Source organism: Pseudomonas baetica (assembly GCF_019733355.1).
GTDB classification, from domain to species: Bacteria; Pseudomonadota; Gammaproteobacteria; order Pseudomonadales; family Pseudomonadaceae; genus Aquipseudomonas; species Aquipseudomonas baetica_A.
Genome location: NZ_JAIHLQ010000005.1, coordinates 57,672 through 171,693, shown reverse-complemented (window position 1 = coordinate 171,693; position 114,022 = coordinate 57,672). Strand labels below are relative to the sequence as shown.

General features: G+C 59.5%; 105 protein-coding genes (1 of these 105 running past the window's edge). 53 read left to right on the top strand and 52 right to left on the bottom strand.

The annotated features are described in order from the left end of the window. The 6 genes from K5E40_RS06740 to K5E40_RS06715 form a co-directional block, all read right to left on the bottom strand. A protein-coding gene (locus K5E40_RS06740) for a DedA family protein (RefSeq protein ID WP_221730213.1) crosses the window boundary here: on the bottom strand, positions 1 to 516 show its 5' portion. Its footprint begins 135 nt before the window's first position; the window shows 516 of its 651 coding nt (coding positions 1-516); it begins with the start codon at positions 514 to 516; its stop codon lies beyond the left edge, outside the window. A 276-nt stretch (positions 517 to 792) separates the two neighbouring features. Then, positions 793 to 1,254, bottom strand: a complete 462-nt coding sequence (locus tag K5E40_RS06735; RefSeq protein WP_221730212.1) for an N-acetyltransferase — start codon at positions 1,252 to 1,254, stop codon at positions 793 to 795. A 115-nt stretch (positions 1,255 to 1,369) separates the two neighbouring features. Then, a complete protein-coding gene (gene eutC / locus K5E40_RS06730) occupies positions 1,370 to 2,194 on the bottom strand; it encodes an ethanolamine ammonia-lyase subunit EutC (protein ID WP_221730211.1) in 825 nt (274 codons plus the stop codon). A 5-nt stretch (positions 2,195 to 2,199) separates the two neighbouring features. Further along, on the bottom strand, positions 2,200 to 3,594 hold the full coding sequence (locus tag K5E40_RS06725) for an ethanolamine ammonia-lyase subunit EutB (protein ID WP_221730210.1): 1,395 nt from the start codon (positions 3,592 to 3,594) through the stop codon (positions 2,200 to 2,202). A gap of 190 nt (positions 3,595 to 3,784) precedes the next feature. Then, on the bottom strand, positions 3,785 to 5,155 hold the full coding sequence (gene eat, locus K5E40_RS06720) for an ethanolamine permease (protein ID WP_221730209.1): 1,371 nt from the start codon (positions 5,153 to 5,155) through the stop codon (positions 3,785 to 3,787). 309 nt (positions 5,156 to 5,464) lie between these two features. Continuing rightward, entirely contained in the window at positions 5,465 to 6,985 is a 1,521-nt protein-coding gene (locus tag K5E40_RS06715) for an aldehyde dehydrogenase family protein (protein WP_221730208.1), read from the bottom strand. Positions 6,986 to 7,287: 302 nt separating this feature from the next. Between K5E40_RS06715 and K5E40_RS06710 the strand changes: the two genes are divergently transcribed. The 4 genes from K5E40_RS06710 (at position 7,288) to K5E40_RS06695 (ending at position 11,612) form a co-directional block, all read left to right on the top strand. Continuing rightward, positions 7,288 to 9,195, top strand: coding sequence for a sigma-54-dependent Fis family transcriptional regulator (locus K5E40_RS06710; protein ID WP_221730207.1), 1,908 nt, complete (start codon positions 7,288 to 7,290; stop codon positions 9,193 to 9,195). A 146-nt stretch (positions 9,196 to 9,341) separates the two neighbouring features. Continuing rightward, positions 9,342 to 10,691, top strand: a complete 1,350-nt coding sequence (gene mpl / locus K5E40_RS06705; protein WP_221730206.1) for a UDP-N-acetylmuramate:L-alanyl-gamma-D-glutamyl-meso-diaminopimelate ligase — start codon at positions 9,342 to 9,344, stop codon at positions 10,689 to 10,691. Then, positions 10,688 to 11,335 (top strand): flavin prenyltransferase UbiX, encoded by a 648-nt coding sequence (gene ubiX, locus K5E40_RS06700; protein ID WP_221730205.1) that lies wholly within the window; start codon positions 10,688 to 10,690, stop codon positions 11,333 to 11,335. Before mpl ends, ubiX begins: the two co-directional genes overlap by 4 nt. Next, on the top strand, positions 11,328 to 11,612 hold the full coding sequence (locus K5E40_RS06695; RefSeq protein ID WP_221730204.1) for a YceK/YidQ family lipoprotein: 285 nt from the start codon (positions 11,328 to 11,330) through the stop codon (positions 11,610 to 11,612). Before ubiX ends, K5E40_RS06695 begins: the two co-directional genes overlap by 8 nt. 135 nt (positions 11,613 to 11,747) lie before the next feature. On the opposite strand, the gene K5E40_RS06690 is transcribed toward K5E40_RS06695, so the two are convergent. From K5E40_RS06690 to K5E40_RS06680, 3 genes are all read right to left on the bottom strand, one after another. Continuing rightward, the gene (locus K5E40_RS06690) at positions 11,748 to 12,389 is read right to left on the bottom strand and encodes an oxidoreductase (protein WP_221730203.1); all 642 of its coding nucleotides are present in this window, start codon (positions 12,387 to 12,389) and stop codon (positions 11,748 to 11,750) included. A gap of 27 nt (positions 12,390 to 12,416) precedes the next feature. Continuing rightward, complete coding sequence (locus tag K5E40_RS06685; protein ID WP_221730202.1) at positions 12,417 to 14,144, bottom strand: C13 family peptidase; 1,728 nt, start codon at positions 14,142 to 14,144, stop codon at positions 12,417 to 12,419. A 111-nt stretch (positions 14,145 to 14,255) separates the two neighbouring features. Beyond that, complete coding sequence (locus K5E40_RS06680; RefSeq protein ID WP_034153755.1) at positions 14,256 to 14,711, bottom strand: MaoC family dehydratase; 456 nt, start codon at positions 14,709 to 14,711, stop codon at positions 14,256 to 14,258. A gap of 193 nt (positions 14,712 to 14,904) precedes the next feature. On the opposite strand from K5E40_RS06680, the gene K5E40_RS06675 reads away from it, so the two are divergent. From K5E40_RS06675 to K5E40_RS06655, 5 genes are all read left to right on the top strand, one after another. Continuing rightward, complete coding sequence (locus K5E40_RS06675; RefSeq protein WP_221730201.1) at positions 14,905 to 15,267, top strand: CidA/LrgA family protein; 363 nt, start codon at positions 14,905 to 14,907, stop codon at positions 15,265 to 15,267. Further along, positions 15,267 to 15,983 (top strand): LrgB family protein, encoded by a 717-nt coding sequence (locus tag K5E40_RS06670; protein ID WP_221730200.1) that lies wholly within the window; start codon positions 15,267 to 15,269, stop codon positions 15,981 to 15,983. The genes K5E40_RS06675 and K5E40_RS06670 overlap by 1 nt, the downstream gene beginning before the upstream one ends. Positions 15,984 to 15,993: 10 nt before the next feature. Then, a complete protein-coding gene (locus tag K5E40_RS06665; RefSeq protein WP_221730199.1) occupies positions 15,994 to 16,584 on the top strand; it encodes an LON peptidase substrate-binding domain-containing protein in 591 nt (196 codons plus the stop codon). Positions 16,585 to 16,674: 90 nt separating this feature from the next. Continuing rightward, positions 16,675 to 16,929 (top strand): hypothetical protein, encoded by a 255-nt coding sequence (locus K5E40_RS06660; RefSeq protein WP_260455544.1) that lies wholly within the window; start codon positions 16,675 to 16,677, stop codon positions 16,927 to 16,929. A 66-nt stretch (positions 16,930 to 16,995) separates the two neighbouring features. Continuing rightward, positions 16,996 to 17,574, top strand: coding sequence for a hypothetical protein (locus K5E40_RS06655; protein ID WP_221730198.1), 579 nt, complete (start codon positions 16,996 to 16,998; stop codon positions 17,572 to 17,574). Between the two features lie 66 nt (positions 17,575 to 17,640). Here the strand turns inward: K5E40_RS06655 and K5E40_RS06650 are convergent, their stop codons facing one another. The 6 genes from K5E40_RS06650 to K5E40_RS06625 form a co-directional block, all read right to left on the bottom strand. Then, on the bottom strand, positions 17,641 to 19,590 hold the full coding sequence (locus K5E40_RS06650) for a hypothetical protein (RefSeq protein ID WP_221730197.1): 1,950 nt from the start codon (positions 19,588 to 19,590) through the stop codon (positions 17,641 to 17,643). Positions 19,591 to 19,721: 131 nt separating this feature from the next. Next, on the bottom strand, positions 19,722 to 21,686 hold the full coding sequence (locus K5E40_RS06645; RefSeq protein WP_221730196.1) for a hypothetical protein: 1,965 nt from the start codon (positions 21,684 to 21,686) through the stop codon (positions 19,722 to 19,724). Between the two features lie 108 nt (positions 21,687 to 21,794). Next, on the bottom strand, positions 21,795 to 25,292 hold the full coding sequence (locus K5E40_RS06640) for a calcium-binding protein (protein ID WP_221730195.1): 3,498 nt from the start codon (positions 25,290 to 25,292) through the stop codon (positions 21,795 to 21,797). Positions 25,293 to 25,372: 80 nt separating this feature from the next. Then, entirely contained in the window at positions 25,373 to 27,067 is a 1,695-nt protein-coding gene (locus K5E40_RS06635; protein WP_260455543.1) for a hypothetical protein, read from the bottom strand. Positions 27,068 to 27,746: 679 nt separating this feature from the next. Then, the gene (locus K5E40_RS06630; RefSeq protein WP_221730193.1) at positions 27,747 to 29,063 is read right to left on the bottom strand and encodes a bifunctional DedA family/phosphatase PAP2 family protein; all 1,317 of its coding nucleotides are present in this window, start codon (positions 29,061 to 29,063) and stop codon (positions 27,747 to 27,749) included. An 81-nt stretch (positions 29,064 to 29,144) separates the two neighbouring features. Beyond that, a complete protein-coding gene (locus K5E40_RS06625; protein ID WP_221730192.1) occupies positions 29,145 to 29,843 on the bottom strand; it encodes a DNA-3-methyladenine glycosylase in 699 nt (232 codons plus the stop codon). A gap of 177 nt (positions 29,844 to 30,020) precedes the next feature. On the opposite strand from K5E40_RS06625, the gene K5E40_RS06620 reads away from it, so the two are divergent. The 13 genes from K5E40_RS06620 (at position 30,021) to K5E40_RS06560 (ending at position 42,603) form a co-directional block, all read left to right on the top strand. Next, positions 30,021 to 31,292, top strand: coding sequence for a glutamate-5-semialdehyde dehydrogenase (locus K5E40_RS06620; RefSeq protein WP_221730191.1), 1,272 nt, complete (start codon positions 30,021 to 30,023; stop codon positions 31,290 to 31,292). A gap of 25 nt (positions 31,293 to 31,317) precedes the next feature. Beyond that, positions 31,318 to 31,983: a nicotinate-nucleotide adenylyltransferase gene (gene nadD, locus K5E40_RS06615; protein WP_221730280.1), complete on the top strand. Its 666-nt coding sequence runs from the start codon at positions 31,318 to 31,320 to the stop codon at positions 31,981 to 31,983. 72 nt (positions 31,984 to 32,055) lie between these two features. Then, positions 32,056 to 32,550, top strand: a complete 495-nt coding sequence (gene rsfS, locus K5E40_RS06610; protein WP_187678819.1) for a ribosome silencing factor — start codon at positions 32,056 to 32,058, stop codon at positions 32,548 to 32,550. 9 nt (positions 32,551 to 32,559) lie between these two features. Then, positions 32,560 to 33,027: a 23S rRNA (pseudouridine(1915)-N(3))-methyltransferase RlmH gene (gene rlmH / locus K5E40_RS06605; protein WP_009051038.1), complete on the top strand. Its 468-nt coding sequence runs from the start codon at positions 32,560 to 32,562 to the stop codon at positions 33,025 to 33,027. A gap of 10 nt (positions 33,028 to 33,037) precedes the next feature. Beyond that, the gene (mrdA, locus tag K5E40_RS06600) at positions 33,038 to 34,933 is read left to right on the top strand and encodes a penicillin-binding protein 2 (protein ID WP_221730190.1); all 1,896 of its coding nucleotides are present in this window, start codon (positions 33,038 to 33,040) and stop codon (positions 34,931 to 34,933) included. Positions 34,934 to 34,964: 31 nt separating this feature from the next. After that, entirely contained in the window at positions 34,965 to 36,068 is a 1,104-nt protein-coding gene (rodA, locus tag K5E40_RS06595; RefSeq protein ID WP_221730279.1) for a rod shape-determining protein RodA, read from the top strand. 17 nt (positions 36,069 to 36,085) lie between these two features. Then, a complete protein-coding gene (mltB, locus tag K5E40_RS06590) occupies positions 36,086 to 37,096 on the top strand; it encodes a lytic murein transglycosylase B (protein WP_221730189.1) in 1,011 nt (336 codons plus the stop codon). Further along, complete coding sequence (locus K5E40_RS06585) at positions 37,096 to 38,106, top strand: septal ring lytic transglycosylase RlpA family protein (protein WP_221730188.1); 1,011 nt, start codon at positions 37,096 to 37,098, stop codon at positions 38,104 to 38,106. The genes mltB and K5E40_RS06585 overlap by 1 nt, the downstream gene beginning before the upstream one ends. Positions 38,107 to 38,293: 187 nt before the next feature. Then, a complete protein-coding gene (locus K5E40_RS06580) occupies positions 38,294 to 39,451 on the top strand; it encodes a D-alanyl-D-alanine carboxypeptidase family protein (RefSeq protein ID WP_221730187.1) in 1,158 nt (385 codons plus the stop codon). Between the two features lie 80 nt (positions 39,452 to 39,531). Then, entirely contained in the window at positions 39,532 to 39,807 is a 276-nt protein-coding gene (locus K5E40_RS06575; RefSeq protein ID WP_221730186.1) for a DUF493 domain-containing protein, read from the top strand. Continuing rightward, positions 39,807 to 40,454, top strand: a complete 648-nt coding sequence (gene lipB / locus K5E40_RS06570; RefSeq protein WP_221730185.1) for a lipoyl(octanoyl) transferase LipB — start codon at positions 39,807 to 39,809, stop codon at positions 40,452 to 40,454. The genes K5E40_RS06575 and lipB overlap by 1 nt, the downstream gene beginning before the upstream one ends. A gap of 25 nt (positions 40,455 to 40,479) precedes the next feature. Further along, positions 40,480 to 41,478, top strand: a complete 999-nt coding sequence (lipA, locus tag K5E40_RS06565; protein ID WP_167394918.1) for a lipoyl synthase — start codon at positions 40,480 to 40,482, stop codon at positions 41,476 to 41,478. 174 nt (positions 41,479 to 41,652) lie between these two features. Next, positions 41,653 to 42,603 (top strand): LD-carboxypeptidase, encoded by a 951-nt coding sequence (locus K5E40_RS06560; RefSeq protein ID WP_221730184.1) that lies wholly within the window; start codon positions 41,653 to 41,655, stop codon positions 42,601 to 42,603. Positions 42,604 to 42,736: 133 nt separating this feature from the next. On the opposite strand, the gene K5E40_RS06555 is transcribed toward K5E40_RS06560, so the two are convergent. From K5E40_RS06555 to leuS, 5 genes are all read right to left on the bottom strand, one after another. Next, a complete protein-coding gene (locus tag K5E40_RS06555) occupies positions 42,737 to 44,059 on the bottom strand; it encodes a lytic murein transglycosylase (protein WP_221730183.1) in 1,323 nt (440 codons plus the stop codon). 61 nt (positions 44,060 to 44,120) lie between these two features. Next, complete coding sequence (arfA, locus tag K5E40_RS06550; protein ID WP_003228536.1) at positions 44,121 to 44,285, bottom strand: alternative ribosome rescue factor ArfA; 165 nt, start codon at positions 44,283 to 44,285, stop codon at positions 44,121 to 44,123. Positions 44,286 to 44,485: 200 nt separating this feature from the next. Then, on the bottom strand, positions 44,486 to 45,523 hold the full coding sequence (gene holA / locus K5E40_RS06545) for a DNA polymerase III subunit delta (protein WP_221730182.1): 1,038 nt from the start codon (positions 45,521 to 45,523) through the stop codon (positions 44,486 to 44,488). A gap of 39 nt (positions 45,524 to 45,562) precedes the next feature. Continuing rightward, positions 45,563 to 46,168 (bottom strand): LPS assembly lipoprotein LptE, encoded by a 606-nt coding sequence (gene lptE / locus K5E40_RS06540; RefSeq protein WP_221730181.1) that lies wholly within the window; start codon positions 46,166 to 46,168, stop codon positions 45,563 to 45,565. 87 nt (positions 46,169 to 46,255) lie between these two features. Further along, positions 46,256 to 48,862, bottom strand: a complete 2,607-nt coding sequence (gene leuS / locus K5E40_RS06535; protein ID WP_221730180.1) for a leucine--tRNA ligase — start codon at positions 48,860 to 48,862, stop codon at positions 46,256 to 46,258. A 254-nt stretch (positions 48,863 to 49,116) separates the two neighbouring features. Here leuS and K5E40_RS06530 point away from each other — a divergent pair, with 254 nt between their 5' ends. Beyond that, complete coding sequence (locus tag K5E40_RS06530; RefSeq protein WP_221730179.1) at positions 49,117 to 49,440, top strand: hypothetical protein; 324 nt, start codon at positions 49,117 to 49,119, stop codon at positions 49,438 to 49,440. Between the two features lie 104 nt (positions 49,441 to 49,544). Next, entirely contained in the window at positions 49,545 to 50,324 is a 780-nt protein-coding gene (locus tag K5E40_RS06525; protein WP_221730178.1) for a YdcF family protein, read from the top strand. A 91-nt stretch (positions 50,325 to 50,415) separates the two neighbouring features. On the opposite strand, the gene lnt is transcribed toward K5E40_RS06525, so the two are convergent. The 5 genes from lnt to miaB all read right to left on the bottom strand — a co-directional run bounded on the left by lnt (position 50,416) and on the right by miaB (position 55,830). Then, on the bottom strand, positions 50,416 to 51,939 hold the full coding sequence (gene lnt / locus K5E40_RS06520) for an apolipoprotein N-acyltransferase (protein ID WP_221730177.1): 1,524 nt from the start codon (positions 51,937 to 51,939) through the stop codon (positions 50,416 to 50,418). Positions 51,940 to 51,953: 14 nt separating this feature from the next. Beyond that, positions 51,954 to 52,793, bottom strand: coding sequence for an HlyC/CorC family transporter (locus tag K5E40_RS06515; RefSeq protein WP_007909641.1), 840 nt, complete (start codon positions 52,791 to 52,793; stop codon positions 51,954 to 51,956). A gap of 5 nt (positions 52,794 to 52,798) precedes the next feature. Further along, complete coding sequence (gene ybeY, locus K5E40_RS06510) at positions 52,799 to 53,293, bottom strand: rRNA maturation RNase YbeY (RefSeq protein WP_122599797.1); 495 nt, start codon at positions 53,291 to 53,293, stop codon at positions 52,799 to 52,801. Then, positions 53,286 to 54,284, bottom strand: a complete 999-nt coding sequence (locus K5E40_RS06505; protein WP_221730176.1) for a PhoH family protein — start codon at positions 54,282 to 54,284, stop codon at positions 53,286 to 53,288. The genes ybeY and K5E40_RS06505 overlap by 8 nt, the downstream gene beginning before the upstream one ends. A gap of 217 nt (positions 54,285 to 54,501) precedes the next feature. Then, entirely contained in the window at positions 54,502 to 55,830 is a 1,329-nt protein-coding gene (gene miaB, locus K5E40_RS06500) for a tRNA (N6-isopentenyl adenosine(37)-C2)-methylthiotransferase MiaB (RefSeq protein ID WP_221730175.1), read from the bottom strand. Between the two features lie 133 nt (positions 55,831 to 55,963). On the opposite strand from miaB, the gene K5E40_RS06495 reads away from it, so the two are divergent. Continuing rightward, complete coding sequence (locus K5E40_RS06495; RefSeq protein ID WP_003185742.1) at positions 55,964 to 56,293, top strand: DUF1820 family protein; 330 nt, start codon at positions 55,964 to 55,966, stop codon at positions 56,291 to 56,293. Positions 56,294 to 56,431: 138 nt separating this feature from the next. On the opposite strand, the gene K5E40_RS06490 is transcribed toward K5E40_RS06495, so the two are convergent. The 4 genes from K5E40_RS06490 to K5E40_RS06475 all read right to left on the bottom strand — a co-directional run bounded on the left by K5E40_RS06490 (position 56,432) and on the right by K5E40_RS06475 (position 59,951). Then, positions 56,432 to 56,986 carry a tetratricopeptide repeat protein gene (locus tag K5E40_RS06490; RefSeq protein ID WP_042561233.1) on the bottom strand — a complete coding sequence of 185 codons (555 nt, stop codon included), beginning with the start codon at positions 56,984 to 56,986 and terminating at the stop codon, positions 56,432 to 56,434. 224 nt (positions 56,987 to 57,210) lie between these two features. Continuing rightward, the gene (gene hemL / locus K5E40_RS06485) at positions 57,211 to 58,494 is read right to left on the bottom strand and encodes a glutamate-1-semialdehyde 2,1-aminomutase (protein ID WP_221730174.1); all 1,284 of its coding nucleotides are present in this window, start codon (positions 58,492 to 58,494) and stop codon (positions 57,211 to 57,213) included. Positions 58,495 to 58,511: 17 nt separating this feature from the next. Further along, on the bottom strand, positions 58,512 to 59,135 hold the full coding sequence (thiE, locus tag K5E40_RS06480) for a thiamine phosphate synthase (protein ID WP_221730173.1): 624 nt from the start codon (positions 59,133 to 59,135) through the stop codon (positions 58,512 to 58,514). An 18-nt stretch (positions 59,136 to 59,153) separates the two neighbouring features. Next, a complete protein-coding gene (locus tag K5E40_RS06475; protein WP_221730172.1) occupies positions 59,154 to 59,951 on the bottom strand; it encodes a hydroxymethylpyrimidine/phosphomethylpyrimidine kinase in 798 nt (265 codons plus the stop codon). Between the two features lie 305 nt (positions 59,952 to 60,256). Here K5E40_RS06475 and K5E40_RS06470 point away from each other — a divergent pair, with 305 nt between their 5' ends. From K5E40_RS06470 to K5E40_RS06455, 4 genes are all read left to right on the top strand, one after another. Next, entirely contained in the window at positions 60,257 to 62,611 is a 2,355-nt protein-coding gene (locus K5E40_RS06470) for a hybrid sensor histidine kinase/response regulator (RefSeq protein ID WP_221730171.1), read from the top strand. Between the two features lie 98 nt (positions 62,612 to 62,709). Then, positions 62,710 to 64,359, top strand: coding sequence for an acyl-CoA dehydrogenase family protein (locus K5E40_RS06465; RefSeq protein ID WP_221730170.1), 1,650 nt, complete (start codon positions 62,710 to 62,712; stop codon positions 64,357 to 64,359). A gap of 129 nt (positions 64,360 to 64,488) precedes the next feature. Continuing rightward, on the top strand, positions 64,489 to 65,952 hold the full coding sequence (amn, locus tag K5E40_RS06460) for an AMP nucleosidase (RefSeq protein WP_221730169.1): 1,464 nt from the start codon (positions 64,489 to 64,491) through the stop codon (positions 65,950 to 65,952). Between the two features lie 141 nt (positions 65,953 to 66,093). Continuing rightward, the gene (locus K5E40_RS06455; RefSeq protein WP_221730278.1) at positions 66,094 to 66,660 is read left to right on the top strand and encodes a pseudouridine synthase; all 567 of its coding nucleotides are present in this window, start codon (positions 66,094 to 66,096) and stop codon (positions 66,658 to 66,660) included. Here K5E40_RS06455 and K5E40_RS06450 read toward each other — a convergent pair. Next, a complete protein-coding gene (locus tag K5E40_RS06450; protein WP_221730168.1) occupies positions 66,655 to 66,864 on the bottom strand; it encodes a DUF2788 domain-containing protein in 210 nt (69 codons plus the stop codon). The two genes, K5E40_RS06455 and K5E40_RS06450, sit on opposite strands and share 6 nt — an antisense overlap. A gap of 190 nt (positions 66,865 to 67,054) precedes the next feature. Next, positions 67,055 to 67,534, bottom strand: a complete 480-nt coding sequence (locus tag K5E40_RS06445; protein ID WP_007909658.1) for an Lrp/AsnC family transcriptional regulator — start codon at positions 67,532 to 67,534, stop codon at positions 67,055 to 67,057. A 449-nt stretch (positions 67,535 to 67,983) separates the two neighbouring features. Here K5E40_RS06445 and K5E40_RS06440 point away from each other — a divergent pair, with 449 nt between their 5' ends. Next, positions 67,984 to 69,021 (top strand): DUF6515 family protein, encoded by a 1,038-nt coding sequence (locus tag K5E40_RS06440; protein WP_221730167.1) that lies wholly within the window; start codon positions 67,984 to 67,986, stop codon positions 69,019 to 69,021. On the opposite strand, the gene K5E40_RS06435 is transcribed toward K5E40_RS06440, so the two are convergent. Beyond that, complete coding sequence (locus tag K5E40_RS06435) at positions 69,015 to 69,923, bottom strand: cation diffusion facilitator family transporter (RefSeq protein WP_221730166.1); 909 nt, start codon at positions 69,921 to 69,923, stop codon at positions 69,015 to 69,017. The genes K5E40_RS06440 and K5E40_RS06435 overlap by 7 nt on opposite strands. 14 nt (positions 69,924 to 69,937) lie before the next feature. Further along, entirely contained in the window at positions 69,938 to 70,372 is a 435-nt protein-coding gene (locus K5E40_RS06430; protein ID WP_221730165.1) for a polyribonucleotide nucleotidyltransferase, read from the bottom strand. Positions 70,373 to 70,481: 109 nt separating this feature from the next. Between K5E40_RS06430 and hrpB the strand changes: the two genes are divergently transcribed. Beyond that, positions 70,482 to 73,001, top strand: coding sequence for an ATP-dependent helicase HrpB (gene hrpB / locus K5E40_RS06425; protein ID WP_221730164.1), 2,520 nt, complete (start codon positions 70,482 to 70,484; stop codon positions 72,999 to 73,001). Between the two features lie 96 nt (positions 73,002 to 73,097). Here hrpB and K5E40_RS06420 read toward each other — a convergent pair whose 3' ends face one another. Both K5E40_RS06420 and K5E40_RS06415 read right to left on the bottom strand, forming a co-directional pair. Then, positions 73,098 to 73,994, bottom strand: a complete 897-nt coding sequence (locus tag K5E40_RS06420; RefSeq protein ID WP_221730163.1) for an EamA family transporter — start codon at positions 73,992 to 73,994, stop codon at positions 73,098 to 73,100. Positions 73,995 to 74,007: 13 nt separating this feature from the next. Beyond that, on the bottom strand, positions 74,008 to 75,285 hold the full coding sequence (locus K5E40_RS06415; RefSeq protein WP_221730277.1) for an MFS transporter: 1,278 nt from the start codon (positions 75,283 to 75,285) through the stop codon (positions 74,008 to 74,010). Positions 75,286 to 75,439: 154 nt separating this feature from the next. Between K5E40_RS06415 and K5E40_RS06410 the strand changes: the two genes are divergently transcribed. Continuing rightward, positions 75,440 to 75,895 (top strand): helix-turn-helix domain-containing protein, encoded by a 456-nt coding sequence (locus K5E40_RS06410; protein WP_221730162.1) that lies wholly within the window; start codon positions 75,440 to 75,442, stop codon positions 75,893 to 75,895. A 19-nt stretch (positions 75,896 to 75,914) separates the two neighbouring features. Here K5E40_RS06410 and K5E40_RS06405 read toward each other — a convergent pair whose 3' ends face one another. Together K5E40_RS06405 and K5E40_RS06400 are read right to left on the bottom strand one after the other, a co-directional pair. Next, complete coding sequence (locus K5E40_RS06405; RefSeq protein ID WP_221730161.1) at positions 75,915 to 76,994, bottom strand: endonuclease/exonuclease/phosphatase family protein; 1,080 nt, start codon at positions 76,992 to 76,994, stop codon at positions 75,915 to 75,917. 75 nt (positions 76,995 to 77,069) lie between these two features. After that, positions 77,070 to 77,744 carry a YciC family protein gene (locus K5E40_RS06400; RefSeq protein ID WP_221730160.1) on the bottom strand — a complete coding sequence of 225 codons (675 nt, stop codon included), beginning with the start codon at positions 77,742 to 77,744 and terminating at the stop codon, positions 77,070 to 77,072. 179 nt (positions 77,745 to 77,923) lie between these two features. On the opposite strand from K5E40_RS06400, the gene K5E40_RS06395 reads away from it, so the two are divergent. The 3 genes from K5E40_RS06395 to K5E40_RS06385 all read left to right on the top strand — a co-directional run bounded on the left by K5E40_RS06395 (position 77,924) and on the right by K5E40_RS06385 (position 79,947). After that, positions 77,924 to 78,682, top strand: coding sequence for a DUF2076 domain-containing protein (locus K5E40_RS06395; protein ID WP_221730159.1), 759 nt, complete (start codon positions 77,924 to 77,926; stop codon positions 78,680 to 78,682). Positions 78,683 to 78,820: 138 nt separating this feature from the next. After that, complete coding sequence (locus K5E40_RS06390) at positions 78,821 to 79,300, top strand: NYN domain-containing protein (protein ID WP_221730158.1); 480 nt, start codon at positions 78,821 to 78,823, stop codon at positions 79,298 to 79,300. 41 nt (positions 79,301 to 79,341) lie between these two features. After that, positions 79,342 to 79,947: a PolC-type DNA polymerase III gene (locus K5E40_RS06385; RefSeq protein WP_221730157.1), complete on the top strand. Its 606-nt coding sequence runs from the start codon at positions 79,342 to 79,344 to the stop codon at positions 79,945 to 79,947. Positions 79,948 to 80,189: 242 nt separating this feature from the next. On the opposite strand, the gene K5E40_RS06380 is transcribed toward K5E40_RS06385, so the two are convergent. Continuing rightward, on the bottom strand, positions 80,190 to 81,194 hold the full coding sequence (locus K5E40_RS06380; protein WP_221730156.1) for a hypothetical protein: 1,005 nt from the start codon (positions 81,192 to 81,194) through the stop codon (positions 80,190 to 80,192). A 458-nt stretch (positions 81,195 to 81,652) separates the two neighbouring features. Between K5E40_RS06380 and K5E40_RS06375 the strand changes: the two genes are divergently transcribed. After that, a complete protein-coding gene (locus K5E40_RS06375) occupies positions 81,653 to 82,165 on the top strand; it encodes a Bro-N domain-containing protein (protein ID WP_221730155.1) in 513 nt (170 codons plus the stop codon). Between the two features lie 162 nt (positions 82,166 to 82,327). Here K5E40_RS06375 and K5E40_RS06370 read toward each other — a convergent pair whose 3' ends face one another. Next, positions 82,328 to 82,786 carry an Lrp/AsnC family transcriptional regulator gene (locus tag K5E40_RS06370; RefSeq protein WP_221730154.1) on the bottom strand — a complete coding sequence of 153 codons (459 nt, stop codon included), beginning with the start codon at positions 82,784 to 82,786 and terminating at the stop codon, positions 82,328 to 82,330. Positions 82,787 to 82,949: 163 nt separating this feature from the next. Here K5E40_RS06370 and yedA point away from each other — a divergent pair, with 163 nt between their 5' ends. Together yedA and K5E40_RS06360 are read left to right on the top strand one after the other, a co-directional pair. Further along, on the top strand, positions 82,950 to 83,885 hold the full coding sequence (yedA, locus tag K5E40_RS06365) for a drug/metabolite exporter YedA (RefSeq protein WP_221730153.1): 936 nt from the start codon (positions 82,950 to 82,952) through the stop codon (positions 83,883 to 83,885). A gap of 65 nt (positions 83,886 to 83,950) precedes the next feature. Beyond that, a complete protein-coding gene (locus K5E40_RS06360; RefSeq protein ID WP_221730152.1) occupies positions 83,951 to 85,288 on the top strand; it encodes a DEAD/DEAH box helicase in 1,338 nt (445 codons plus the stop codon). A 124-nt stretch (positions 85,289 to 85,412) separates the two neighbouring features. On the opposite strand, the gene K5E40_RS06355 is transcribed toward K5E40_RS06360, so the two are convergent. Both K5E40_RS06355 and K5E40_RS06350 read right to left on the bottom strand, forming a co-directional pair. Continuing rightward, a complete protein-coding gene (locus K5E40_RS06355) occupies positions 85,413 to 86,654 on the bottom strand; it encodes a TIGR03862 family flavoprotein (protein ID WP_221730151.1) in 1,242 nt (413 codons plus the stop codon). Positions 86,655 to 86,936: 282 nt separating this feature from the next. After that, positions 86,937 to 87,857, bottom strand: coding sequence for a histone deacetylase (locus tag K5E40_RS06350; protein WP_221730150.1), 921 nt, complete (start codon positions 87,855 to 87,857; stop codon positions 86,937 to 86,939). A gap of 83 nt (positions 87,858 to 87,940) precedes the next feature. Between K5E40_RS06350 and K5E40_RS06345 the strand changes: the two genes are divergently transcribed. The 3 genes from K5E40_RS06345 to K5E40_RS06335 all read left to right on the top strand — a co-directional run bounded on the left by K5E40_RS06345 (position 87,941) and on the right by K5E40_RS06335 (position 90,079). Then, entirely contained in the window at positions 87,941 to 88,510 is a 570-nt protein-coding gene (locus K5E40_RS06345; RefSeq protein WP_221730149.1) for a GNAT family N-acetyltransferase, read from the top strand. Between the two features lie 109 nt (positions 88,511 to 88,619). After that, positions 88,620 to 89,489 (top strand): acyl-CoA thioesterase II, encoded by an 870-nt coding sequence (gene tesB, locus K5E40_RS06340; RefSeq protein WP_221730148.1) that lies wholly within the window; start codon positions 88,620 to 88,622, stop codon positions 89,487 to 89,489. Then, positions 89,486 to 90,079 carry an HAD family hydrolase gene (locus tag K5E40_RS06335; protein ID WP_221730147.1) on the top strand — a complete coding sequence of 198 codons (594 nt, stop codon included), beginning with the start codon at positions 89,486 to 89,488 and terminating at the stop codon, positions 90,077 to 90,079. The genes tesB and K5E40_RS06335 overlap by 4 nt, the downstream gene beginning before the upstream one ends. A 144-nt stretch (positions 90,080 to 90,223) precedes the next feature. Here K5E40_RS06335 and K5E40_RS06330 read toward each other — a convergent pair whose 3' ends face one another. Beyond that, positions 90,224 to 91,177, bottom strand: a complete 954-nt coding sequence (locus tag K5E40_RS06330) for an alpha/beta hydrolase (RefSeq protein WP_221730146.1) — start codon at positions 91,175 to 91,177, stop codon at positions 90,224 to 90,226. After that, positions 91,178 to 92,065, bottom strand: a complete 888-nt coding sequence (locus tag K5E40_RS06325) for a neutral zinc metallopeptidase (protein WP_221730145.1) — start codon at positions 92,063 to 92,065, stop codon at positions 91,178 to 91,180. Between the two features lie 230 nt (positions 92,066 to 92,295). On the opposite strand from K5E40_RS06325, the gene K5E40_RS06320 reads away from it, so the two are divergent. Beyond that, positions 92,296 to 93,072 carry an IclR family transcriptional regulator gene (locus K5E40_RS06320; RefSeq protein WP_221730144.1) on the top strand — a complete coding sequence of 259 codons (777 nt, stop codon included), beginning with the start codon at positions 92,296 to 92,298 and terminating at the stop codon, positions 93,070 to 93,072. A gap of 146 nt (positions 93,073 to 93,218) precedes the next feature. Continuing rightward, positions 93,219 to 94,097 carry a DMT family transporter gene (locus K5E40_RS06315; protein ID WP_221730143.1) on the top strand — a complete coding sequence of 293 codons (879 nt, stop codon included), beginning with the start codon at positions 93,219 to 93,221 and terminating at the stop codon, positions 94,095 to 94,097. Positions 94,098 to 94,148: 51 nt separating this feature from the next. Here K5E40_RS06315 and K5E40_RS06310 read toward each other — a convergent pair whose 3' ends face one another. Then, a complete protein-coding gene (locus tag K5E40_RS06310) occupies positions 94,149 to 95,486 on the bottom strand; it encodes an MFS transporter (protein WP_221730142.1) in 1,338 nt (445 codons plus the stop codon). Between the two features lie 261 nt (positions 95,487 to 95,747). Between K5E40_RS06310 and quiC the strand changes: the two genes are divergently transcribed. Then, positions 95,748 to 97,649 (top strand): 3-dehydroshikimate dehydratase QuiC, encoded by a 1,902-nt coding sequence (quiC, locus tag K5E40_RS06305; RefSeq protein ID WP_221730141.1) that lies wholly within the window; start codon positions 95,748 to 95,750, stop codon positions 97,647 to 97,649. Between the two features lie 102 nt (positions 97,650 to 97,751). Further along, on the top strand, positions 97,752 to 98,429 hold the full coding sequence (locus K5E40_RS06300) for a TetR family transcriptional regulator (protein WP_221730140.1): 678 nt from the start codon (positions 97,752 to 97,754) through the stop codon (positions 98,427 to 98,429). Between the two features lie 51 nt (positions 98,430 to 98,480). Here K5E40_RS06300 and K5E40_RS06295 read toward each other — a convergent pair whose 3' ends face one another. The 4 genes from K5E40_RS06295 to K5E40_RS06280 all read right to left on the bottom strand — a co-directional run bounded on the left by K5E40_RS06295 (position 98,481) and on the right by K5E40_RS06280 (position 102,344). Then, positions 98,481 to 99,335, bottom strand: coding sequence for a shikimate dehydrogenase (locus K5E40_RS06295; protein WP_221730139.1), 855 nt, complete (start codon positions 99,333 to 99,335; stop codon positions 98,481 to 98,483). Between the two features lie 5 nt (positions 99,336 to 99,340). Beyond that, positions 99,341 to 99,781, bottom strand: coding sequence for a type II 3-dehydroquinate dehydratase (gene aroQ, locus K5E40_RS06290; RefSeq protein ID WP_102899935.1), 441 nt, complete (start codon positions 99,779 to 99,781; stop codon positions 99,341 to 99,343). 191 nt (positions 99,782 to 99,972) lie between these two features. After that, positions 99,973 to 101,052, bottom strand: coding sequence for a tRNA (uridine(54)-C5)-methyltransferase TrmA (gene trmA / locus K5E40_RS06285; protein ID WP_221730138.1), 1,080 nt, complete (start codon positions 101,050 to 101,052; stop codon positions 99,973 to 99,975). Then, a complete protein-coding gene (locus K5E40_RS06280; protein WP_221730137.1) occupies positions 101,049 to 102,344 on the bottom strand; it encodes an NCS2 family permease in 1,296 nt (431 codons plus the stop codon). Before K5E40_RS06280 ends, trmA begins: the two co-directional genes overlap by 4 nt. Before the next feature lie 223 nt (positions 102,345 to 102,567). Between K5E40_RS06280 and K5E40_RS06275 the strand changes: the two genes are divergently transcribed. Continuing rightward, positions 102,568 to 103,014: a DUF4879 domain-containing protein gene (locus tag K5E40_RS06275; RefSeq protein ID WP_221730136.1), complete on the top strand. Its 447-nt coding sequence runs from the start codon at positions 102,568 to 102,570 to the stop codon at positions 103,012 to 103,014. A gap of 67 nt (positions 103,015 to 103,081) precedes the next feature. Beyond that, positions 103,082 to 103,627 (top strand): DJ-1 family glyoxalase III, encoded by a 546-nt coding sequence (locus tag K5E40_RS06270; RefSeq protein ID WP_221730135.1) that lies wholly within the window; start codon positions 103,082 to 103,084, stop codon positions 103,625 to 103,627. Between the two features lie 12 nt (positions 103,628 to 103,639). Here K5E40_RS06270 and K5E40_RS06265 read toward each other — a convergent pair whose 3' ends face one another. Then, a complete protein-coding gene (locus tag K5E40_RS06265; protein ID WP_221730134.1) occupies positions 103,640 to 104,878 on the bottom strand; it encodes an MFS transporter in 1,239 nt (412 codons plus the stop codon). A gap of 397 nt (positions 104,879 to 105,275) precedes the next feature. Here K5E40_RS06265 and K5E40_RS06260 point away from each other — a divergent pair, with 397 nt between their 5' ends. Genes K5E40_RS06260 through K5E40_RS06250 form a run of 3 tightly spaced genes read left to right on the top strand, consistent with a single transcriptional unit; the run spans position 105,276 to position 107,954 of the window. Beyond that, entirely contained in the window at positions 105,276 to 106,718 is a 1,443-nt protein-coding gene (locus K5E40_RS06260; RefSeq protein ID WP_221730133.1) for a cytochrome ubiquinol oxidase subunit I, read from the top strand. Positions 106,719 to 106,721: 3 nt separating this feature from the next. Then, on the top strand, positions 106,722 to 107,729 hold the full coding sequence (gene cydB / locus K5E40_RS06255; protein ID WP_221730132.1) for a cytochrome d ubiquinol oxidase subunit II: 1,008 nt from the start codon (positions 106,722 to 106,724) through the stop codon (positions 107,727 to 107,729). Between the two features lie 57 nt (positions 107,730 to 107,786). Beyond that, entirely contained in the window at positions 107,787 to 107,954 is a 168-nt protein-coding gene (locus tag K5E40_RS06250) for a DUF2474 domain-containing protein (protein WP_221730131.1), read from the top strand. Between the two features lie 72 nt (positions 107,955 to 108,026). Here K5E40_RS06250 and K5E40_RS06245 read toward each other — a convergent pair whose 3' ends face one another. Further along, positions 108,027 to 109,151, bottom strand: a complete 1,125-nt coding sequence (locus tag K5E40_RS06245) for a class I SAM-dependent methyltransferase (RefSeq protein WP_221730130.1) — start codon at positions 109,149 to 109,151, stop codon at positions 108,027 to 108,029. Between the two features lie 177 nt (positions 109,152 to 109,328). Further along, positions 109,329 to 110,042, bottom strand: coding sequence for an autoinducer binding domain-containing protein (locus tag K5E40_RS06240; protein ID WP_221730129.1), 714 nt, complete (start codon positions 110,040 to 110,042; stop codon positions 109,329 to 109,331). A 283-nt stretch (positions 110,043 to 110,325) separates the two neighbouring features. Between K5E40_RS06240 and K5E40_RS06235 the strand changes: the two genes are divergently transcribed. After that, positions 110,326 to 111,102, top strand: a complete 777-nt coding sequence (locus tag K5E40_RS06235; protein ID WP_221730128.1) for a ferredoxin--NADP reductase — start codon at positions 110,326 to 110,328, stop codon at positions 111,100 to 111,102. 43 nt (positions 111,103 to 111,145) lie between these two features. Here K5E40_RS06235 and mscL read toward each other — a convergent pair whose 3' ends face one another. After that, positions 111,146 to 111,559, bottom strand: coding sequence for a large-conductance mechanosensitive channel protein MscL (mscL, locus tag K5E40_RS06230; protein ID WP_221730127.1), 414 nt, complete (start codon positions 111,557 to 111,559; stop codon positions 111,146 to 111,148). Positions 111,560 to 111,845: 286 nt separating this feature from the next. Between mscL and katB the strand changes: the two genes are divergently transcribed. Then, complete coding sequence (gene katB, locus K5E40_RS06225) at positions 111,846 to 113,387, top strand: catalase KatB (RefSeq protein ID WP_221730126.1); 1,542 nt, start codon at positions 111,846 to 111,848, stop codon at positions 113,385 to 113,387. A 61-nt stretch (positions 113,388 to 113,448) separates the two neighbouring features. Continuing rightward, complete coding sequence (locus tag K5E40_RS06220) at positions 113,449 to 113,994, top strand: ankyrin repeat domain-containing protein (protein WP_221730125.1); 546 nt, start codon at positions 113,449 to 113,451, stop codon at positions 113,992 to 113,994. Positions 113,995 to 114,022 lie beyond the last annotated feature (28 nt).

Here is a 114,022-nt window from a genome sequence, read left to right as displayed (position 1 = left end):
GTAACCCAAGGTCACCAGACCACCGACCCACAGCACCGTGCCGAACACACTGAAGCCGAAGAAGCGCGGGTAAGGCATCTTCGCCACACCGGCGACGAATGGCGCGAAGGTGCGAATGATGGGCAGGAAGCGCGCCAGGGTCACGGTTTTGCCACCGTGCTTGTCGTAGAAGTCGTGGGTTTGTTGCAGGTAGTCGCGACGGAAGATTTTCGAGTTGGGGTTACTGAACAGTTTTTCGCCGACTGTTCGTCCGATCACGTAATTGGTGCTGTCGCCCATGATCGCTGCCAGCATCAGCAGACCGCCCAACAGGACTGGGTCCATGCCACCACCTGCCGCTACAGCACCGGCGATGAACAACAGCGAATCACCTGGCAGGAAGGGCATCACCACCAGACCGGTTTCACAGAAAATCACCAGAAACAGAATGGCGTAGATCCAGGGCCCATAGTTGTTCACCGGCAAGTCGAGGTAAACGTCGAGATGCAGGATAAGGTCGAGCGGGTTGAAATCCATGGGGGCACCTGTGTGGCGGCCCGACTCTGCAGGCCTGTGCGGATGACTTCGTGTAAGCCTACATCGAGGTGTAGTTTTTCTTACAAGCCGGAAAGCTCGGGATTATACGGTCTGAGAGGTGAAAAGCGCGTTGGTTTTGTAGCGAGGGATGTCTGGGTGTGAACAATTGTCAGGGACGATGGGGGGGCGTGACGCTAAAAGATCGCGCCCTTCGGCGGCGCCTACATTGCAATGAGTTGTTCTGTAGGCACTGCCGAAGGCTGCGATCTTTTGGGTTCAGAGCTCGTCGCTGATCGGCAGCACGTAGTTCTTGAACTCGGTGTCTTCCTTGAACCCGATGGACTCGTAGGTTTTCTGTGCCACTTCGTTATCGGCACTGGTGGAAACGCGCATGCGCACGGCCTGGGTTTCCTTGGCCATTTTCTTCGCGGTGCGAATCAGGTTGTCGGCGACCAGTTGGCGGCGGGCGTCTTCGGCGACATAGATGTCGTTGAGGATCCACACGCGCTTGAGCGACAACGAAGAGAAACTTGGATAGAGCTGACAGAAGCCCATCAGCTTCTTGTCGTCATCGTCGGCGAGGGCCAGATAGATCACCGATTCCTTGCGGCGCAGGCGTTTTTCGAGAAACGCGCGGGAGGAATCCGGGTAAGGCAGTGAACCGTAGAACTCACGATAGGTGACGAACATCGGAGTCAGTAAATCCAGGTGTTCGAGGGTCGCTTGAATAATCCGCATGATAGGTCTCGTCTTCAAGTGGCTGTCTTCAACTGCTCTGACGGCGATGGGAAACCCTGGCGGCCGTGCGTCGATCCTGCCTGATACCGGCGCAGAAACGCAATGCGGAATCGGTTCAGGTTGTCGACGGGCCGAGTAGGAAGTTTCCTTTCATGTCCGCACCGGCCTCCGACTCCAGCGTCTGAACCTGTGCTTCGTCCTTCAGATTGACCCCCGACAGTTGCCGTCGGCAGGCTTCGCGCATCAGGTACAGCAAGCGATGTGCCGCCATGCCGTAGCTCAAGCCCTCAAGCCGCACATTGGAAATGCAGTTGCGGTAGGCATCGGTCAGCCCGATCTTTGGATTGTAGGTGAAATACACCCCCAGGCTGTCGGGCGAACTGAGGCCCGGGCGTTCGCCAATCAGCATCACCAGCATTTTTGCGCCCAGCCGTTCACCTATTTCATCGCCGACCGCGACGCGGCCCTGTTCCACGAGGATGACCGGCGCAGCGGACCAGCCATCGGCGCTCATTTGCTCTTCCAGTCGGGTCAGCAGTGGCAGCGTGTGGCGATGCACGGCCAGCGCCGACAAACCATCGGCGACGACAATCGCCAGATCCACGCCGCCGGGATTGGTCGCCGCATAGTCGCGCAGAGCCTGGGCTGAGTCATCACTCAACTTGCGCCCCAGATCGGGGCGTTGCAGGTAGCTGTTGCGATCCACCGCCGCGCTGTGCAGCAGCAACGTCTGGCGCCCGCGCTCATTGAGTTGGGCGCTGAGCCCGGCATGATCGAACGGCAGATGCACCGCATCCCGCGCCTGGGCGTGGGCGAACTGGAAATCCAGTTGTGCGCGGGTCGGCAGGCTGGTGCCGGTGCGGCCGAGGGCGATCCGCGCGGGGGTCAGGCGACGCAGTTCCAGCCATGGGTTTTGCGGGTCGACGGGCGGGTTTTCCATAAGACTCATCCCAGTTGCGCCAAGGCCTGGCGGAAGGCCGGCGGCAGGTTGTTGCCGAAGCGAACCTTGCCGTCCGCCTGAGTGAAAATGCCCATGTTCGCCAGCCATTGCTCGAATTCCGGCGCCGGTTTCAGGCCCAGGGTCTGGCGGGCGTAGAGCGCGTCGTGGAACGAGGTGGTCTGGTAGTTGAGCATGATGTCGTCGGAGCCGGGGATGCCCATGATGAAGTTGATCCCGGCGACACCCAAGAGGGTCAGCAGGGTGTCCATGTCGTCCTGATCGGCCTCGGCGTGGTTGGTGTAGCAGATGTCGCAACCCATCGGCACGCCGAGCAACTTGCCGCAGAAGTGATCTTCGAGGCCGGCGCGAATGATCTGTTTGCCGTTGTAGAGGTATTCCGGGCCGATAAATCCTACGACGGTGTTCACCAGAAACGGCTTGAAATGGCGGGCCACAGCGTAGGCTCGGGTCTCGCAGGTCTGTTGATCGACGCCATGGTGGGCGTTGGCCGACAGGGCGCTGCCCTGACCGGTTTCGAAATACATCAGGTTTTGCCCAAGGGTGCCGCGGTTCAGGCTTAAACCGGCGTCGTAGCCTTCCTGCAACACATTCAGGTTGATACCGAAACTGGCGTTGGCCGCTTCGGTGCCGGCGATCGACTGGAACACCAGGTCCAACGGCACGCCACGGTTGATCGCTTCGATGGAGGTGGTGACGTGGGTCAGCACGCAGGCTTGGGTCGGAATGTCGTAGCGCTGGATGATCGCGTCGAGCATTTCCAGCATCGCGCAGATTGAGGCGATGCTGTCGGTGGCCGGGTTGATGCCGATCATCGCGTCGCCGTTGCCGTACAGCAGACCGTCAAGAATGCTTGCGGCAATGCCGGACGGCTCGTCGGTCGGGTGGTTGGGTTGCAGGCGAGTTGACAGGCGCCCGCGCAGGCCGAGGGTGCCGCGAAACTTGGTCACTACGCGGATTTTCTGCGCCACCAACACCAGATCCTGCACGCGCATGATCTTCGACACGGCGGCGACCATTTCCGGGGTCAGGCCGGGCGCGAGATTACGCAGGCTGGTTTCATCGGCGGCCTCGCTGAGCAGCCAGTCGCGAAAACCGCCGACGGTGAGGTGGCTGACCACGGCGAAGGCCTGTTTGTCATGGGTGTCGATGATCAGGCGGGTGACTTCATCGGACTCATAGGGAATCAGCACTTCTTGCAGAAAGTGCGTGAGCGGGATATCGGCCAGCGCCATTTGCGCGGCCACGCGCTCACCGTCGTTGAGCGCGGCGACACCGGCGAGAAAGTCCCCGGAACGTGCCGGGCTGGCCTTGGCCATGACGTCCTTGAGGCTGTCGAAGCGATAGGTCTGGGCGCCGACGGAATGGGCAAATGCGGCCATGGGGCGGTGTCCTCCTGATTCTGTGGATAACTCAGTCCCCTGTGGGCGCGGGCTTGCTCGCGATTACGTAGTGTCAGGCGACATCATTGTTGAATGACACGCCGCATTCGCGAGCAAGCCCCCTCCCACATTGGATCTCCATGCACTTCAATAATGCGGGTACCGGGCGCAAGGCCCGGTACCGGTGCAACTAGATACCTTCGAGCATAGCGTCTGTCGGTGCGTCGGCGCGTTGCTTGGCGGTCAACTGGAAATACAGATACCCAATGGCCATGAAACCAAGGAACACACAGCCGATCAGCGTGTTGAACCACGCCATCGCCACCAGGCACACCACGGCCAGAAACAGCGCGCTGGCCGGCACCACCGGATAGCCCGGGGCGCGGAAGGTGCGTTCCAGGTTCGGCTCGGTTTTGCGCAGTTTGAACAGGCTAAGCATGCTGATGATGTACATCACGATCGCGCCGAATACCGACATGGTGATCATCGCCGCGGTCAGCGTCATGCCTTGCAGATTGACCAGGCCGTCGCTGTAGATCGCAGCGATGCCGATCACGCCACCGGCCAGAATCGCGCGATGGGGCGTCTGGAACCGCGAGAGTTTGGCCAGACTTTTCGGCAGGTAACCGGCGCGGGCGAGGGCGAAGAACTGGCGCGAGTAGCCAAGAATGATGCCGTGGAAACTCGCCACCAGACCGAACAGGCCGATCCAGACCAGCATGTGCATCCATGACGAATTGTTGCCGACCACCGCTTTCATGGCCTGCGGCAGCGGATCGTTGATGTTCGACAGTTGGCGCCAGTCGCCAACGCCGCCGGCCATCACCATCACGCCGATGGCGAGGAACACCAAAGTCAGGATGCCGCTGACATAAGCCTTGGGAATGGTGCGTTTCGGGTCTTTGGCTTCCTCGGCCGCCATGGCCGCACCTTCGATGGCGAGGAAGAACCAGATCGCGAACGGTATCGCGGCAAAGATCCCGGGGATCGAACCCAGGGTGAACTCGTTGGAGCCCGACCAGCCGTTGAGCACGAAATTGCTGAAACTGAAGCCCGGCGCGACCACGCCCATGAACACCAGCAATTCGGCGACGGCCAGCACAGTGACCACCAACTCAAAGGTCGCGGCGATGCTCACGCCGAGAATGTTCAGGGTCATGAACACGAAATAGGCGCCGACTGCAGCGATCTTCGGATCAAGCTCGGGGTATTGCACATTGAGGTAGGCGCCGATGGCCATCGCGATGGCCGGTGGTGCGAAGACGAACTCGATCAGCGTGGCGATGCCGGCGATCAACCCGCCTTTTTCGCCGAACGCCCGACGGCTGTAGGCAAACGGCCCGCCGGCGTGGGGAATCGCGGTGGTCAATTCGGTGAAACTGAAGATGAAGCAGGTGTACATGGTCGCGACCATCAGGGCCGTGACCAGAAAACCCAAGGTGCCTGCGGTGCCCCAGCCGTAACTCCAGCCGAAGTATTCGCCGGAAATCACCAGGCCGACGGCAATGCCCCATAGGTGCAGGGTGCCGAGTGTGGGTTTGAGTTGTGTGGTGGTAGTCATAAGTCCTCGCTGTCTTTTTTATTGTTTGATCTGTTGGACTTTCGGGTGTGGCGGTTGGGGTGGATGAGTGCTGTTCACGCAGCGGCAGTTTTTCTGCAAATCCTGAATGACGGGTACGCAAGGGCCGTGCCAGAGCGGCCAGGCCTTGTGTGTTGTGTCATTAAGGACGCTTTCGCGAGCAAGCCCGCTCCCACATCGGATCTGTGCCGAATCCAACCATGTGGGCCGAAGCAAGTCCCCTGTGGGAGCGGGCTTGCTCGCGAAGGCGATTGAGCGGGCGACACCGAACCATCGGTGTCGCCGCAGGTTTTAGAAGAAGCCCAATGGATTGATGTCGTAGCTCACCAGCAGGTTTTTGGTCTGCTGATAGTGGTCGAGCATCATCTTGTGGGTTTCACGGCCAACGCCGGACTTCTTGTACCCGCCGAACGCGGCATGCGCCGGGTACAGGTGGTAGCAGTTGGTCCACACGCGACCGGCCTTGATCGCCCGGCCCATGCGGTAGGCGCGGTTGATGTCGCGGGTCCACAGGCCCGCACCGAGGCCGAACTCGGTGTCGTTGGCGATGGCCAAGGCTTCGGCTTCGTCCTTGAACGTGGTGATGCTCACCACTGGGCCGAAGATTTCTTCCTGGAACACGCGCATTTTGTTGGTGCCCTTGAGCAGGGTCGGCTGGATGTAATACCCGGTCGACAGATTGCCCTCGAGTTTTTCCACCTTGCCGCCCGTCAGCAGTTCGGCGCCTTCGCCCTTGGCGATTTCCAGGTATGAAAGGATCTTGTCGAATTGTTGCTCGGACGCTTGGGCGCCGACCATGGTGTCGGTGTCCAGCGGGTCGCCACGTTTGATCGACAGGACCTTCTTCATCACCACTTTCATGAATTCGTCGTAGATCGATTCCTGTACCAGCGCGCGGGAAGGGCAGGTGCAGACTTCGCCCTGATTGAAGAACGCCAGCACCAGACCTTCAGCGGCCTTCTCAATGAAGGTCGGCTCGGCCTGCATGATGTCTTCGAAGAAGATGTTCGGCGACTTGCCACCCAGTTCGACGGTGGACGGAATGATGTTCTCGGCGGCGCACTTCATGATGTGCGAGCCGACCGGGGTCGAACCGGTGAAGGCGATCTTGGCGATGCGTTTGCTGGTGGCGAGGGCTTCGCCGGCTTCTTTGCCGAAGCCTTGCACCACGTTGAGTACGCCCGGTGGCAGCAGGTCGCCGATCACTTCCATCAGCACACAGATGCCCAGTGGCGTTTGCTCGGCCGGTTTGAGCACCACGCAGTTGCCGGCGGCCAGCGCCGGGGCGAGTTTCCACGCGGCCATCAGCAGCGGGAAGTTCCACGGGATGATCTGACCGACCACGCCCAGCGGTTCATGAATGTGATACGCCACGGTGTTGCCGTCGATTTCGGCAGCGCTGCCTTCCTGGGCACGCAGGCAGCCAGCGAAGTAACGGAAATGGTCGGCCGCCAGCGGGATGTCGGCGTTGAGGGTTTCGCGAATGGCTTTGCCGTTGTCCCAGGTTTCGGTGATTGCCAGCAGTTCGAGGTTCTGTTCGATGCGGTCGGCAATTTTCAGCAGGATCAGCGAGCGCGCCTGCACGGAGGTCGCGCCCCACGCATCGGCTGCGGCGTGGGCAGCGTCCAGTGCCTTGTCGATGTCTTCGGCAGTGGAGCGCGGGAATTCGGCAATCGGTTGGCCATTCACTGGCGAGGTGTTGGTGAAGTACTGACCTTTGAAAGGCGCGACGAACTCGCCGCCGATGTAGTTACCGTACTTGCTCTTGAACGAGACTTTGGCGCCTTCAGTACCGGGGTGAGCGTAACGCATGATGATGTTCTCCTTGGCTTTGTACTTATTAGAGAAACGCGCAAGTGCGCTTGCTATAAGCGTAGAGCAAAGGTTGGGCCACTGCCGTGCAGGTCAGGTAAATCAAGGCCTTGCGTGGTTTTTGTCGGACGGGCGGAGCGCACCTGTGACGGTTTCGGTACAGCGGGGGTGACAGTTTGTACCGTTTTCGGCACAGCCAGTGACCGGACAGTCTCGCCAGCATTGCAATGCGTCGGTGGCTGGAGGATGCTGGGCGTCACCTCAAGCATTGGGCCGTCGAGCCTCGGGGAGAACAATAAGAAATGCACGACAACCATTTGAGTCGCCATGCCCAGCAGGTTCTCACGGCCACCCAGGGCAAACCGCACCTGCACGGGCCCGGTGCCGATCCTTCGATTGCCCGCTCGTGGCTGCGTTGTCTTGAGGACTATCACCTCGACCCGGCCCTGGCCATGGCGCCCACCGTGCTCGAACACGGGCGCGTGCTTGAAAGCCGCGAGCGTCTGCAACAGGTTCTGCAGATCGCCGGCAATGAAATGAGCAGCCTGCATCAACAACTGTCCGGCGCCGGTCATGCGGTGTTGCTGACCGATGCGCGTGGGGTGATCCTCAACTGCGTCACCGCGCCCGCCGAGCGCAGGATTTTCGAGCGCGCCGGCCTCTGGCTGGGGGCTGACTGGAGCGAAGCCTGTGAAGGCACCAACGGCATCGGCACTTGCCTGGTCGAGCGTCAGGCGCTGACCATCCATCAAGATGAACACTTTCGCGGCCGTCACACCGGCCTGACCTGCTCGGCGAGCCCGGTGTTCGACCCGCACGGCGAACTGTTGGCGGTGCTCGACGTGTCTTCGGCGCGCCACGACGTCTCGCGCCAGAGCCAGTTCCACACCATGGCGCTGGTCAATCTGTCGGCGAAGATGATCGAGAGTTGCTACTTCCTGCGCTGTTTCGATAACCAATGGTTGCTGCGTTTTCATTTGCAGGCCGAGTCCGTCGGACTGTTCAGCGAAGGCTTGCTGGCGTTTGACGGAGAAGGGCGGATCAGTGCGGTCAACCAGAGTGCGCTGAACCTGCTCGGGCATATCCGCGGTGGGTTGCTCGGCCAACCGGTCGAGGCGTTTTTCGATTGTTCGCTGGATGAGTTGCTGGGCCGCGCGAGTGCCAACGCCAGCGCCAGTTGGCCGCTGCGCACCCGTGACGGGCGACATTTGTTTGCCGTGTTGCGTGGCGAGTCGCGTAAACCGATGCCGATCATCCCGGCTCCCATCAAACCCGAGCCTGCGCGCCTGTCGGGGATCTGCCTCGGTGATGCGGCGCTGCAAGCGGACTTTCGTAAAGCCCTGCGCGTGTTCGAGCGCGATGTACCGCTGCTGATCAACGGTGAAACTGGCTCCGGCAAAGAGGCTTTCGCAAAGGCTGTGCATCAGGCCAGTCAACGATCGAACAGGGCGTTTGTCGCGCTCAACTGTGCGGCAATCCCCGAGAGCCTGATCGAGAGCGAACTGTTCGGCTATCGCGGCGGCAGCTTCACCGGCGCCCGCAAGGACGGTATGCGCGGTAAGTTGCAGCAGGCCGATGGCGGTACGTTGTTCCTTGATGAAATCGGCGACATGCCGCTGGCCTTGCAGACTCGCTTGTTGCGGGTGCTGGAAGATCGGCAGGTGGTGCCGATTGGCGGTGAGCCCGAAGCGGTCAACGTGCGGATCATCAGCGCTACCCACCGCAATCTGCTGGGACGGGTCGAGGACGGCAGTTTCCGTGAGGATCTGTATTACCGGCTCAATGGGTTGGAAGTGGCGTTGCCGGCATTGCGTGATCGCAGTGACAAGTCGCAATTGCTGGATTTTCTGCTGGCCGAAGAGGCGAGTGGCGAAACAATCCTGATCGAAGAGCCGGCGCGTGCGGCGTTGCTGGCGTTCAACTGGCCGGGCAATGTGCGGCAGTTACGCAATGTGCTGCGCACGTTGGCGGCGTTGTGTGATGACGGGCGGGTCGGGCTGGAGGATTTGCCGGCGATGATTCGACAAATGCGACCGAGGGTGGCTGTGGAGGTTTGTGCGGCCGAGCATCCACTTGAAGATGCCGAACGCTTGGCCTTGCTCGCTGCGCTGGAACAGACGCGGTGGCACATGACACAAACGGCGCAACAGCTTGGGGTCAGTCGCAATACGCTTTACAGAAAGCTGCGCAAACACGCTATCGCCCGCTAAACCGAGTCGCGCCATTCGCGAGCAGCCCGCTGTCACAAGGACGGCGCTGAGTTTGTGGGAGCGGGCTTGCTCGCGAAGGCGCGAAACACAAGGTGCGATTTCCCCCTCCCTACGCTAACCTGCGGCCATGTTTTACGAGGTCGACTATGCACATTCATATTCTGGGTATCTGCGGGACTTTCATGGGCTCGATGGCGGTTCTGGCCAAAGAGTTGGGCCATCATGTGACCGGCTCCGACGCCAACGTCTATCCGCCGATGAGCACGCAGCTTGAGGCCCAAGGCATTGTGCTGACTCAGGGCTACGACCCGGCCCAGCTCGATCCGGCACCGGATCTGGTGGTGATCGGCAACGCCATGTCCCGCGGCAATCCGGCGGTGGAATATGTGCTGAACAAAGGCCTGCCGTACGTGTCCGGCCCGCAGTGGCTGGCCGATCATGTGCTGCAAGGTCGCTGGGTGCTGGCCGTCGCCGGTACCCATGGCAAAACCACCACCAGCAGCATGCTTGCCTGGGTGCTGGAACACGCCGGCATGAGCCCGGGTTTCCTGATCGGCGGCGTGCCGCAGAACTTCTCGGTGTCCGCACGCTTGGGTGGCACGCCGTTCTTTGTGATCGAGGCTGACGAGTACGACAGCGCCTTCTTCGACAAACGCTCGAAGTTCGTTCACTACCGCCCGCGTACGGCGATCCTCAATAACCTTGAGTTCGATCACGCGGACATCTTCCCGGATCTGCCAGCGATCGAGCGGCAATTCCACCATCTGGTGCGCACGATCCCGAGTGAAGGCCTGGTCATTCATCCGACCACCGAACCTGCCTTGCAGCGTGTGATCGAGATGGGCTGCTGGACCCCGGTGCAAACCACCGGTGTTGGGGGGCAGTGGCAGGTCAAGTTGCTGAAAGACGACGGTTCGGCGTTCGAAGTCATGTTCGAAGGCGTGTCCCAAGGCACCGTCGAGTGGGAGCTGACCGGTCAGCACAACGTGGCCAACGCCTTGGCCGCGCTGGCGGCGGCGCGTCATGTTGGCGTGGTGCCGACGATGGGCATTGCCGGGCTGAGCGCCTTCAAGAACGTCAAACGGCGGATGGAAAAAGTCGCTGAGGTGCGCGGCATCACCATCTATGACGACTTCGCCCACCATCCGACGGCGATTGCCACCACCCTCGACGGCTTGCGCAAGCGCATCGGCGATGCGCCCTTGATCGCGATCATCGAGCCGCGTTCCAACTCGATGAAGCTCGGCGCTCACCGTGACGGCTTGCCGGACAGCGTGGTCGATGCCGATCAGGTGATCTGGTACGCGCCGGCCAACCTCGGCTGGGATCTGGCCGCCACCGCTGCGTTGTGCACGGTGCCGTCGATTGTCAGCGATTCACTGGAAGGCATTATCGAACGGGTGAAGAGCCAGGCTCAGCCCGGCACTCACGTCGTGATCATGAGCAACGGCGGCTTCGGCGGCCTGCACGGCAAACTCGCCGAGGCGCTGCAATGAACACTCGTTTGGAGAGCAATGGCCCCGAACGCATCACGCTGGCAATGACCGGCGCTTCAGGCGCGCAGTACGGTTTGCGCCTGCTCGATTGTCTGGTGCGTGAAGATCGCGAAGTGCACTTCCTGATCTCCAAGGCTGCGCAACTGGTGATGGCCACCGAGACCGATGTGTCGCTGCCGCCCAAACCGCAGACGATGCAGGCATTTCTCACCGAATACACCGGAGCGGCCGCCGGGCAGATTCGCGTGTATGGCAAGGAAGACTGGATGTCGCCGGTGGCCTCCGGCTCCGGTGCACCTGCGGCGATGGTCGTCGTGCCATGCTCCACCGGCACGCTGTCGGCGATTGCCACCGGGGCCTGCAACAACCTGATCGAGCGCGCCGCCGACGTGACGCTAAAGGAGCGCCGCCAGTTGATTCTGGTCCCGCGTGAGGCGCCGTATTCGAGCATTCATCTGGAGCACATGCTCAAGTTGTCGAACATGGGCGTGACCATCCTGCCGGCGTCGCCGGGTTTCTATCATCAGCCGCAGACCATCGATGACCTGATCGACTTCGTCGTGGCGCGGATTCTCAATCTGCTGGGCATTCCCCAAGACATGCTGCCGCGTTGGGGCGAGCATCATCTGAGCAGCGATGAATAAGCTGCTGATCGTTGTGCTGGCGCTGCAACTGGCCGGTTGTGCTACGGCGCGCACGCTCGATGCCGCCAAGCCGGGGGCGCCGGTGGTGTATGCCGGTACGCGGCTGGACTTGTATGCGATCAATGGCGGGTGTTGCGCGATGGATCGATTCGGGGCTGAGGCGCCGAGCTATCCGGGCGTGGATCTGCCAGTCAGCGCTTTGCTCGATACTCTGTTACTGCCGTTGTCGTTGCTCACGGTGATTGGTGTGGGGTTTCAGGCGACTGGTGGATTGTAGGGGAGTGCTCGCACTCCATTTGCGGGCAAGCCACGCTCCCACAGGGATAGAGTCGTACGCCAAGTTTTTGTTCGCGGAAGATTACTGTGTGTGTGCGGGCTTGCTCGCGAAGAGGTCAGCCCAGACACCACAAAACTACTTGCCAAGCTTGCGCAACTCATCTGACTCAATCACCCGCACCCCATCCTGTTCTTCCAGCGCCAGGCGCCACATGGCTCTGGCCAGTTGGCAGGCCTCGATGCCACGGTATTTACCGGGGATCAGTTTCGAAAACGGCGCCGCCAGTTGCTCGCCCAGACGCGGTTCGGTGCGTTCACCGAGCAGCAGCGATGGTCGGCAAATGGTCAGTTGCGGCCAGCCTTGCGCGCGCAATGCCTGTTCCATTTCACCCTTGACCCGATTGTAGAAAATCGATGATTTCGGATCGGCGCCCAGTGCGCTGATCACGATCAGGTGCCGTGCGCCCATCTCCCGTGCGCGTTTGGCGAACGCCACCACCATGTCCAGGTCGACCGCACGAAAGGCTGCTTCGGAGCCGGCCTGTTTGATGGTGGTGCCGAGGCAGCAATAGGCGATGTCGACACGGCCGCTGAGTTGCGGCAGAAAAACCTGCGGGTCGCCGACCGGGTTTTCCAGATGCGGGTGTTCCGCCAATGGTCGACGGGAAGGGGCGAGCACGCGAGAAATCGTTGGCTCGTTGAGCAAACGGTCGAGTAGGTGTTCACCGGTCAAACCGGTGGCTCCGGCAAGCAATACGTGCTGAGGCGTCAAGTACATAGTGTCTCTCCCTTGATACTGTTCAGCTTAGTTGCTCTTTATCGCTGCGTCGTTCAATGCAGCACTTTGCAACGCTTTCCTGGCTTGCTGTTTACGCAGCAGTTGCCAATGTGACAGCACGGTTTTCGGCGCCCAGATTTGTGGCTCCGAGGCTTCGAAATTGTCCGCCAGTTCACGCTCGGCGACGGTGGCTTTGGCCAGTTTGAAGGCGTGTTCGAGATCGTCGGTCTGGTTCAGCGCCTGGGCGAACAGCGCATCGCCAAAGTAGGTGAAGTTGGCTTCTTCGGAGCAGCCAAAGGACACGCGATCGGCGCGCGAAGCCGTCATGATCAGCGTGCGTTCGTCTTTGAGAGCCGGGATGAAACCGCCGGAGTAGCACGCTGAAATCACGATGATCTTGTCGCGGTTTTTCAGCGGTGCCAGCACTGCGGCGAGTTCGTCGGCGGGCAGGTCGGCCAGTTCCATGCGCGGCTGGTCGAGTACCAGTTCGTGTTCGGCGGTGCCGTGGCTGGTCAGGTAGATAAACAGCAGGTCTTCCGGGCCGCTGCGTTCGGCGAGGGTTTGCGCGGCGCGGCGCAGATTTTCCCGGGTCGCCATCGGTCGGTCGGCGAGGTGGTCGCGGTGGTTGACCAGACGGATCTGGCCATAAGCCCCAAATCGCGTTTTGAGCATGTTGGCGACGTAATCGGATTCGCGCAGGAACACGCTTTGCTTGCCGTCGCCGCCCAAGGTCAGGGAGTACAGCTCAACCGCTGGCGTTGAGGCCGGGATGGCCGCCAAGGCGTCATCAAGCAAGCGGCCCTGGGCCAGCAAGCCGAGTTCGAGGATGTCGGGCAGCAACTTGCCGTCGGCATCGCGTACTCGCTGGCCATTGACCCAGGTGCCGCTCATCACGCTGCCATCGGTCAGCACCAGGGTGCCGCGCCCGGAATAACTGTCGCTGTCGAAACCACCGATGTAAAAGCTGCCATCAGACAGATTCAAGCGTCCCTGACCGCTGAAGCGCCAGTCGTTGAATTCGCCCACGTAATGGCTGCCGTCGGCGCCGATCAGTTCACCCTTGCCGGTCAGCGCGCCTTCCTTGAACTGGCCGAGCCACACGTCGCCGTCGGCGTTTTCGTAGCGGCCCTTGCCGTGCAACTGGTTGTTCTTGAAACCACCGACGTAGACGTCACCGTCGGCGCTGTTGAAGGTGCCGTTGCCTTCCAGTTGACCATTGACGAAATGGCCGGTGAACGAGTTGCCACTGGAGTCGCCACGCTGGCCTTCGCCGTTGGGTTTGCCGTGGGAGAACTGGCCTTGATAGGAACTGCCATCGTCCATTTCGAGACGGCCGAGCCCGGAATATTGATCAGTCTTGAACTCGCCACGGTAGGTCATGGCGTTTTCTTTCAGGGTGCCTTCGCCGTCCCGTCGGCCCTGCTTGAAGCCCCCGGTGTAACTGCTTGCGTTGGTGGTCAGGCTGCCCTGGCCGTCGAACAGACCTTGCTGGAACTGGCCGCGATAGACCTCGCCATTGCTGCCATGCCATTCGCCCTGACCATGCCACTGACCCTTGTCGAACTGCCCGGCGTACCAACTGCCGTTGGGGTAGTCGACGCGCCCTTGGCCTTGCAGCAAGCCGTCGACCAGTTCACCGCGATAGCGTCCGCCATCCGGCAGCCGCGCATCGGGAGGCAACAGCGATTCGCCGTCGCCGCAAGCGGCAAGCAACAGGGTCAAGGCAAGGGGGGCAAGAGTCGCGAGTGAGCGCATAGCGGGATCCGGGCAATTAGGCGACCGAGTATGCCGCAGCTATGTGACCTTATACAGCCGCCGGTAAGACAGTGGATGCGAAACAGCGTGCGCTGCTTCGCATCCCGGCGCTTAAACGAAGCAGAGCGACAGGGGTTCGGCGATGTAGGCCGGTTTGTCCGAGCCTTCTATCTCCAGTGTCGCGGTGGCTTTGAGCAGCCATTGACCGGGTTTTTTCTCGGTCACTTCGCCCAGATCGACCTTCAGGCGAACTTTGGAATTGACCTTCACTGGCTGGATGAAACGCACGCTGTCGAGGCCATAGTTGACCACCATCTTCACGCCTTGCGGCAGCACGAGGATGTCTTCCATCAATTTGGGGATCAGCGACAACGACAGGAAACCGTGGGCAATGGTGCTGCCAAATGGCGTTTGCGCGGCTTTGACCGGGTCGACGTGAATGAACTGATAATCCCCGGTGGCTTCGGCGAACAGGTTGATGCGCTCCTGATCGATGGTGAGCCATTCGGAACGTCCGAGTTCCTTGCCGACATAATCTTTGAGCTCTGCAACGGGAACATAGGGCATTGAGACTCTCCTTGGGTTCATCGGTTTTATAGTTTTTCAGGTGGGGGATTTGACCGCCCTGCGAACCACTGTAGATCATCATGGCGATTTGCTCAGGTCAACTGACCATGCTTTTGGCGAATGCCGATCCATAGCGCAGGCGTGCTTATAATGCCGAGCCCCTGCTGGGCGGAAAGTAAGACGGAGATGTCGGATGTTGCTACGTGGCCTGACCCTGCTGGTGCTGTTTCAATTGCTCGGCACGGCGCTCAATCACTTGCTGTTGCCGGTGCTGCCGGGGCCGATCATCGGCCTGCTGCTGTTGCTGGTGTTCCTGATCATGCGTGGTGAGGTCGACGAACCGCTGAACCTCGCGGCCGCTAGCCTGCTGCGTTATCTGCCGTTGCTGCTGGTGCCACCGGCAGTGGGCGTGATGGTTTACGCCGCGGCGATTGCCGCCGACTTCTGGGCGATTGTCGGCGCACTGGTGGTGTCGTTGATTCTGTCGATGGCCTTCGCCGGGGTGCTGATGCAGCGCATGGTCAGGCGTCACACGCACCGCTCGGAGGAGTCCTGATGCTTTTCGACTGGCAAGGTGCCTGGGATTCCGTGATCCACCATCCGCTGTTCGGCATTGGCATCACCCTCGGTGCCTATCAACTCGTGCTGGCGGCGTTCGAGAAAACCCGCTGGATCTTTTTGCAACCGGTGCTGGTCTCCATGCTGTTGGTGATCGGTGTGCTGGTGGGCTGTGGCCTGACGTACGCCGAATACCGCAAGAGCACCGAGATCCTCAGCATTCTGCTGGGGCCGGCGACCGTGGCGCTGGCGGTGCCGCTGTATCTGAACCTCAAACGCATTCGCCAATTGTTCTGGCCGATTTTTACTACGCTGGTGATAGGTGGGGTGGTTGCCACGGGGATGGGCGTTTTGCTGGGCTGGTGGTTCGGCGCCGATCACATGATCCTGATGACCATGGCACCCAAGTCGGTGACTTCGCCGATCGCCATGCTGGTGGCCGAGCAGATCGGCGGTGTCGCCGCATTGGCGGCGGTGTTTGTGTTGATCACCGGGGTGATCGGTGCAATCTTCGGCCCGGCGTTGTTGACCCGGCTCGGTGTGCACAGCCCCGAGGCGCGCGGCATGGCGCTGGGCATGACCGCGCATGCGGTCGGCACTTCGGTGGCGTTGCAGGAAAGTGATGAGTGCGGCGCCTTCGCGGCGCTGGCGATGAGTCTGATGGGCGTGGCCACGGCGGTGTTCCTGCCGTTGGCGGTGTCGATGGTGGTGTAAGGAAATGTCTATGAGTCTGCCGCTTTTCCCGCTGAACACAGTGCTGTTTCCTGGCTGCAACCTCGACTTGCAGATCTTCGAGGCGCGCTACCTGGACATGATCGGTCGCTGCATGAAACAGGGCGGTGGCTTTGGCGTGGTGTGCATCCTCGACGGCCATGAAGTCGGCGTTGCGCCGCAAGGTTTTGCCTTGGTCGGGTGCGAGGCGCGGATCACCGATTTCCAGCAGCAGGACAATGGGCTGTTGGGCATTCGTGTACAGGGTGGACGGCGTTTCAATGTGCTGCGCACCGACGTGCAGCGCGATCAGTTGATCCTCGCCGACGTCGAGTGGCTGGACGACGATCCCGAGCAACCGTTGCAGGACGAGGACGCCGACCTGGTTGCCTTGCTCAAGGCTTTGGCCGAACACCCGATGGTCGAGGCGTTGAACATGGGCACTGATGCGCCGGGTCAGCAGTCGCTCGCCAATCAGTTGGCCTATCTGCTTCCGTTCGCCGAGGAAGACAAGATCGATCTGCTGCAACTCGATGATCCACAACAACGTCTGGATGCTATCCAGGCGTTGCTCGATGAATTACAGGGAGCACTGTTCGCCTAGTTGTACTTTGAATCAACTCACAATGCCTGCCAGTATTGTTTTGCACTTGTCTTTATTTTAAGTTCAAGTTCCCCGCAGGAAGCGGGTGACATGAACAATAATAAGGAAGACGTCATGACGGTATATGAAGATGAATGGGCGTTTTGGGATGACATCGCTGGCAAGTATATTTTGAAACATGCTGGGGTTGATCATAATGTTGCCAATGTGATTGAAGCGGCCTCCGTCTATGCAGATTTGATGGTGGTTGCGCGGCGTAAGCGAAAATCTGAAAAGATTCCTGTCAGTGAAGTTCCGCGTATGTCTGCAACCGCGAAAGCCGTAGTGGCAGCGGCTACCGCCTGACTGTTTTTTCAGATGGCCTGGCGCCGTGATAATCACGGCGCCAGTGCGTCCATGGATGGAAATTTTATGACTGTATCGATAAACACCGACATCACATTTACTGCAAACCTTTACCTTGACGGTTTGCCGGTAGTACTGAATCAACAATGTCTCCAACAACGTTTACGCAGGCCGCGTCTTACCAAACGCGAGCAACTGGATGCCGAAGTTAGCCTGGCAGATTCGCGTGTCGCCAGTTTGCTCACCCTTGCTGATCACGAACACGACGAGCCTTTACTGTTGAAGTTTGTTGCACAGGACGACCGATACGCGATTCATGTAGTGCAGCGAGGCGAGTTTGATAACGCCAGATTAACCTTCGAAAACAAAACACATAATCTATTGGCCAGCACTGCTGGTAAAACGGATTATTTTTCGATCAATAAGCTTGGGGCGTCGAGCACTACTTTCAGCGATATCGAATCCGGGGCGGCCTATATTGGTTTGGGCAGTGAGTCGAATAACAGGCCTTTGTATCACCGTGTGGTCAAGGGGATGAGCACGTTCCTGAATGTAAACCCCAATCCGTCGAAGCATGATGCTTTTAATTACAGTTCTGCCGTGTTTGTAATTAAAGTTGTTGAAAAACTTTCTGCCGTTACCTGATAAAAAAGCGCCATGCCTCGATTAGAGGTATGGCGCGATTCATTCGGTCAAACCGTTGGCTTCAGTTCAAGGTTTTTCATGCTCGGGTGTCGGCCAGGTGATGTCACCTGCAAATGTGTCGCGTCCTTTCGGCAAGAACAGTACCTTCGCGCCATCGGCGCCTACTCGGTCTATCAGCGCGTCATAAACCGTGGTGCCTTGCTCGCTGTAAGTGAGCGTTCCGTTCCAGGTTGCTTTCTCGATAGCGCTGACACTGCCGCCGGCACATTTGAATACATCCTCGACGCACGCTGCACGGGTCAGTTGCGAGTTCACCAGCCAGAGCCTCTGCGCACTGATGCCCCGTGTCGGCATCGACAGGCGCCCCTCTGTCGGATCTGCTTCAAAATCCAGATTGTTCAGGTAGCGGTTTTCCGCGCCGGGTACGACTTCGATGCCGCGGGTATCGATGACATAAAGGAAGCCTTGGGTCTGCTGGCGCCGAACCAGTGGGTAGTCTTTGGAGTAATCCAGTTCAAACGAGGTGTCAGATTCTGCATCCGAACCATCGCGACTACCGGGTGAGATATCGCCATCAGAAATCTTGCCCGGATACCGATTGGCCTGGGAGTTGTAATGCAGGGGGTGGGAGTATCCACCCAACTCGGTTTTGTACCACAAGGCCTTGCCCAGACTGAATGTCGCACTCAAAGCCCATTTTGTGGTGACGCCAGAGGGATTGCCCTTGAGCCTGACCATGCGTTTATCCCGTGCCAACTCGAAAGGCGTGCGGTGGTCGCCCCGGAACATGGCGGGGATGTCGGTTCGATACAAAGCGAGATGCACATTGCGCTGATACCCCGCATGGTCTGTGTAGTTTTTCAGAAACTCGGCTTCATATCGTTGCTGTGCGGGAGGTAGATCCTTCACATACTCGAAGCCATGATTTCTCAACTTGAGAAGGTAGGGCTCCAATTCTTGTGCGATCAGGCTAAACCGCTGGTTGTCATCCTTGTTTTGAGTCAAGCGTTTGTGTTGTTCCGCCCATTCGGGAAACGGTCCGCTTTCCAGCTCCTGACGCAGGCGGATCTGCTGTGCCACGGTCAAGTTGTAGCTGCGCAGCCATTGCGCACGCTCAGTGGCAGACATTTGTGGATGGAGCCACCTTAGCGAATCAACCAGATAGTCGTGCGCTTTCACGCCCTTGAAGCGGCGGGCCCAGTCAGGCGCCGTGCCGCTGACTTGCGCCTCATTACGAAACACCCACGCCTCTGCACCCTGCAAGCGATACATGCGCCAGATATCGCCGTCGGTCCATTGCTCAAGTTTCACGGTTAAAGAACGATCTCCCCGAGCTTCAAGCGGGTCGACCTTGACCCACCTTTGTTTTTCATCCCTGAAGGCGTAACCGGTTCCCGGATAAAAAAGATTGGGGTCAGCCTCACTGTGGCGCCGAACCGAATAGTAGCCTTGGTGATCTGGAAGCTGGGAAATGGTGTGCTGACGGAGGTCATAGTACTCACTCGGTTTTTTCAGACTCCAGGCATTGCTGTCGGCCATTCGGTAAAGCGGTGGGCCCCATAGATCACGTTTGTTCAGCGACTTTGCCCGATAGGCTTTCATGGGGGCGTGGTACATCACCATGACCGTCTGGATGCCGGTGTCTGGATCATCGCTGCTGACGTCCGCAAATTGTCTGCCATTGTAGGTTCTCAGTCCGTCTGCAGCCGGCGCGGGTAGATGGCTCCCGACGTTCAATACGTAGGGCTCCAGAGGAGAGGTCGTGACAGCAGGCCGGGGCGCAACGACATCGGGCATCGGCGTGACGGTGACAGTGATCCCTTGGTGCGCGGTCCCTGCGGTCGGGCGGTCGGCTCTCACTGCGGCCGAGAACTCGTTCGAGCTGCCAGGGCTGAGTCGACCGGGCAGGTGGAAATCCGGATCGTTTGGCCTGTTGCCAGGTGTGATTGGGCGGGGGGCCGAGGGGCCGGGTGTATCCATCTTTGATTTTGGGGGTGAGCCCGGTTTGGGTCGCATGCAATAAAACTCCTTTTTTGGATAAAGCTGCCTGTCCATAGGCTGCCGGGTTTGTAGCGTTCTTTTGCGCGAAAGCAGCGCCAGTCACAACTGAGATGGCTGGCGCGTATGTGTGTTGGTTCGCTATACGGTCAAGGCCTGGAGTGCTCGGGAACGGGCCAGACAACGTCGCCGGAGAGCGTGAATTCGCCTTTCGGCAAATGCAGGATCACGCCGCCGGAATCGGCTACCCGATTGATCAAGCGGTCATAAGGTGTTTCGCCCGAATACCACACTGAGTTGCCGTCGGTTCCGTCCCACGTGGCTTTCTCGATAGCCTTCGCGTCATCACCGGCCTGTCGGAAGACATCTTCAACCCTTGCTGCCTTGTTCCGATTCGAGTGCACCAGCCAGATCCTCTCTGCGCTGATACCCCGCGTAGGCATTGATAGGCGGCCTTCCATGTGATCCGCTTCAAAATCCTTGTTGTTCAGGTAAACGTTTTCCGCTCCGGGCACCACCTCGATACCGCGAGTGTCGATGACATAAAGGAAGCCAAGTGTCTGTTTGCGCCGCAGCAATCGATAGTCACGCGAGTGGTCCATTTCAAACGACGTATCAGATTCCCCTGCCGATTCAAATCGATGGTCACTCGGCGAATCGCTGTCAGAACTGATATGTCCTGGATACCGGTTGGCCTGGCTGTTGTAATTTCGAGGGTTGGAGTAGTAACCAAAGCCCATGTAGTCCAACACACCGGCCAGGCTGAATGTCACGCTAAAAGCCCATCGGGTCGTGGAGTCGGAGGGGTTGCCCCTCAATCTCAATAGGCGTTTGTCCCGCGCCAGTTCAAAAGGCGTTCGCAGATCGGCCCGGAACATTGCAGGGATGTCGGTTCGGTATAGGAAGCCGTGCAGGTTTTGTTTATAGCCTGCACGCTTTAAATACCCGTTGAGGAATTCGGCTTCATAGCGCTGCCTGACGTCGGGTAAATCGCGGGAAGGGAGCTCGCCTTCGGTTCTCAATCTGACAATGTAGGGGTCAAGTTCCTGCGCGATCTGCTCGAATCGCCGATCATCATCGCTGTTGGTCAGTCGCTTGTGCTGTTCTGCCCATTCGGGGATCGAGCCGATGTCCAGATCCTTCCTCAGACGAACCTGCTGAGTGACGCTCAGGTTGTAGCTTCTGAGCAGTCGCTCGCATTCTATGGCGGACTTTTGCGGATAGAGCAATCGCAATGAACCTGTCACGTATTTGAACGTGTCTGGCTCCTGGACGCGTCGGACCCAGTCAGGCACTTTGCCGCTGGCTTGCGCTTCGTCCCGAAAGACCAGTGTTTCTGCCCCTCGCAGGCGATACATGTTCCAGATGTCGCCATCGGCCAAGTGTTCAAATTTCAAGGGAATGGACGCCTCTCCCCGAGCTTCGAGCGGATCGACCTTGAACCATTTGTCATGCTCATCGCGAAGGGCGAACCCGTAACCATCGTGCATTTTGTTCCGGTCAAAAAAATCGCGAAAGGAAACGGCGTAATAGCCTTGTGCGTCCGGTAGATGGGAGAACGCGAGCCTTTCGGTGTCGTAGTAATCAATCGGCTTTTGCAAGCTCCAGGTATTGCTCTCGACGATGCGATAAAGCGGTGGTCCGGAGGGGGTTCGCTCACTGGGCAACTGGGCCCGGTAGGCTTTCATTTTGTCATCGAACCCTACCATCACGGTCTTGATGTCGCTTTGCGCGTTATCGCCGACAACGTCGGCAAAAGACCTGCCCTTGAAGAGTCTCAGGCCAGCTGCATCGTGATCGACGGCGAGATTGGCCGGCGGGCGCTGGACATAGTCCTGCAGCGGAGATTGGCTGATCTTGGGTTGCGTCGGGGCAAGATCATCCCTCTGCGTCACCGACAGGCGGGCTTGTGTGTGCGAAGTCTCAGGCGTGGGATTGCCGGTTCTCACGTCTGACGATACGTTCCAATCGACCGAACCGTGGGGCCTGACACGGGGAGGTAGCCCGAAATCCAGATAGTCCCCCCCGGCCTCGGGCGAACTCGGGCGGGAGAGCGGCGGTTGGGCTGTATCGACCGCTGGGGAGCGTTGAGGGGCTTTGGGTTTATTGCGCATAAGGTTTGACTCCATGTCAGTGAATCAGCCATCCATTGGCTGAATCGGGTTGGCCGGCATGGCCATCAGATCCATACCGGCGCGCCCTTAAATTTGAGAAGAGAGCGCTCAGGCCTGGCTGACCGGCGCGATTGTCAGCTCTTCGGGTTTGATGGGCTCATGTGGGTCAGTATCGACACCCCAGTAGTTCCTCAACGAGCTGTAATACACAGTGCCGATGGTTCCCGTCTTTAAACCGATATTTGTTATGTAAACTTTTACGGCCAGTTCGCTGCGCTGTTGATGCGCACGGATATCGGCTTGCAGCGCTTCAATACTGGAATAGTGTCGGGCGTCGATAACGTAGAGCTGGATGACTTCAAACAGAAGTGACACTTCATAAATATTGCCGGATGAGGTCGCTACGCTGATCGACTCCACCGCAATATTGCCCTCGATGCCTGGCAGTTCGATGACGCAACTGCCGACGCGCAAGCGGTTGGAGTCCAGTCGTATATCGTCGCGTGTGACCGTTTCCGTCAATGTTTCGCTGTAGAGAGTCCAGGTCGAGGCGTCGGCAGTTCCAGCCGCTGCTTGCGGGGTGGACAGGCGAATGATCGAGTTGCTGGCCAGGTAGACATCGTAAATTGAGCTCTGGCCTTCCAGCAGATAAATGCCGGTGTGGGGCCGGGGTTCGATGACAATCTTTCTGGGGGCCGGGGGCAGCGCAATGGCCTTTGCGAGTCGTGGCTGGATACACAGATAGTTGCCATTGCGGCGCTTGAGGCAACTACGGGTGGCGTAAATCCTGTTGCCGGGATTTTTGGCATCATCTTCGTAGTTCAGTGAGGGAACTTGAAGTCGATACGACACTTGGTCCTGCAGGATCACGGCAATGTCTTGCATCAGGCGCGGTGTCGTGACTTTCAGGCTGTTTCTGCCGCCGTAGCCGGTGGCGGCGGTAATCGGCTGAATAATCCCTTTGAACACCACCACTTTTGATGGCAGCAAAATCGAGAGGTTGATGTCCTTGTAGATCAAGTGGGTGTTGCCCGATACGCCTTTAAGCGTTTCGACGTCATAACTGACGACCACTTTGACAATTTCCGAATCCTTGAAGTCGAGATAAACCTCTCGGGAGGTTAGCGGCGTGTGACGCGTGGCTAGAAATTCGACCCTGCCGTCTGCGCGTGACACAAAATGCCGTTTTGAACCCTGCTCCGTGATCAGTACGGTACCGTGATTGACAATGTCGGCAGCGGGAGCGGGTCGGCCCTTGACGGTCTGCGCGACTTCAATCGCTTGGCTCAACGACTCACCTAATTGCTGGGGCAGGAGCGGCAACAGTTCATACCCGTCCTGGGTTCTGAACAGCCACCGTCCATTTTTCAACTGGCGCTGTCCGTCGATCGATTCGTAGATGTCTTTGAGGGTCAGTACGTGCTCGGGATCGCGCCCATCCCTGTCGCGCAACGAGCTGACGATCAGCGAGGTACCGACGATCTCCCAGCGCTGAATGATTTCTCTCGGCCAGCCGAATTCGATGACGCTCGATTGTTCGCCGTCCTCGACAATTGTCGTTCGTGCGTTGGTGTCGGCGATGTAATAGTGGTCGGTGCCGCTGCCGCCATCGACATGACAATCGGGGCCAAAGATGTCGATTCTGTCGTTTCCGCCGCCCGTGCTGATGCGGTCGTAACCGTTGGCCGCCACTCGATTGGCGTCGTTGTTTCCGGTGACGTGGCTTGTGCCTTTGCGCAAGGTCGAGATGTTCTCGATCGAGGTGAGATGCGCGACTTCGACGGCATCGCCAGCCGCGTCGAGTCTGCGCAATTTCACCTGGCCGCTTTGCAGGTCGATGTCGTGGCCGACGTGGCGGGTATCACTGAGCGGACGGCTGCCTTCGAAGGCCAGGGTGTCAGAGCCTGCGCCGCCATCCAGCACGCTGAGATGAGCCGGTTTGGTCAGACGATCAAGTTCCTGTTCGGTGACCTCCTGGTAAAACGCGTCATTCTTGTCGCCCCCGGTCAGCGCCTTGTGACCCTCGCGATAGGCAAACAGGTTGGGTTTGGCCTTGACGCCGATGACCCGGTCATTGCCGTCGCCCAGGCGCCAGAAAACCCCTTTGTCATCGCCAGCAGTCCCGCTGACTTTGCCTTTCAGATCCTCGGGCAGACCGTTGCCCGCATCAATCACGTCGTCTGCACCAACGATGACGGCCTGACTGTCGAGTTTGAACGGTTTTTCGCCGGCGCTTTCGTCCCACTGATAGCGCCAGAGTTCCACTGTCTTCAATTCAGCCTTGAAAGCGCCGTCGACAATGTGTTCGATGGCGTTTTTGTAGGCGCCGTCGAGCAGCTCTTTGGCTGACATCTCCAGCTGTTCCTGGTGGTCACGATAGCCTTTGGAGAGCTTGAAGCGATCCATGACTTCCTTGTCCAGATCCTTGCCGGTAAAAGCGAACCAGCCGGAGCGCAAGCGTTCGCGGGTGCTCAGTTCGATGTAGTCATCGATGTCGTCCACGACTCGGGCTGCCGAGTAAATCATCGAGCCGAATATAAGCACCGCAGCGGCAACGAGGCCGACAGGTCCGGCGGTACTGCCGAACCCCGCGATCGCCGCCACGCCCAGCACCAGGCTGATACCTGCGCCCGCTACACTCACACCCGCGTTGACGTAATGATCCTGCGCTTCCTTGCCTTTTGCTTGCGCCGCCGCATTGAAGGAATTGACGGCATTGATGATGTCGAAGGGCAGGGTGATCGCACTGGCAAACAGTCCGGCACCTCGACTCAGGTATTTGCCTGCCGAGGTGCCAGGAAAAAGCTTGAAGGTGGTCGAGCCGTGCCTGAGCATCGCTTCGCCACCCTTGTTAAACCCCTGTTCGATGATCAGTGAGCCGAACTCGGCGGCGATCGACGCGCCCTGGAATATCGCTTCCCCTGCGTCACCTTTCTTGATTCCGTCCATTACCCCCATGAATCCGCTGTAGATGCCGAATGCTTGCAGGCCCACGCCGAAGCCATTCATCAGGTAGCTTGCCCTCCCGTTGACCCAGCCAGGAGCGTTGTCAAACGAATCGGCCCGGTGAATATCCAGATTCTGCGCGGCCTGGCCCAGCTGATTGAGCTGCGCCATCGCACTGCCGGAGGCCAGCGGTGTATCGCTGACGAACAGCGGCATGGCATCGGGCGAGCGCTTGCAGGCAATTTCATAGAAAAGCATCGCCACCACGCCGCTGTCTGGAATATCGACTGACTTCAATCGGCTCTCGACGGACGCCGAGTGGAAGTTGAGTCCGTCCAGAAAGGTTTGATCAGCTACCTGCATGCCGGCGTTGGCGGGGCTGATGGGCTGGCCATTGACCATCGCACCCAAGGCCTGGAGCTCGACGCGACTGGTCAGCACTTCACCAATGCGCAGTGGGCCGAAGTGTTTGTCGAGGGACTTGAGTGTGCGTCGATAGGGCGCGTCGGCGTCGGGTATCGGTGCGGTTACTGCCAGTGTTGCTGCGCTGTCCACCCGGCCGGCCGGTGGCGCATGGAGGTTGGCCGAGGCATCAATGGGCGTTACCTCAATGGGTTGGACATTTGAAATGTGCAGGGGTGGAGCAATGATTTTTGACACGTATTAATCCTTTAATGATGAACCTATGACGTCCGGTTTCCGTACCGGTGTGCCGCTGAACTTGAGTGACTGATGATTCCTCAGGTGCCCGTGACTCCGGGCCAGGTGATGTCATGACCGAACTCGTTTTTGTTGCCCGACAGGCGGAGTATCGGCAGGCCAGCCGCCTCGACCTTGTCGATCAGTTGGTCATATTCCGGGTAATTGCGGTGACCCGCATGGGTGGCAGCTTCGATGCGCTCGGCACGTGCGCCTGCTTGTAGCGTGATGTCCTCGACCTTGGCGCCCTTGGTCAGTGTCGAGTTCAACAGCCAGATACGGTCCGCCTCAAGCCCGCTTCTGGTGACCGAAATCAAACCCTCGAAATCGTCGGAAGGAAACCAGGTCGGAGGCGTCTGGCGCGCCGCGGAGTTGAACAGGTAATTTTCTTCATGCGGGACGACTTCCAGGTTGCGGGTGTCCAGGGCATACAGGAACATTTCCTTTTGCCGCGTTCGGATGGGCTCGTAATCGCGGTCGTAATCCCAGGCGATCGGGCTCTCGGCCTCGGACCAGTCTGACGAGTCGGCGTTTTTTATGTCGCTGGCGTCACTGGCATTACTGTCCGAGTCGCTGGCGTCGGCGTCCCGTCCCGGGTACTTGTTGGTCTGGCTGTTGAACTGCAAGTACTCGGGATCGGGCGCGCTGGCGTACATCTGGCCTTCTTTCAGGCTGAAGGTCGCGCTCATCGGCTTGTGAGTGGTAGCGCCGGGTTCGTGGTGGTAACGAGGCAGCATGGTGTCGTCATTGGCGAGTTCGAACGGCGTACGCTCGTCGCCTCGAAAGAGCGCTGGGATGTCGGTCCGGTACAGGCAGTTGTACTTGTTGCGCAGATAACCCAGTTTGCTCAAGAGTGCTTCACGCAGTTCGAATGTCATGCTGGTTTCGGGGTTGTACCAGTCGTGACGTGCGTTGCGTTTGAGATTCAACTCCTCGACGGCATCGCGGCTCAGCAGATCGAGTCGGTGGGGATTGTCGATGTCTTCGGTCAGGCGTTTGTGCGCCAGCGCCCATTGGGGCATTGTCAGCTCGGTCTGCAGGTGTCGCTGCAAACGGATCAGTTGGCTCGGCAGCAGGTTGAACGATTGCAGGAACGTCTCGCGTTGCGTGAGGCTTGAGTCCGCCAGCATCCAGCGCAGGGAGTTGCGCAGTAAGTCTGTCACCGGGTTATGGGTAGGGCGAGGCTCGGCCCATTGCGCAGGTCTTCCACTGGACTGGGCTTGGGCCCTGAAACGCGCGATGTCCTGACCTTGAATCCCGTAGACCTCCCATAGCTGGTGATCGGTCCACTGCTTCAAGTGAGTGGGTTGTGAGCCGAAACCGTTGGCGGGCGGTTCGACCTGAACCCAATTGGCGAACTGATCCCTGAATGCAAAAAGCATGTTGGTGTCCTTCGAACCGAAGACGGGCCTGAGTTCGTAATAACCCTGCGAATCCGGAGAGCGGCCTGTTGGCGAGTAACGGCTTTGATCAATGTATGTCGGTGTGTCGAGTGGGCGAGGTCTCTTGGCGGTGGAAGTCAGATCTGGCAGCTCGCTGGTTGGCGGCGCGGGCCTTTTGGGCAAGGCGATGTTTTCCGTCTGACGCTCATGGCTGACCACGGGACTTTCGCTGACCTGTTGCGTCAGGCGCCAGGTGGGGTGTCCGTCGTTTTTATAGAGGATTGGACCCGACGGTGTTCGCTCTGTCAGAAACTTGCCGCGATAGTTGCCAGACTCGTCAAGGGCGGCATGCATGGTTTGCAACGTTCCCTCGGATTCCACGTCGACAAACCTGCGCCCGACGACCCAGCGAAAACCTTCTGCATCTGCGGGTTTCATGCCGCGCAGAAAATTCTCTGAGAGCCAATAATCACCCACGGAACCGTCGTTTGTGCGGGGCGCAAAGCCTTGCCGCGGCGCGGGAATGACTTCAACAGCCGGTTGCCGGGCAAGATCGGTGCTTGTGACCGGTTCTATAGATGAATTCGTTGAATCAGTGAACCCGGCTCTATGGGGTACAAAAGGATCGAACGCTACGTCGGGGCGTCGTGATGGTGGCGTCATTGAATCTGGCGTTTCCACGTTTGATTTTGGGGGTTTTCGAGGTAACTTCGGACTCATGAATTACTCAGTGCTAAATATATGAAAGTATTTGATTGTTTTTATTTATTTAAAAGATAAGCGGGGGTTTGTGCTGAATAAGTTGTTGAGTCGAATTTAACTGAATTCCAGAGATATGAAAGGCGCCATTGCCTTGTTCGCAAGCAAAATATGTAACTTTGATTGTTGGGTTCGAAGTGTGACGCTGCTCTTGCGCTGTGAATTAAGAATATTCACTTGGCGTCGGTAAGTTGGAGTAGGGGGATAACACTGCTCTCGTCGGAAGTTTCCTTAAAGAGCAGTGTGGAGGGCGTGATAGTTGTAAATCGATTTATTAGTAGGCGTAGCGCAACAGGGTATGTGGCAAATGACGCAGTACGAAAAAACCGAACAGTGTCACCATGGCCGGCAGAATCAGCCACCAGACTTTGACCGGCATTGCATTGAGCGGTAATTTGCGCTGGCTCAGCCACAGACTCGCCGCACACACGCCAGCGGCCAGCATGGCGCCGGCGAGAATATCCGTCGGCCAGTGCGCTCCCAGATAGACGCGCGACAGAGCAATTGCCGAGGCTGGAATGCAACCGATCATCAGCCACGTCAGGCGCATGCGTGACGGCTGCCCGCGTCCGGCGAGGACGGCCAGGGCCAGGAACAAGGCAAACGAACCCGAGGCGTGGCCGCTGGGCATGCTGTAACTGGTGAGTGGGTCGGTCAGCACGTCCGGGCGTACCCGGGCGAAAAACTGTTTGGTCGCGGTGTTGGCCAGCGCGGTGCAGAGAAGGGTGCTGCCGACGAAAATCGCCTGACGCCACTGCCGACAAAGCAACAGCAGGACGGTCAGCAGGATGCTGAACATCAGCATATTGCGGAACTCGCCGATCAGAGTGAGCGTGACCGCGACTTCATCCAGCACGGGTTGACGATGTTCCTGTACCAGCGTCATCACGCCCTGGTCGAGGGCTGTCAGGTGCGGATAGCCGATGAACAGGCCGATCAGAATCAACAGGTTCATGCTGCTGACCCAGACCGTTGCGCGGCGATGGCGGCGCAGGCTGCTGTTTACACTGAGGCCGACCATGGCTGCGATACAGCCGGCGACTATCCCGGCCTCAAGCCAGAAGCCTTCGGGCAATGGCAGGCGGATCGCTGCTCCGGTGGCCCAACCTGGCAGCAGGTAGGCCAGACTCCAGCCGGCGGCGGCCAGAAGGCTGACGGCGGCGAAGCGCGGGAAGGGCATGTCGCACATCCCGGCAACCATCGGCAGCATGGGCCGCAACGGGCCGATGAAACGTCCGACCAGCAGGCTGGCGATACCGTAGCGCTGAAAATAGGTTTCGGCGCCGGCCATCCATTCCGGGTGATGGCGCAATCCGGGCAGTCGCCGGATGTTCTGATGGAAGTGTCGGCCGAGGAAGTACGAGACCAGATCACCTGATATCCCGCCGAGGAAACCCAGCAACAAGGTTTCGCTCAACGACAGCGCGCCGCTGCCGGCCAGAACGGTCACGGCAAACAGCAACACCGTGCCGGGCACGATCAGCCCGACAATTGCCAGGCATTCGGCAAAGGCAACAATGAACACCGCTGCGGCCAGCCACTGTGGATTGGCCGCCAGCCAACCGGTCACGCTATCGAGCCATGGGCCCATACAGACAAACTCCATCAAATCTTCAAATAGCCCATGGGGCGCTCAACCTTCAACTGCGCACCGCTCAATGCGGGAGCGTGTTCAGGGCAATACAAAATAATCCCGGCCTTCGACCTGACCCCGTCGCAGCGGGTTGCGCGTACACCATTGCGCATACGTCGCGTCGACGAAGCGGTACATCAGGTGTTCGTCACGGCCATGGGGAATGCCCAATCTCGTGGTTTGAATAACGTGCGAGGGCGCAGGCCCCGTGTCCTCCACCAGCAGCACCTGATGATCGAAACGCTTGGCGTCCCACACCGGCACCTTCAATCCCAGCGCTTTGCACAGCAACGTCTGTCCGGCGCAGAGCTTTTGCGACGGTCGCGCATGACCCTGAGCATCAGGGTTGTTCAGCAGCATCTGCGCCAGACTCGCCGGGCCACTGATTTCATCGACCCACGGATAGGCCGATTTGATCAATACCGCATTGCCCGGCCCTTGCGCGCTGAAGTTCAGCGAATCGCCCCCGCGTGCGTAATACATATAAATGTGCCCGCCATCCAGAAACAAAGCCTTACGCTTTTCTGTGTAGCCGAGCGATGCATGACTGCCTTTTTCCGCGCAGTAATACGCTTCGGTTTCAATGATGCGCGCGCTCAGCCACAAATCACCAACGCGATGGCGGATGACTTTGCCGAGCAGATCCTTGGCCAGTACTTGGGCATCGCGGTCGAAAAAAGCGTCCGGGAGTCCCTGCGGCAGGTGTTCGGCGCGGGTACGAGCGGTCTGGTTGGGCATGACAGGCGATATTTATCCAGGCGGAGGAGGTCGTGATGATAACAATCCAAGGCTTAATTACGCCTGAACATCGGCCAATCACTGTTCATTTCGACCATCCGCCCGTCACCGCTGTTAGTCCCGGGACGCGACAGCTATAATCTGCCGCTTTCCTCTTCGCCAAGACCCCAGCAGACCATGACTGAGTCCGTTCTTGACTACATGACCCGATTGGGTCGCGCCGCCCGCGAAGCTTCCCGGGTCATCGGCCGTGCCAGCACCGCGCAGAAAAACCGCGCCCTGCAGGCTGCTGCCAATGCTTTGGACGCCGCACGCGCCGAGCTGGTGGCAGCCAACGAACAGGATCTGGCTGCCGGTCGCGCCAATGGTCTGGAGCCCGCATTGCTGGAGCGCCTGGAACTCACCCCAGCGCGCATTGACGGCATGATCGTCGGCCTGCGTCAGGTTGCTGCGCTGCCAGACCCGGTCGGCGCCATCCGTGACATGAGCTTTCGCCCGTCGGGCATTCAGGTCGGCAAGATGCGCGTGCCGCTGGGCGTGATCGGGATCATCTACGAATCCCGTCCCAACGTGACCATCGACGCCGCCAGCCTGTGCCTGAAGTCCGGCAATGCGACCATCCTGCGCGGCGGCTCCGAAGCGATTCATTCCAACCGTGCGATTGCCGCATGCATCCAGCGCGGTCTGGCAGAGGCGCAATTGCCTGCTGGCGTGGTGCAAGTGGTCGAAACCACTGACCGCGCTGCCGTTGGCGCGATGATCACCATGCCCGAGTACGTCGACGTGATCGTGCCGCGCGGCGGCCGTGGTCTGATCGAGCGCATCAGCCGAGATGCACGCGTGCCGGTGATCAAGCATCTGGACGGCATCTGCCACGTCTATGTCAGCGAACACGCCGACCTGGCCAAAGCCCAGCGCATCGCCTTCAACGCCAAGACCTATCGGTATGGCATCTGCGGCGCGATGGAGACCTTGCTGGTCGATCAAACCGTTGCCAAGGATTTTCTGCCATCGATGGCTGCCCAGTTCCGCGAAAAAGGCGTCGAACTGCGCGGTTGCGAGCGCACCCGGGCGATCATCGACGCCGTGCCGGCCAGTGACGACGACTGGAACACCGAGTATCTGGCGCCGATCCTGTCGATCCGTGTGGTCGACGGGCTTGATCAGGCCATTGAACACATCAACCATTACGGCTCCCATCACACCGACTCAATCGTCAGCGAAAACCTTGCAGACACGCGGCGGTTTGTGGCTGAAGTCGATTCGGCGTCGGTGATGATCAACACGCCGACCTGCTTCGCCGATGGATTTGAATACGGATTGGGTGCCGAGATCGGCATTTCTACTGATAAGCTGCACGCCCGCGGCCCGGTGGGCCTCGAGGGATTGACCTGCGAGAAGTACATCGTGGTAGGTGATGGCCAGTTACGCGGCCAGGCGACGGTCTGACTTGGCCGACCTCGACCTGACCGCGATGCAATCGGGCAACGAGCCCCGCCCACTGCGCATTGGCATATTGGGCGGCACCTTCGATCCGGTGCACATTGGCCATTTGCGCGGCGGGCTGGAAGTGGCCGAAGCGCTGGCGCTGGATGAGTTGCGTCTGACGCCGAGCGCGCGGCCGCCGCATCGCGATACACCGCAGGTGTCGGCGCAGGATCGCTTGGCGATGGTCGAGTGCGCGGTGGCCGGAGTGCCGCCGCTGGTGGTGGACGCCCGCGAATTGCAGCGGGACAAACCGTCCTACACCATTGATACCCTGGAGTTGATGCGTGCCGAAATGGCCGCCGAGACCCAGGTTTTTCTGCTTTTGGGCTGGGACGCATTTTGCGGCCTGCCCACTTGGCATCGCTGGGAAGAGTTGCTCCAGCATTGCCACATCCTGGTGCTACAGCGCCCGGACGCCGACAGCGAACCGCCGGATGCCTTGCGCAACCTGCTGGCAGCGCGTTCGGTGAGCGACCCGCTGGCCCTGAAAGGGCCGAGCGGACAGATTGCATTCGTCTGGCAGACACCGCTCGCGGTTTCCGCCACCCAGATCCGTCAACTGCTGGCCAGCGGTAAGTCGGTACGTTTCCTGGTGCCCGACGCGGTCCTGGCCTACATCGATGCGCACGGTCTTTACCGTGCGTCGAACTGAACAAGGCGTGCTTCACTGATACGGATCACCGTGTCGCCAAGCCGCCGAAAATATGAGCAAAACGAGTTTTATATGACTGACAAAGACCAAACCAAAGTAAAGCGCAAAGGCACGTTCAAGAGCGCCCCGCTGCCAGAGCCGGTCAACACCAACGAGCCGCTGAAAGGTGACGACCTGGTCAAACTGGCCGTGGCTGCCCTGGAAGACGTCAAGGCGCAAGACATCCAGATCATCGATGTTCGCGACAAGCAGAGCATCACTGACTACATGATCATCGCCACCGGTACTTCCAATCGCCAGATCAACGCGATGCTGGATAAGGTTCGCGAAGAAGTCAAAAAGCAGGGCGCCAAGCCGCTGGGCGAAGAAGGCAAGGGCGACAGCGACTGGGTGCTGCTCGACCTGGATCTGGTGATCGTGCACATGATGACCGCCTCGGCGCGTCAGTTCTACGACCTGGAACGCCTGTGGGCCGGTGCCGAGCAAAGCCGCGCGGCCGACGCCAAACACCACAGCCCGGAAAACACCCACGAGCATTTCACCAAGCTCAACAAAGACCAGCTCTAAGGGATCGCTGTGCGACTGCGACTGATCGCCGTCGGTTCACGCATGCCCAAGTGGGTGGAAGAAGGCTGGCATGAATATGCCAAGCGTCTTCCGTCCGAGCTGGCGCTGGAACTGGTGGAAATACCGCTCAATACCCGTGGCAAAAATGCTGACGTGGCTCGTTTCATCCGCCAGGAAGGCGAAGCCATGCTGGCCAAGGTCGGGCAGAACGAGCGGATTGTCACGTTGGAAGTCCACGGCAAACCCTGGAGCACCGAGCAACTGGCGGTCGAACTCGACCGCTGGCGGCTGGATTCGCGCACGGTCAACTTCATGGTCGGTGGCCCGGAAGGGCTGGCGCCGGAAGTCTGTGCTCGTGCCGATCAGCGCTGGTCGTTGTCGCCGCTGACGCTGCCGCATCCGCTGGTGCGAATTCTGATCGGCGAACAGTTGTACCGTGCCTGGACCGTGCTGTCCGGTCACCCTTACCACAAGTAAGCCTGCCCTCATGTCTCAGCCGATCCGCATCAAGGACCACGAAAAAGACGCACGCCTGGTGCGTGGCCGCGTTGTGTTCGGGGCTTTTGTGGTGGTGGCGCTGATCTGCGTGCTTATCGCACGGCTTTATTTCTTGCAGGTGATCCAGTACGAGTACCACTCGACCCTCTCGGAGAACAACCGCGTCCATGTGCAGCCGATCCCGCCGACGCGTGGGCTGATTTTCGACCGCAATGGCGTGGTGGTGGCCGACAACCGTCCCAGCTTCAGCCTGAGCATGACCCGCGAGCGCTCCGGCGACTGGCAGCAAGTGCTCGACGTGATCGTCCAAGTGCTGGAACTGACGCCCGAAGACCGGGTGATCTTCGAGAAACGCATGCGTCAGGGGCGTCGGCCGTTCGAGCCGGTACCGATCCTGTTCGAGTTGACGGAGGAGCAGATCGCCCGCATCGCCGTGAACCAGTTCCGTCTGCCGGGCGTGGAAGTGATTGCGCAACTGGTCCGTCACTATCCGCAGGGCGCGCATTTTGCGCACTCGGTGGGCTACATGGGGCGGATCAACGAGAAAGAACTCAAAAGCCTCGACCCGGTCAACTACAGCGGCACCCATCACATCGGCAAGACCGGCATCGAGCGTTTCTACGAGCCGGAGTTACACGGTCAGGTGGGTTACGAGGAAGTCGAGACCAACGCCCGTGGCCGCGTCTTGCGTGTGCTCAAACGGACCGATCCGATTCCCGGCAAGGACATCGTTCTGAGCCTGGACATCAAGTTGCAGGAAGCCGCCGAGGCGGCATTGGGTGGGCGTCGCGGTGCGGTGGTCGCGCTCGATCCGAGAACTGGCGAAGTACTGGCGATGGTCAGTCAGCCGAGTTTTGACCCGAACCTGTTCGTTACGGGGATCAGCTTCAAGGCGTACGCCGAGTTGCGTGATTCCATTGACCGGCCTCTGTTCAACCGCGTGCTGCGCGGTTTGTACCCGCCGGGCTCGACGATCAAACCGGCGGTGGCGATTGCCGGTCTCGATTCGGGGGTTGTGACGGCGTCGAGCCGGGTGTTCGACCCGGGTTACTACATGCTGCCCAACTACGATCACAAATACCGCAACTGGAACCGCACCGGTGACGGCTTCGTCGACCTCGACACAGCGATCATGCGGTCCAACGACACCTACTTCTATGACTTGGCCCACAAGCTCGGCATTGATCGGCTGTCGGCTTACATGAACAAGTTCGGCATCGGCAAGAAGGTCTCGCTGGACATGTTCGAAGAGTCCCCAGGCCTGATGCCGTCGCGTGAGTGGAAGCGGGCGACACGCAAGCAAGCGTGGTTCCCCGGCGAGACGCTGATCCTGGGGATCGGCCAGGGCTATATGCAAGCGACGCCGCTTCAGTTGGCCCAAGCCACGGCGCTGGTAGCAAACAAAGGCGTGTGGAACCGGCCGCACCTGGCCAAAACCCTCGAAGGGGTTAAACCGGTGGACGAAAACCCGATGCCGGACATTATCCTGCGTGACCCGTCAGACTGGAACAAGGTCAACCACGGCATGCAGCAGGTGATGCACGGTGCACGGGGCACCGCGCGCAAAGCGGCAATCGGTGCGCAATACCGGATCGCCGGCAAATCGGGTACCGCTCAGGTGGTCGCGATCAAGCAGGGTGAAAAGTACGACCGCTCCAAGGTTCAGGAGCGCCATCGCGACCACGCGTTGTTCGTCGGTTTCGCCCCGGCCGACGATCCACGAATCGTCGTGTCGGTGATGGTTGAGAACGGTGAGTCCGGCTCCGGTGTTGCCGCGCCCGTAGTGCGTCAGGTCATGGACGCCTGGTTGCTGGATCAGGACGGACATTTGAAGGCCGAATACGCCAGTCCAATCAGTGCGGAGGCTACGGCCCGTGATGAATAATTTTGATCGCATGCTCTCCAGCGAGGATGTGATGCGTCGCCGAGCGACGTTGCTGCAAAAACTGCATATCGATGGCCCATTGTTGATCCTGCTGCTGATTCTCGCCGCCGGCAGCCTGTTCGTGCTGTATTCGGCCAGCGGCAAGAACTGGGATCTGCTGGCCAAACAGGCCACTTCGTTCGGCATCGGCCTGGTGTCGATGATCGTCATCGCCCAGTTCGAACCGCGCTTCATGGCCCGTTGGGTGCCGCTCGGCTATGTGATCGGGGTGGTGCTGCTGATGGTGGTGGACATCATGGGCCACAACGCCATGGGCGCGACACGCTGGATCAACATTCCCGGGGTGATCCGCTTCCAGCCCTCCGAGTTCATGAAAATCCTCATGCCGGCGACCATCGCCTGGTATTTGTCGAAGCGGACATTGCCGCCACAACTCAAGCATGTCGGCATCAGTTTGATGCTGATCGGGGTGCCGTTCATTCTGATCGTGCGTCAGCCGGACCTCGGTACTTCGCTGCTGATTCTGGCGGGCGGAGCGTTCGTGCTGTTCATGGGCGGGTTGCGCTGGCGCTGGATTCTCAGTGTGTTGGCCGCCGCCGTACCCGTGGCGGTCGCCATGTGGTTTTTCATCATGCACGACTACCAGAAGCAGCGAATCCTGACGTTCCTTGACCCGGAAAGCGACCCGCTTGGTACGGGCTGGAACATCATTCAGTCGAAAGCGGCGATCGGTTCCGGCGGCGTGTTCGGCAAGGGCTGGCTGCTCGGTACCCAATCGCATCTGGACTTCCTGCCTGAAAGTCACACCGACTTCATCATCGCGGTACTTGGCGAAGAGTTCGGTCTGGTGGGCATTTGCGTGCTGCTGCTGATCTATCTTTTGTTGATCGGCCGGGGACTGGTCATCACGGCACAGGCACAAACATTGTTCGGCAAATTGCTCGCCGGTGCGTTGACCATGACGTTTTTTGTTTACGTTTTCGTCAACATCGGTATGGTCAGTGGCCTGTTACCGGTTGTAGGGGTGCCGTTGCCGTTCATTAGCTACGGAGGAACTTCGCTGGTGACACTGCTGTCAGCGTTTGGGGTTTTGATGTCGATCCATACCCATCGCAAGTGGATCGCGCAGGTTTGAATAAGGTGAAGATTTCAATGCAAGTAATGCGTGGCTGGGCGACTCGATGCGCGCCGTGGGTTGGCCTGGTAGGCATCCTCGGTAGCGTGCAGGAAGCGCTGGCCGGCGAATACGAAGGCTCGCCACAGGTGGCCGAGTTCGTCGGTGAAATGACCCGCGACTACGGCTTTGCCGGTGAGCAACTGATGGGTGTGTTTCGCGAGGCGCAGCGCAAGCAGTCGATTCTCGACGCCATCTCCCGGCCCGCCGAGCGGGTCAAGCAGTGGAAAGAATACCGTCCGATGTTCATCACGGACGCACGTATCGCCCGTGGTGTCGACTTCTGGCGTCAGCATGAGGCCACGCTGGCCCGTGCCGAGCAGGAGTACGGCGTGCCGGCGCAAGTCATCGTGTCGATCATTGGCGTTGAAACCTTTTTCGGACGTAATACCGGTAATTTCCGGGTGATCGACGCCTTGTCCACGCTCGGATTCGACTATCCTCCCCGTGCCGAATTTTTCCGCAAGGAACTGCGTGAGTTCCTGCTGCTGGCGCGCGAAGAGCAGGTCGACCCATTGACCCTGAAAGGCTCTTACGCAGGTGCCATGGGCCTGCCGCAGTTCATGCCGAGCAGCTTTCGCGCCTATGCGGTGGATTTTGACGGCGATGGTCACATCAATATCTGGACCAATCCGGATGATGCGATCGGCAGCGTCGCGAGTTATTTCAAACGTCACGGTTGGGTTGCCGGCGAGCCGGTGGTCAGCCGTGCAGACGTACGTGGCGAGCAGGTCGATGAAGGCCTGACCACGGGTATCGAGCCGACGAAAACCGTTGGGGAGTTGCGAGCGCTGGGCTGGTCGAGTCATGATGCGCTGCGCGATGACATGCCAGTCACTGCATTTCGTCTCGAGGGCGAAAACGGCCCTGAATACTGGATGGGCCTGAAGAATTTCTACGCGATCACGCGTTATAACCGCAGCGTGATGTACGCCATGGCCGTACATCAACTGTCTGAAAAGCTGGTACAAGCACGGGGCGTCAAGTAATGCGGGCATTGCCTATCAATAAACCCCTGAAACTGGTGGCTTTCGCTGCGCTGGCAGTGCTGGTTGCCAGTTGTTCGACCAGTCGTTCCCCGACTCAAAAGACACCGTCTACCGCTGTGCGTGCGCAGCCGGGTCTGGACATCAACCGTGCCCACAAAGACGGCGCGCCTTGGTGGGACGTCGATGTCTCGCGCATCCCTGATGCCACGCCGACCCTGCACACCGGCCCGTACAAGGCCAACCCTTACACGGTGCTGGGCAAAACCTATTTCCCGTTGCAAGAGTCAAAGTCGTATGTCGCTTCTGGCACAGCGTCCTGGTATGGCACCAAGTTCCATGGCCAGAACACCGCCAACGGCGAGGTCTATGACCTGTACGGCATGAGTGCCGCCCACAAGACCTTGCCTCTGCCAAGTTACGTTCGGGTGACCAACCTGGACAACAACAAGAGCGTGATTCTGCGGGTCAACGACCGCGGCCCGTTCTACTCCGACCGCATCATCGATTTGTCCTACGCTGCCGCCAAGAAGCTGGGTTACGCCGAATCCGGTACCGCGCGGGTCAAGGTCGAAGGCATTGATCCGCAACAATGGTGGGCTGCCAAGGGCCGTCCGGCACCTTTGATGCTCAACGAGCCGCAAGTCGCGCAAAATAGCGCCCCGGTGATCACGGCCTCGGCCGGCACCGTCGAGCAATGGACGCCGCCGGTGCAGCAACACGCTGCGGCCGTCGTGCCGGTTCAGCTCGATGCAAAAAAAAACGCTTCTGCACCAGCGTCTGGCCAGTATCTGCAGGTGGGCGCGTTCGCCAACCCGGACGCTGCAGAACTCCTGAGGGCGAAGCTCAGCGGAATGGTGAGCGCTCCGGTGTTCATCAGCTCGATCGTGCGCAATCAGCAGACCCTGCACCGGGTACGTCTGGGGCCGATCGGTTCGCCGGGTGAGATTGCCCAGGTACAGAACAGCGTCCGCCTGGCCAACCTTGGTTCGCCAAGTGTGGTTTCGGAGTAAGCAATACGCAGGACTTGATTGACGATTCACCAGCGATTGGGGGGTGAATCAGGTTGTTGGCTCGTCGAAGAATAAAAGCCCGGCAAGGGTGACTGGAGTGAGCAACTGAACACGCGATGGCCCGTTAGAAGGCTGTCTGAATAGTTTTGCCCTAGGGCAAGTTTCCATTAGCGATTTCGAGAGACGGATGAACATCACCACCTTTGCCAAACGCCTGTGTCTGCTAGTCCCGCTGCTCCTCTCGCCCGCCGCCTTCGCGGCCGAGATGATGCCGTCGCCACCTCAACTGGCCGCCAAAGCCTACGTCCTGATGGACGCCAGCAGCGGCAACGTGCTGGTAGAAAACAACGGTGATCAGCGTCTGCCGCCGGCCAGCCTGACCAAACTGATGACGGCATACATCGCTACGCTGGAAATCCGTCGCGGCCAGATCGGTGAAAACGATCCGGTTACCGTCAGCGAAAACGCCTGGCGCACCGGCGGATCGCGGATGTTCATCAAGGTGGGTTCGCAGGTCACTGTCAGCGACCTGCTGCACGGCATCATCATTCAGTCCGGCAACGACGCGAGCGTGGCGCTGTCCGAGCACATCGCCGGCAGCGAAGACGCCTTCGCCGACCTGATGAACAAAACCGCTTCGGAACTGGGCATGACCAATTCCCACTTCATGAACCCGACCGGTCTGCCGAATCCTGAGCACTATTCGTCGGCTCACGACATGGCGATCCTGGCTCGCGCGATCATCCACGAAGACCCGGCTCACTATGCGATCTATTCGCAGAAAGAGTTCTTCTGGAATGGCATCAAGCAGCCTAACCGCAACCTGCTGCTGTGGCGTGACAAGACCGTTGACGGTCTGAAAACCGGCCACACCGAAGAAGCCGGCTACTGCATGGTGTCCTCGGCTGTGCGCGACGGCCAGCGCCTGATCGCCGTCGTGTTCGGCACCAACAGCGAAGTGGCTCGCGCCGCTGAAACCCAGAAGCTGCTGACCTACGGTTTCCGCTTCTTTGAAACCCAGACCTTCTATCAGAAAGGTACTGAACTGGCTCAGGCCCCGGTGTGGAAAGGCACCACCAATCAAGTCAAGGCCGGCCTGGCTGAAGACCTGACCATGACCCTGCCCAAAGGTCAGCTGAAAAAGCTTGCGGCCAGCATGACCATGAACCCACAACTGACCGCGCCAATCGCCAAGGGCGACGTGATCGGTAAAGTCGAAGTGAAACTGGAAGACAAGGTTGTGCACAGCGCCGACCTGATCGCTCTGGACGCTGTCGAGGAGGGTGGTATCTTCCGCCGCATGTGGGATAGCATCCGTCTATTCTTCTACGGCTTGTTCAACTGATTTAGTGTTGACCTGCATGGCCCTGCTCTTATCCGGTGCGGGGCCATGCGCGTTACCACGGCTTAAGAGGCCGTTACGCCATGACCGATACCGAAGTAAAGGCGCCAAAGATCGAATTTCCCCAGACTGATTACCCGATCAAGGTGATCAGCGACACTGGCGTTGGCAACAAAGACAAGATCATCGCAATCGTCACAAAGCACGCGACCATCAATGATGAGCGCATCGACGAACGTCAAAGCACCAACGGCAAATACACGACTATCCAGTTGCACATCATCGCCACCGGTCAAGAACAGCTGTACGACATTAACAGCGAGTTGCGTGCGACCGGTTTCGTGCACATGGTGCTGTGATGTCTGGCACGCTGGGCTTTCGTGAGCTCGGCCAGATGGCTTATGAGCCGGTCTGGCATGCCATGCAACGGTTTACCAACGAACGCGGCAGCGATGCCGCTGACGAAATCTGGCTCGTTGAGCACCCTCCGGTGTTCACTCAGGGCCAGGCCGGCAAGGCCGAACACTTGTTGCTGCCGGGGGATATCCCGGTGGTGCAGGTCGATCGCGGCGGGCAGGTGACCTATCATGGCCCCGGCCAATTGGTGGCCTACTTGCTGCTGGATGTACGCAAGCTGGGTTTCGGCGTGCGTGATCTGGTGAGTCGCATGGAGCTTTGCCTGATCGAACTGCTGGCCAGCTACGGGGTGACCGCAGCGGCCAAGCCAGACGCTCCCGGCGTGTACGTCGATGGCGCGAAAATCGCTTCTCTGGGTTTGCGGATTCGCCGCGGTTGTTCCTTTCATGGCCTGGCTCTGAACGTGGATATGAACCTGGAACCGTTTCGACGGATTAATCCCTGCGGCTATGCCGGGCTGGCGATGACCCAGCTGAGCGATCACGCAGGATCGATTGAATTTGCCGAGGTAAGTGCCCGGCTGCGCGCGCAGCTCGTCAAACACCTCGACTATGCTGAGCAGACGACCCTGACGGGCGGAATCGACTGATATGACTACTGATGCAGTGCAAACCATGATCCCGACGCTCGACGTGACCGAGCGCCCGGCCCCGCGTCCCAAGGTTGAAGCCGGCGTCAAGCTGCGCGGCGCCGAAAAGGTTGCACGCATTCCGGTAAAGATCATTCCGACCACCGAATTGCCGAAGAAGCCTGACTGGATTCGTGTGCGCATCCCGGTTTCCCCGGAAGTCGACCGTATCAAGAGCCTGCTGCGCAAACACAAGCTGCACAGCGTTTGCGAAGAAGCATCCTGCCCGAACCTGGGCGAGTGCTTCTCCGGTGGCACCGCGACGTTCATGATCATGGGTGACATCTGCACCCGTCGCTGCCCGTTCTGCGACGTTGGCCACGGTCGTCCGAAACCATTGGACGTCAACGAACCGCAAAGCCTGGCCATTGCCATCGCCGACCTGAAGCTCAAGTACGTGGTGATCACTTCGGTTGACCGCGACGACCTGCGCGACGGCGGTGCCCAGCACTTTGCCGACTGCATCCGCGAGATCCGCAAGCTGTCGCCGAACGTGCAGCTGGAAACCCTGGTCCCGGATTACCGTGGCCGCATGGACGTCGCCCTGGAAATCACTGCAGCCGAGCCGCCAGATGTGTTCAACCACAACCTGGAAACCGTGCCGCGCCTGTACAAGGCTGCGCGTCCGGGTTCGGACTACCAGTGGTCGCTGACCCTGCTGCAACGCTTCAAGCAGATGATGCCGCACATCCCGACCAAATCCGGCCTGATGCTGGGTCTGGGCGAGACTGACGAAGAAGTCATCGAAGTCATGAAGCGCATGCGCGAACACGACATCGACATGCTGACGCTGGGCCAGTACCTGCAACCGTCGCGCAGCCACTTGCCGGTGCAGCGTTTTGTGCACCCGGACACCTTCGCCTGGTTCGCCGAAGAAGGTTACAAGATGGGCTTCAAGAACGTTGCGTCGGGTCCGTTGGTGCGGTCTTCGTACCACGCTGACGAGCAGGCGAAGCTGGTCAAGGCTGAGCTGCTGGGTTCCTGATCCGGCAATGATGGACAAAAAATGCCCGCAAGGCTTCAAGCCCTGCGGGCATTTTTTTGCCTGCCCTGCAACGGGCGTTTAATTTTCCTGCAACCTGCGGGCGACTGACGCTCTTCTGTTTGTCGCCGTTCCTGACTACTGTGTGAGCACGACTTCACGCAGGGAGATCCATGGATGACCGTTCGACCGACCCATACACTTTTTCCCCACAGAGCCGTCCCGGCGCTGCCGTCCGAAGGACTGATCGGCGTTATCGCGCCGGCCGGCCCCGGTGCGCTGGACACCGAAAAAGCTGTGCAATGGATGCGCGCCCGGGGTTATGGGCTGAAGGTATTTCCCGGTGTCTACGAGAAGGACGGCTATCTCGCTGGCAGCGATGACGTGCGCCTCAACGATCTGCACGCCGCGTTCGCTGACCCCGAGGTCGACGCGATCATCTGCTTGCGCGGCGGCTACGGTACACCGCGCCTGCTGGACCGGATTGATTTCGACCTGTTGAGCCGTCATGCCAAGCCGTTTGTAGGCTACAGCGACATCACTGCGTTGCATCTGGCCATCAGTCGTTACGCAGGATTTGTGACCTTTCATGGGCCGTTGCTCAATGCCGATTTGTTAGGCGACAAAGAGCCTCCGACGGTGACGTCGTTCTTCGCCATGCTGCGCGGCCAATTGAAGGCGGGGAGTGTGCTGAGCCATCCGGCGGCTTATCCGTTGACCACGGTCGAACCCGGCGTCGCCCATGGGCGCTTGCTTGGCGGCAATCTGGCGATGATTGCTGCGACCCTGGGTACGCCTTTTGAAATCGATGTTGAAGGGGTGATTCTGCTCATCGAGGACATCAACGAACCGTTGTATCGCATCGACCGCTTACTGACGCAGATGCGTCTGGCCGGCAAATTGGCCAGGTTGCGCGGTGTGTTGGTCGGGGATGTCGCGGGGGTGGATATCGACGCGTTGAACCGCTTGCTCAAGCAGACCTTTGAACCGTTGCGGATTCCGGTGTTGTCCGGGTGGCGCAGCGGGCATTGTGATCCGAACCTGACGTTGCCGCTGGGGGCTTTGGTGCGGCTGGATGCGGGGAAAAAAGAACTGATGCTGGAGCAGGATGTGGTTGTCCGTCGGTAGATAAGCACCGCCAGTCAATCAGCCTTCGCGAGCAAGCCAGCTCCCACATTCGACCGCATTCTGGTGTTGGAACGCGGTCAACTGTGGGGACGGGCTTGCTCGCGAAAGCGATATGCGCCTTGCGAAAATCTGACTACTGGGTACGAAGGCTCTCAAGCAGCTTGTGCGTCGGATACCCGTCCGCCGGCCAGCCAAATGCCTGCTGCGCACTGCGAATCGCTTTGCGCGTATTGGCGCCGATGATCCCGTCGGCCGTACCGGCATCGTAATTGCGCGCACTCAGCAAGCTTTGCAGCTCAACCCGCTCGGTACGGCTCAATGGCAGATCGTCTTTTGGCCAAGTGCCGTTGATCAAACCGCCACCACTGAAGCGCTCCGACAACAGGCTGACCGCCAACGCGTACGACGAAGAGTTGTTGTACTTGAGGATCGCCCGGAAGTTGTCGAGGATCAGGAATGCCGGGCCACGATAACCGGCGGGCAGCAGCAGCGCGGCAGGCAGTTGTTCGGTACCTGCGGGCACTTGACCACCATTGGGCATGATCACGCCCAGTTGACGCCACTCAGCCACGCTTTTGCGAATGGCACCGTCAGCGAGCGTGTAATTGAAGCTGCCTGGGAGTTGTACTTCGAAGCCCCAAGGTTGGCCGCGCTGCCAGCCGGAGCTTTGCAGGTAATGTGCAGTCGAGGCCAGCGCGTCGGCCGGACTGCCCCAGATGTCGCGACGACCGTCACCATCGAAATCCACGGCGTGGGTGTTGTAGGTGGTCGGGATGAACTGGGTCTGCCCCATCGCGCCAGCCCATGAACCGAGCATTTTCTCTGGCGTGATATCACCCTGTTGCAGAATTTGCAGGGCGGCGATCAATTGCGCATGGGCAAAGCCCGGCCGACGGCCTTCGTAAGCGAGGGTGGCCAACGAATTGATGACCGACTTGCTGCCCTGGAACTGACCGAAGTTGCTTTCCATCCCCCACACTGACACCAGCGCCTGACGATCCACGCCATAACGCTGTTCGATGCTTTGCAGAATGTCGGCGTACTGGTTGATCAGCGCCTGGCCTTTGCGCACCCGCAGCGGCGAGAGCGCGCCGTCGAGGTACTCCCATACGGGGCGTGAGAACTCCGGCTGACTGCGGTCGGCGCGAATAACGCTGGCGTCGAAGCTGACATTGGCAAACGCGCGATCAAACAGATCGGCGCGGATCCCGGCGGCCAGCGCATCCTTGCGGAAACCGGCCTGCCATTCGGCAAAGGTCTGGGTCGGCTGAAGATCGAGAGGGTCGGCGGACGGCACTACCGGCGGGATGATCGCTGGGGCCGTGGCGACAGGGGCGGCTTGGAGAGGTTGGGCGTCGGCGGCGGTGGGTTTTTCCGCGCAGGCGACAAGCAGGATGAAGCTTGTGGCGGCGATCAATTGGCGAACGGGCCAACGACGGGAAAGACTGAAGGGCATGCACAGTTCCAGGGGATACGAATCAGGAGCAGACCTTAACATGACCGAGGGGTACTGCGCTTCAAGCAGCCAGAAAGTAAGAAGCCTCCCAGCTGTCAGACTGGAAGGCTTCGCGGCGATAGCTGCCTTTCCCCTTGGTTGGTCGTTCCTGGCGGCTGCGGAACAGGGGTTGGGCGATGATGGATTTGGCCTTGTTCGGGCCATGTTTCGATGGCTTTTTGCTCATGACGGATCTCTCGGTGGGTGAGTGTTGCGGGGCGAATAATCTGCCGATGTTGGACGTCTGTCCAGTCTCTGTTGTGTAGGAATGTTCTGATGCTTTCGCGAGCAAGCCCGCTCCCACATTCGACCGAGTTCCCGCTATGAGAATGCAGTCAAGTGTGGGAGCGGGCTTGCTCGCGAAGGGCCGTTGTGCGGTTGAACGACTTACTCGGCAGGCAACGAAAGGCGCTGACCGGCCATCAACAACGCCAACCGGCTCAGGCTCATCCACGGCGACCCGGCAGCCTGGCCCTTGATCTGCGCATCGATGCGCTGAGCTTCGAGCAACAACTGTGCCCAGCGTTGCGCCGAGTAGCGTTGCAGGGCTTTGCTCATCAAGGGTTTGCGCTTGTCCCAGACCGGCGGTTTCGCTTGACTGAAGGCCTTGTCCAGGGGAGTGCCCTGGCTGTATTGCAACGAGATATTAGCCAGCAGGCGTAGCTCTCGCGCCAATGCCCAGAGAATCACGGGCGGCTCGACACCTTCACCGCGCAGCCCTTCGAGCATGCGCAAGGCGTGAGCCGGTTCGCCGTTGAGCACGGCGTCGGTCAAGCCAAACACGTCGAAGCGGGCACTGTCCGCGACAGCGGCTTGCACCGTTTCGACGGTGATTTGCCCGCCTTCGGCCATCAGTTTGAGCTTTTCGATTTCCTGCGCGGCGGCGAGCAAGTTGCCCTCCACGCGTGCGGCAATCAGTTCGACGGCGTCCTGGCTGGCCGACAATCCGGCTTGAGACAAGCGCTGACGAATCCAGCTGGGCAGTTGATTGGCATCCACCGGCCATATCTGGATGAACTGGGTCTGTTGGCCTTCAACCAGTGCCTTGCCCCACTTGGTCTTCTGCGCACTGCCATCAAGCTTGGGCAAGCTGATCAGCAACACCGTGTCTTCAGCGGGACGCGAACAGTATTCGATGAACGCAGCCGCGCCCTTGTCACCGGGTTTGCCTGATGGCAGACGCAGTTCCAGCAGGCGCTTTTCAGCGAACAACGACATGCTGGCACCGGCCTGCAACAACGTGCCCCAATCGAAATTGGCGTCGGCGGCAAATACCTGACGTTCGTCAAAACCTTGTTGGCGGGCAGCACGGCGGATGGCGTCGGCGGCTTCCTGACACAGCAGCGGGTCATCGCCGCTGATGATGTAGACCGGCGCAAGGGAGCCCTGCAGGTGTTTGCTGAGTTGAGCGGGAGCGAGCTTCATAAGATCGGTCGAACGGGGCGCCTGAGCGCCCCGAACGTCTTACTGCTGCGGTACTTCGAGCGGCGACTGACGCGGGGTTTGCGCTTCAGCCTTTTGCGCCGCTTCGAGCGCGTCGGCTTCTGCCTTGGCCCGGTCATTGGCGGCTTGCTGCAGTTGCTGCAGTTGGTCCGGAGTCAGCTGTTGCAAGCGCAGCATCATGCGCTGAACCAGTTCGCGGCGGGTCTCGCGACGGGCGTCGTTGGCTTCCTGATCGGAGCCGACGAGGTTGTTGCCGTCGTGAATGAACACTTTCTGCACTTCAAGTTTGTCGCTCAGCAGCGAAAGGTTTTTGTCACCACGGATGTCGTAGCTCAGGACAGTGCTGACCTGATACTCGCCCGTACGGCCGGCACCGGCGTAGCTGAGGATGCGCTGGCTTTCCTGCTCGTCAGCCAGATAGAGCTTGTACGGCGCGCCGCTGTAAACCTTGACGCCGCTGGACTCCAGTACCTGACGCAGTTGCGTGACGGTATCGCCGTAGGCGTTGCGGGCACTCAGGTCGAGTTCCTTGATCGCCAGTTCGTTGGTGCCGGTACCGCGCAGCTGGAAACCACAGGCGCTCAACAGGACGGCGAGGCCCATCACCAGCAGATTGCGTTTGATCATTGTGTTGCTCCCCTTGAAACCAGGTGGGCCGACCGTGCGGCCCGAAAGGTTTTACTCGGCGCCAGGCGAACCTGACGCCCGATCCAATTAGCTGGCGACAATATTGACCAGTTTCCCGGGCACTACGATCACTTTACGAATAGTCAGGCCGTCGACGAAGCGCAGTACGTTTTCGTTGGCGCGCGCTGCCGCTTCGACTTCTTCACGGGTTGCGCTGGCCGGCATGTCGATCTGGCCACGCAGCTTGCCGTTCACTTGAATGACCAGTTGCAGGCTGTCTTGTACCAGCGCGCTGTCATCCACCGCCGGCCAGCCAGCGTCGATCACGGCGTCAGCGTGACCCAAGTGATTCCACAGCTCGTGGCTGATGTGCGGCGTGATCGGAGCCAACAGCAGTGTGACGGCTTCCAGGCCTTCGTGAATCAGCGCGCGGTCCTGTTCGGTGCCTTGCGCGGCTTTTTCCAGCACGTTCATCAGCGTCATCACTTGAGCGATGGCAGTGTTGAATTTGTGGTTCTGGCCGACGTCGTGGCTGGCCTGTTTGATGGCCAGGTGGATCGCACGGCGAACGGCTTTCTGCTCGTCGTTCAGGCTGGCGATGTCCAGTTTGCCCGGCAGGCCCTGAGTAACGTGGGCTTGAGCCAGACGCCAGACGCGCTTGAGGAAGCGGTGCGAACCCTCTACGCCGGAGTCTGACCATTCAGCGCTCATGTCGGGCGGCGAGGCGAACATCATGAACAGGCGGCAGGTGTCTGCGCCGAACTGATCGATCATCGACTGCGGGTCGACGCCGTTGTTCTTCGACTTGGCCATCTTCTCGGTACCGCCGATTTCCACCGGCAGGCCGTCGGATTTCAACTTGGCGCTGATCACTTTCGCTTTGCTGTCACGCTCGAGTTCGACGTCTGCCGGGTTGAACCAGGTGTAAGCACCATTGGCTTCGCGGCGGTAGTAAGTCTCGGCGATCACCATGCCCTGGGTCAGCAGGTTCTTGAACGGCTCGTTGGAGCTCACCAGACCTTCGTCACGCATCAGCTTGTGGAAGAAGCGCGCGTAGAGCAGGTGCAGGATGGCGTGTTCGATACCGCCGATGTACTGATCCACCGGCAGCCAGTGGTCGGCTGCGGATTTTTCGACCAGGCCACCTTCAAAGTGCGGCGAGGCATAACGGGCGTAGTACCACGACGACTCGACGAAGGTGTCCATGGTGTCGGTTTCACGCTTGGCAGGCTGGCCACATTTCGGGCAGCTGCACTCGTAAAACTCGGGCATGCGTGCCAGCGGCGAACCGGCGCCATCCGGCACCACGTCTTCCGGCAACACGACGGGCAGTTGATCTTCCGGTACCGGCACGTCACCGCACGCATCGCAGTGGATGATCGGGATCGGGCAGCCCCAGTAGCGCTGACGGCTGATGCCCCAGTCGCGCAGGCGGAACTGGGTGCGCGAGGCGCCGAGTTCTTTCTTGATCAGGGCCACTTCCATGGCGTCGAACGCGCCCGCGAAGTCCAGACCGTCGAACTCGCCGGAATTGATCAGGGTGCCGTGCTCGCCGTAGGCGTCTTGCCACGGGGCCGGGTTGGTCTCGCCGGAGCTGGTACGCACGACCGATTTGATCGGCAGGTTGTACTTGTGGGCAAACTCGAAATCACGCTCGTCGTGAGCCGGCACCGCCATGACCGCGCCGTCGCCGTAGTGCATCAGCACATAGTTGGCGACCCAGACCGGGAGTTTTTCACCGGTCAGCGGGTGCTCGACGAACAGGCCGGTCGGCAGGCCTTTTTTCTCTTGAGTGGCGACGTCGGCTTCAGCGACGCTGCCGCCCTTGCATTCAGCGATGAACGCTTGCAGCTCAGGGTTGTTCTGCGCAGCCAGAGTGGCCAGATGATGCTCGGCAGCCACGGCGACGTAGGTCGCGCCGATCAGGGTGTCCGGACGGGTAGTGAAGACTTTCAATACGCCGCTTTCGCCGATGGAATCGACGTTGTATGGGAACTGCACTTCCATGCCGCGGGATTTGCCGATCCAGTTGCGCTGCATGGTCTTGACCTGTTCAGGCCAGCCAGTCAGTTCGTCGAGGCTTTCCAGCAGCTCATCCGCGTACGCGGTGATCTTGAAGTAGTACATCGGGATTTCGCGCTTTTCGATCAGCGCGCCAGAACGCCAGCCGCGACCGTCGATCACCTGCTCGTTGGCCAGAACGGTCTGATCGACCGGGTCCCAGTTCACGGTGCCGCTTTTTTTGTAAATCACGCCTTTTTCGAACAGGCGGGTGAACAGCCATTGTTCCCAGCGGTAGTAATCCGGTTTGCAGGTGGTGACTTCGCGGGCCCAGTCCACCGCCAGGCCCAGGCTGCGCAGCTGGGATTTCATGTAGGCGATGTTTTCGTAGGTCCACTTGGCCGGGGCTACGTTGTTCTTCATCGCGGCGTTTTCCGCCGGCATGCCGAAGGCGTCCCAACCCATCGGTTGCAGAACGTTCTTGCCTTGCATGCGCTGGTAGCGGGAGATCACGTCGCCGATGGTGTAGTTGCGCACGTGCCCCATGTGTAGCTTGCCGCTGGGGTAAGGGAACATCGACAGGCAGTAGAAAGTCTCCTTGCCTGGCTGTTCACTGACTTCAAAGGACTTTTGCTCATCCCAGAACGACTGGGCGGCGGCTTCGATCTCACGGGGCTGATATTGTTCGTGCATGGCTACTTTTGTACTGGATAGGGGTGGCCTAATCCTCTTCAACGCGGCATTCGGGATGGCCCGGACGAGCTGGAAGTGGAATGACAGGAAGCGCCGTAGCATACATGACCGCGCTTGGCCTAGGGAAACCCTGATTACAGCTGTTTGGCCCGGTCAATCCGTGGCGAGGGCCGTTGGTCGCGGCGTGCAGCCGGTTTGTGCAGCGAAGCTAAGCTCTAACTGGGGAGTGAGTCTTATCTTCAATGAGGTGAGGGATGGTGGAGTCACAGCAAAAAAACGTTACTAAACCCGAGTTGTACGAACGGTTGATGGATCGTCTGGGCATGGCTCTGGACGCTGCAAAAACCGCTGGCCGGCTGCGCGATGAGCGCCCCCTGGAACTGGAATTGCGTGGCTTGAGCCCCGCCGAGTTCGAACTGGTCAAGGCTTATCTGGATCGCCGCGAACGTGAAACGCACGGATGCTTGTCGCAGGCAGTGAAGCAGCTCGATGCAACACATTCAGCCAAGGTCATCTGGCTCAAGGACCGGACGCCCGGCAGAGACACCGTCAAGGTTCGCTCTTTGCAGGCCAAGTAAGCGCATGGCAGGTCAAAAAACGGATCTTTTTCAACAGGATCCCACCTATCGGTTGTCACGCATTATTAACACTCTTACGCTTCGGGCATCTTTGGAGATGCCCGATGCCTTTTCGTTATTTCATCAAACAACTTCTATTGCCGCCCGGCATTTTATTACTGCTGTTGCTGGCCGCGTGGTGGTTGCGCCGCTCCCGTCCGCGTCTGGCCGGATTGTGTTTCGCCATCGGTTTTGGCGGGTTCTGGTTGATGAGCCTGCCGGTGGTCGTGCAGTGGGGCGCCAAGGCGCTTGAGCGTGAGCCGCCGCTGGCCAGAGACGAGTGGGCGACGCTGGCACAGCGGGCCGATGCGATTGTGGTGTTGGGTTCGGGCCGTGAGCGCGGCGATCTGGCCTGGGGCGAGGATCAGCCGACCGGCGTGGGGCTGGAACGTCAGCGCTATGCGGCGCGGCTGGCCAAGGCGTCGGGTTTACCGATCCTGACCAGTGGTGGCCTGCATTACGGTACGCCGCCGACCGAGGCGAAATTGATGGCGGATTCGTTGCGCGATGACTTCGGCGTGACTGTGCGTTGGCAGGAAGGTGAGAGCCGTACTACGTGGGAAAACGCTAAGTTCACCGCCGATATGCTGCTGCCGCAGGGGATCAAGCGTGTCGTCGTGGTGACACAGGCCTGGCATATGCCGCGTTCGGTATGGAGTTTTCAGCAGGCGGGATTTGACGTGGTGCCGGCGCCGGTGGGTTTCCTCGGCACGGACAACGCCCGGCCGCTGGGAGGCTGGATGCCGGAGTTCAAGTCGATCTGGCAGAGCGGCCAGTTGTTGAATGAGGCGGTGGGGCAGGTGGGGTATTCACTGTTTTACCGGAGTGAAGCAGTCGCCGATTGATTGAGTGTTGCTAATGGCCTCTTCGCGAGCAAGCCCGCTCCCACATTTGGAATGCATTTCAAATGTGGGAGCGGGCTTGCTCGCGAAGCTTTTAAAGGGTTTTTGACATCCGGCTGGCCATCAGAGCCCAGCCAAACAGCAGCAAGCAGACAATGATCAACGGCCACGAACGCCATCGCAGATACGGCGTCAGGTTGTGCATCGGTACCACCTCACCGTACAAAACGCCCTGCTCGAACTGCGGAATCTGTTCGGTGATCTGCCCGAACGGGTTAATCAATCCGGTCACGCCGTTGTTGGTGGCGCGAATCATCCAGCGTCCGGCTTCCAGTGCGCGCATTTGTGCCATCTGCAAGTGTTGCAGCGGGCCAATCGACTTTCCGAACCAGGTGTCGTTGCTGATTGTCAGCAGCAGATCACTGCGGGCGGACAGGCTGGCGGCGAACTCCGGATACACCACTTCGTAGCAAATGAACGGAGCGATCTGATAACCCTTGGCCTGCAACAGAGGTTGATCCGCGGGGCCCCGGGCGAAGTCGGACATCGGCAGGTCGAAGAAAGCGATCAGCCCGCGAAGAATGTCCTGCAACGGCACGTATTCGCCGAACGGCACCAGTTTCTGTTTCAGGTAAGTGCCATCGCCTTCGCCGACCACGGTGATGCCGTTGAAGAAGCGTTTTTCGTGACGAACCGTTTCACGAATCGGCACGCCAGTGATCAGCGCCGATTTACGCTCGGCGGCAAAAGTGCCCATCATGTTCAGGTAGCCCTCGGCGGACTCCTTGAGCACCGGCACGGCGGTTTCCGGCCAGATCAGCAGGTCCACCGGTTTGGAGCGGAAACTCAAGTCGCGGTACAGCGCCAATTGTGCGTTGAGCTGTGCCGGGTCCCATTTCATGCTTTGTTCGACGTTGCCCTGAATCGCCGCGACGCTCAGCGGCGCGCCGGACGGGCTGGTCCAGGCATGGCCCTTGAGCGCAATACCTGCCACCCACGGCCCAGCCAGCAACAGCAGGCCGGCGGCGAAAAAACCTTTGCGGCCGGATTTAATCAGGCGCGGGGCGTTGTAGATCAGTGCGGCGGTGAGTGCCAGAACGAATGACACCAGCCACATGCCACCCACCGGCGCGAGTCCGGCCAACGGGCCGTCGAGTTGGCTGTAACCGGAATACAGCCATGGGAAACCTGTAAGAAACCAGCCGCGAAACGCTTCCTGGCCGACCCATAACGCGGCGAACGCCAAGGCGTCGGCCAATGGCGCCTCATTCCGGCGAAGCCAGCGCGCCCAAAGCCAGGCGGGCAAAGCAAAGAACCAGGCAATGGCGGCGGTGAACAGCAGCATCAGGAAACCAGCCAACAACACCGAAGCACCGCCAAAGTGGTGGATGCTGTAGTAGATCCAACTGGTGCCGGCGCCGAACAGGCCGAAACCGAAGCACCAGCCACGGCCCACTGCCTGACGCGGGCTCAGCTCGCGCAGCCCGGCATAGAACAGGCCGACCGCCAGCAATGCCAGCGGCCAGATGTTGAACGGTGCCAGCGCTAAAGTGGTGATTGCACCGGCCGCCACGGCCAGCAGGTTACCGGGCCAGCCGGGGCGGGTTGTCCAGCGCATTTCAGTCCTTAGAATTAACGAGCGATTGGCGTGAGTCGCAGCAAGTGAATCCGACGGCTGTCGGCGTTCAGGATGCGGAAACGATAGGCGCCGATTTCAGTGATTTCGTTGCGTTTTGGCAAGTGCCCGAACGCGCTCATCACCAGACCGCCGACAGTGTCGAACTCATCGTCGGAGAACTCGCTGTCGAAGAACTCGTTGAAGTTCTCGATCGGCGTCAGGGCCTTGATCAGGAAATCGCCACTTGGCAGCGGCTTGATGTAGCTGTCTTCTTCGACGTCGTGCTCGTCTTCGATGTCGCCAACGATTTGTTCGAGCACGTCTTCGATGGTCACCAGACCCGCCACACCGCCGTACTCGTCGATGACGATGGCCATGTGGTTGTGGTTGGCGCGGAATTCACGCAGCAACACGTTCAGGCGCTTGGACTCCGGCACGAAGGTGGCCGGGCGCAGCAGATCCTTGATGTTGAAGCTGTCGCCGTTCTCCTTGAGGATCAACGGCAGCAAGTCCTTAGCCAGCAGCACGCCCATCACGTCGTCATGGCTTTCGCCGATGACCGGATAGCGCGAGTGGGCCGAGTCGACCACGGCGGGGAGGAATTCACGGGGTGTCTGGGTCGCCTTGATGCTGATCATCTGCGAACGCGGCACCATGATGTCGCGAACTTGCAGGTCAGCCACCTGAATGGCGCCTTCGACGATGGCCAGCGCTTCGCTGTCCAGCAGTTTGTTCTGATGTGCATCGCGCAGCAGCTCAAGCAGCTCCTGGCGGTTCTTCGGCTCGTGGGCAAAAGCCTGGGTCAGTTTACCCAGCCATGACTTCTGCCCGTTGCTCGATCGATCTTCGCTCATAGCGATTACTCTGAATCCTTTGTTGTAACGATAGGGGATGTTTCGGTTTCGTCGTCCGCGTACGGATCGGGGTAGCCCAGTTCAGCAAGCAACTCGCGTTCCAGTGCTTCCATTTCTTCGGCTTCCTCGTCATCTATATGGTCGTAACCGAGCAGATGCAAGCAGCCGTGAATGACCAGATGTGCCCAGTGGGCCTTTAGTTCCTTGCCTTGTTCGGCAGCTTCGCGCTCGACCACCGCCACGCAGATCACCAGATCGCCCAACAGCGGGATATCGAGAAACTCGTCGGGCACTTCGGCGGGGAACGACAGGACGTTGGTCGCGTAGTCCTTGTGGCGCCAGGTGTGATTGAGCTCGCGGCCTTCTTCCTCGTCGACCAGACGAATGGTCATTTCCGAGTCGGCAGTGCGCTGGCGCAGGGCCAATTCGCACCACAGGCGGAAATCGGCCTCACTCGGCGCGCTCGCTTCAGTCGCGATTTGCAGGTCTAGTTCAAGCATTTCGCGAGGTTTCCTTGGGTGCTTCGTCACGGTTTTCGAAGCGCTCGTAGGCTTCGACGATCCGCTGCACCAACGGGTGGCGCACGACGTCCTTGGGCTGGAAGTGCGTGAAACTGATGCCCGGCACGTCTTTCAACACCTCGATCACGTGATGCAGACCGGACTTGGTGCCTTTCGGCAAGTCGACCTGAGTGATGTCACCGGTAATGACTGCGGTTGAGCCGAAGCCGATACGGGTCAGGAACATCTTCATCTGTTCGACGGTGGTGTTCTGACTTTCGTCGAGGATGATGAAGCTGTTGTTCAGCGTACGACCGCGCATGTAGGCCAGCGGCGCAACTTCGATCACTTGACGTTCGATCAGCTTGGCCACGTATTCGAAACCGAGCATCTCGTAGAGTGCGTCGTAGAGCGGGCGCAGGTACGGGTCGATTTTCTGCGACAGGTCGCCGGGCAGGAAACCGAGTTTTTCACCCGCTTCGACCGCTGGACGCACCAGCAGGATGCGACGGATCTGCTCGCGTTCCAGAGCATCGACAGCGCAGGCCACGGCCAGATAGGTCTTGCCGGTACCGGCCGGGCCGATGCCGAAGTTGATGTCGTTGCCGAGGATTTCCTTCACATAGCGCAGTTGATTCAAGCCGCGTGGACGAATCATGCCTTTTTTGGTGCGCAGGGCGACGGAGGCTTCGGCGGGGGCGTGGTTGTCCAGCTCTACAACGGCCGATTCCTGGAGGAACAGGTGCACCATGTCTGGCGACAACTCGGTACCTTTGGTTTCCCGGTACAGGCGGCGCAGCAGGTTTTCCGCAGAAGTGGTGTGCTTGGGATCGCCGATCAGCTCGAACTGGTTTCCGCGGTTGCGGATCTCGATGGTCAGGCGCTGTTCGATCAAGCGCAGATGCTCGTCGAATTGCCCGCACAGATTGGCGAAGCGGCGAGCCTCAAAGGGCTCGAGGATAAAACGATGTGGTTCTATGGGTGCGTTCAAGGTCGTATTTAGCCGCCCTGGGGCAATTAAGATGAAATCAAGGATAACGCCAGTGGCGTGGGTGCGAAAGCTCTTAAATATCTCAGCTTCAATCACCATCCCTGTGGGAGCTGGCTTGCCAGCGATGAGGCCATCACGTCCAGCGAAGATGTCGCCAGTTACGCCGCTATCGCTGGCAAGCCAGCTCCCACAGGTTCTTCTGTGCTGCTGGTATCTGTTACTGGATCAGCGAGCCGCGCAGCGAGTGCGGTTGTGCCGCGTCGATGTGCACGTCGGCGAACTGACCGATCAACGTTGGATTGTCGCAGCGGAAGTTGACGATACGATTATTCTCGGTGCGCCCTTGCAACTCGCCCGGGTCTTTTTTCGAGTAATCGGTGACCAGAATGCGCTGAATCGAACCGACCATTTGTCGGCTGATTTCGAAACCTTGCTGATTCAAGCGGTGTTGCAGCGCGTTCAGGCGTTCCTTTTTCAACTCTTCCGGGGTGTCATCCGCCAGATCGGCAGCCGGGGTGCCCGGGCGCTGGCTGTAAACGAACGAGTAGGAAAAGTCGAAACCAACGTCGGCAATCAGCTTCATGGTCTGTTCGAAGTCTTTCTCGGTCTCGCCGGGGAAGCCAACGATGAAGTCCGAGCTGATGCAGATCCCCGGCACCGCCGCGCGCAGTTTGCGCAGCTTCGATTTGTACTCCAGCGCCGTGTGGTTGCGCTTCATCGCGGCCAGAATACGGTCCGAACCCGACTGCACGGGCAAGTGCAGGTGCTTCACCAGTTCCGGCACATCGGCGTGGGCCTGGATCAGGCTGTCGGAAAACTCCAGCGGGTGCGAGGTGGTGTAGCGAATGCGGTCAATGCCGTCGACGGCCGCGACTACGCGGATCAGTTCGGCGAGATCGGCCAGGCGCCCGTCGTGGGTGGTACCGTGATAGCCGTTGACGTTCTGCCCCAGCAGGGTCACCTCGCGCACGCCATTTTCGGCTAGGTGGATGATCTCGGCGATCACGTCATCGAACGGCCGGCTGACTTCTTCGCCGCGGGTATAAGGCACCACGCAGAAGGTGCAGTACTTGCTGCAGCCTTCCATCACCGACACATAAGCGCTCGGGCCATCGATGCGCGGCTCGGGCAAGTGGTCGAATTTTTCGATTTCCGGGAACGAGACGTCCACTTGCGGCAGCTTGGTGCTGCGCGCCGCGTCGATCATTTCCGGCAAGCGGTGCAGGGTCTGCGGGCCGAACACCACGTCAACGTAGGGTGCGCGATCACGGATCGCCGCGCCTTCCTGGCTGGCCACGCAACCGCCGACGGCAATCACCATGTCCGGGTTGGCCAGTTTCAATTCGCGCCAGCGACCGAGCTGCGAGTACACACGATCCTGGGCGCGCTCGCGGATCGAGCAGGTGTTGAGCAGAATCACGTCGGCGTCTTCCGCGCGAGCGGTGACTTCCAGGGCCTGATGTTCACCCAGCAGATCGACCATGCGCGAGCTGTCGTACTCGTTCATCTGGCAACCGTGGGTTTCGATGTAAAGCTTCTTGGCCATGGATTTTGGTCGTCACGTGATTCAAAGAACCGCGCATTATAGGGAACAAGCCCTCAGGTTCCTACCGCTGTGCGTCCGGTGGCTATGCTATAGTTCGCGCCCTCATTTTTATCCCCGATGTTATCCGCCCGCCATGACCAAACGCGAAGCTCCAATCTACAAGGTGATTTTCCTCAACCAGGGCCAGGTGTTCGAAATGTACGCCAAGCAGATCTATCAAAGTGATCTGTGGGGTTTCCTGGAAGTGGAAGAGTTCGTCTTTGGCGAGCGCACGCAAGTGGTCGTCGACCCGAGCGAAGAAAAGCTCAAGGCGCAGTTTGAAGGCGTTGTGCGCAGTTTTGTGCCGATGCATTCGATCGTGCGCATCGACGAAGTGGAACGCCTCGGCACCCCGAAAATCAGCGAAGCCCGCGGCGCGGTCGGCAATGTGATGCCGTTTCCGATGCCGATGCCTGAGAAGTAAGGCTCAAGACCGAGTCGCCTCATTCGCAAGCAAGTCGAATCGTCGCACCGTCGCTCCCACAATTGATCTTCAGTGTTCAGAAGATCCCATGTGGGAGCGGGCTTGCTCGCGAAGAGGCCAGAAAAATCCGTACAGAATTCAGGGAAGGGGCGAAAAAGGCGTACGCCCATCGGCGCTTTGCAGTTCCATCAGGTATTTACGGAAAATTTGCCCGAGCACCTGAGTGGCGGTTTCGAGATCTTCGCGGGACATTTTTTCGGAGACTTCGTCGGCTGTGTCGAGCGCCTCTTCGGCGCCGTTGACCGCGGCCATCTTCAGCACGATGTACGCCTGAATGTTGTTGGCCTGCACGCCTTCACCGTGGAAGAACATCGTGCCGAGCTTGAACTGCGCCTGAGCGTGGCCTTGCAACGAGGCCTTTTCGAAATAGCTCAGGGCTTGGTTGAGGTCGCGCGGCGCATTCTTGCCGTCGTAGTAGAACTCACCCAACTCGTATTGCGCTTGCGCATCCCCTTCATCCGCCGCTTTCTGGCAGGCAGCCAATGCCTGCGTGACGTCTTGCGGCTGAGTATTGAGGGTGCAACGACCCATCGCCGGGATCAACAACGAGTTGCCGCCTGCTTGTGCATGCGCGAGCAGGGGCTGAAGGAGCAACAGGCAGCCCAAGGCAAGGGTGCGGCCGGTGCGGTTCATGGGAATCGACTTACCTCTGAAGGGCACGCGGACCCATCGAGGGATCCAATAAGCGCGCATTATGAAATAAGCAGGGCCAACCTTACAAAGTCTTTACTCGTTTTTCTGCTGCGCGGGGAATATATCGCCCACTTTCAGGAAGATTTTTGGCACAGGCGCGGAAAAAGCGTGGGGATGTAGGTGAAAGCTGACGCTGGCAATGGCCAACGTCAGCGGTGTGGCAATTACTTCAACGCAGCGAAGGCGCGTTCGGCAGCGTCCAGCGTCAGTTTCAACTCGGCTTCGCCATGGGCGATCGACGTGAAGCCTGCTTCGAATGCGCTCGGCGCCAGATACACGCCGCCTTCCAGCATCAGGTGGAAGAAGCGACCGAACAACGCGGCATCGCTGGCCATTACGTCCTCAAACGTCACGATGGCGTCGGCGCCGCTGAAGTACAGGCCGAACATGCCTCCCGCCTGGGTGGTCACGAATGGAATGCCAGCGGCATCGGCGCGTTGTTGCAGGCCATCGAGCAGGCGTGTGGTGTAGTCGGTCAACTCGGCGTGGAAACCCGGACGGCTGATCAGGCGCAGCGTGGTCAAACCGGCCGCCATCGCCAGCGGGTTACCCGACAGCGTACCGGCCTGATACACCGGGCCCAGTGGCGCGATGCGCTCCATGATTTCACGTTTGCCACCGAAGCAGCCGACCGGCATGCCGCCGCCAATGATCTTGCCGAACGTGGTCAGGTCGGGATTGACGCCGTAGTACGCCTGAGCACCGCCGAGGGCGACGCGGAAACCGGTCATCACTTCGTCGAAAATCAACACCACGCCATGTTTGTCGCACAGCGAGCGCAGGCCTTCGAGGAACCCCGGTGCTGGCGGCACGCAGTTCATGTTGCCGGCCACGGGCTCGACGATGATGCAGGCCACTTCCTGGCCGACTTCAGCGAGCATCTTTTCAACGGCGTCGATGTCGTTGAAGGGCAGGGTCAAGGTGTGTTTGGCGAACGCCGCCGGTACACCGGCCGAGCTCGGCACGCCTTGGGTCAGTGCACCGGAACCGGCCTTGACCAGTAGGCTGTCGGAATGGCCGTGGTAGCAGCCTTCGAACTTGATGATGCTGTCACGGCCAGTGTAACCACGGGCCAGACGGATGGCGCTCATGGTTGCTTCGGTGCCGGAACTGACCATGCGCACCATGTCCATCGACGGCACCAGCGAGCAGACCAGGTCGGCCATCTCGGTTTCCATCGCGGTTGGCGCACCGTAGGACAGGCCGTGTTGCAGTTGATTGCGCACGGCGTCCAGCACATCCGGATGGCTGTGGCCAAGGATCATCGGGCCCCACGAACCGACGTAATCGACATAGCGCTTGTCGTCTTCGTCGGTAACGTAGGCCCCTTCGGCGTGCTTGAAGAACAACGGTGTGCCGCCAACGCTCTTGAACGCACGAACTGGCGAGTTCACTCCACCGGGAATGTGTTTCTGGGCGTTGGCAAACAGGGTTTCGGAACGAGACATGATCGGGCTCTCAATCTTCAGGATTTGAACAATTCATTGAACGCGCGGGCGCGGCGGGTCACTTCGGCGGTGCTTTCAGCGCCGAACAGGCCGTGGACGACGGCCAGCAGGTCCACACCATGGGCCACCAGAGGCGCGGCGTTGTCGAGGGTGATGCCGCCGATCGCGCAGATCGGCAAATGCAGTTTGCGGCGAGCCTCATCGAGCAGATCGAGGCTGCAAGTCGGTGCGCCGGGTTTGGTGTTGGAGTTGAAGAAGCGGCCGAAGGCGACGTAGCTCGCACCTTCCTTGGCGGCTTGTTCGGCCAGTTCGATCTGCGCGTGGCAGGTCGAACCGATGATTGCTTTCGAACCGAGCAGGGCGCGGGTCGGCGACAGCGGGCCGTCGGTCTGGCCCAGGTGCACGCCAACGTTGAGGCGCGCAGCCAGTTCGGCGTCATCGTTGATGATCAACTGCGTTTTGTAGCGTTCACACAGATCGCGCAGCGCTTCGGCCTCGCGCAGACGGCGGGCCTCGTCGCTGCTTTTGTCGCGGTATTGCAGCAGGGTGACGCCGCCTTCGAGCGCCGCCTCCACGTAGGACAGAAACTTCCCGGCCAGCAATTGGCTGTCGGTAATGGCATACAGGCCACGTAGTTTCATCAGGCAGACCTCACGACGTTACGAGCAGAAATCCAGCGGCAGCCGACGCGGGACGAACTGGCCTTTGCCCAGTTGTTCGGCGTCGCGCAGGGTGCGCCAGGTGTAATCCAGTGCACTGCGCACAGCGCTGGCGAGGTTTTCGCCCTGAGCCAGGCGACCGGCCAGAGCGCTGGCGAGGGTGCAACCGGAGCCGTGATAGCTGCCCGGCAGACGCTGGCAATAAAAGGTTTCACGCAGGCCGTCGCGGCTGTACAGGCGATTGTGGATTTCAGTTTCGTCGCCGTGGCCGCCGGTGATCAGCAGGTTTTTGACGAACGGCAAGAGTTTTTCAGCGCACTCGTCGGCAGTGCCTTCGGGCAGTTCAGCGAGGATTCGGGCTTCGGGAAGGTTGGGGGTCGCAATGATCGACAGCGGCAGCAAACGCTCGCGCATCGCATAGCCGACCTCATCCTTGCCCAGACGTCCGCCGCCGCCGGCGCGCAGCACCGGGTCGCAGACCACAGGCAAGTGCGGATGCGCTGAAAGCAGTTCGACAACGGTGTCGACCATATCCAGCGAACCGAGCATGCCCAGTTTGACCGCAGCGACGTCGGAGTCGTTGAGCACGGCATTGGCCTGGGCCAACACCCACTCGCGGTCGAGGACGCGGAAGTCAGTGACATTGACGGTGTCTTGCACGGTCAGGGCGGTGACGGCCGGAGCCGCATGGCAACCCTGCGCGAGCAGGGCTTCGATATCTGCCTGCAAGCCGGCGCCACCACTGGGGTCGTGGCCGGAGAGACAGAGGACAACGGGGCGTGAGCTGTAGATATTCATGGTGCGCGAGCTTACCACCAAACCTGATTTTCCGGTTCAGTGCCGTTGTGTCCTGTCGATAGCTCAGGCATAGAACCCCGACTGTATTGTCACAACTTGACCGGCTCAACAGCTCTAGCTCGCTGCTTTGCTCTGAAACGCCCGTTCTAGAGCCTTTGTAGGAAAAATTTCGATGGTGCTCAATGGCCATCAACGGCTATGCTAGGCTGGATCCAAACCAATAACAGGTAATACCGGTTTTACGTCTACTCAAAGGGAATGGGGGGGCTTCCTGACACAACCGGACGAGCCACGCTGGGGCTTCAATGCGCTATTTGCTGATGTTGCTGTTCTGCTTGCCCCTCATGGCGAGCGCCGTCGAATTCGACGAGTTTACCCAGAGCCTCCCTCTGGGCCGGTCACTGCAAGTGTTCGAAGATCCGGGCGGTCAGGCGAGCATTGCCGATGTCCGCGCGCAGGCTGCTGCCGGCCATTTCAAACCTAACGACAAAGCCACGCTCAATGCCGGGTACTCGCGTTCGGCGTTCTGGCTGAAAATCGACCTGCATTACCGTCCGAATAATCCGACCGCACAACGCACCTGGTTGCTGGAACTGGCTTATCCGCCACTCGACCATCTCGACCTGTATCTGCCCGATGCCAATGGCGACTACCGCCTGGTGCGTCAGACCGGCGATGCGCTGCCGTTTGCCAGCCGCGAGATTCGTCAGAACAATTATCTGTTCGACCTTGCCTTCAAACCCGGCCAGCAACAAACCGTGTTCCTGCGCTTGGCCAGTGAAGGCTCGATCCAGGCGCCCGTGACATTGTGGTCGAGCACGGCGTACCTTGAAGACCAGCCAGTGCGCCTGTATGTGCTGGGCGTCATTTATGGTGTGTTGCTGGGGATGCTGGTCTACAACCTGTTCATCTACCTCAGCGTGCGCGACACCAGTTACCTCTATTACATCTTCTACATTGCCTCGTTCGGTCTTTATCAACTGTCGGTGAACGGCGCCGCAGTCGAGTATTTCTGGCCGAACAATCCGTGGTGGGCCAACGCTTCCACCCCCTTCTTTATCGGTTGCGCTGGCCTGTTCGGCAGCCAGTTCGCCCGCAGCTTCTTGCAGACCAAAAACCACAGTCGTTGGCTTGATCGCCTGCTGATCGCCCTGATCGCGTTCGGTGCATTGGTGGTCGGGTTGTCGCTGATGACCAGTTACGCCCTGGCCCTGCGGCTGGCGACGACCCTGGCGTTGACCTTTACCGTGGTGATTTTCGCGGCGGGGATTCTCGCCTGGTGGCGCGGCTTGCGCGTGGCGCGGTACTTCATCATTGCCTGGTCGGCGTTCCTGCTGGGCGGCGTCATCAATACGCTGATGGTGCTGGGCCTGCTGCCGAACGTCTTCCTGACCATGTACGCCAGCCAGATCGGCTCGGCCATCGAAGTGGCGCTGTTGTCACTGGCACTGGCGGATCGTATCAACGCCATGCGCGAGCAGCAGGCGCAAACGCTGTACGACGCCGGCCAGAAACTCGAAGTGCTGAACCAGCAACTGGCCCACAGCAACAAGCTCAAGGATGAATTCCTCGCGACCCTGACCCATGAACTGCGCACGCCGATGAACGGTGTGATCGGCTCGCTGGAACTGATGCAGACCGTCGACCTTGACCCGGAACTTGAGCAATACCAGCAGACCGCCGCCGGTTCTGCCCGGGACATGATGCGCATGGTCAACGGCATCCTTACCCTCACCGAATTGCAGGCCGGAAAGCTCAAGGCCACCCCCGGCAGTTTCAGCCTGCGCGGTGTGGTTGAAGCGCTGCGCGCGCAGTTCGACAGTAATGCGGCGAGCAAGTCGCTGGACTTCAAGGTCGACGTTCTGCCAACCCTGCCGGACCGCCTGCACGGTGACAGCGCGAAGCTCGCGCAGTGCCTGGAGTGCCTGCTGGACAACGCCATCAAGTTCACCCGCGTTGGCGGGCTGGCGCTGCGCGTGACCGGCAAACCGTTGAAGGACAATCGTCTGTCGCTGTCGTTTGCGGTGATCGACACCGGCATTGGCTTCACCGATCTGGGCGAGGCGACGCTGTATCAGCGCTTTTTCCAGCTCGACGGCTCGATGACACGCGAATATGGCGGACTGGGCGTAGGTCTGGCGATCTGTCGGCAATTGGTCGAGTTGCTCGGCGGCAAGCTCACCCACCGTTCTGAACCCGGAAGTGGCAGTCGCTTCCAGTTGGATGTCGAGTTCGAGTTGCCGGTGGTCGAGCCTGCCCTTGCCCCCACGCCTTTGCGCGATTGCATCCGCGCACCCCAGGACTGCACGGTGTTGTTGGTGGATGACAACAGCGTCAATCAACTGGTGATGCGCGGCATGTTGCTCAAACTCGGCTTTCGCGTGCGTGCGGCCGACAACGCTGCGGTGGCGCTGGACTGCTTGCAGCGTGAAACCTTCGAGGCGGTGCTGATCGATTGCCAACTGCCCACCCACGAAGGGGCGTCGCTGTGTTGCCAGATTCACGCCTTGCCGGGCTGCGCTCATCTGCCGGTATTCATGCTGGCGTTGAGCGCTGATCGAGAGCTTTGTGCCACGGACGCGCCGATCGATTACCTCAATAAACCGGTGAAATTCGAAGATCTGCAGTCGGCGCTGGAGCGACGGGTATTGTGCTGTTGACAGGGTAAAAGCGCCGCCAATTCGGCGGCTATGACACTTTGTTCGATGATGGGCCGGTGCTTAACTGGTTTCTCTGGCTGACCCCAAGGAGCCCCGTCATGAACCTGCATCAGTTCGCCGAAACCCACGAAGTCACCAATCAGCCACCGTCGCTGGACGGCACCAACCTCTACCGCATCGACCTGCCATTGCAGGAGTGGTCGCGGCGGTTCGGTGCTGGTTGGGCCGAGTCGCGGATCGATGCCTACGGTGAACTGGCCGGCGGCCCGTTGATGGAAGCCGGGTTCCTCGCCAATCAGAACAAACCGGTGTTCGCCAGCCATGACCGCTACGGTCATCGCATCGATCTGGTGGAATTCCATCCCGCCTATCACGAACTGATGCGTACCGCGATCGAACAGGGTCTGACCTCGTCGCCGTGGACTCATCCACAGGACGGCGCCCATGTCGCCCGCGCCTCGATGAGTTATCTGCACAGCCAGGCCGAGGCCGGCAGTGGTTGCCCGTTGACCATGACCTTCGCCAGTGTGCCGGCCCTGCGCTTGCAGCCCGATCTGGCCGAGCAATGGCTGCCGAAAATCCTCGCCACCGAATACGATCCGCGCAATGTCGGCATGGCGCACAAGGCCGGTGTCACTCTCGGCATGGCCATGACCGAAAAACAGGGCGGCACCGATGTGCGGGCCAACACCACCAAGGCCTATCCGGTCGGCGCCAGTGGCCCTGAGCAGGCGTATGAACTGGTCGGGCACAAGTGGTTCTGCTCGGCACCGATGTGCGATGCGTTTCTCACGCTGGCGCAGACCGACAAGGGCTTGAGCTGTTTCCTGCTGCCGCGCCATCGCCCGGACGACACGCGCAATCAGTTCTATATCCAGCGCCTGAAAAACAAACTCGGCAATCAGTCCAATGCCTCCAGCGAAGTGGAATTTCGCGGCGCGTTGGCGTGGATGGTCGGCGAAGAAGGGCGTGGTGTGCCGACCATCATCGAAATGGTGGCGATGACGCGCTTTGATTGCATGGTCGGCTCCAGCGCCTTGATGCGTCAGGCGCTGACCCAAGCCAGCCATCACTGCGCGCACCGTAAGGTCGGCGGCAAACTGCTCAGCGAGCAACCGTTGATGCTGAACGTGCTGGCCGATCTGGCCCTTGAAAGTGAAGCCGCGCTGGCCTTGAGCCTGCGCATGGGCCAGGCGTTGGATCATCTGGACGATCGTCACGAAGCGCAATTCGCCCGGCTGGTGACGGCGGTGGGCAAATACTGGATCTGCAAACGCGCCCCGGCAATGATCAACGAGGCGGCTGAATGCATGGGCGGCGCGGGGTATGTCGAAGACAGCATCCTGCCGCGCCTGTACCGCGAGGCACCGGTCAACTCGACGTGGGAAGGCTCGGGCAACGTGCAGTGCCTCGACGTGCTGCGCGCCTTGTCGAAAGAGCCGGGCGTGCTGGATGTGTTGTTCCATGAATTGGGTGACGGCCATGGCGACAAACGCCTGGCCGCGCATATTCAGCAGTTGCAGGCGCAGTTCAAGGACACCGGGGATATTCAGTACCGGGCGCGGCAGTTGACCGAGGACATTGCGCTGGGGCTTCAGGCCAAGCTGTTGCTGGAGGCGGGGAATGCGGCGGTGAGCGATGCGTTTATTGCCAGTCGGTTGGGTGGCAATGGCAGGGTCTACGGCGCGCTACCGCGCGGCCTCGATGTCGAGGCCATCGTCGCCCGCTCGACCCCACAAGGTTTCTGAAACACTACAAATCCCACAGGGGATCTTCTTTGTTTGAAAGATTGAGGTACAGCCACAACGCCACTGTTCCCGTCACGCCACGATGCAGGCAAGATAAAGCTCTGCAAGTCAGAACACAGGAAGCTGATCGTGACCGAAGCGTTTATTGTTGTTCAAACCGCTGAACAAGCCGTGGATCGTCTGGCCGAGCTGCATGAGCGGGCCACTACTGCGCTGAATTCGGCGCTCAAGCGTTACCTCAAGGATCGCGTCGAGCCCGACGCCGAGCAGCGTGCTCTTTTTCGTTATCCCGAACTGCGTCTGACCTACCACTGCCATGGCGAAGTCCCGCAGACCACCCGCGCTTACGCCAAAGTACAGCTGCCGGGCACCTACAGCGTGACCGTCACCCACCCGGCAGCGTTTCGCAAATACCTGCTCGAACAACTGACGCCGTTGATGCACGATTTCACCGTGACCGTGGAAGTCGGCGCCAGTCAGCAAAATATTCCGTATCCATACGTGGTCGAGCAGGGCGATGAACTCGCCGGTTCCGGCGTGACGGCGGCAGTGCTGGCGCGGGTGTTCCCCAGTACCGACCTGTCGGCCGCCACCGATGGCATCGCCGACGGTCTCTACGATTGGGAAAACACCGACCCCCTGCCACTGGCATTGTTCGATGCGGCACGCGTCGACTTTTCGCTGCGTCGTTTGGTGCACTACACCGGCAGCGACTGGCGCCATGTGCAGCCGTGGATTCTGCTGACCAACTATCATCGCTACGTCGACCAGTTCATCGTCCATGGTCTGGAGCAGTTGCGCAGCGATCCGCGTTTCGTGCGCATGGTGCTGCCGGGCAACGTGATCATCGAGAAGAGCATGGATCACGGCGAAGCGTCGGCGATTGCCGCGGGTGTGGTCTGGCACCGTTATCAGATGCCGGCCTATCACCTGATCGCCAGTGATGGTCATGGTGTGACGCTGGTGAATATCGGCGTCGGTCCGTCCAATGCCAAGAACATCACTGACCACTTGGCCGTGTTGCGTCCGCATTGCTGGCTGATGATCGGTCACTGCGGCGGCCTGCGTCAGTCGCAAACCATTGGCGACTACGTGCTGGCTCACGCTTACATGCGTCGCGATGGGATTCTCGACCGGGTGGTGCCGCCGAACATTCCGATCCCGGCGCTGGCCGAAGTACAGCTCGCGCTTCAGCAGGCGGCAGCCAATATCACCGGTGAGAAAGGTGAAGAGCTGAAAAAGCGTCTGCGCACCGGCACCGTGCTGACTTACGACGACCGTAACTGGGAGTTGCGCTGGGCGCAGGAGCGTCCGCTGATCAACCTGTCCCGCGCCGTGGCGGTGGACATGGAAAGCGGCACCATCGCAGCGCAGGGTTATCGCCTGCGGGTGCCGTACGGCACGTTGTTGTGCGTGTCGGACAAACCGCTGCACAGCGAGATCAAACTGCCGGGCTCGGCCAACGCGTTCTACGAACGTGCGGTCAGCCAGCACTTGAAGATCGGCATCGAAGCGGTGGACCTGCTGCGCACCGAACTCAACTCGCTGCACTCGCGCAAACTGCGCAGCTTCGACGAACCGCCGTTCCGTTAACGGTTTGTCGTGGTCATTTGGCGGTCAGGGCACTAGCATTAGCAGCCCTGACCGTTAGATGTTCTTTTCGCCATGTCCCGTCCCCCGCGTCCACCTTCCCGCCGCCCTGGCGCGAAGCCTCAGTCTTCCTCCCCGCGCCGTATTGCCAAGGCGCCGCCGGCCGAGCCGAAGCTGATCCTGTTCAACAAACCCTTCGATGTGCTGACGCAGTTCAGCGATGAAGGAGGGCGGGCGACACTCAAGGATTTCATCGATGTGCCTGGCATCTATCCGGCCGGGCGCCTGGATCGTGACAGCGAAGGCTTGCTGCTGCTGACCAATGACGGGCAGTTGCAGGCGCGGATCGCCGACCCCAAGCACAAACTGGCCAAGACCTATTGGGTGCAAGTCGAGGGTGAGCCAAGTGCTGAGCAATTGCAGCGCCTGCGCGATGGGGTCGAACTGAATGACGGCCCGACCTTGCCCGCCGAAGCGCGGCAACTGGACGAACCTGCGTTGTGGCCACGCAACCCGCCCGTGCGCTTTCGCAAAAGCGTGCCCACGAGTTGGCTGGAGTTGGTGATTCGTGAAGGGCGCAACCGTCAGGTTCGGCGCATGACTGCGGCGGTAGGCTTGCCGACGTTGCGGCTGGTGCGGGTCAGGATTGGCGACTGGACGATCGAAGGGCTCGATCAAGGCCAGTGGAAGGAAGTGCCGGCGCGCTTATAGAGCGCCGGATTCGATCAGGCCGATCACCACGCTCTTGATGACGAATGCGGCCACGCCCAAGCCGAGCACGAAGAACAGAATGAATGAGCCGAAACGTCCGGCCTTGGACTTCTTCGCCAGATCCCAGACGATGAAACCCATGAAAATGATCAGGATGCTGACGAGGCCCGTCATCATCCATTCTTCGAGTAATGCTGGATCCATCGGTCATCTCCGGCGTGGGCACGGCTGAAAGGGCTTGGCGATTATACGCCGAGGGTGGCTGAAGCCGCATTGACCTGCGTCGGTGTGCCGCAGTCGTTGATGACCTGTACCGGCCTCTTCGCGAGCAAGCCCGCTCTCACAGGGGAATGCATTCCAAAATGTGGGAGCGGGCCTGCTTGCGAAGGCGATCTCAACTACGCAAATGAGTCAGCGGCAGCTCAGTGCTGTTCAAAACCTGATTCAGCACAAAGCTGGAGCGCACACTGGTCACCCCTTCAATCCGTGTCAGGTGCCCCAGCAGCAGTTTCTGATAGTGATCCATGTCCGGCACCACCACCTTTAACTGATAGTCGGCATCCACGCCCGTCACCAGACTGCACTCCAGCACCTGCGGCAATGTGCGAATCGCCGCTTCGAAGTTCTCGAAACGCTCCGGCGTGTGCCGGTCCATGCCGATCAGTACATACGCGGTCAGACTCAGGCCGAGCATCTTGCGATCCAGCAGTGCGACCTGACGTGAGATATAGCCGTCGTCTTCCAGTTGCTTGACCCGGCGCGAGCAGGGCGACGGTGACAAACCGATACGTTCGGCCAGTTCCTGGTTGGAGATGCGGGCGTCGCGCTGCAATTCCGCCAAAATGCTCAGGTCGTAACGGTCGAGTTTGCTCATGAATCAGGCCTTTGTCATAACTATTGCGGTGGATTATCTATCCAGGGTTAAAAATTGCGCAAGTGATGTTTATTTCAGCAATCTTCGCAATCCTCTGTCGCCGACTCAGGCCTATTCTTATCACCAGAATCACTGCTCGGTAACACAGTCCACAGCGGCCCGCCTATCAGGCCCGCCGCGGCCGCCACCCCCCACCGGGGTTGTGCCGGCCCCCGAGCTGCACACTGTCCAGAAGACGGCGTGAGGTGAGCCGACGTCAAAAGCGTCGAGCCAGGACGAAGTTCTCTAGAAGGGAGGCCGACGGGTCTCCCTTTTTTCTTGCCTGCGATTTTTGCCTTCGCTCACGCGCTACTCAATAAATAAGTTTCGTGACTGATAACCTGTTGCAGAACCCGGTGTGTACATTCCCGGTCTTAGTTACACGTCCTGAACCCGCAGTGAGGAATAGCATGAAGTCGCGCATCTGGCGTCTGGCCGGTGTTGGTTTGCTGTGTGTGAGTGTCAGTGCGCAAGTGCTGGCCGATGACCCGGAAAGCCGCGGCCCCAATGGTGGTGGTCGCGGGCCGGATCATCAGGGCAATAATCAGGGGCATGGCGGCAACAATCAGCCGCGTCCGCAAAACCAGCCGCCGCAAAATCAACCACGGCCGCAGAACAACGAGATCATTCGTGGCGACAACAGTCGCCAGTTCGAACACAACGGCCAGCCGCACGACGATGGTCAGTGGCAGAAACACAATGGTGCGCAAAATCAGCCGAATCCGGTTCATCAGCCGTCGCCACCGCCAGGCAACAGCCTGCCGATCCAGCCACGTCCCGACACCGTGCGCCAGACTCAGGAGCCGCGTCAGGGCTACTACCGCGACGAGCGTCCGCAAAACGGCTACAACAACCCGCATTGGCAGACCGGCAACCGCCCCAACGACAATCGCTGGCCCGGACGTCCCGATGGGCATGGCAACGGTTGGGGGTCAGGCCCGCAGTACCGGCCGGGGCATGTGATTGACCGCTTCCCGGATCGCGACTATCGCGTGCCGTATCGAGGCCAGGATTACTTTTATTCCGGCGGCTACTGGTATCGCCCGCAGGGCCCACGTTACATCGTCGTGCAACCGCCGCGCGGGATCCGCATCCAGTATTTGCCGGATTACGCCCGTGAAGTATGGATCGGTGGCGCGCTGCTGTTCCTCGCCGCCGGTTCTTACTACGCCTATCAGGAAGCGACGCAGGATTACGTGGTGGTCGAGCCGCCGGTTCAGCCGCCGCAGCCACAATCGCAAGGTTATGACGTCGAGGCGTATCCGGCTAACGGTCAGTCGCCGGAACAGGTCCAGCAGGATGGCTATCAGTGCTATCAGTACGCGGTGCAGCAAAGCGGTTTCGATCCGCGCACCGCGACTTATCAACCGGCGCCCGAGGTGGTGCAGGCTTACCGTCAGGCGCAGGGCAACTGCCTGAGCAGTCGCGGTTACCAGGTGTCTTACTGAATCCGGGTTTGCACCCGTTCAGTCTTGACCACTTCCTGCGGGTCGGCGTGCACCAGCACTTCGGCCCTTGGGTAGGCTTTGTGAATCGCATCCGCCGCTTGATCGCTGATGCTGTGAGCGACTGACAGGGTCAATTCCCCCGGCAATTCCAGGTGCAACTGCACGAACCAGTGGTGGCCGGAAATCCGCGTGCGCAAGTCATGCGCGCCCAACACCCCCGGCACGCTGCAGGCCAGGTCGAGCATGTGCTGGCTGACATCTGTCGGCAGTTCTTCGTCCATCAACACCGAAAAACTTTCCCGTCCGATCTGGATCGCGCTCCACAAGATGTAAGCCGCAATCCCGAGGCCAAACCACGCGTCGAGTTGAGAAAATCCCAAACCGGCCAGCACCAGCGCAAGCAGGATGCTGCCGTTGAGCAATAGATCTGAGCGGTAATGCAACGAGTCGGCGCGCACGGCGTTGGAGCCGGTCTGCTTGATCACCCGATGCTGCAAAATCAGCAAGGCGACCGTCAGCACCAGGGAGAAAATGATCACGCCAATGCTGATCCACGGCGCCCCAAGCGGTTCCGGCTGCTTGATGCGTTCATAGGCTTGGAAGGCAATCAATACCGCACTGCCACCGATGAACAATGCCTGCGCCATGCCGGCCAGTGATTCGGCCTTGCCGTGGCCGTAACGGTGGTCGTCATCCGCCGGGCGTAATGCGTAATGCACCGCCAGCAAATTAATTGACGAAGCAATGCCATCGAGTGCCGAGTCGGTGAGGCCAGCGAGCATGCTCACCGAGCCGCTCAGCCACCAGGCGATGGCTTTGGCGATGATCAGCGTACAAGCCACCGCCACCGAGGCGCGGGTCGCCAGCCGCAGCAGGCGGGCGTGTTCGGGGCTGGATGTCATGGTGCAGTTATTCCTTATGCGGCAGGTTGCAGGCCAAACATCGCCAGTTGTTGCGTGCTGCCTCTGTGCTGGATCAGGCGTGGGTCATCCAGAGCCTTGTTTATTTCTACGGCAGCCCGACCCAACTCGTTTTGGAGAATAGCCTGCAACTTGTGGTTATCGACCTGACCGTCCGGGCCGATGGCTTGCTTGAGCTTGGCCGGGTCGATCTGCGCGGTGTGGCCCGGTTCGAAATAGATCGCCCCGGTGGCGAAGTCGACGGCAAACGCGATCAGCCCGGGAATGACGTAGAACAGCAGGCCCACGGCGTCGAGCACAGCAATCGCCGGATCGATCTTGCCGTCGATCTGGCCGCGACGATCCGGGTAGAAAATCGAACCGCACGCGGTGATTTGAGTGAGCAGGGTGGCGACCAGTACACCGCCGATCAGGCGAAAAGGTAAACGCATGGGATATCTCCTGAGTCATTTGTAAACGAAGCGTCGTCGAGTGAAGTTAAGACCCTGACAAACGCCCGGCAGTTCGCCGTTATACTCGCGCCTCTGTTTGGGAGCCAGCATGATTTCTTTGCCGATCGACGAAGTTTTACCCGCATTGCGTGACGCGTTGGCGACACGCCACGAAGCGGTGCTCGAAGCGCCGCCCGGCGCCGGTAAAACCACCCGCGTGCCGTTGGCCTTGCTCAACGAAGCGTGGCTGAGCGGGCAAACCATTCTGATGCTTGAGCCGCGCCGCTTGGCCGCGCGCGCCGCTGCTGAGCGATTGGCCAGCGAACTGGGCGAGAAGGTCGGTGAAACCGTCGGTTATCGCATTCGCCTCGACAGCAAGGTCGGCCCCAACACCCGCATTGAAGTGGTCACTGAAGGCATTCTCACTCGCCGCTTGCAGGACGACCCTGCGCTGGAAGGCGTGGGTCTGCTGATTTTCGATGAATTTCACGAGCGCAGCCTCGACGCCGATCTGGCGCTGGCCCTGAGTTTGAACGGTCGTGAGCTGTTTCGAGCTGAACAGCCGCTGAAAATTCTGCTGATGTCGGCCACGCTGGAAGGCGAGCGTCTGGCCGGGTTGCTCGACGACGCACCGATCCTGCGCAGTGAAGGGCGCATGTATCCAGTGACGATGCGCTGGGGGCGGCCGTTTCAGCCCGGCGAATACATCGATCAGCGCGTGACGCAGACCGTGCTCGAAGCCCTTAACGATGAAACCGGCAGCTTGTTGGTGTTCCTCCCGGGGCAGGCGGAAATTCGCCGTGTGCATCAGCAATTGAGCGATGCCATTGGCGAGCGCCAAGACGTCTTGCTCTGCCCGCTGCACGGCGAACTTGACCTCAATGCCCAACGCGCCGCCATTGATCCGGCGCCGGCCGGGCAGCGCAAAGTGGTGCTGGCGACCAACATCGCCGAGACCAGTCTGACCATCAACGGCGTGCGTGTGGTGATCGACGCCGGGTTGGCGCGGGTGCCGCGTTTCGATCCGGGCAGCGGCATGACGCGGCTCGACACTCTGCGCATCTCCAAGGCCAGCGCCACGCAGCGTGCGGGTCGGGCGGGACGCTTGGAGTCGGGTGTTTGTTATCGGTTGTGGTCGCAGGATCAGCACGAACAACTGGCGGCATACGGCAGCGCGGAAATTCTCTCAGCGGATCTGGCCAGCCTGGCGCTGCAACTCGGGCGCTGGGGCGTTACGCCGGGCGAACTGGTCTGGCTCGACGTGCCACCGGCGGCGGCTTATGCACAGGCGCAGGATCTGCTGCAGCGACTCGGGGCTTTGGAAGGGGAGGCTCTGACTTCGCACGGTCAGGCCATGGCCGAGTTGCCGGCGCATCCGCGTATCGGCCATTTGTTGCTGCGCGGTCAAGCGTTGGGCTTGGCAAACATGGCCTGCGATGTCGCCGCGTTGCTTGGCGAGCGCGATATCTTGCGCGGTGCCGGGGCGGATCTGCACAGCCGCTTGGTGCTGCTGTCCGGCGAAGAACGTGCGGCTCGTGGCGCTCAGGGCGGTGTGCAACGCGCCCGGCAACTGGCGCGGCAGTATCGCGGTTATTTGCGCGGCAAGGCGAGCGAGCCGGTCAGCGACCCTGATCACCCACGCTGGCTTGGCGCACTGCTGGCCTTGGCCTACCCGGATCGCGTCGCCCAACAACGACGTGCCGGTGGCGCCGAATACCGCTTGGCCAACGGTCGCGCCGCGCTGTTCGCCGAAGCGGACAGCCTGATGAAAGAGCCGTGGATTGTCATTGCCGACCTCGGCAGCCGTCAGGGCCAGCGCGAGGAACGGATTTATCTGGCAGCGGATTTCGATCCGGCGCTGTTCGACTCAGTGCTCGCCGAGCAAGTGCGCAACGTCGATCAACTCGACTGGGACGAGCGCGAAGGCGTGCTGCGCGCCGAGCGTCAGCGCAAGGTCGGCGAGTTGATCCTCAACCGCGAACCGCTAACCGGTCTCGATGAAGCCGCCCGCAGTCAGGCGCTGGTCAATCTGGTGCGACGCAAGGGGCTGGAACTGCTGCCGTGGACACCGGAGCTGCGCCAGTGGCAGGCTCGTGTTGCGTTGTTACGGCAACTTGATCTGAACACTCAGGACGAAAGCCAATGGCCGGATGTCAGCGACGCGACGCTGTTGAAAACTCTTGAAGACTGGCTGATGCCGTATCTGGGCAAGGTCTCGCGGCTCAGTCATTTTGCCAACCTCGATCTGTCCAACATCGTCCGCAATCTACTGCCATGGCCGCTGCCGCAACGACTCGATGAGCAGGCGCCGCATCACATCAGCGTGCCGTCAGGGTCATCGATTCGTCTGGATTACAGCGAACATCCGCCAATTCTGGCGGTGCGTTTGCAGGAGCTGTTCGGCTTGGCCGAGACGCCAAGGATTGCCGGCGGGCGGCAGGTGGTCAAGCTGCACCTGTTATCGCCCGCGCGGCGACCGGTGCAGGTGACGCAGGATCTGGCCAACTTCTGGCGCAGCACGTATGCCGAGGTCAAGAAGGACTTGAAAGGTCGGTATCCCAAGCATTATTGGCCAGATGATCCGTTGGTGGCTGAAGCCACGGCACGGGCGAAGCCGCGGGGGACCTGATCCGCGGCTGTGCCAATGCAAGGCGCCGAATCAGGGGCTAAAAGCGGCCCTTGACGAATTCACGTCTCCCCGGCCCCATACTCACTCCCTGGCGATTCATATTGAAGTGCGCGCAGGGCGCGCAAGCATCGCATTGAAAATACGCTGCCCATAGAGGCCAACGGCCAGGCCGACCACGATCAGCATCACCGTCAGCACCTTGCTCGCTGGCACGCTCTCGTGGAAGATCAGCACCGAACCGAGCATGCCGAAAATCGGCACCAGCAACGACAGTGGCGCGACGGTCGAAACCGGGTAGGTCTTGAGCAGCGAGTTCCAGATCCAGTAGGCGAACAGTGTGTTCGGGTAGACCTGAAACAGGATCGACAGCACGGCGGTCGTATCGACCTGATTGACGAACGAGGTGAAGCCGGCGCTGCCGTTCACCGTGTAATCGAGAGCGAACAACGGGATCGGTGCAAAGGCGCTGGACCAGACCAGAAACCCGAAGACTTCCTGGGTGCTGGCCTTCTTGTTGATGATGTTGGCGACACTCCATGACACCGCGCCCACCAGCACCAGCAGCACGCCGGGCAGACTGACCGAGCCATCGCTGATCATGATGATGCACAACAATCCGCCAAGTGCGATCAGCATGCCCAGTACCTGAAATCGGGTCAGCGCTTCCTTGAACACCCAGCCGCCCAACAGAATCGTGAAAAACGCGCTCAATTGCAGCACCAGCGAAGCGATGCCCGCCGAAAGCCCGGCCTTGATACCCAGGTTGACGATGCCCCACAAGCCGATGCCGAACACCAGTCCGTAACCGATGATGTAGCGCCATGGCACATTCGGTTTGCGGATGAAAAAGATCGCCGGTAATGCACAAAGGCTGAAGCGGATACCCGCCAGAATAAAAGGATCTACGGTCGCCAATCCCAGCTTGATGACCGAGAAGTTGACCCCCCAGATTGCGGTGATCAGTACAGCCAATACGACATGCAGTGGTTTCATTACAGGTACGCCTTCAGGTAGTCAGACAATTACGGGAGGTCAGCTCCAGAGATAACCAGTACAACAGCGCTATCCCACTGAAGGCCGCGCCCAGCAGGCAAACCGCGCCCCAGCCAAAATGGGCGTAAGTGTAGGTGGCCGTAATAGCGCCGATGCCGCTGCCCACGGAGTAGAAGCACATGTAGGCACCCACCAGTCGGCTTTGCGCGTCGGGCCGCGCGGCGAAGATCAGGCTTTGGTTGGTCACATGCACCGCTTGCACGGCAAAGTCGAGCAGTACCACACCTACGACCATCGCCAGCAATGAGCTTTCAACAAGCGCGGTGGGCAGCCAGGACAGGGTCAATAGCACCAGCGCAATCCCTGTCGTGCGATTGCCCAGGCCCTGATCGGCCAGTCGCCCGGCCCTTGCGGCGGCCAGCGCGCCCGCTACCCCGGCCAGACCGAACAAGCCTGTCTGGGTGTGCGACAGCGACAGTGGCGGTGCGCTTAGCGGCAATACCATGGCGGTCCACAGCACGCTGAATGCAGCGAATATCAGCAGGGCAAAGGTGCCCCTGACGCGTAGCGTCCGTTCGGTGAGATACAGCTGGAACACTGAGCGCAACAACTGCACGTAACTGTCTTTGGCCGGTGGCGTGGTCGATGTCGGCAGCGTGCGGTACAGCACCAGCGCCATGCCGATCATCAAGGCTGCCGAGACGAAGTAGACGCCCCGCCATCCGGCCAGATCGGCCACCGCGCCAGACACAAAGCGCGCCAGCAGAATGCCCAACACTACGCCACTGGTCACCGTGCCAATCGCTTCACCACGTTGCTCGGGGCTGGCGAGTGTCGCCACGTAGGCGACCACCACCTGCACGACCACTGCCATCAGGCCGACCAGCACCATTGCGCCGAGTAACATGCCCCAACTCTGCGCCAGCCCAACCGCAAACAACGACACGGCCGACAGCAGCATCTGCGTCAGAATCAGTCGTTTGCGATTGAGCAGGTCGCCCAGCGGAACGATGAACAACAGGCCGGCGGCATAACCGGCCTGAGTCGCCGTGACCACTACACCAATAGTGTCGGGCGACACTGACAGGCTGGCGCCCATCGACTCCAGCAGCGGTTGTGCGAAGTAGACATTGGCCACGGCCATGGCGCAGGTAATCGCGAAGAGAAACGTCTGTTGACGACTTAAACCACGGGCAGTTGTGCGTCCATCAGGGGCTGGAGCAGTAACGGCTTCGGCTGTCTTTTCGGCGTTGACGTCGCTTTTCGAGAGCTTTAGGGGGTTCAACGTCATCATTCCATCCTTGGGAATAACAGGTTTCAAAACAAAACCGATGCGTTGATTTTTATCGAAACGGGTTTTAATCTGCAACTGGTTTTTCATGCAATATTTTCTTCTGCCGTTAGAACTGTTCTAACGCGCACGATCTCGCAAAAATTGGAGGCTCATGGCCAGACAATTGCTACTGGCACAAAGCGAATGCCCGGTGGCCCGCACGCTTGAGGCTATTGGCGATCGTTGGGTGTTGATGATCATCCGCGACGCTTTCGATGACGTACGTCGCTTCAGTGAATTCCAGAAACGTCTGGGCCTGGCTAAAAATATCCTCTCGGCGAAGCTCAAGAGGTTGGTCGAACTGGGCGTGTTTGAGGTGCAGCCGGCATCCGATGGCACCGCTTACAAAGAGTACGTGCTGACCGAGATGGGACGTTCGGTGTTCCCCATCGTGATCAGCATGCGCCAGTGGGGCGAGGACTTCCTGTTCAGCAAGGGCGAGAGTTATTCGGTGTTGCTGGACAACGAGCACTCGGAGCCGGTCGAGACCATTACGGTGCGCTCCAAAGCTGGCGAGTTGCTGGGCCCGGCGGATTGCCATCGGCGTGTGGTCAAGCGCCGCAGCTGATTGTGGCCATGCTGCGTTTTTAAGGCGCGGCCGGCAGCAAGAACCGCGCAATCACCGGCAAATGATCGGAAATGCGCAGCGTGTCGTCCTGACGCACCATCGCTTCCACCCGTTTGATCTTCGGGCTGTAGAACAGATAGTCGACCGTGCGATCCGGGCCGTTGAGGCCGGGGTCGTTGGGGTAGTGGGTCAGCCATTGCGCGCGGTCGATGCCGCTGGCTTCGTTGTTGGTCGGGATCATCGGGTATTTGTCCCACAGCAGATGCAACTCGCTGTCGGCGGAGTAGGGCGTGCGCTGCTCGGCGGGCAAACGACGATATTGGCCGAGCGGCAACAGGTTGAAGTCGCCACCGATCAGCCACGGCAGGCCCTGACTTTCATACTTGTCGAGCACCTTGGCCACGGCCGTCACTTGCGCATGCAACGTGTCGTCCGGTCGGTGGGCGCGTTCCAGATGAGTATTGAATACGGTCAGTTGCCCGCCATCGCTGAGCGGCAGTTTGGTCGCGAGGAGGGCGTCTTTGGGCTGGAACTGGCGGCTGATGAAGTTGCTTGGGGCCACCGGTAATTGCAGGCGTTCGGCATGTTCGATGCGATAGCGGCTCAGCGTCGCCAGTTGCCGGCCAACGCTGCCATAGATATGGGGCTCAGGGACAAAATCGGCTTTCCAGTCAAAAGCGCTGGCGCTGCACGGGTACAGATCGGCGACCCGCTCCTGCAACAACTTGAGTTGATCCTGATAGTCGCTGGCCTTGGCGCCGTCATCGAGTTCCTGCAACAGCACCAGATCGGGTTGTTCGTCGCGGATTACCCGCGCCACTTCATCGAGGCTGAAGGCCATGTCCTCCAGCGTCGGCGCTTCGTCGTTACCCTGGGCCAGGTCATTCCAGAACACATAACGCTTGCCGGCCAGATACTGCACGTTCCAGGTCATGACTTTCAGCGCTTGCCCGGGCACCAGCATGGGCGGTGTGCCTGTGCAACTGACCGGCAGGGTCTCGCGGGCGTCGGGGCGCCAGGTCAGGCCGAAAATCAGCCCGCCGATCAAGATGACGGCGAGCAGAGCGAGCAACAGGGTGTAGCGCAGTAGACGGGTCATGGCTCGGCTTATAGCGTTACAGAAAGTGGCCCCGAGCATACCTGACGGCGCTCTCGAAGCCCAATCGCAGAGCGCTCAGACCGCGCCGTCACGTTTTTCAGGGAGTTGGCTGATCAGCATGAACAGGCGGAACAGCACCACGCTGGTGAACAGTTGCAGGAAGCTGTGGCCACTGTCGATCAGCACCGAAACTATCGGGTTCTGCGGCTCAGGGTATACCGCCAGCGTCGCCCCCTTAAGCAACCACAAAGGCGTCATCACACACAGAATGCACAGCAGAATCCGCCAGAAATGCCCGCGGCTCAGCCGCAGGCTTTCCTTCATGGCGTGCAATGGATTAAGGCCGCGCAGCACCAACAGGTATTCGCCGAACGCCAGCATCACCATCAAAATCAGGCCCGGCAGGAAATACAGCGAAAGGCCCAGCAGAATCAGCAACGTGTTGAGCGCGGTGAGCAGGGCGAAACGCGGCCACAACCGCGCAGACATCGCCAGCAGATCAAGGGTGCGCGGGGCTTCGCCACGGGTGCGGGCGTCGAGAAACAGGATTAATGCGGCGGTGTACAACGGATAGACCAGCAAGCCGACGATCACACTGACGGACGAGAAACTGTCTGGGTCGCTGGCGTGATCCACCACTTGTTGCAGCAGCGCTTCGACGATCACCAGCGGCAGGCACAACTGCACGATGCTGGCCAAATGGCGTTTGAAAAAGAACAGAGAGTCGCGCAGCACTTCGAAGGCATTCATCAGTCGGTATCGCAGGTCGAAAACAGTGGCTCACTTTAACCGATGATGCGTGAGCCCACACAAACGTAAACATTCGGTAAAGGTCATTGAAAGGTTTTGTCGCGGCCTCCATTACGCACGAGCACCTTGTCCAAAAGTGGGCGAGGGCCATGTTATCCCCGGCAATCTAAGAGGTCGCCATGAACAGCGAAGAGCAAACCCTGATCGATGGACTGTTTTCCCGGCTGCAACAGGCCGAAACGGAGGCAGCCCCGCGCGACGCCCAGGCCGAGACGCGGATCAAGGAACACCTGACGCGCCAGCCGGCGGCAGGTTATTTCATGACCCAGGCGATTCTGGTTCAAGAGGCGGCGCTCAAAAGCCTGGATGAGCAGAACAAGCAACTGACCCGGCAAGTCCAGCAGTTGCAGGCCGAACTGCAAGCGGCCAAAGCGCAGAGTGCAGCGCCGGCGCCGAGCAGTGGCGGCGGTTTCCTGTCGAGCATCTTTGGTGGCAGCCCGCGTCCGGAACCGACCCCGAGTGCTGCTCCGGCGTCCACGGGTGGCTGGCGCGAGCCTGCACCACAGCAGAACGTTGGCGCTCCACCTGCGCAACAGGGTTTTGCTGCGCCACCGCCCAATTATGCGCAACAAGCCGCACCGGCGGCCGGCAGCAGCTTTCTCGGCGGCGCCTTGAAAACCGCGGCCGGTGTAGCCGGTGGCGTGATGCTGGCGCAGGGAATCAGCAGCCTGTTCCACCACAATCAGCAGCCGCAAGAGATTGTTGAGGTGATCAAGGAAGAGCCGGCTCAAGTCGCCGACCAGAGCAACAACGGCTGGGGTGACGATCAGCGCATGGCCGGAAACGATTCCTACGGCAATGACCAGGGCGGATTGACCGACACCGACTACAGCGATGACAACTCATCGTTCTTCGATGACGACGATTCCTTCGTCTGATTCACCATTCGTCCGGAGCCTGTAAGGGCTCCGGGCCGATTATTCGCGGAACGTTCCTATTGGCTGGCATACTGAGCGCCTTTTTCGGGCCTGGCGCCTGATCCCGCTTCGTGCGCTTGCGCGCTCACAGGAACTCCGGTGAAAAAAATCGCAGTGTTCGCCGATGTGCAGAACCTCTACTACACCGTGCGTCAGGCCTATGGTTGCCACTTCAACTATGCGGCGCTGTGGGCGGACATCAGCAAGGATGGGCAGATCGTCGAAGCTTACGCCTACGCCATCGACCGTGGCGACAGCAAACAGCAGCAGTTCCAGCAGATCCTGCGCAACCTCGGCTTCATCGTGAAGCTCAAACCTTACATCCAGCGTAGCGACGGCTCGGCCAAGGGCGACTGGGACGTGGGCATCACCCTCGACATCATGGACGCCGCCGACCACGTCGACGAAATCGTTCTGGCCTCCGGTGATGGCGACTTCGACATGCTGCTCGAACGCATCATCAACAAGCACGGCGTGCAAGCGGTGGCCTACGGTGTCCCGGGCCTGACCGCCAACTCGCTGATCCGCGCCGCCAGCCGTTACGTGCCGATCGAGGGCGCGCTGCTTCTGAAGAATTGAGCGGCTACTGAAGAATTGATTTGGACGGAGTACAACAAGGTTTGGAACGCATTGCAGTCATCGACTTTGAAACCACCGGCCTCTCGCCGAACAGCAACTGCCGCGCCACGGAAATCGCCGTGGTCATGCTGGAGAACGGCCGCATCGTCGAGCGCTACCAAAGCCTGATGAACGCCGGCGTACGCGTCCCGGCCTTCATCGAACAACTGACCGGCATCAGCAACGCCATGCTGCGCACCGCGCCCTCGGCCGAGCGGGTGATGGAAGAGGTCAACGAGTTTGTCGGCTGCACGCCACTGGTCGCACACAACGCCTCGTTCGACCAGAAGTTCTGGGATTTCGAACTGGGGCGGATCAAACGCACGCGCTTGCAGAACTTCGCCTGCTCGCTATTGCTCGCCCGCCGACTGATGCCGGCCGCGCCGAATCACAAACTTGGCACCCTCACCACATTCGCCCGCCTGCCGCACACGGGTCAGGCTCACCGGGCGATGGCGGATGCGGAGATGGCGGCGAACCTGATGGCGCATCTGGCGGGTGAGTTGCGTGACAAGCACGGCTTGCGCGAGCTCTCTCACGACCTGCTGTGCAAGTTGCAGAAAGTGCCAGCGGCGAAAGTGAGCGAGCATCTCCAGCGCTATCGCTGATGTTCAGGTCAACAGATAACCCTGTGGGAGCGGGCTGGCTCGCGAAGGCGGTGTTTCATTCAACATTGATGTCGACTGATTCACCGCCTTCGCGAGCAAGCCCGCTCCCACATTGGATCTCTGCTGGCGTCAGGTCTGTTTGCCGTTGTTTTCGATATAGCCGAGCGGCACGCGTTTTTCGATGGCGCTGTCCAACAGAATCGAGTTCTGCTGGAGCTGCCCGAGGCTGCGATCTTTTTACGTCAGGCCAAACTGGCGAATTGTTGACTATCAACCCTGCCAACCGGCATAAACCCGGTTGTTTTCTTGAAGTTCATCGTATGCACGAAATTCTTCATCGAGTCCGATGGATCGATGCTTTGCATGTTGAGTTTGAATAGCGTCTCGCGTGAGAGTGCGACGCTGAGGATCGGTTGATCTTCGAGATGGCCGGTTGCGGAGTTGAGAAGTGAGTCAACAGCCGTAACGATGACGAGGCGCTCCGGAAGGATACTCAGCAGTTCCCGGCCCACACGCAAAACGCAACTGGATACGTAGTCCTGTAACAGCTCATTGAATTTGCTGATCGGCATTTTCTTCACCGACAGTTTCCCGCTCTGCAACAGCGACTTGATCTCTTGAGGGATCACTTTGTTTCCGTGTACAGAAAGCGTGCATTCGAGCACCCCGCTGTCTGCAACCGAAAAATTGATTGACGTACCCAAGTGCGAAATATCCGTAAAAGGATTCACTCGTAGGACGGCATCAATTTTCGATTGGGCATGACCGGTGAGTATTCCCAACGCGAGATCGTGATCGGTTTTCCAATCTTGATGCCGTGCTTCCCACTCGCTTAACGCTTGAGCTAACTCCTGCGTGTCTTTGGCAACCGCCGCTTGAATGGCTAATTCAAGTTTTCTGCGTTGTCTGGCCTCAAGTTTTAAAGTGCGCGCGATGAAGCCAGGTTTATAACTGGACTGTCTCGCCCTGGCGTTGTTTTCATGAGTATTGAGTGCTGCGGGTTTTATCGGTGGCGGTTGATTTGCGAACTCACTCCAGTCGATCCCCTCGCCACAGTCTTTATGCACGGACAGCAGCAGTTCTATGTGGTTTTCGTAGACCTCAACTTCATACGCGGCCTGCTCAATGGCCTCCATTTTTGCGAACTCTTTCTGACGCACCTGCAATTCGCGTTGGCGCCGCTTCGAGTTGCGCTCAGCTCTTCTGGCTGACGCCTGCATCGAGCGTAGGGTTCCCTTCCAAGTCATTTTTGAGCTCCTTTCGTTTCCATCGGGTTTTTATTTTTTTGAGAAATACCGATTGTCGCCTCTGCGAGGACATTAGCTGCTGCGCTTGGTGGCGTCCACCGGACAAAAAGTCTCCCGTAACCGAGTTGTTTAGCCGCGTATAAAATTCGACGAAGCATCCTACTGAAGTTTAGGGATAATCCGTCTTGAGCTCCGATAGCCCCACCGCTAACCTCTTTTCGTCGCTGCAAATTCAGCGATCGGGACTGCAAGCCCGCCGATAATTTGTTAGGCACTGAACGGTGCACCTATAATCGCGTCGCTCTTATGGCGACCAACGATTTTATGGTGGCTGTGTGCGGGAGACCTTCGGGTCTGCCGAGGTTGCCTAACGACTCGGTCTTGCAGACCCGCGCACAGCCGCCACCCATCATCTGCAAGTGATGCTAGCGGCTCCAACATTCGTTAGGTGATTTGCCATGATCAAAGTAACTACCAACGCTCCAAAAAACGCCGGCTCGCAATTCAGCCGTGAGTCACTCGTAAACCCCCAAGCCTTCATCCGCCATCACATCCAGTTGCAAGCCGCTCTGGTACATGGCGAAGCCTGGTTCTGTGCCCGTGATATTGGTCGCCTCATGGGGTTGGAAATTAATGGGCGACAAGTTCTGAAGCTTGATGAGGACCAGCGGCGGATGATGTTTCTGTCGGGAAACGATGGTGTTCAAGAGACCTTGATGTTGAGCGAGTCCGGCGTTTACGCAATGCTGGTTTATCACTACTCCCCGGAGAACCGTCATTTGCGTCGTTGGCTAACCCATGAGGTCGTGCCGATGCTTCATCAGGACTCAACGTCAGTTATCGAGCCGCATCTACGTTTGATGATGTGCGCCGGGGAAACCTTGAGTCTTCTGCATTGGCGCAATGAGCCATGGATACGCATGCGAGATATGCCGAGTATGTTGGCTCAGGAAGGTCTTGGTTGCCGTTGAGGGCTCTTTGCTGAGCCGATAGTCAGAGGATTCATTCCAGATAACGTCGATTACCTGTGGGAGCGGGCTTGCTCGCGAAGTCGGTGGTTCATTCAACATTGATGTCGACTGATTCACCGTCTTCGCGAGCAAGCCCGCTCCCACATTGGATCTCTGTTGGCGTCACGTCTGTTTGCCGTTGTTTTCGATATGGCCGAGCGGCACGCGTTTTTCGATGGCGCTCGAAAGCACAATCGACGTCTTGCTGAACCCGAATTTCGCCACCCGATTGATCAACGCCTCCAGCTCCAGCATTGAGCCCACCGCCCCTTTCATGATCACGCACGGATCGCCCGTCACTCGAAAGCACTCGGTCAGTTGCGAGATTGTGGCCAATTCGTCGTACACCTTCTGGCTGCCGTTCTGGTGCAGACGCAGTTCGATCACGCACTGGATCGGCAAGCCGATTTTCGACAGGTTAATTTTTGCCTCATACCCGGTGATCACCCCGGATGCTTCCAGTTTGGATACGCGCTCGGCCACGGCGGGCGCTGACAGATTTACTTTGCGCGCCAGGTCGGCGTAGGACGCGCGACCGTTTTCGAGTAGGGCGCTGAGCAGCATGCGGTCGTATTTGTCCAAAGCCGAACTCCTGTAAATGCCAGACTTTCGAAATCGCGGTTCATCCCGTCGATCTCCATGATTTCCAAAGTGTACTGGCCTGATAAACAGGGTTTGTAACTTATTTTTGCCCGCTGGCCTTTCTAGAATAACCAATCCCTCGCCTCTGACTTTCGAGCCTTCCATGCCTGCCCTGCGCCGTTTTCCCCTGCCGCTGATCGCCGCGTTTTTTGCGCTGTATGTGATTTGGGGGTCGACCTATCTGGTGATCCGCATTGGTGTTGAATACTGGCCGCCGCTGATGCTTGGCGGGGTGCGCTTTGTGATTGCGGGCACGCTGATGTACGCCTTCCTGCGTTGGCGCGGGGCGCCGGCACCGACCTGGGCGCAGTGGAAAGCGGCGGGGATCATCGGGATTTTGCTGTTGAGTCTTGGTAACGGCGCAGTGAGTGTGGCCGAACACACCGGCGTGGCTTCGGGCGTCGCGGCGTTGGCGGTGGCGACGGTGCCGTTGTTCACGTTGCTCTGCGGTTATTTCTGGGGGGCGCGTAATACCCGTCTCGAATGGGCCGGGGTGGTGTTGGGGATTATCGGCATCGCCATGCTCAACATGGGCTCCAACCTTCAATCGAGTCCGCTGGGGGCAATGTTGCTGATTTTTGCTGCGGCGTCGTGGGCGTTCGGTTCGGTCTGGAGCCGACACTTGCCCCTGCCGCCAGGCGCGATGGCCAGTGCCGTGGAAATGCTCGTTGGCGGCGTCGTGTTGTTGATCGGCAGTGCGCTGAGCGGTGAGCACTTGCAAGTCGTGCCGCCAGTGGAAGGCTGGTTGGCGCTGGCGTATCTGATCTTCTTCGGCTCGATCATTGCCTTCAACTCGTACATGTACCTGCTCAAGCACGTGCGTCCGGCGGCGGCCACCAGTTATGCCTACGTCAATCCGGCGGTGGCGGTGTTGCTGGGGATTGTGTTCGTCGGCGAGACCATTGGCATTGAAGAAGCACTGGCGATGCTGGTGATCATCAGCGCGGTGGTGCTGATTGGGCTACCCCAGTGGCGTCGGGCGCCTCCGCCGTCAGTCGTGGCGCCGACAGCCATGCCAACAGAAACCCGTACGAATTAGGGTAAACTGCGCGCCATTGCATACTCGTTTTGCACAACTGCGCTGAATTTTCCTACGGTACTCCCATGACTTTCGCCTCCCTTGGCCTGATCGAACCCTTGCTGCGCTCCCTCGAGACGCTCGGCTACCAGACCCCGACGCCGGTGCAGGCGCAAGCCATTCCGGCCGTGCTGGCCGGTCGTGACTTGATGGCAGCCGCTCAGACCGGCACTGGCAAAACCGCCGGTTTCGCCTTGCCGCTGTTGCAGTTGCTGAGCATGGAAGGGCCGAAAGTCGCTGCCAACTCGGCGCGAGCGCTGATTCTGGTGCCGACCCGCGAGTTGGCCGAGCAGGTTCATGAGTCTGTGCGCCAGTACGCGGAAAACCTGCCGCTGCGCACTTACGCGGTGTACGGCGGCGTCAGCATCAACCCGCAAATGATGAAGCTGCGCGGCGGCGTCGATGTGCTGGTCGCCACGCCTGGTCGCCTGATTGACCTGTTCCGCCAGAACGCGCTGAAACTCGATCAGTTGCAAACCCTGGTGCTGGATGAAGCCGATCGTATGCTCGACCTGGGCTTCTCCGAAGAACTGGCAAACATTTACCGCATGCTGCCGAAAAAGCGCCAGACCTTGCTGTTCTCCGCGACCTTCTCCGATGACATCCGCCTGCTGGCCGGGCAGATGCTCAACGATCCGCTGAGCGTCGAAGTCAGTCCGCGCAACGTTGCTGCCAACACCGTCAAACAATGGGTGGTGACGGTGGACAAAAAGCGTAAGGCGGAGCTGTTCGTGCATCTGATGCGCAAGAGCAAGTGGAAACAGGTGCTGGTGTTCGCCAAGACCCGCAACGGTGTCGACGCGCTGGTGGAAAAACTTCAGGGCCTGGGCATCAACGCCGACGGTATCCACGGCGATAAACCGCAGGCGACTCGTCAGCGTGCGCTGGATCGTTTCAAACTCAGCGAAGTGCAGATTCTGGTCGCCACCGATGTGGCCGCCCGTGGTCTGGATATCGAAGACCTGCCGCTGGTGGTCAACTTTGATCTGCCGATTGTGGCCGAGGATTACATTCACCGTATCGGCCGTACTGGCCGTGCGGGTGCGACGGGCGAAGCGATTTCGCTGGTGTGTGCCGATGAGGTGAACATGCTCTCGGCCATCGAGATGCTGACGCGCCAGACGTTGAAGCGCCAGAACGAACCGGACTTCGAGCCTGAGCACCGCGTGCCGGATACCGATGCGAGCGGTCAGGTGATCAAGAAGCCGAAGAAACCGAAAAAGCCGAAAACTTCGGGCGGTGGCGGTAAGCGCAATTTGGGCAAGTGGGTCGATAGCGGCGAGACGCAGGCGCCGGAGCCTTCGATCAAGCCTGTGCGTAAAGTGCCGGTGTTCAATACCGGGCCGCGTAAGCGTAAGCCTTGATTTTGATGCGGCGTCGCTAAGACTGCTTTCGCGAGCAAGCCCGCCCCCACATTCGACCAAGTACTTCAATTGAATGCGGTCAACTGTGGGAGCGGGCTTGCTCGTGAAGGGCGCCCTGCGGTCTTCAGCCCTCGCGCTGCAGCCACTCCAGTATTCCGAACCCGGCAGCCCGGCCACTGGCAAAACACCCCGTCAGCAAGTACCCGCCCGTCGGTGCTTCCCAATCGAGCATCTCGCCAGCGCAGAACACGCCCGGCAAGGCCTTGAGCATCAGGCGCTCATCCATCGCCTCGAACGTCACGCCCCCGGCACTGCTGATCGCCTCATCCAACGGACGGGTTTTCACCAAGGTCAGCGGCAATGCTTTGATCGCCCGCGCCAGCAGCGCTGGATCGGCGAAGGTCGCCGCGTCAGTCAACTCACGCAACAACGCCGCTTTCACCCCATCAATCCCGACCTGACTGTGCAAGTGCTTGGCCATCGAGCGCGAGCCACGCGGTTTGCTCAGCGCAGCCTGTAATTTATCCACAGGCCGGCTCGGCAGTAGATCGATGTGCACCGTGGCCGAGCCATGCATATTGATCGCCTCACGAATCGGCGCCGACAACGCGTAGACCAAACTCCCTTCAATTCCAGTTGCGGTGATCACGCATTCGCCCAAGCGCGCAATGTCGTCGTTCAAGCCTATGGCGATATTTTTCAGCGGCGCGCCGGCGAATTTGCTGACGAGCAATTCGCTCCAGGCCTGCACTTCGAAGCCGCAATTGCTCGGCTGCAACGGCGCCAGTCCCACACCGCGCTGCTCCAGCGGCAGCATCCAGGCACCGTCCGAACCCAGACGCGACCAACTGCCGCCGCCAAGGGCAAGCAGGGTGGCGTCGGGGCTGATGGTGATTTCGCCGTCGGGGTTGTCGATGCGTAGCGCGCCCTGTTCATTCCAACCGAGCCAGCGGTGGCGGGTGTGGATAACGACGCCGCTGTCGCGCAGGCGTTTGAGCCAGGCGCGCAGCAGGGGCGCGGCTTTCATGTCGGTGGGGAACACGCGGCCAGAGCTGCCGATAAAGGTTTCGATGCCCAAGTCATGAATCCAGCGGCACAACGCGTCGGCATCAAAACCGCGCAGCAGCGGAGCGATGTGCGGCGCGCGTTCGGCGTAGCGCGAGAGGAACGCTGGGTAGGCTTCGGAGTGGGTGATGTTCATGCCGCCGACGCCGGCCAACAGAAACTTGCGGCCCACCGAGGGCATGCCGTCGTACAGGTCGACGCGCACTCCGGCTTGGCCCAGTACTTCGGCGGCCATCAGGCCGGCGGGGCCACCGCCGATGATGGCGACGTGAGCGGGGAGGGGGGCGGAAGTCTGAGTCATGGCGTGCGCTGCGGTATGGCGGGATAAGGCGCGCATTCTAACAGCGCCGGACAGGGTGGGAGGGGGCTTGCTCCCGAATGCGGTATATCAATTGACATCAATGTTGAATGGCCCCCCGCATTCGGGAGCAAGCCCCCTCCCACAAGGGATCTGTGGTGATCCACAAAATCTGGTTAATAAATGACCATCGTGCTGCAAGCTATGTCCAGCATGGCCTCTAGTCCCTTGCACTCAGGTTATCCACAGGCCGTTCCACAGCGAATGTGGGTAACGCAGCACACCTCAATGACAGCCGTGTGACTGCCAGACGCGCTGCGCGCTGTGATGGAGAATGCCGTGGCGGCGGGCGAGGGCGTGGCGATCCTTGCTGTAACCGCCACCGATGACACCGACCACCGGGATGTCGCGGCCCAGGCAATGGCGCATTACGCTTTCGTCCCGGGCGGCTACGCCTTCATCGGTCAGTTGCAGATAACCGAGGGCGTCGTCCTTGTGCACATCGACGCCGGCGTCGTATAGCACCAGATCTGGTTGATACAGCGCCAGCAAATAGTTGAGTGTGTCGTCCACGACTTTTAAATAATCGGCATCGCCCATGCCTTTGGGCAGCGGAATGTCCCAGTCACTTTCGGCTTTACGTGCAGGAAAGTTCTTCTCGCAGTGCAGGGAAACGGTAATCGCCTCCGGGGTGTCGTGCAGAATCCGCGCCGTGCCGTCGCCCTGATGCACGTCGCAATCAAAGATCAACACCCGGTTCACCCGGCCGCTTTGCAGCAGGTACTGGCTGATGATTGCCAGGTCATTGAAGATGCAAAACCCGGCCGGGTAGTCGTAGTGGGCGTGATGGGTGCCGCCGGCCAGATGACAAGCCAAACCATGCTCCAGGGCTTTTTCCGCCGCCAGGATCGAACCGCCGACCGCCCGCACCGTGCGCCGGGCCAGTGCTTCATTCCACGGCAGGCCGAGGCGCCGTTGGTCTTCGCGGGACAACTCGCCGTTCATGTAGCGTTCGATATAGCGACGGTCATGGGCCAAGGCGAGGATGTCGTTGGGACAAATCTCTGGACGCAGCAAGTCGGCGTCGCGGGTCAGGCCGCTGTCGATCAGGTGATCGCGCAGCAAGCGAAACTTGTCCATGGGGAAGCGGTGATCCGCCGGAAACTCGGGGCTGTAGTCTTCGTGATAGATCAGCGGCAGTGGCATGGCGACTTCATGTAGGAAACGTAGGAAAGAGTGAGCGATCCTACCAGCGATGTAGACTTGCGGCATGGAAACGGAGGGGCACGATGGAGCCGATACTGGAACTCGAAAGCGCACGCCTGCTGATGCGTCAGTGGCAGGATGAGGACTTGCCGGCATTTGCGGCGATGTGTGCCGATCCTCAGGTGATGCGCTACTTTCCCGCTCGGTTGAGCCGTCTGGAAAGCGCCGCGCTGATCGGTCGTGTGCGCGGGCATTTTGCTGAGCATGGTTTCGGTTTGTGGGCGCTGGAGCGCAAGGACAGTGGCGAGTTCATCGGTTTTACCGGACTTTGCGTCGTCGGTTTCGATGCACCTTTTACGCCGGCAGTGGAAATCGGCTGGCGCCTGGCCAAGGAACATTGGGGCTTGGGTTATGCCAGTGAAGCGGCATGGACCGCTCTGCGTTGCGGGTTTGATCGGTTGGCCCTGAAGGAAATGGTGTCCTTTACCGCGCAATCCAATCTGCCTTCGGAGAAAGTCATGCAGGCGATCGGCATGCACCACGTGCCGGCTGATGATTTCAATCACCCGAAACTCGCCGTCGGTGATCCGTTACGCAAGCATGTGCTGTACCGCATCACCCGGGAGCAGTGGCTGCAAACCTTGCATGGATAAGCCGACACGGACGTTTACAATGGCCGCCATATCATTGGCCCGCGCCAGAATCTGAATCGGCCGCCGCAGCCAAGACTGCGCGGCATAGCTTTGTGTGAGGAGAGTCTGAATGAGCCAAGTGTTGGAAGATCTGGTCGACTTGCTGACCCTGGAACCGATCGAAGAAAACCTGTTCCGTGGCCGTAGCCAGGACCTTGGTTTTCGTCAGTTGTTCGGGGGGCAGGTACTCGGTCAGTCGTTGTCGGCGGCCAGTCAGACGGTTGAAGAAACCCGCCATGTGCATTCGATGCACGGCTATTTCCTGCGTCCGGGCGACGCCAAGTTGCCCGTGGTCTATTCGGTGGACCGCGTGCGCGATGGCGGCAGTTTCAGCACTCGCCGGGTGACGGCGATCCAGAAGGGCCATCCGATCTTCACTTGCAGCGCTTCGTTCCAGTACGACGAAGAGGGCTTCGAGCACCAGAGCCAGATGCCGGTCGTGGTCGGTCCGGAAAACCTGCCGTCGGAGCTGGAACTGACCCAGCAACGCGCGCACCTGATTCCTGAGCACATGCGCGAAAAACTGCTGTGCCCGAAACCGATCGAGGTGCGCCCGGTCACCGAGAAAGACCCGTACAACCCGCAACCGGCTGATCCGGTGAAGTACGTCTGGTTCCGCGCCGACGGCGCCTTGGCCGATACCCCGGCATTGCACAAATACTTGCTGGCCTACGCCTCGGACTTCGGTCTGTTGACCACGTCGATGCTGCCCCACGGCAAATCGGTCTGGCAGAAAGACATGCAGGTCGCCAGCCTCGATCACGCGCTGTGGTTCCACAACGATCTGCGTGCCGATGACTGGTTGCTCTATGCGATGGACAGTCCGTGGGCCGGAAATTCCCGTGGTTTCTCCCGTGGCAGCGTCTACAACCGCGCCGGTCAACTGGTCGCCTCGGTGACTCAGGAAGGCCTGATTCGGCATCGCAAGGACTGGGCATGAGCCTCGTTGATGTGAAGCATTGGGTGTTCGACATGGACGGCACGCTCACCGTTGCCGTCCATGACTTCGCGGCGATTCGCGTTGCGTTGTCGATTCCGCCCGAGGACGACATTCTCACCCACCTTGGCGCGCTGCCAGCCGCTGAAGCGGCGGCGAAACATGCATGGTTGCTGGAGCACGAACGTGATCTGGCGCGGGGTTCGACCCCGGCCACCGGCGCCGTGGCACTGGTGCGTGACCTGCACTCGCGCGGTTATCGCCTCGGCATTCTCACCCGTAATGCCCGCGAACTGGCGCATGTCACGCTGGAGGCGATTGGCCTGGCTGACTGCTTTGCCGTGGAGGATGTGCTGGGCCGTGATGACGCGCCGCCCAAGCCGCATCCGGGTGGATTGCTGAAGTTGGCCGAGGCGTGGTCGGTGCCGGCCAGCGAGATGGTGATGGTCGGCGATTACCGCTTTGATCTGGATTGCGGTCGGGCGGCAGGTGCGCGGACGGTGTTGGTGAATTTGCCGGATAACCCATGGCCGGAGCTGACGGACTGGCATGCGCAGGATTGTGTTGAGTTGCGGCGGATGGTGTTCGCCTGAGCCGTTGAGTGTCTGGACGGACGCCTTCGCGAGCAAGCCCGCTCCCACAGGGGATTTTCAGTGGATACAAAATTTGAGTCCGAAGCCCGCCCCTCTGTGGGAGCAGGCTCGCTCGCTAAGAGGCCGGCATTGCCACCGCAAGGCTTACTGATCAAACAAAGCCTTCTGCCCCTGCGCCGACGTCAACATCCCATCGCCGTTGTGCCCCACCCCGGGCACTTCAACCAGCCGCTGATTCACCCCTTCCGGATGGCGGCGCAACAAATAGCCAAAATACAGCTTCCCGCGCGTCAGGCGGTCAGTCCCTTGCGCCTCGGCCTCGCAGCCTTTGTCCAGCGCCGGATGCTGCGGGTCGATGTCCTGCTGTCCGAGCAGATAAATCACCTCGCGTTTGATGTAACGGCTTTCAAGCTGCAACGGCGTTTGCCCACCGGCGTATATCGGCATGTCTGACAGACCGTACTTCCAGCGATTGAAGTTGGGGCATTGCGCGTGATCGAACGCGACCGGTCGCTGTTCGTTGAAATAGGCATACGAAGACGGATTGGCCACCACATAGCGCAGGTGGATTGCGTTGGCCTGGAGCGCGGGTTGATCCTTGGCGAGCAAAGCGTATCGCTGTACCACCTGACCGCCGCCGGAGTGACCGAAAATCACGATCTGCTTTACGTCCGGAAACTGCTTGCGATCAGTGATTCGGGCGACGATTTCGTCCAGTGCCGCATAGGAACTCACCGGATTCGGGCCTGTGGATAACCGACCGCCCATCCACTCATTGCCTTTCCAGCGCAACACGGTGGCAGGCAAGGAGTACAGGGCTGTATCACTTTCATTGAGGAACTGCGGAGCGATGACCAGCGTGTGGGCGGTTTGCCCTGCCAGTTCCGCGGCGCTTTCGGCGCTTTTGCGATAGGTCTCGGCGTTGCGCAACCGGCCATGAATGACGATCAGCACTCGCTCGATCTTTTCCGGCGCCGGGCCGATGCCCACCGCCATTTCGCCGGCCTTGAGTTGCAGGCGCCCGGGGCTGATAGCGTCGACCCCGGCCGCTTGCGCGGTGCTGCCAATGATCAGTAAAGCCAAAAGCCACTTATGCATTTACAGATTTTTCGCCGCGAAGGTATCGCACTGGCCGACCTGGCCTTGCGCGAATCCGGTTTTGAACCAGCGCACCCTTTGCGCCGACGTACCGTGGGTAAACGAGTCCGGCACCACACGGCCCTGACCTTGTTGCTGCAGGCGATCATCACCGATGGCGTTGGCGGCGTTCAAGGCTTCTTCGATGTCGCCCGGTTCCAGCCAGTTCAAACGCTTCTGCGCGTTATAGGCCCAGACACCGGCCAGGCAGTCGGCCTGCAATTCCTGACGAACCAGTAATCCACCAGCACCTTGCATCTGCCGGCCTTGCTGGCGGGCTGTCTGAATTTTCGCCGAGACGCCAAGAAGCGTCTGCACATGGTGTCCGACTTCGTGAGCGATCACGTAGGCTTGGGCGAAATCGCCAGCAGCCTTGAAGCGTTGCGCCATTTCCTGGAAAAACGCCATGTCCAGATAGACCTTCTGATCCGCCGGGCAATAAAACGGCCCGGTGGCTGAGGTGGCCAGACCACAGGCGGAATTGACCCGATTGCTGAACAGCACCAGGGTCGGATCCTTATATTGGCGGCCGGCCTGCTGGAAAATCGCGCCCCAGGTGTCTTCGGTATCGCCGAGGACTGAACGGACGAATTCGGCCTGTTCATCATTGGCCGGCGGCGCCTGGCGGGTTTGCGAGGTGGGTGCCGTTTGCTGGCCCGTCTGGCCGGTGAGTTGACCGAGGATCTGCAACGGATCCTGGCCAGTGATCCAGCCGATGCCGACGATCAATAAAATGGCCCCAAGGCTCAGGCCCTTGCCGCCACCGAAACGCATCCCGCCGCCACCGCCGGTATCATCACCACGGGCATCGACGACGTTGTCACTGCGTCGGCCTTTTTTCCATAGCATGCGGGAATCCTCTTTCTGATCGTGGTGATGAGTGTTGCTGGTGTGTGAGTGTGGCGCCAGTCCAGTCGTCCGTCTATTCGTACGCCCGCAGCGAAGCCGACGGGTAAGAACCTGTCGTGTTCGGCGAATTCCATTCAACACCGGTTTTTTGTGAAGCGTTCAAGCTGTTCCAGATTTTGTTTTGTGTCGCGCGTATTCTAGAATCCACGAAATTTCATTGGGATCTCACCATGGCCGGCAGTCAAATCGAACGGGTTTTCAGTGTGCTGGAAAACCTCACCAGTGACCCGCGTGGTTTAGCGCTGCAAACGCTCGCCGAGCAGATCGACATCCCGAAAAGTGCGACTCATCGTTTGCTCGCCGAACTGGTCCGCTTGGGGTACGTGCGGCAAAACCCGGAAACCTTGCGTTATCACTTGTCGACGAAACTGGTGGCGATGAGTTTTCGTTACCTGTCGAGCAGTGGCGCGGACATCGTGCAACCGGTGCTTGATCGTCTGGCTCAGGAAACCGGCGAACTGGTGCGACTGGGCGTCACCGACGGCGAGCGGCAGACGTGGATTGCCAAAGCTCAGGGGGCGCGCACCGGCTTGCGCTACGACCCGGACATGGGCCGCGATGCTCCGCTGTTCTACACCGCTTCGGGCCATGCCTGGCTGGCGTGCATGACGGATGCCGAGGCGCTGTCGCGGGTTGAGCGGCAAGCGGCTGAGGTGCCGGTGGATATCGGGCCGAATGCACCGCGCTCCAATATCGAACTGCTTGAACGCCTGCGATTGGCGCGCGAGCAGGGCTATGCCTGCGTCGAGGAAAGTTCGGCCGTGGGGACTTCTGCGATTGCGGCGGTAGTGCGTCATCCCGCGGATGGGCGGGTGATCGGTGTGCTGAGTATCGCCGGGCCGAGTGCGCGGATGCCGGGCGCGAGGTTGCATGAACTGGCACCGTTGCTGTTGAGGTTTACCGAAGAGCTGTCTGCAGCGAGTCTGGCTTCGGAGCTGTTCGTCTAACCTGAAATTCTGTGGGGGGTGCCCGTTTATGAAAGTGTGCGTTGTTCGCACACTTTTACGGATGATGGGTGTCTGAAAATGGAATCGAGTTCTAAATTATTGCTTGAGGCTCTTCTCTCAGTTTGTTCCTCTCTTAGAGATATTCAATGACCGTCAGCACCCCGCTATCCGGAGTCAACCAACCCTTCAAAGGGATCTTGCTGATTGTCGTGGCAACCTTCCTGTTCTCCAGTCACGACGCGCTGTCGAAATATCTCTCGGGTTTCTATCCGATCGTGATGGTGGTTTGGGCCCGGTATGTGGTGCACACCTTACTCATGGCGGGGATTTTTTTACCGCAGTCCGGGCTGCGCGTCCTACGCACGAAAAAGCCTTTATGGCAGTTGGCTCGCGCACTTTGCCTGCTCGGCACCAGCCTGCTCTTCACCACAGCACTGCTGTATATCCCGCTGGCAGAAGCCACGGCGGTTAACTTCCTGGCGCCGGTATTGGTGACGGCGTTGTCGGTGCCGCTATTGAAGGAGCGGGTCACCCGCGGCCAGTGGATTGCGGTCATTTGCGGTTTTATCGGAGTGCTGATCATCGTTCATCCCGGTGGTGAACTCTTCACGCCCGCCGTGTTGTTGCCGTTCTGCTCGGCGCTGTTTTTCTGCTTCTATCAACTGCTGACTCGCAAGCTCGCCGAGATAGACAGCCCGACCACCAGCAACTTTTTCGCCGGGCTGTGCAATACGCTGGTGATGAGTGCGCTGGTGCCGTTCTTCTGGCAGGTGCCGACGTTGACTCACGCCGCACTGATGCTGGCGTTGGGCAGTTGCGGGATGACGGCGCACTTGTTTCTGACGCAGGCATTCCGCCATGCCGCACCGGCACTGTTGGCACCGTTCGGTTATTGCCAGATCGTGTTTGCGGGGCTGCTGGGCTGGGTGGTCTTTAATCACACACCGAGTTTGTTGACCGTGATCGGTATCGCGGTGATCTGTTGCAGCGGTCTGGCGGCAGCGTGGCAGCAAAGCCGTCGATAAGAACGTGTGGGAGCGAGCTTGCTCCCACAAAGGGCCGATGAGGTGGCCTGATTACTCGGTGACGTCAGGAATCTTGCGCGGTGCCATGAAGTACATCCAGATCAGCGCGATGAAGTACATCCCCGGAATCAGGGTGAACAGCACGGTGTAGTTGTTGTGGGTGACGGTGAGGATGTGGCCGACGATCTGGGTCATGAACATCCCGCCGATTGCCGCGCACATGCCGCCGAAACCGAAGACGGTGCTCATCATGTGCTTGGGGGTGTAGTCCATCACCAGGCTCCAGATATTCGCGGTCCAGGCCTGATGCGCGCCGATGGCCAGGGAAATCGCTGCCACCGCCACCCACAGACTGCTCGAACCGGCGGCCATGATCACGCCGATGATGCAGCAGGCAAACAGGAACATCGACAGCAGCCGTGCCTTTATCGGGTTCATGCCGCGACCGATCAGGAACGAAGACAGGATGCCGCCGCCGACACTGCCGAAGTCGGCAGTGAGGTAGATGATGATCAGCGGGATGCCCATCTGGGTCACGTTGATGCCCAGGTTGTATTGCTGATTGAGAAACGGCGGCAGCCAGTACAGGTAAAACCAGAACACCGGAGCGGTCAGCGAGTAGGCGAGGGCGAAGGCCCAGGTGCCGCGCATCCGCAGGATTTTCGAGAATGGCACGCGGGCCTGTTCTGGCTCGACTTCCTGCTGGATGTAGTCGAGTTCCGATTGTTTGACGCTCGGATGATCTTCCGGGTTGAAGTATTTCAGACCCCAGAACAGCAGCCAGATCCCGCCCAGTGCCGACATGCACAGAAACGCCGCCTGCCAGCCCCATACATGGAGAACCAGCGGCAGAAGCATCGGCGTGAACATCGCGCCGACGTTGGTGCCCGCGTTGAAGATGCCTGTGGCGACTGCGCGTTCACCGGCCGGGAACCACAGGCGTGTGGTTTTCACGCAGGCCGGATAGTTGGCCGCTTCCGTCAGGCCGAGGATGAACCGGCAGACCATAAAGCCGACCGCCGACGTTGCCAGGCCGTGGGCGCCGGTGGCTAGGCTCCAGAGCAGCACCGCGCAAAAGAACACGCGCTTGACGCCGACCCGGTCGATCAAGCGACCTTGCAGAACGAAGCCGATCGCGTAACCGACCTGAAACCAGAAGTTGATGTTGGCGTAATCCATCGCCGTCCAGCTCATTTCCTTGGCGAGGATGGGTTGCATGACACCGAGCGCGGCGCGGTCGATGTAGTTGAGGGTTGTGGCGAAAAATACCAGCGCCAGCATGCCCCAACGGGTCTTGCCGACGGCCATGGCGCCGCGGATCTTGTCGCCGATGCCACCCGTGGCAGTGCTCATGGCTGGCGCCATGCGGGAAGTCTGTGAAGGAATCATGTGTTCCACCCGTTTTTGGATTTGTTATTTGGTGTTCTTTTTTCTTGAACGCTGCGACCGGTGCGTCGCGACCGGACTCAATGTGCTGTGGATGTTGGGCAGTGGACGAAAAATCGTCAATTCGTCAAACCGGCATTGTGTTCGATAATCGCACGCAAAACTAACCGGGTAGTACACTTTAAATTGCTGCGAGAAGTGATGCAGCCAATAATTTCCCCACGACAAAAAATGAACAACGCGGCGCAGCCCGGGAGTTGAAACATGCAGCGTTCCATTGCCACCGTTTCCTTGAGCGGCACCCTGCCGGAAAAACTCGAAGCCATCGCCGCCGCCGGGTTCGACGGGGTGGAGATTTTTGAAAACGATCTGTTGTACTACGACGGCAGCCCTCGGGAAATTAAACAGATGTGCGCCGATCTCGGGATCGCCATCACCCTGTTCCAGCCGTTCCGCGACTTCGAAGGCTGCCGCCGTGACCGTTTGGCGCGCAACCTGGAGCGGGCCGAGCGCAAGTTCGACCTGATGCAGGAACTGGGCACCGATCTGGTGCTGGTGTGCAGCAACGCTTCGGCCGACAGCGTTGGCGATCAGCAGATTCTCGTCGATGACCTGCGCTTGCTGGCTGAACGTGCCGGCGCACGTGGCCTGCGAATCGGCTATGAAGCGCTGGCCTGGGGCCGTCACGTCAATACATATCAACAGGTCTGGGACATCGTGCGCCAGGCTGATCATCCAAGCCTCGGTGTGCTCCTCGACAGCTTCCACACCCTGTCACTGAAGGGCGACCCGCGTGCCATCGCCGATATTCCCGGTGACAAGATTTTCTTCGTGCAAATGGCCGACGCGCCGATTCTGGCGATGGATGTCCTGGAGTGGAGCCGACACTTGCGCTGCTTCCCGGGCCAGGGTGAATTCGATCTGCCGGGATTCCTGGCACCGATCATCCAGAGCGGTTACACCGGGCCGCTGTCGCTGGAAATCTTTAATGACGGTTTCCGCGCCGCACCGCCGCGGGCCAATGCCGCCGACGGTTTGCGCTCGTTGCTGTATCTGGAAGAGAAAACCCGTCAGCGCCTTGAACAAGAAGCGGCGCCCGTGGCCAATCGCGAAATCCTCTTTGAAACCCCTAAGGCCAGCGAGTACAACGGCATCGAGTTTCTCGAATTCGCCGTCGATGAAAGCCTCGGCGCCAAGCTTGCGCACTGGCTGGAGCGGCTGGGTTTCGTCAAGTCTGGTCAGCATCGCTCCAAGAGCGTCAGCTTGCTGCGTCAGGGTGATATCAACCTGATCCTCAACTGCGAACCCTATTCGTTTGCCCACAGTTTTTTTGAGGCTCACGGCCCATCGCTGTGCGCCACCGCTGTGCGAGTCAAGGACAGCAACAGTGCCCTGGCGCGTGCCGTGGCTTACAAGGGGCAGCCTTATCGCGGCTTGGTCGGCCCGAACGAATTGGAGCTGGCGGCGGTGCGCGCACCGGACGGCAGCCTGATTTATCTGGTGGATGAAGAGGCGGATGTCTACGGCACCGACTTCAATCTGCTACCAGGTGCATCGGCCCGTGGCGGTCTCAAACGCATCGATCACATGGCCATGGCGCTGCCGGCTGACAGCCTCGACAGTTGGGTGTTGTTCTACAAAAGCTTGCTGGATTTCGAGGCCGACGATGAAGTCGTGCTGCCCGACCCGTATGGTCTGGTGAAGAGCCGCGCATTGCGCAGTCGCGACAGTTCTATCCGCTTGCCGCTGAACATTTCCGAGAACCGCAACACCGCGATCTCCCACGCGCTGTCAAGTTATCGCGGCTCTGGTGTGCATCATATTGCCTTCGATTGTGACGACATCTTCGCCGAAGTCAGTCGTGCCAAAGAGGCCGGTGTACCGCTGCTCGATATCCCTCTGAACTATTACGACGATCTTGCCGCGCGCTTTGATTTCGACGACCAATTCCTCAGCGAACTGGCGTATTACAACGTTCTCTATGACCGCGACGCGCAGGGCGGTGAGTTGTTTCACGTCTATACAGAGCCGTTTGAAGGGCGATTTTTCTTCGAGATCATCCAGCGTAAAAGCGGCTATGCCGGTTACGGCGCGGCGAACGTCGCGGTGCGTCTGGCAGCGATGGCCAAATCACGCAGTGGCGCTGTGCGCCAGGCGAAGTTGTAGGAAAATCGTAAACGCGGGATTAAACACATGCCGCGCGGCTTCCTTCACTGTGCCGCGCGGCCCATAATCGCCAGCCTGTGCAGTGATGGCCGTGAGCCCGCAATGACAATGACTTCAGAACTCCCCGCTGCTCCCGTCGTATCTGCCGCAGAGCCGCGCAAGAGTCGCAAGAACAATCCGGAAAAAACCCGCGAGAACATCCTGCAGGAGGCGATCGTCGAGTTCGTCCAGCAAGGACTGTCCGGTGCTCGCGTCGATGCGATCGCTGAGCGCATCCACACCTCCAAACGCATGATCTATTACTACTTCGGCAGTAAGGAGCAGTTGTACGTCGAGGTCCTGGAAAAACTCTACGGCGATATCCGCAACACGGAAAACCGTCTGCACCTGGACGAGTTATCGCCGATTGTGGCGATTCGGCGTCTGGTGGAGTTCACGTTCGATCACCACGATCACAATGTCGATTTCGTGCGCATTGTCAGTATCGAGAACATCCACAACGCCGAATACGTGAAGCGTTCCGATGCGATCAAGGCAATGAACAACACCATCCTCGATTCACTGGGCGAGATTCTGCGTCGGGGTGTTGAACAAGGTGTGTTCCGTACCGGGCTCAATGCGCTGGACGTGCACCTGCTGATCAGTTCGTTCTGCTTCTATCGCGTGTCGAACCGCCATACGTTCGGTGAGATTTTTCAGATCGATCTGCCGGACGAAAGCATCAAGCAGCGTCATCGCGAGATGATCTGTGAGTCGGTGTTGCGTTACTTGCAGGCCTGACGCATTCCCCTTGTGGGAGCGAGCAAGCCCGCTCCCACAGGAGGATTGAGTTCAACCCTTCATGCTTTGAAAATGCGCCAGCATTCGCGGCGCATCCGGCACTACACCGCTGAACAGCTCAAACGCCTTCACGGCCTGAAACACCGCCATGTTGCCGCCATCCAGCGTACGGCAACCCAAGGCGCGGGCGTTGTGCAGCAGTTCGGTTTCCAGCGGGAAATACACAATCTCCGCCACCCACAACTCCTTGCGCAGCAGCTCCACCGGTACGGGCATGCCCGGCAGTTTGGCCATGCCCATCGGCGTGGTATTTACCAGGCCGTCCGCCTGACTCAGTGTGCTCGGCAGATCACGCCCGGCCATGGCGCGACCGAAACCGAAATGCTGATTGAGATTGTTGGCCAGACTTTCGGCGCGCTCGCTGTCGACATCAAAAATGCTCAGTTGCTGTACGCCTTCGCTCAGCAACGCGTGGGCCACTGCCGCGCCTGCGCCACCGGCGCCCATCTGGACGACACGTTCAAGGGGTGCATCCTGCAAGCCTCGGCGAAAGCCCTCTGCGAAACCCAGGCAATCGGTGTTGTGACCCACGCGTTTGCCGTCCTTCAACACCACGGTATTCACCGCGCCGATGCCACGGGCTTCGGGTGACAGTTCGTCGAGCAGCGGGATGATCGCCTGCTTGCATGGGAACGTGATGTTCAAACCGGTGTAATTCATTCGTTCGGCGGCCAGCAGCAGGTCGGGCAGGGCGGTGCTATCCATCTGCAGTTGGTCGAGGTCGATGAGTCGATAGAGATAACGCATGCCCTGCGCATCGCCTTCGTGTTCATGCAAGGCCGGCGTGCGGGAGGCCTGAATGCCGGCGCCGATCAGCCCGGCGAGTATCGCGTTTTGACGTGACATCGGATTCACCCCTTCAGTCGCTGGCTGAAATGTTCCAGGGCCAGGCGATAGCCATGGCTGCCGAAACCACACATCACTGCCGTGGCGATGGCCGAGACGAACGAATGATGACGAAACGGTTCGCGCGCATGGACATTGGACAGATGCACCTCAATGACCGGCAGTTCGCTGGCAACCAGCGCATCGCGAATCGCCACCGAGGTGTGCGTCCACGCCGCCGGGTTGATCACGATCCCGGCGCAACGGCCACGGGCCGCGTGAATCCAGTCGAGCAGTTCGCCTTCGTGATTGGTCTGGCGAAACTCCACGGCCAGGCCGAACTCCTCGGCCGCACGTCCACACAGCGCAGAAATATCCGCCAGGGTTTCGTGGCCGTAAGTCGCCGGTTCACGGGTGCCGAGCAAGTTCAGGTTCGGGCCGTTAAGCACCAGAACGATAGGGGGCATGAGGGGAAACTCCACTTATTGTTTTTGGCTTTGGCCGAGGGTTCAGCCTGTGGAGATAAAATGTACTAGATGGTTACATGGGTCAATTGCACAGCGTTGCCGTGGGTGTTTTTTGTTCGGTGATCGCACAGGCAAAACTTATCCACAAGAAAGCCGTCATCATGACGGCTTTCTTGTCTCCGGCATTTGCATCAGCGGCGGGTCAGCAACACACCCGATTCCATGTGATGCGTCCACGGGAACTGGTCGAACAACGCGCAGCGCGTGATGCGGTGCGTGTCGTGCAATTGGGCGATGTTGGCCGCCAGGGTTTGCGGATTGCAGGAGATGTACAGGATGTTGTCGAAGCGCCGGGTCAGTTCGCAGGTGTCCGGGTCCATGCCCGCGCGTGGCGGGTCGACGAATACGCTACCGAACTCGTAGCTCTTCAGGTCGATGCCGTGCAAGCGACGGAACGGACGCACTTCGTTGAGCGCTTCGGTCAGCTCTTCGGCGGACAAGCGCACCAGCGTGACGTTATCCACAGCGTTTTCGCTGAGGTTGCTCAGTGCGGCGTTGACCGACGTCTTGCTGATTTCGGTGGCCAGCACTTTGCGCACGCGGGTGGCGAGCGGCAGGGTGAAGTTGCCGTTGCCGCAATACAGCTCCAGCAGGTCGTCAGTGCGATCGCCCAGTGCTTCGTAAGCCCAGTTCAACATCTTCTGGTTCACGGTGCCGTTAGGCTGGGTGAACGCGCCTTCTGGCTGGCGGTAGCTGAAGGTACGACCACCGACTTCGAGTTTTTCTACCACGTAATCGTGGCCGATCACTTCGCGTTTGCCCTTGGAGCGACCGATGATGCTGACCCCCAGATCTGCCGACAGCTTGACGGCTGCAGCCTGCCAGTGCTCGTCCAGCGGACGGTGATAGCACAGGGTGATCATTGCGTCGCCGGCCAGCGTGGTCAGGAACTCCACCTGAAACAGCTTGTGGCTGAGCGCCGAACTTGCCTGCCACGCGGCCTTGAGCTGCGGCATCAACTGATTGATGCGCAGGCTGGCAATCGGGAACGCTTCGATCAGGATCGGCGTGCGTTTGTCGTCTTGGGAGAACATCGCGTAGTGACGCTCGCCGGCCTCGCGCCACAGGCGGAATTCGGCGCGCAGACGGAAGTTCTGCAGCGGTGAGTCGAACACTGTCGGCTCGGGGGCATCAAACGGTGCCAGCAGGTCACGCAGGCGCGTCACCTTGTCTTCGAGTTGAGCGGCGTAAGCTTGGGAATCGAAAGTCATGCGTTGAACCAACCCAACTTGATCACGAACAGAATCGACAAAATCACCAGCGCCGGGTTCAGCTCACGGGCACGCCCGGACAGCAGTTTGATCGCGGTCCAGGCGATGAAGCCGAACGCGATACCGTTGGCGATGGAGTAGGTGAACGGCATGGCCAGCGCGGTCACCACGACCGGGGCGGCAACGGTGATGTCTTCCCAGTCTATTTCCGCCAGACCGGAAGTCATCAACACGGCGACGAACAGCAGCGCGGGTGCGGTGGCGAATGCCGGAATGCTGGACGCCAATGGCGAGAAGAACAGCGCCAGCAGGAACAGGATCGCGACGACGACGGCAGTCAGACCGGTGCGGCCGCCCGCACTCACGCCAGCAGCGGATTCGATGTAACTGGTGGTGGTCGAGGTGCCCAGCAGCGAACCGGCCATGGCGGCGGTGCTGTCAGCGATCAGCGCACGGCCCATTTTCGGCATGTGGCCGTCCTTGCCCATGAGGCCGGCGCGTTTGGCGACGCCGATCAAGGTGCCAGAGTTGTCGAACAGGTCGACGAACAGGAAAGCAAAAATCACGCTGACCAGACCGATGTCCAGTGCGCCTTTGATGTCCAGTTGCAGGAAGGTCGGGGCCAGCGAAGGCGGCATCGAGATCACGCCGCCGAACTCGGTAACGCCCAAGGCGATCGAGACAACGGTGACCGCCAGAATGCCGATCAGCACCGCGCCGCGCACTTTCAGGGCTTCAAGGGCGACGATCAGGGCGAAACCAAGGGTGGCGAGAATCGGGGCCGGTTGTTTCAGGTCACCGAGGCCGACCATGGTCGCTGGGTTGCTGACCACGATACCGGCGTTGTGCAGGGCGATCAGCGCCAGGAACAGGCCGATACCGGCGGCAATCGCCGAGCGCAGTGGCAGCGGGATGCTGTTGATGATCCATTCACGGATGCGGAAGATCGACAGCAGAAAGAACAGCACGGCCGAAATGAACACCGCGCCCAGTGCCACTTGCCAGGTATGGCCCATGTGCAGCACGACGGTGTAGGTGAAAAAGGCGTTCAGGCCCATGCCCGGTGCGAGAGCGATCGGGTAGTTGGCGATCAGGCCCATGACCGTCGAACCGATCGCGGCGGCCAGACAGGTGGCGACGAATACCGCACCCTTGTCCATGCCGGTCTCGCCGAGAATGCTCGGGTTGACGAACAGAATGTAGGCCATGGCCAGGAACGTCGTGATACCCGCAAGAATCTCGGTTCGCACGTTGGTGTTGTGTGCCTTGAGTTGAAACAGCCTTTCCAGCATGTCTGCTCCCCGTGGCGCGGATGGCGCCGTGAATGTATCGACCTCAACAGCAAAGCACAGACCGTCGCAAGCGCCTGGAAAATTGTGATGGGCCGGAAAAAGCCGCGCATCATACCAGCAGCGTGGGCAATATGGCGGTTGTTGGTGTCGATCGTCGGCGAAGTTTTGCCGTGAGAGCAAGTGCGCCATACTGCGCGCTGATTTTTGGGGGGATAGGGATCGTATGAACAAGCGCTGGATGAAGGCTTTCGCACTGATGGCGATTTTCATGACCGGGATGCCTGGCGCCTGGGCGGCCTCGGCGCCGCCGCTGACCCAGTTGAAAGTGCTGAAAGTCGAATCACCGCCGTGCGGTTTTGAAGGCATCACTGAGGGGCAGGAGCAAACGCGTTGTGACCACCAAGGCCCGCACATCAAGGTTTACGTGCTGGAAGTCGGTTACGGTCGCGAGCCCCATGTGGCGCTGGACGGTTTTGAAGTGAATGGCACGCGAACCCCGGTCTGCGCGTTTGAGACCGGCAATCTCACCGAATGCACGGTCGGCCGTAAAACCGTCGGCTATCTGTACATCTTTGATCTGGCGGGCAAGCAGAGCGGCATCTTCACTTTCAGCAACACCTCGATCAACGCGCCGGGTAACAGCATGTCGACGCAGCTTTACATCAAGTAACGGCTACGGCCAAACGAGCCAGGCTAAAGCTGACTACGCTTTGAAGATCACCCAGCGGAAATCGCCCATGACCTTTAGAGCCCTGATTACCCTCGCCGAGGGGATCGATGACCTGCAAAGCGTGACCCTGATCGATGTGCTGCGCCGCGCCGGCATCGAAGTGGTGGCGGCCAGCATCGAAGGACGACGCATGCTGACCTGCGCGCGCGGCACCCGCCTGACGGCTGACGGCATGCTGGTCGATGTGCTGGCGCAGACTTTCGATCTGATCGTCCTGCCCGGCGGTGACGTGGGTTCACAGCATTTGGCGGCGCACCAGCCTTTGCAGCAATTGCTCAAGGATCAGGCCAGCGCCGGGCGCTTGTTCGCCGCTATCGCCGAAGGCCCGGCAGTCGCCTTGCAAGCCTTCGGCGTTTTGCGTCAGCGACGCATGACTTGCCTGCCGGGCGTCAGTCATCAATTGTCGGGCTGCACGTTTGTGGATCAACCCGTGGTAGTTGATGGCAACTGCATCACCGCCCAGGGTTCTGGTGCCGCGCTGGAGTTTGCTTTGGTACTGGTCGAACAACTTGGCGGCAAGGCGCTGCGGGCGAAAGTGGCGGGGGAGTTGTAGGTTTGACGAGCGCTAAACCTTCGCCTCTTCCACCCGCTCCGTCATCCGGTCCCGTTTGGCCAGGGTCGGGAACAGTTTGATCCACGTTCCGGTCACCACGAGCGTGCCGATCCCGCCCATGACGACCGCCGGCACGGTGCCGAACCAGTGGGCGGTGATGCCGGACTCGAACTCGCCCAATTGGTTTGAAGCGCCGATGAACAGACCGTTGACCGCGCTGACCCGGCCGCGCATTTCGTCCGGGGTTTCCAGCTGTACGAAGGACGCGCGGATCACCATGCTGATCATGTCCGCTGCGCCGAGCACCACCAACACCGCCAGTGAGAACCAGAACGAGGTCGACAGGCCGAAGGCAATGGTCGCGACGCCGAAGACGCCCACCGCCGTGAACATCACCCGGCCGACGTTGCGCTCCACGGCAAACCGGGCCAGGAACAGCGACATCAACAAGGCGCCCACGGCGGGCGCCGAGCGCAGCAAGCCCAGCCCCCACGGGCCGGTCAGCAAGATGTCCTTGGCAAATACCGGCAGCAGCGCCGTGGCGCCACCGAGCAACACCGCAAACAGGTCAAGCGATATCGCCCCGAGGATGTCAGGACGGCTGCGAATGAAGCGAATCCCCGCCAGCAGCGAATCCAGCGTGGCTTTGCCTTTGTTCAAGGGCGTTTGTCGTGCCGGCAGGTTGAGCATCAGCGAGCAGGCAATCACATAGAGAATCACCGTCGGGCCATACACCCAGACGCTGCCGAACGCATAGAGCAAGCCGCCAAGGGCCGGGGCGACGATGGTTGCGGATTGTTGCGCCGATTGCGCCGCCGCCACTGCTCGCGGGAACAGCGCACTGGGCACGATGCTCGGCAGCAGTGCCTGGGTGGTTGGCATCTCGAACGAGCGTGCGGCACCGAGCAGAAAAGCGAGGATAAAGATCATTTCCCGGGTGACGTGATCGGTGGCGCTGCCAATTACCAGCGCCAGCGCAATCAACGCTTGCAGCGACTGACAGATCGCTGCGACCTTACGCCGGTCATAGCGGTCGGCGACGTGTCCGGTGTGCAACATGAACAGCACACGCGGGGCGAACTCGACCAGGCCAACCAGACCCAGATCAAGCACGTTGCCGGTCAATTGATAGAGGTTCCAGCCAATGGCCACGGTGAGCATCTGAAAACCGCTGGCGGTAAAGATCCGGGCCAGCCAGAACGCAAGGAAAGGGCGGTGGCTACGTAACAGCAGGGGCTCTTGGCTGGGCATCTGAAGGCAGGTCTGGCTGGTGGGGAATCGCGAGATTATCACCAGTCTGTAACAGGAAGTTGCTAGGGCGGGAAATTTAGTTAGCCAGACATCTATTTTCTTTCAGGGACATGGATCAAGCCCCCCGCCCGGGCTTTGCCAAGGTGATGAGGCAACTTGTCACGCGGCAAACGACCACGCAGTTCTTCGCTCAAAATGGGACTACTCTTTCAACGTTGCATGATCCAGATCAAAACCTTGAACGGAATTGATCCGGTGGCCCGTTGGCCAGACTCCCTGCGTTGCGATGGTTGTTAAAAAAGAACGAATCAGAATTCGCCGCACTCCATATCCGTGGGGGCAGTAGGCGTTGGGGCCACAAGCCCCACAGCCGGTATTACCTGACAGAGGAAGACTTATGTTCGGTTTAGAGGCACTCGATCTCGCCCGAATTCAGTTCGCGTTCACCGTCTCGTTCCACATCCTGTTCCCGGCCATCACCATTGGGCTGGCGAGTTACCTGGCGGTGCTCGAAGGCCTGTGGCTCAAAACCCATAACGACACCTACCGTGACCTTTACCATTTCTGGTCGAAGATATTTGCCGTCAACTTCGGCATGGGTGTGGTCTCCGGGTTGGTCATGGCTTATCAATTCGGTACCAACTGGAGTCGCTTCTCTGATTTCGCTGGCGCTGTCACCGGGCCGTTGCTGACGTACGAGGTGCTCACGGCGTTCTTCCTTGAGGCCGGTTTCCTCGGGGTGATGCTGTTCGGCTGGAACAAGGTCGGACGTGGCCTGCACTTCTTCTCCACGGTGATGGTGGCCATCGGCACGCTGATTTCAACTTTCTGGATTCTCGCTTCCAATAGCTGGATGCAAACCCCGCAGGGCTTTGAAATCGTCAACGGTCAGGTGATCCCGACCGACTGGTTTGCGATTGTCTTCAACCCCTCGTTCCCGTATCGCCTATTGCACATGGCCACGGCGGCGTTCGTTGCAACCGCTTTCTTCGTCGGCTCCTCGGCGGCCTGGCACTTGCTGCGCGGCAAAGACAACCCGGCCATCCGCACCATGCTGTCGATGGCGATGTGGATGGCGTTGATCGTCGCGCCGATTCAAGCGGTCATCGGTGACTTCCATGGCCTCAACACGCTGGAACATCAGCCGGCGAAAATCGCTGCGATCGAAGGTCATTGGGAAAACAAGGGTGACGAAGCCACGCCGCTGATTCTGTTCGGCTGGCCCGACATGAAAGAAGAGAAAACCAAATTCGCCGTTGAGATCCCGTACCTCGGCAGCCTGATCCTGACCCACTCGCTGGACAAACAGGTGCCGGCGCTCAAGGAGTTTCGGCCAGAAGACCGGCCTAACTCGACCATTGTCTTCTGGTCGTTCCGGGTCATGGTCGGCCTCGGCTTCCTGATGATCTTCACCGGTTTGTGGAGTCTGTGGCTGCGCAAACGCGACACGCTGTATACCTCGCGGCCGTTCCTGTACCTGGCGTTGTGGATGGGACCATCCGGCCTGATCGCAATCCTCGCAGGCTGGTTCACTACGGAAATCGGTCGTCAACCGTGGGTGGTTTACGGGTTGATGCGCACGACGGATGCGTCCTCCAACCACAGCTTCATGCAGATGAGCATCACGCTGATCATGTTTGTGGTGGTGTATTTCGCGCTGTTCGGTACAGGTCTGGGCTACATGATGCGTCTGGTGCGCAAGGGGCCGATAACCGACGAAGGCAAGGAAACCAACGACGGTGGTCCTGGCCAGAAACGTACGCCGGCCAGGCCGCTGTCGGCTGCTGACGACGATGGCGCCGAGGCTGACCACAGCCCCACCCTGACCAAGGAGATTTGAATCATGGGTATTGATCTTCCGCTGATCTGGGCCGTGATCATCATCTTCGGCATCATGATGTACGTGGTCATGGACGGCTTCGACCTGGGGATCGGGATTCTCTTCCCGTTCATCCCGGGCAAGACCGACCGTGACGTAATGATGAACACCGTCGCCCCGGTGTGGGACGGTAACGAAACCTGGCTGGTGCTGGGCGGTGCGGCGTTGTTCGGCGCGTTCCCGCTGGCCTATTCGGTGGTGCTGTCGGCGTTGTACCTGCCGCTGATTTTCATGCTGATCGGTCTGATCTTCCGTGGCGTCGCGTTCGAGTTTCGCTTCAAGGCCAAGGACGATAAACGTCATCTCTGGGACAAGGCGTTCATCGGTGGTTCGGTGGCGGCGACGTTCTTCCAGGGCGTGGCGCTCGGTGCGTTCATCGATGGTCTGCCCGTGGTCAATCGGCAGTTCGCCGGTGGCTCACTGGATTGGCTGACGCCGTTCACGCTGTTCTGCGGTGCCGCGTTGGTGGTTGCTTATGCCTTGCTCGGCTGCACCTGGCTGATCATGAAGACCGAAGGCAAGCTGCAAGAGCAGATGCACAACCTGGCGCGGCCGCTGGCCTTCGTGCTGTTGGCCGTGATCGGTATCGTCAGTATCTGGACGCCGCTGGCCCACCCGGAAATCGCAACACGCTGGTTCAGCATGCCGAACCTGTTCTGGTTCATGCCGGTGCCGATTCTGGTGTTGGTGACGATGTATGGCTTGATCCGCGCCGTGGCACGCAATGCCAATTACATGCCGTTCCTGCTGACCCTGGTGCTGATCTTCCTCGGCTACAGCGGACTGGGCATCAGCCTGTGGCCGAACATCGTGCCGCCGTCGATCTCGATCTGGGACGCCGCCGCACCGCCGCAAAGTCAGGGTTTCATGCTGGTGGGTACGTTGTTCATCATCCCGTTCATCCTGGGTTACACCTTCTGGAGCTACTACGTGTTCCGCGGCAAGGTGACTCATGAGGACGGCTATCACTAGTCGTGACCACGAAGGCGTCGCTAGCGGCGCCATCTCCCTCAATCGGAGGATGAAGCAATGCCCGGCAAACATTCCCTGCACGACATTGAAGAGGCCGAAAAAAAACCGCTATGGCAGCGGCTCGGCTGGTTGGCCATGATCTGGGTGGGCAGTGTCGGTGCGCTGTTTATCGTTGCCAGCCTGATGCGCATGTTCATGAACGCCGCAGGCCTGACCACTCACTGAATCACTTCGTCCCGGCGCCTTCGGGTACGGATTTGCAACCCTCCTGACGGAGGGTTTTTTTTGTCTTGCGAATTACTTGCGGGCCTTGAGGATCACGAACTTCGGCGTTGCCGCCACCTGCTCGACACCCCGGAAAAGTCGCGCCAGTTTGCTGTGGTAACCCAAGTGACGGTTGCCGACGATGTACAGCGCACCACCGACCACCAGCGCTTCGCGAGCCTGCTGAAACATGCGCCAGGCAAGGAAGTCGCCCACCACTTGCTGCTGATGGAACGGCGGATTGCACAGGATCACATCCAGCGATTGTGCTTCCTGCCCGGCCAGGCCATCGCCGGCCCGCACGATCACGTCGCGATCACCCAACGCGGCGCGCCAGTTCTCGGTGGCCGATTGCACCGCCATGAACGACTCGTCGACCAGCGTGTACTGCGCATCGGGGTTTTGCAAAGCACTGGCTATCGCCAAAACACCGTTGCCGCAGCCGAGATCGGCAACCCGTGCGCTACCCAGACTCTTGGGCAAATGCGGCAAAAAGGCGCGGGTGCCGATGTCCAGGCCTTCACGACAAAACACGTTGGCGTGGTTGAGCAATTCGATAGACGGTGTGTCGAGACGATAACGCGATGGGTAGGGCGACACCGCCGGTGTCTTTGCTTCTGGTGTGGCGATGAGCAATCGGGCTTTTTTCACTGCCAGTGAAGCTTGCACCGGGCCGATGTAACGTTCCAGCAGATCACCGGCAGCGCGTGGCAGATGTTTGACCATCGCCGCGGCGATCACTTCAGCGCCGGGTGCCAGTTGCTCTTGCAGGCGAATGAGTTGTTCTTCGAGCAAGGCGAGGGTTTTAGGTACGCGGATCAGCACGCGGTCGAAGGGCCCGACCACAGGCTCGCTGGCCGGAATACTGCAGATCGCATCGAACGCTTGGCCGTTGCGCAGCAGGTTTTTTTCCAGACCTTGAAAACCCAGAAACGAATCACCGCTGCTGGTCACTTGCACCTTGCCCAGCAGGCTGGCGGCCAGTGCGCCGAAGCTGTCGTTGAGCACCAAGACTCGGGTGTCGGCCGTCGGTTGCTGTGCGGCCAGATGGTTGAGCAAGTATTCGTCGGCCGCATCGAAAGCCTGCAGTGGTTCGTTCTGCTGTTCGGGCTGGCGGATCAGGTCGAGTTGGGCGAAGGGCGTATCGAGCAAAGGCATGGGGCGGGGACTCAGGGTGATCAACGGGTATCCCGCAGCCCTGGTGTCATGCGGCGGAACCGATCAAGTGAACTACAACGCAACAAAGCTTCACGTCATCACTCAGAAAGGCCACAAATGGTACGTTTTTTTCTCCGTAAATACCCGTAAGTTTTAATCCGGATGCATGGCAACGCTTTAGATGATTCCGGCCCTGGCGGCCGCGATGACGGCGGAAATCTTGTTGCAGACGTTGAGTTTCTCGATCACGTTTTGCACGTGATAGTTCACGGTGCGTTCGCTCAAGCTGAGGATTTTCGAGATCTCATAAGCCGTTTTTCCACCGGCGGACAATTGCAGAACCTCCAGTTCTCGTGGTGAAAGGTGCGGTTTTTCGGATTTGGCCGGATTCACGGGCAGGGTGCGGGCGAACAGTTCGCTCAAGTGACTCGCGGCGTAGAAGATATAACCAAAGTGCTCGTACAACTCGAGCGGACTGATCGGGCAGTGCTTACGTGCAAGGCTGATAATGCTGCACAAACCCGTATCGTTATGATGGAAGGCCTGGGACCAGCCATATTGCAGTTTGTGCGCCTTTAGCGCTTCCCATAGTCGCGGCGTATCTGCAAAGACTGTTTCATTCCATACAATCGGCATGAGTGACTGATTGCAATGCGCTACTACTGGGTCAACTACGCTGAATTTTTGTTGTTCATATTGCTGATTCCATTCTTTGGGGTAGTTGTTGATTTGAAACGCATCAAGATGCACTTCCCGATGGGGGGACGTGACCGAAATTGCACAAAAATTGAAACCGAGATTTTCGGCGAATCTGAGCAAAATCGGATAAGCGGCATCTATCCCTTTAGCGAAAGTCAGTTGCCTTAACTGCGACTCCTTCCACGTTTCCATTACATGCTCTCCGTTGGTGTTGCATAGGGGGCGCCGAATGGATCCAAAAACCCGGCACGGGTCGAAGTGTAGGATATTTCCTGCGTGTGGTTTTAAATTATTTCGCTCTTGAAGATGTCAGTGTGTTCAGTAAATGTTCTTAGCAATTAAAAAATACTTTAATTTAAGTCATCATCCTGAATTTTAACAAATGGATGGTTTTTCTGAATGCCACTACCAATCATCGGTGTTTAGTCGGGGGGAATTGCGGGACACTGGTGGCAATCGTTTATCGGAGCGCCCCATGACCGCCAGTGCAGAGAAGTACACGGCTCAGACATTGATCGACGTACAGCCGTTGACCCCAAGTCTATTCACCTTACGCACCCGTCGTGACGCAGGTTTTCGCTTCCGTGCGGGGCAGTTTGCCAGGCTTGGCGTAACCAGGGCCGATGGCAGCACCGTGTGGCGCGCTTATTCGATGGTGTCGTCACCCTTCGACGAGTTTCTTGAGTTCTTTTCCATCGTAGTTCCGGGCGGTGAGTTCACCAGTGAATTAAGTCGGCTGCAGATCGGCGATAGCTTGCTGGTGGAACGGCAGGCGTTCGGCTATCTGACCCTTGATCGCTTCGTTGACGGTCGGGACCTCTGGTTGTTATCCACAGGCACGGGGGTGGCGCCTTTTCTGTCGATTCTGCAGGATTTCGAGGTATGGGAAAAATTCGAGCGGATCATTCTGGTGTACAGCGTGCGCGAAGCGCGGGAGTTAGCGTATCAGGAGCTTATTGCCGGGCTGGCGCAACGTGATTACCTGAGCGAGCACGCACACAAGTTGCAATTCATCCCGACAGTCACGCGACAAGCGCATCCCGGTGCGCTGAACGGTCGCATCACTGCGCTGATCGAGAACGGAGAGCTTGAGCGTGTCGCCGGTGTGGAGTTGTCTGCCGAGCACTCGCGGGTCATGTTGTGTGGCAATCCGCAGATGATCGACGACACTCGTGCACTGTTGAAAAAACGGGGCATGAGCTTAAGCCTCACTCGCCGCCCCGGCCAAGTGGCCGTGGAAAACTACTGGTAAACAAACGGCGCCCGAAGGCGCCGTTGTTTATCGCGTGCAAAGTTCAGGGCTGATTGTTCTGGGCCTTGAGCAGATCGCGGATCTCGCCCAGCAATTCCTCTTCTTTGCTAGGCACCGGTGGCAGGCTAGGGGCAACGGCTTCTTCGCGTTTGAGGCGGTTGATGGCTTTGACGCCCATGAAGATTGCGAAGGCGACGATTATGAAGTCGAGCACGGTCTGAATGAATTTGCCGTAAGCCATCACTACCGCAGGGGCGCTGCCCTCGGCGGCTTTCAGCGTAATGGTCAGGTCACTGAAGTCGACACCACCGATCAGCAGGCCGATCGGCGGCATGATCACGTCACCGACAAACGACGAAACGATTTTGCCGAAGGCGGCACCGATGATGATACCGACGGCCATGTCGACCACATTGCCTTTGACCGCGAAGGCCTTGAACTCGCTTAGCACGCCCATAGGTTATTTCCTTGTTACAGATGAGTTTGGTGTACGCAGTGTAAATCAGCAAAACGCGTCCTGCGCGAAACACCTTCTTACAATGCCCGTTTTTATCGACACATCAATCGACGATTAGTTTGCAAAGTGCCACTAATCGCGCGCGAAATACGCTGTAACGCACTGAACAGGAAGCTAAATTTATCAATCATCGAGTTACGAACTTTCTATTTATGTTCGCCGGTTTTGCCCTCTAGCCTCTGTTTGGCGCACCTGGATGCGCCCAAAAAAACCAGAGGAACCTGATATGACTTCCACGCTTGGCTTAGGGGCTTTTCCCCATCGCCGCACCCTTGGTGTACTCACCGCCAGCCTCCTGACCTTCTCCGTGCATGCCGCCCCCCTGACCCGGGACAACGGCGCAGCAGTGGGTGACAATCAGAACTCGCAGACTGCCGGTGCCAATGGCCCGGTGCTGCTGCAGGATGTGCAACTGATCCAGAAGCTGCAGCGTTTCGACCGCGAGCGCATTCCCGAGCGTGTGGTACATGCACGCGGCGCTGGCGCCCACGGCACTTTCACGGTCACCAATGACCTCAGTGACCTGAGCAAGGCCAAGGTCTTTGCCGCCGGCCAGAGCACGCCGGTTTTCGTGCGTTTTTCCGCCGTGGTGCACGGTAATCACTCACCGGAAACCCTGCGCGACCCGCGCGGTTTTGCCACCAAGTTCTACACCGCCGATGGCAACTGGGATCTGGTGGGCAACAACTTCCCGACCTTCTTCATTCGCGATGCGATCAAGTTCCCGGACATGGTGCACGCCTTCAAACCTGATCCGCGTACCAACCTTGATGACGACTCTCGCCGGTTCGACTTCTTCTCCCATGTACCGGAAGCCACGCGCACGCTGACCGAGTTGTATTCCAACTCAGGCACACCAGCCAGTTATCGGGAAATGGACGGCAACGGCGTACATGCTTATCGGTTGATCAATTCAAAAGGTGAAGTGCATTACGTAAAGTTTCACTGGAAGAGTTTGCAAGGCATAAAGAATCTGGCACCTAAAGAGGTGACGAAAGTTCAAGGTCAGGACTACAGTCATATGACCAATGACTTGGTGACAAACATCAATAAAGGCAATTTTCCGAAGTGGGACTTGTACATTCAGGTTCTGAAACCGCAAGATTTGTCCAGGTTTGATTTCGATCCGCTGGATGCAACCAAGATCTGGCCGGGTATTCCAGAACGCAAAGTTGGACAAATGGTATTGAACCGTAATCCGGCAAATGTGTTCCAGGAAACCGAACAAGTTGCCATGGCACCGGCCAATGTTGTGCCGGGTATCGAGCCGTCGGAAGATCGTTTGTTGCAAGGCCGAGTGTTCTCTTATGCCGACACGCAAATGTATCGCCTGGGTGCCAATGCCTTGCAATTACCGATCAACGCGCCAAAAGTTGCGGTGAATAATGGCAATCAGGATGGTGCGATGAATGTGGGTGCCAGCCACTCCGGCGTGAACTATCAGCCGAGCCGTTTGCAACCGCGCGAAGAGACGCAAAGCGCGCGTTACAGCCCATCGGCGCTATCGGGCAGCACCCAGCAGGCGAAAATTCAGCGTGAGCAGAACTTCAAGCAGGCCGGCGATCTGTATCGCTCGTTCAGCAAAAAGGAACGTCGTGATCTGATCGACAGCTTTGGCGGCTCGCTGGCCACCACTGATGACGAGAGCAAGCACATCATCCTGTCCTTCCTTTATAAGGCTGATCCCGAATACGGCACCGGCGTGACTAAAGTGGCTATGGGCGACCTGAGCCGAGTCAAGGCGCTGGCGGCCAAACTGGTCGACTGATTCAGCGTTGATGCGACGCGGGGTCTGAATCCGGGCCCCGTTTCGCTCAAGGAGAGTGCTTATGCGTATCTGTCTTTTGTGGCTATCGGGTTGTCTGTCGTTCGCCGCATGGGCGGCCTCCCCTGAGCAGAGCCCCGACGCGATCAAGGCTCAGCTTCAGGACTACTATTTCGACGCGGCCCGGCGTGGTGACGTGCCAATGCTGGAAACCTTCATTGAGTCCGGTTACTCCCTCGATACCCGCGACAGCAAGGGTTACACCGCGCTGATTCTGGCGGCGTATCACGGTCAGGCGCCGGCGGTTGAAAGGTTACTCGCCGCCGGGGCCGATGCCTGTGCTCAGGATCAACGCGGCAACACAGCGTTGATGGGGGCGGTTTTCAAGGGCGAATTGCAGATTGCCCGCCGCCTGATGGCGACCGACTGCAGCCCCGACCAACGTAACGGCGCCGGACAGACGGCAGCCATGTACGCCGGATTGTTCAAACGCCTTGAGTTGCTCGACGCACTCAAGGCCAAAGGTGCCGACCTGAATGCCGAAGATCCACTGGGCAACAGCCCCACGCGTCTGGCCAGCGGAGAAATCCGCACCGCCGCGCCGCGCTGATCGGTGATGGCTGCGTTATCATCGCGGT

Coding starts and splice junctions, on each gene's coding strand:
- K5E40_RS06735 (WP_221730212.1), bottom strand. CDS start 1,254: ATGCGGATTATTCAAGCGACCCTCGAACACCTGGATTTACTGACTCCG.
- eutC (WP_221730211.1), bottom strand. CDS start 2,194: ATGGAAAACCCGCCCGTCGACCCGCAAAACCCATGGCTGGAACTGCGT.
- K5E40_RS06725 (WP_221730210.1), bottom strand. CDS start 3,594: ATGGCCGCATTTGCCCATTCCGTCGGCGCCCAGACCTATCGCTTCGAC.
- eat (WP_221730209.1), bottom strand. CDS start 5,155: ATGACTACCACCACACAACTCAAACCCACACTCGGCACCCTGCACCTA.
- K5E40_RS06715 (WP_221730208.1), bottom strand. CDS start 6,985: ATGCGTTACGCTCACCCCGGTACTGAAGGCGCCAAAGTCTCGTTCAAG.
- K5E40_RS06710 (WP_221730207.1), top strand. CDS start 7,288: ATGCACGACAACCATTTGAGTCGCCATGCCCAGCAGGTTCTCACGGCC.
- mpl (WP_221730206.1), top strand. CDS start 9,342: ATGCACATTCATATTCTGGGTATCTGCGGGACTTTCATGGGCTCGATG.
- ubiX (WP_221730205.1), top strand. CDS start 10,688: ATGAACACTCGTTTGGAGAGCAATGGCCCCGAACGCATCACGCTGGCA.
- K5E40_RS06695 (WP_221730204.1), top strand. CDS start 11,328: ATGAATAAGCTGCTGATCGTTGTGCTGGCGCTGCAACTGGCCGGTTGT.
- K5E40_RS06690 (WP_221730203.1), bottom strand. CDS start 12,389: ATGTACTTGACGCCTCAGCACGTATTGCTTGCCGGAGCCACCGGTTTG.
- K5E40_RS06685 (WP_221730202.1), bottom strand. CDS start 14,144: ATGCGCTCACTCGCGACTCTTGCCCCCCTTGCCTTGACCCTGTTGCTT.
- K5E40_RS06680 (WP_034153755.1), bottom strand. CDS start 14,711: ATGCCCTATGTTCCCGTTGCAGAGCTCAAAGATTATGTCGGCAAGGAA.
- K5E40_RS06675 (WP_221730201.1), top strand. CDS start 14,905: ATGTTGCTACGTGGCCTGACCCTGCTGGTGCTGTTTCAATTGCTCGGC.
- K5E40_RS06670 (WP_221730200.1), top strand. CDS start 15,267: ATGCTTTTCGACTGGCAAGGTGCCTGGGATTCCGTGATCCACCATCCG.
- K5E40_RS06665 (WP_221730199.1), top strand. CDS start 15,994: ATGAGTCTGCCGCTTTTCCCGCTGAACACAGTGCTGTTTCCTGGCTGC.
- K5E40_RS06660 (WP_260455544.1), top strand. CDS start 16,675: ATGAACAATAATAAGGAAGACGTCATGACGGTATATGAAGATGAATGG.
- K5E40_RS06655 (WP_221730198.1), top strand. CDS start 16,996: ATGACTGTATCGATAAACACCGACATCACATTTACTGCAAACCTTTAC.
- K5E40_RS06650 (WP_221730197.1), bottom strand. CDS start 19,590: ATGCGACCCAAACCGGGCTCACCCCCAAAATCAAAGATGGATACACCC.
- K5E40_RS06645 (WP_221730196.1), bottom strand. CDS start 21,686: ATGCGCAATAAACCCAAAGCCCCTCAACGCTCCCCAGCGGTCGATACA.
- K5E40_RS06635 (WP_260455543.1), bottom strand. CDS start 27,067: ATGCATGCCGCCCTTGACGAGTCTGGCAACTATCGCGGCAAGTTTCTG.
- K5E40_RS06630 (WP_221730193.1), bottom strand. CDS start 29,063: ATGGGCCCATGGCTCGATAGCGTGACCGGTTGGCTGGCGGCCAATCCA.
- K5E40_RS06625 (WP_221730192.1), bottom strand. CDS start 29,843: ATGCCCAACCAGACCGCTCGTACCCGCGCCGAACACCTGCCGCAGGGA.
- K5E40_RS06620 (WP_221730191.1), top strand. CDS start 30,021: ATGACTGAGTCCGTTCTTGACTACATGACCCGATTGGGTCGCGCCGCC.
- nadD (WP_221730280.1), top strand. CDS start 31,318: ATGCAATCGGGCAACGAGCCCCGCCCACTGCGCATTGGCATATTGGGC.
- rsfS (WP_187678819.1), top strand. CDS start 32,056: ATGACTGACAAAGACCAAACCAAAGTAAAGCGCAAAGGCACGTTCAAG.
- mrdA (WP_221730190.1), top strand. CDS start 33,038: ATGTCTCAGCCGATCCGCATCAAGGACCACGAAAAAGACGCACGCCTG.
- rodA (WP_221730279.1), top strand. CDS start 34,965: ATGCGTCGCCGAGCGACGTTGCTGCAAAAACTGCATATCGATGGCCCA.
- mltB (WP_221730189.1), top strand. CDS start 36,086: ATGCAAGTAATGCGTGGCTGGGCGACTCGATGCGCGCCGTGGGTTGGC.
- K5E40_RS06585 (WP_221730188.1), top strand. CDS start 37,096: ATGCGGGCATTGCCTATCAATAAACCCCTGAAACTGGTGGCTTTCGCT.
- K5E40_RS06580 (WP_221730187.1), top strand. CDS start 38,294: ATGAACATCACCACCTTTGCCAAACGCCTGTGTCTGCTAGTCCCGCTG.
- K5E40_RS06575 (WP_221730186.1), top strand. CDS start 39,532: ATGACCGATACCGAAGTAAAGGCGCCAAAGATCGAATTTCCCCAGACT.
- lipB (WP_221730185.1), top strand. CDS start 39,807: ATGTCTGGCACGCTGGGCTTTCGTGAGCTCGGCCAGATGGCTTATGAG.
- lipA (WP_167394918.1), top strand. CDS start 40,480: ATGATCCCGACGCTCGACGTGACCGAGCGCCCGGCCCCGCGTCCCAAG.
- K5E40_RS06560 (WP_221730184.1), top strand. CDS start 41,653: ATGACCGTTCGACCGACCCATACACTTTTTCCCCACAGAGCCGTCCCG.
- K5E40_RS06555 (WP_221730183.1), bottom strand. CDS start 44,059: ATGCCCTTCAGTCTTTCCCGTCGTTGGCCCGTTCGCCAATTGATCGCC.
- arfA (WP_003228536.1), bottom strand. CDS start 44,285: ATGAGCAAAAAGCCATCGAAACATGGCCCGAACAAGGCCAAATCCATC.
- holA (WP_221730182.1), bottom strand. CDS start 45,523: ATGAAGCTCGCTCCCGCTCAACTCAGCAAACACCTGCAGGGCTCCCTT.
- lptE (WP_221730181.1), bottom strand. CDS start 46,168: ATGATCAAACGCAATCTGCTGGTGATGGGCCTCGCCGTCCTGTTGAGC.
- leuS (WP_221730180.1), bottom strand. CDS start 48,862: ATGCACGAACAATATCAGCCCCGTGAGATCGAAGCCGCCGCCCAGTCG.
- K5E40_RS06530 (WP_221730179.1), top strand. CDS start 49,117: ATGGTGGAGTCACAGCAAAAAAACGTTACTAAACCCGAGTTGTACGAA.
- K5E40_RS06525 (WP_221730178.1), top strand. CDS start 49,545: ATGCCTTTTCGTTATTTCATCAAACAACTTCTATTGCCGCCCGGCATT.
- lnt (WP_221730177.1), bottom strand. CDS start 51,939: ATGCGCTGGACAACCCGCCCCGGCTGGCCCGGTAACCTGCTGGCCGTG.
- K5E40_RS06515 (WP_007909641.1), bottom strand. CDS start 52,793: ATGAGCGAAGATCGATCGAGCAACGGGCAGAAGTCATGGCTGGGTAAA.
- ybeY (WP_122599797.1), bottom strand. CDS start 53,293: ATGCTTGAACTAGACCTGCAAATCGCGACTGAAGCGAGCGCGCCGAGT.
- miaB (WP_221730175.1), bottom strand. CDS start 55,830: ATGGCCAAGAAGCTTTACATCGAAACCCACGGTTGCCAGATGAACGAG.
- K5E40_RS06495 (WP_003185742.1), top strand. CDS start 55,964: ATGACCAAACGCGAAGCTCCAATCTACAAGGTGATTTTCCTCAACCAG.
- K5E40_RS06490 (WP_042561233.1), bottom strand. CDS start 56,986: ATGAACCGCACCGGCCGCACCCTTGCCTTGGGCTGCCTGTTGCTCCTT.
- hemL (WP_221730174.1), bottom strand. CDS start 58,494: ATGTCTCGTTCCGAAACCCTGTTTGCCAACGCCCAGAAACACATTCCC.
- thiE (WP_221730173.1), bottom strand. CDS start 59,135: ATGAAACTACGTGGCCTGTATGCCATTACCGACAGCCAATTGCTGGCC.
- K5E40_RS06475 (WP_221730172.1), bottom strand. CDS start 59,951: ATGAATATCTACAGCTCACGCCCCGTTGTCCTCTGTCTCTCCGGCCAC.
- K5E40_RS06470 (WP_221730171.1), top strand. CDS start 60,257: ATGCGCTATTTGCTGATGTTGCTGTTCTGCTTGCCCCTCATGGCGAGC.
- K5E40_RS06465 (WP_221730170.1), top strand. CDS start 62,710: ATGAACCTGCATCAGTTCGCCGAAACCCACGAAGTCACCAATCAGCCA.
- K5E40_RS06450 (WP_221730168.1), bottom strand. CDS start 66,864: ATGGATCCAGCATTACTCGAAGAATGGATGATGACGGGCCTCGTCAGC.
- K5E40_RS06445 (WP_007909658.1), bottom strand. CDS start 67,534: ATGAGCAAACTCGACCGTTACGACCTGAGCATTTTGGCGGAATTGCAG.
- K5E40_RS06440 (WP_221730167.1), top strand. CDS start 67,984: ATGAAGTCGCGCATCTGGCGTCTGGCCGGTGTTGGTTTGCTGTGTGTG.
- K5E40_RS06435 (WP_221730166.1), bottom strand. CDS start 69,923: ATGACATCCAGCCCCGAACACGCCCGCCTGCTGCGGCTGGCGACCCGC.
- K5E40_RS06430 (WP_221730165.1), bottom strand. CDS start 70,372: ATGCGTTTACCTTTTCGCCTGATCGGCGGTGTACTGGTCGCCACCCTG.
- hrpB (WP_221730164.1), top strand. CDS start 70,482: ATGATTTCTTTGCCGATCGACGAAGTTTTACCCGCATTGCGTGACGCG.
- K5E40_RS06420 (WP_221730163.1), bottom strand. CDS start 73,994: ATGAAACCACTGCATGTCGTATTGGCTGTACTGATCACCGCAATCTGG.
- K5E40_RS06415 (WP_221730277.1), bottom strand. CDS start 75,285: ATGACGTTGAACCCCCTAAAGCTCTCGAAAAGCGACGTCAACGCCGAA.
- K5E40_RS06410 (WP_221730162.1), top strand. CDS start 75,440: ATGGCCAGACAATTGCTACTGGCACAAAGCGAATGCCCGGTGGCCCGC.
- K5E40_RS06405 (WP_221730161.1), bottom strand. CDS start 76,994: ATGACCCGTCTACTGCGCTACACCCTGTTGCTCGCTCTGCTCGCCGTC.
- K5E40_RS06400 (WP_221730160.1), bottom strand. CDS start 77,744: ATGAATGCCTTCGAAGTGCTGCGCGACTCTCTGTTCTTTTTCAAACGC.
- K5E40_RS06395 (WP_221730159.1), top strand. CDS start 77,924: ATGAACAGCGAAGAGCAAACCCTGATCGATGGACTGTTTTCCCGGCTG.
- K5E40_RS06380 (WP_221730156.1), bottom strand. CDS start 81,194: ATGACTTGGAAGGGAACCCTACGCTCGATGCAGGCGTCAGCCAGAAGA.
- K5E40_RS06375 (WP_221730155.1), top strand. CDS start 81,653: ATGATCAAAGTAACTACCAACGCTCCAAAAAACGCCGGCTCGCAATTC.
- yedA (WP_221730153.1), top strand. CDS start 82,950: ATGCCTGCCCTGCGCCGTTTTCCCCTGCCGCTGATCGCCGCGTTTTTT.
- K5E40_RS06360 (WP_221730152.1), top strand. CDS start 83,951: ATGACTTTCGCCTCCCTTGGCCTGATCGAACCCTTGCTGCGCTCCCTC.
- K5E40_RS06355 (WP_221730151.1), bottom strand. CDS start 86,654: ATGACTCAGACTTCCGCCCCCCTCCCCGCTCACGTCGCCATCATCGGC.
- K5E40_RS06350 (WP_221730150.1), bottom strand. CDS start 87,857: ATGCCACTGCCGCTGATCTATCACGAAGACTACAGCCCCGAGTTTCCG.
- K5E40_RS06345 (WP_221730149.1), top strand. CDS start 87,941: ATGGAGCCGATACTGGAACTCGAAAGCGCACGCCTGCTGATGCGTCAG.
- tesB (WP_221730148.1), top strand. CDS start 88,620: ATGAGCCAAGTGTTGGAAGATCTGGTCGACTTGCTGACCCTGGAACCG.
- K5E40_RS06335 (WP_221730147.1), top strand. CDS start 89,486: ATGAGCCTCGTTGATGTGAAGCATTGGGTGTTCGACATGGACGGCACG.
- K5E40_RS06330 (WP_221730146.1), bottom strand. CDS start 91,177: ATGCATAAGTGGCTTTTGGCTTTACTGATCATTGGCAGCACCGCGCAA.
- K5E40_RS06325 (WP_221730145.1), bottom strand. CDS start 92,065: ATGCTATGGAAAAAAGGCCGACGCAGTGACAACGTCGTCGATGCCCGT.
- K5E40_RS06320 (WP_221730144.1), top strand. CDS start 92,296: ATGGCCGGCAGTCAAATCGAACGGGTTTTCAGTGTGCTGGAAAACCTC.
- K5E40_RS06315 (WP_221730143.1), top strand. CDS start 93,219: ATGACCGTCAGCACCCCGCTATCCGGAGTCAACCAACCCTTCAAAGGG.
- K5E40_RS06310 (WP_221730142.1), bottom strand. CDS start 95,486: ATGATTCCTTCACAGACTTCCCGCATGGCGCCAGCCATGAGCACTGCC.
- quiC (WP_221730141.1), top strand. CDS start 95,748: ATGCAGCGTTCCATTGCCACCGTTTCCTTGAGCGGCACCCTGCCGGAA.
- K5E40_RS06300 (WP_221730140.1), top strand. CDS start 97,752: ATGACAATGACTTCAGAACTCCCCGCTGCTCCCGTCGTATCTGCCGCA.
- K5E40_RS06295 (WP_221730139.1), bottom strand. CDS start 99,335: ATGTCACGTCAAAACGCGATACTCGCCGGGCTGATCGGCGCCGGCATT.
- aroQ (WP_102899935.1), bottom strand. CDS start 99,781: ATGCCCCCTATCGTTCTGGTGCTTAACGGCCCGAACCTGAACTTGCTC.
- trmA (WP_221730138.1), bottom strand. CDS start 101,052: ATGACTTTCGATTCCCAAGCTTACGCCGCTCAACTCGAAGACAAGGTG.
- K5E40_RS06280 (WP_221730137.1), bottom strand. CDS start 102,344: ATGCTGGAAAGGCTGTTTCAACTCAAGGCACACAACACCAACGTGCGA.
- K5E40_RS06275 (WP_221730136.1), top strand. CDS start 102,568: ATGAACAAGCGCTGGATGAAGGCTTTCGCACTGATGGCGATTTTCATG.
- K5E40_RS06270 (WP_221730135.1), top strand. CDS start 103,082: ATGACCTTTAGAGCCCTGATTACCCTCGCCGAGGGGATCGATGACCTG.
- K5E40_RS06265 (WP_221730134.1), bottom strand. CDS start 104,878: ATGCCCAGCCAAGAGCCCCTGCTGTTACGTAGCCACCGCCCTTTCCTT.
- K5E40_RS06260 (WP_221730133.1), top strand. CDS start 105,276: ATGTTCGGTTTAGAGGCACTCGATCTCGCCCGAATTCAGTTCGCGTTC.
- cydB (WP_221730132.1), top strand. CDS start 106,722: ATGGGTATTGATCTTCCGCTGATCTGGGCCGTGATCATCATCTTCGGC.
- K5E40_RS06250 (WP_221730131.1), top strand. CDS start 107,787: ATGCCCGGCAAACATTCCCTGCACGACATTGAAGAGGCCGAAAAAAAA.
- K5E40_RS06245 (WP_221730130.1), bottom strand. CDS start 109,151: ATGCCTTTGCTCGATACGCCCTTCGCCCAACTCGACCTGATCCGCCAG.
- K5E40_RS06240 (WP_221730129.1), bottom strand. CDS start 110,042: ATGGAAACGTGGAAGGAGTCGCAGTTAAGGCAACTGACTTTCGCTAAA.
- K5E40_RS06235 (WP_221730128.1), top strand. CDS start 110,326: ATGACCGCCAGTGCAGAGAAGTACACGGCTCAGACATTGATCGACGTA.
- mscL (WP_221730127.1), bottom strand. CDS start 111,559: ATGGGCGTGCTAAGCGAGTTCAAGGCCTTCGCGGTCAAAGGCAATGTG.
- katB (WP_221730126.1), top strand. CDS start 111,846: ATGACTTCCACGCTTGGCTTAGGGGCTTTTCCCCATCGCCGCACCCTT.
- K5E40_RS06220 (WP_221730125.1), top strand. CDS start 113,449: ATGCGTATCTGTCTTTTGTGGCTATCGGGTTGTCTGTCGTTCGCCGCA.